General features: G+C 51.8%; 106 protein-coding genes, 1 tRNA gene and 3 rRNA genes (2 of these 110 cut by a window edge). 52 read left to right on the top strand and 58 right to left on the bottom strand.

Annotated elements, in window-relative coordinates:
* A protein-coding gene (gene kup / locus A6A26_RS05145; RefSeq protein WP_063877762.1) for a low affinity potassium transporter Kup crosses the window boundary here: on the top strand, positions 1–243 show its final stretch. The gene continues 1,626 nt to the left of window position 1, outside the view; only the last 243 of its 1,869 coding nucleotides appear in the window; the start codon falls outside the window, past its left edge; its stop codon occupies positions 241–243.
* A gap of 34 nt (positions 244–277) precedes the next feature.
* Here kup and qseC read toward each other — a convergent pair whose 3' ends face one another.
* Entirely contained in the window at positions 278–1,618 is a 1,341-nt protein-coding gene (gene qseC, locus A6A26_RS05140) for a quorum sensing histidine kinase QseC (protein ID WP_082875155.1), read from the bottom strand.
* A complete protein-coding gene (gene qseB, locus A6A26_RS05135) occupies positions 1,606–2,277 on the bottom strand; it encodes a quorum sensing response regulator transcription factor QseB (RefSeq protein ID WP_063877760.1) in 672 nt (223 codons plus the stop codon). The genes qseC and qseB overlap by 13 nt, the downstream gene beginning before the upstream one ends.
* Before the next feature lie 160 nt (positions 2,278–2,437).
* Between qseB and A6A26_RS05130 the strand changes: the two genes are divergently transcribed.
* The 7 genes from A6A26_RS05130 to rbsR all read left to right on the top strand — a co-directional run bounded on the left by A6A26_RS05130 (position 2,438) and on the right by rbsR (position 8,815).
* Positions 2,438–2,839: a YgiW/YdeI family stress tolerance OB fold protein gene (locus tag A6A26_RS05130; RefSeq protein WP_063877759.1), complete on the top strand. Its 402-nt coding sequence runs from the start codon at positions 2,438–2,440 to the stop codon at positions 2,837–2,839.
* Positions 2,840–3,021: 182 nt separating this feature from the next.
* Positions 3,022–3,441 (top strand): D-ribose pyranase, encoded by a 420-nt coding sequence (rbsD, locus tag A6A26_RS05125; protein ID WP_063877758.1) that lies wholly within the window; start codon positions 3,022–3,024, stop codon positions 3,439–3,441.
* A 7-nt stretch (positions 3,442–3,448) separates the two neighbouring features.
* On the top strand, positions 3,449–4,957 hold the full coding sequence (gene rbsA / locus A6A26_RS05120) for a ribose ABC transporter ATP-binding protein RbsA (protein ID WP_063877757.1): 1,509 nt from the start codon (positions 3,449–3,451) through the stop codon (positions 4,955–4,957).
* The gene (rbsC, locus tag A6A26_RS05115) at positions 4,954–5,925 is read left to right on the top strand and encodes a ribose ABC transporter permease (protein ID WP_063877756.1); all 972 of its coding nucleotides are present in this window, start codon (positions 4,954–4,956) and stop codon (positions 5,923–5,925) included. The genes rbsA and rbsC overlap by 4 nt, the downstream gene beginning before the upstream one ends.
* Positions 5,926–5,951: 26 nt before the next feature.
* Positions 5,952–6,827: a ribose ABC transporter substrate-binding protein RbsB gene (gene rbsB / locus A6A26_RS05110; RefSeq protein ID WP_063877755.1), complete on the top strand. Its 876-nt coding sequence runs from the start codon at positions 5,952–5,954 to the stop codon at positions 6,825–6,827.
* Positions 6,828–6,888: 61 nt separating this feature from the next.
* The gene (gene rbsK, locus A6A26_RS05105) at positions 6,889–7,818 is read left to right on the top strand and encodes a ribokinase (protein ID WP_063877754.1); all 930 of its coding nucleotides are present in this window, start codon (positions 6,889–6,891) and stop codon (positions 7,816–7,818) included.
* Positions 7,819–7,831: 13 nt separating this feature from the next.
* Positions 7,832–8,815: a ribose operon transcriptional repressor RbsR gene (gene rbsR, locus A6A26_RS05100; protein WP_063877753.1), complete on the top strand. Its 984-nt coding sequence runs from the start codon at positions 7,832–7,834 to the stop codon at positions 8,813–8,815.
* On the opposite strand, the gene mdtD is transcribed toward rbsR, so the two are convergent.
* Positions 8,812–10,212, bottom strand: a complete 1,401-nt coding sequence (gene mdtD / locus A6A26_RS05095) for a multidrug transporter subunit MdtD (RefSeq protein ID WP_063877752.1) — start codon at positions 10,210–10,212, stop codon at positions 8,812–8,814. The genes rbsR and mdtD overlap by 4 nt on opposite strands.
* Before the next feature lie 534 nt (positions 10,213–10,746).
* Here mdtD and A6A26_RS05090 point away from each other — a divergent pair.
* The 4 genes from A6A26_RS05090 (at position 10,747) to rrf (ending at position 16,033) form a co-directional block, all read left to right on the top strand.
* A 16S ribosomal RNA gene (locus tag A6A26_RS05090) occupies positions 10,747–12,286 on the top strand.
* Positions 12,287–12,376: 90 nt separating this feature from the next.
* Positions 12,377–12,451 (top strand) — tRNA-Glu (locus A6A26_RS05085).
* A gap of 351 nt (positions 12,452–12,802) precedes the next feature.
* Positions 12,803–15,709, top strand: a 23S ribosomal RNA gene (locus A6A26_RS05080).
* 208 nt (positions 15,710–15,917) lie between these two features.
* Positions 15,918–16,033 (top strand): 5S ribosomal RNA (gene rrf, locus A6A26_RS05075).
* The 16S, 23S and 5S rRNA genes sit together here with 1 tRNA gene alongside, the layout of an rRNA operon.
* Positions 16,034–16,328: 295 nt before the next feature.
* On the opposite strand, the gene mobB is transcribed toward rrf, so the two are convergent.
* On the bottom strand, positions 16,329–16,841 hold the full coding sequence (mobB, locus tag A6A26_RS05070) for a molybdopterin-guanine dinucleotide biosynthesis protein MobB (RefSeq protein ID WP_063877751.1): 513 nt from the start codon (positions 16,839–16,841) through the stop codon (positions 16,329–16,331).
* On the bottom strand, positions 16,841–17,413 hold the full coding sequence (gene mobA, locus A6A26_RS05065; RefSeq protein ID WP_063877750.1) for a molybdenum cofactor guanylyltransferase MobA: 573 nt from the start codon (positions 17,411–17,413) through the stop codon (positions 16,841–16,843). Before mobA ends, mobB begins: the two co-directional genes overlap by 1 nt.
* A gap of 54 nt (positions 17,414–17,467) precedes the next feature.
* On the opposite strand from mobA, the gene A6A26_RS05060 reads away from it, so the two are divergent.
* From A6A26_RS05060 to polA, 4 genes are all read left to right on the top strand, one after another.
* Complete coding sequence (locus A6A26_RS05060; RefSeq protein ID WP_063877749.1) at positions 17,468–17,743, top strand: YihD family protein; 276 nt, start codon at positions 17,468–17,470, stop codon at positions 17,741–17,743.
* 45 nt (positions 17,744–17,788) lie between these two features.
* Positions 17,789–18,775, top strand: coding sequence for a serine/threonine protein kinase (locus A6A26_RS05055; RefSeq protein WP_063877748.1), 987 nt, complete (start codon positions 17,789–17,791; stop codon positions 18,773–18,775).
* A gap of 25 nt (positions 18,776–18,800) precedes the next feature.
* Positions 18,801–19,430: a thiol:disulfide interchange protein DsbA gene (gene dsbA, locus A6A26_RS05050; RefSeq protein WP_063877747.1), complete on the top strand. Its 630-nt coding sequence runs from the start codon at positions 18,801–18,803 to the stop codon at positions 19,428–19,430.
* 380 nt (positions 19,431–19,810) lie between these two features.
* Complete coding sequence (polA, locus tag A6A26_RS05045; RefSeq protein WP_063877746.1) at positions 19,811–22,597, top strand: DNA polymerase I; 2,787 nt, start codon at positions 19,811–19,813, stop codon at positions 22,595–22,597.
* A gap of 398 nt (positions 22,598–22,995) precedes the next feature.
* Here polA and yihA read toward each other — a convergent pair whose 3' ends face one another.
* Complete coding sequence (yihA, locus tag A6A26_RS05040) at positions 22,996–23,631, bottom strand: ribosome biogenesis GTP-binding protein YihA/YsxC (protein ID WP_063881063.1); 636 nt, start codon at positions 23,629–23,631, stop codon at positions 22,996–22,998.
* A 551-nt stretch (positions 23,632–24,182) separates the two neighbouring features.
* Here yihA and yihI point away from each other — a divergent pair.
* Together yihI and hemN are read left to right on the top strand one after the other, a co-directional pair.
* Entirely contained in the window at positions 24,183–24,704 is a 522-nt protein-coding gene (yihI, locus tag A6A26_RS05035; RefSeq protein WP_063877745.1) for a Der GTPase-activating protein YihI, read from the top strand.
* 234 nt (positions 24,705–24,938) lie between these two features.
* Positions 24,939–26,312 carry an oxygen-independent coproporphyrinogen III oxidase gene (gene hemN / locus A6A26_RS05030; RefSeq protein ID WP_063877744.1) on the top strand — a complete coding sequence of 458 codons (1,374 nt, stop codon included), beginning with the start codon at positions 24,939–24,941 and terminating at the stop codon, positions 26,310–26,312.
* 39 nt (positions 26,313–26,351) lie between these two features.
* Here the strand turns inward: hemN and glnG are convergent, their stop codons facing one another.
* The 3 genes from glnG to glnA form a co-directional block, all read right to left on the bottom strand.
* The gene (gene glnG, locus A6A26_RS05025; RefSeq protein ID WP_014332989.1) at positions 26,352–27,761 is read right to left on the bottom strand and encodes a nitrogen regulation protein NR(I); all 1,410 of its coding nucleotides are present in this window, start codon (positions 27,759–27,761) and stop codon (positions 26,352–26,354) included.
* 7 nt (positions 27,762–27,768) lie between these two features.
* The gene (gene glnL / locus A6A26_RS05020; protein ID WP_063877743.1) at positions 27,769–28,818 is read right to left on the bottom strand and encodes a nitrogen regulation protein NR(II); all 1,050 of its coding nucleotides are present in this window, start codon (positions 28,816–28,818) and stop codon (positions 27,769–27,771) included.
* Between the two features lie 193 nt (positions 28,819–29,011).
* Positions 29,012–30,421: a glutamate--ammonia ligase gene (gene glnA / locus A6A26_RS05015; RefSeq protein ID WP_063877742.1), complete on the bottom strand. Its 1,410-nt coding sequence runs from the start codon at positions 30,419–30,421 to the stop codon at positions 29,012–29,014.
* A gap of 432 nt (positions 30,422–30,853) precedes the next feature.
* Between glnA and typA the strand changes: the two genes are divergently transcribed.
* The 5 genes from typA (at position 30,854) to fabY (ending at position 35,810) form a co-directional block, all read left to right on the top strand.
* The gene (typA, locus tag A6A26_RS05010) at positions 30,854–32,677 is read left to right on the top strand and encodes a ribosome-dependent GTPase TypA (protein ID WP_063877741.1); all 1,824 of its coding nucleotides are present in this window, start codon (positions 30,854–30,856) and stop codon (positions 32,675–32,677) included.
* A 222-nt stretch (positions 32,678–32,899) separates the two neighbouring features.
* Positions 32,900–33,496, top strand: a complete 597-nt coding sequence (yihX, locus tag A6A26_RS05005) for a glucose-1-phosphatase (RefSeq protein ID WP_063877740.1) — start codon at positions 32,900–32,902, stop codon at positions 33,494–33,496.
* Positions 33,497–33,499: 3 nt separating this feature from the next.
* Entirely contained in the window at positions 33,500–34,369 is an 870-nt protein-coding gene (locus tag A6A26_RS05000) for a virulence factor BrkB family protein (RefSeq protein ID WP_063877739.1), read from the top strand.
* Positions 34,366–34,803, top strand: coding sequence for a D-aminoacyl-tRNA deacylase (gene dtd, locus A6A26_RS04995; RefSeq protein WP_063877738.1), 438 nt, complete (start codon positions 34,366–34,368; stop codon positions 34,801–34,803). The genes A6A26_RS05000 and dtd overlap by 4 nt, the downstream gene beginning before the upstream one ends.
* A gap of 59 nt (positions 34,804–34,862) precedes the next feature.
* Complete coding sequence (gene fabY / locus A6A26_RS04990; protein ID WP_026020958.1) at positions 34,863–35,810, top strand: fatty acid biosynthesis protein FabY; 948 nt, start codon at positions 34,863–34,865, stop codon at positions 35,808–35,810.
* A 33-nt stretch (positions 35,811–35,843) separates the two neighbouring features.
* On the opposite strand, the gene A6A26_RS04985 is transcribed toward fabY, so the two are convergent.
* The 7 genes from A6A26_RS04985 to gmk all read right to left on the bottom strand — a co-directional run bounded on the left by A6A26_RS04985 (position 35,844) and on the right by gmk (position 44,964).
* Complete coding sequence (locus A6A26_RS04985; RefSeq protein ID WP_063877737.1) at positions 35,844–37,523, bottom strand: AsmA family protein; 1,680 nt, start codon at positions 37,521–37,523, stop codon at positions 35,844–35,846.
* A 118-nt stretch (positions 37,524–37,641) separates the two neighbouring features.
* Positions 37,642–39,015 (bottom strand): nucleobase:cation symporter-2 family protein, encoded by a 1,374-nt coding sequence (locus tag A6A26_RS04980; protein ID WP_063881062.1) that lies wholly within the window; start codon positions 39,013–39,015, stop codon positions 37,642–37,644.
* Positions 39,016–39,101: 86 nt separating this feature from the next.
* Complete coding sequence (gene recG, locus A6A26_RS04975; protein ID WP_063877736.1) at positions 39,102–41,180, bottom strand: ATP-dependent DNA helicase RecG; 2,079 nt, start codon at positions 41,178–41,180, stop codon at positions 39,102–39,104.
* A complete protein-coding gene (gene trmH, locus A6A26_RS04970; RefSeq protein WP_063877735.1) occupies positions 41,177–41,878 on the bottom strand; it encodes a tRNA (guanosine(18)-2'-O)-methyltransferase TrmH in 702 nt (233 codons plus the stop codon). The genes recG and trmH overlap by 4 nt, the downstream gene beginning before the upstream one ends.
* A gap of 3 nt (positions 41,879–41,881) precedes the next feature.
* Positions 41,882–43,990, bottom strand: coding sequence for a bifunctional GTP diphosphokinase/guanosine-3',5'-bis pyrophosphate 3'-pyrophosphohydrolase (gene spoT, locus A6A26_RS04965; protein WP_063877734.1), 2,109 nt, complete (start codon positions 43,988–43,990; stop codon positions 41,882–41,884).
* A gap of 20 nt (positions 43,991–44,010) precedes the next feature.
* A complete protein-coding gene (rpoZ, locus tag A6A26_RS04960) occupies positions 44,011–44,286 on the bottom strand; it encodes a DNA-directed RNA polymerase subunit omega (protein ID WP_063877733.1) in 276 nt (91 codons plus the stop codon).
* A gap of 54 nt (positions 44,287–44,340) precedes the next feature.
* Entirely contained in the window at positions 44,341–44,964 is a 624-nt protein-coding gene (gmk, locus tag A6A26_RS04955) for a guanylate kinase (RefSeq protein ID WP_063877732.1), read from the bottom strand.
* Between the two features lie 240 nt (positions 44,965–45,204).
* On the opposite strand from gmk, the gene ligB reads away from it, so the two are divergent.
* Positions 45,205–46,974 (top strand): NAD-dependent DNA ligase LigB, encoded by a 1,770-nt coding sequence (gene ligB, locus A6A26_RS04950; RefSeq protein ID WP_063877731.1) that lies wholly within the window; start codon positions 45,205–45,207, stop codon positions 46,972–46,974.
* Here the strand turns inward: ligB and A6A26_RS04945 are convergent.
* From A6A26_RS04945 to A6A26_RS04915, 7 genes are all read right to left on the bottom strand, one after another.
* Entirely contained in the window at positions 46,888–47,505 is a 618-nt protein-coding gene (locus A6A26_RS04945) for a trimeric intracellular cation channel family protein (protein ID WP_063877730.1), read from the bottom strand. The two genes, ligB and A6A26_RS04945, sit on opposite strands and share 87 nt — an antisense overlap.
* Before the next feature lie 448 nt (positions 47,506–47,953).
* Entirely contained in the window at positions 47,954–48,598 is a 645-nt protein-coding gene (locus A6A26_RS04940; protein ID WP_063877729.1) for an oligosaccharide flippase family protein, read from the bottom strand.
* 777 nt (positions 48,599–49,375) lie between these two features.
* Entirely contained in the window at positions 49,376–50,299 is a 924-nt protein-coding gene (lpxP, locus tag A6A26_RS04935; protein WP_063877728.1) for a kdo(2)-lipid IV(A) palmitoleoyltransferase, read from the bottom strand.
* A 522-nt stretch (positions 50,300–50,821) separates the two neighbouring features.
* Positions 50,822–51,097, bottom strand: coding sequence for a hypothetical protein (locus tag A6A26_RS04930; RefSeq protein ID WP_063877727.1), 276 nt, complete (start codon positions 51,095–51,097; stop codon positions 50,822–50,824).
* 973 nt (positions 51,098–52,070) lie between these two features.
* Positions 52,071–52,517, bottom strand: coding sequence for a DUF943 family protein (locus tag A6A26_RS04925; protein WP_063877726.1), 447 nt, complete (start codon positions 52,515–52,517; stop codon positions 52,071–52,073).
* Positions 52,504–53,313 (bottom strand): DUF3289 family protein, encoded by an 810-nt coding sequence (locus A6A26_RS04920; protein WP_063877725.1) that lies wholly within the window; start codon positions 53,311–53,313, stop codon positions 52,504–52,506. Before A6A26_RS04920 ends, A6A26_RS04925 begins: the two co-directional genes overlap by 14 nt.
* 448 nt (positions 53,314–53,761) lie before the next feature.
* Positions 53,762–54,625 (bottom strand): YicC/YloC family endoribonuclease, encoded by an 864-nt coding sequence (locus tag A6A26_RS04915; protein ID WP_063877724.1) that lies wholly within the window; start codon positions 54,623–54,625, stop codon positions 53,762–53,764.
* A 157-nt stretch (positions 54,626–54,782) separates the two neighbouring features.
* Here A6A26_RS04915 and A6A26_RS04910 point away from each other — a divergent pair, with 157 nt between their 5' ends.
* A complete protein-coding gene (locus tag A6A26_RS04910) occupies positions 54,783–55,229 on the top strand; it encodes a DUF3574 domain-containing protein (RefSeq protein WP_063877723.1) in 447 nt (148 codons plus the stop codon).
* 35 nt (positions 55,230–55,264) lie between these two features.
* Here the strand turns inward: A6A26_RS04910 and A6A26_RS04905 are convergent, their stop codons facing one another.
* Complete coding sequence (locus tag A6A26_RS04905; protein WP_063881061.1) at positions 55,265–56,449, bottom strand: NupC/NupG family nucleoside CNT transporter; 1,185 nt, start codon at positions 56,447–56,449, stop codon at positions 55,265–55,267.
* 154 nt (positions 56,450–56,603) lie between these two features.
* On the opposite strand from A6A26_RS04905, the gene rph reads away from it, so the two are divergent.
* Together rph and pyrE are read left to right on the top strand one after the other, a co-directional pair.
* Complete coding sequence (gene rph, locus A6A26_RS04900) at positions 56,604–57,320, top strand: ribonuclease PH (RefSeq protein ID WP_013027743.1); 717 nt, start codon at positions 56,604–56,606, stop codon at positions 57,318–57,320.
* A 47-nt stretch (positions 57,321–57,367) separates the two neighbouring features.
* The gene (gene pyrE / locus A6A26_RS04895) at positions 57,368–58,009 is read left to right on the top strand and encodes an orotate phosphoribosyltransferase (protein ID WP_063877722.1); all 642 of its coding nucleotides are present in this window, start codon (positions 57,368–57,370) and stop codon (positions 58,007–58,009) included.
* Between the two features lie 29 nt (positions 58,010–58,038).
* Here the strand turns inward: pyrE and slmA are convergent, their stop codons facing one another.
* From slmA to coaBC, 3 genes are all read right to left on the bottom strand, one after another.
* Positions 58,039–58,635, bottom strand: a complete 597-nt coding sequence (gene slmA, locus A6A26_RS04890) for a nucleoid occlusion factor SlmA (protein WP_063877721.1) — start codon at positions 58,633–58,635, stop codon at positions 58,039–58,041.
* Positions 58,636–58,755: 120 nt separating this feature from the next.
* Positions 58,756–59,214: a dUTP diphosphatase gene (gene dut / locus A6A26_RS04885; protein WP_063877720.1), complete on the bottom strand. Its 459-nt coding sequence runs from the start codon at positions 59,212–59,214 to the stop codon at positions 58,756–58,758.
* Positions 59,192–60,418, bottom strand: coding sequence for a bifunctional phosphopantothenoylcysteine decarboxylase/phosphopantothenate--cysteine ligase CoaBC (coaBC, locus tag A6A26_RS04880; protein ID WP_063877719.1), 1,227 nt, complete (start codon positions 60,416–60,418; stop codon positions 59,192–59,194). Before coaBC ends, dut begins: the two co-directional genes overlap by 23 nt.
* A gap of 150 nt (positions 60,419–60,568) precedes the next feature.
* On the opposite strand from coaBC, the gene radC reads away from it, so the two are divergent.
* From radC to mutM, 4 genes are all read left to right on the top strand, one after another.
* Entirely contained in the window at positions 60,569–61,255 is a 687-nt protein-coding gene (gene radC, locus A6A26_RS04875) for a RadC family protein (protein WP_082875154.1), read from the top strand.
* A 238-nt stretch (positions 61,256–61,493) separates the two neighbouring features.
* Positions 61,494–61,730: a 50S ribosomal protein L28 gene (rpmB, locus tag A6A26_RS04870; protein WP_006121249.1), complete on the top strand. Its 237-nt coding sequence runs from the start codon at positions 61,494–61,496 to the stop codon at positions 61,728–61,730.
* A gap of 20 nt (positions 61,731–61,750) precedes the next feature.
* Positions 61,751–61,918 (top strand): 50S ribosomal protein L33, encoded by a 168-nt coding sequence (gene rpmG, locus A6A26_RS04865; protein WP_001051798.1) that lies wholly within the window; start codon positions 61,751–61,753, stop codon positions 61,916–61,918.
* Between the two features lie 69 nt (positions 61,919–61,987).
* Positions 61,988–62,797: a bifunctional DNA-formamidopyrimidine glycosylase/DNA-(apurinic or apyrimidinic site) lyase gene (mutM, locus tag A6A26_RS04860; protein WP_063877717.1), complete on the top strand. Its 810-nt coding sequence runs from the start codon at positions 61,988–61,990 to the stop codon at positions 62,795–62,797.
* Here the strand turns inward: mutM and coaD are convergent.
* From coaD to A6A26_RS04830, 6 genes are all read right to left on the bottom strand, one after another.
* Positions 62,794–63,273 (bottom strand): pantetheine-phosphate adenylyltransferase, encoded by a 480-nt coding sequence (gene coaD / locus A6A26_RS04855; RefSeq protein ID WP_063877716.1) that lies wholly within the window; start codon positions 63,271–63,273, stop codon positions 62,794–62,796. The genes mutM and coaD overlap by 4 nt on opposite strands.
* Complete coding sequence (locus A6A26_RS04850) at positions 63,270–64,049, bottom strand: glycosyltransferase family 2 protein (RefSeq protein ID WP_063877715.1); 780 nt, start codon at positions 64,047–64,049, stop codon at positions 63,270–63,272. Before A6A26_RS04850 ends, coaD begins: the two co-directional genes overlap by 4 nt.
* A complete protein-coding gene (gene waaA / locus A6A26_RS04845; RefSeq protein WP_063877714.1) occupies positions 64,049–65,323 on the bottom strand; it encodes a lipid IV(A) 3-deoxy-D-manno-octulosonic acid transferase in 1,275 nt (424 codons plus the stop codon). The genes A6A26_RS04850 and waaA overlap by 1 nt, the downstream gene beginning before the upstream one ends.
* A 90-nt stretch (positions 65,324–65,413) precedes the next feature.
* Positions 65,414–66,550: a glycosyltransferase family 4 protein gene (locus tag A6A26_RS04840; RefSeq protein WP_063877713.1), complete on the bottom strand. Its 1,137-nt coding sequence runs from the start codon at positions 66,548–66,550 to the stop codon at positions 65,414–65,416.
* Positions 66,543–67,619: a putative lipopolysaccharide heptosyltransferase III gene (rfaQ, locus tag A6A26_RS04835; protein WP_063877712.1), complete on the bottom strand. Its 1,077-nt coding sequence runs from the start codon at positions 67,617–67,619 to the stop codon at positions 66,543–66,545. Before rfaQ ends, A6A26_RS04840 begins: the two co-directional genes overlap by 8 nt.
* Before the next feature lie 73 nt (positions 67,620–67,692).
* Complete coding sequence (locus A6A26_RS04830; protein WP_074180983.1) at positions 67,693–68,682, bottom strand: glycosyltransferase; 990 nt, start codon at positions 68,680–68,682, stop codon at positions 67,693–67,695.
* Positions 68,683–68,858: 176 nt separating this feature from the next.
* On the opposite strand from A6A26_RS04830, the gene A6A26_RS04825 reads away from it, so the two are divergent.
* The gene (locus tag A6A26_RS04825; RefSeq protein ID WP_063877710.1) at positions 68,859–69,896 is read left to right on the top strand and encodes a glycosyltransferase family 9 protein; all 1,038 of its coding nucleotides are present in this window, start codon (positions 68,859–68,861) and stop codon (positions 69,894–69,896) included.
* A gap of 152 nt (positions 69,897–70,048) precedes the next feature.
* On the opposite strand, the gene A6A26_RS04820 is transcribed toward A6A26_RS04825, so the two are convergent.
* On the bottom strand, positions 70,049–71,134 hold the full coding sequence (locus tag A6A26_RS04820; RefSeq protein ID WP_063877709.1) for a glycosyltransferase: 1,086 nt from the start codon (positions 71,132–71,134) through the stop codon (positions 70,049–70,051).
* Between the two features lie 330 nt (positions 71,135–71,464).
* On the opposite strand from A6A26_RS04820, the gene A6A26_RS04815 reads away from it, so the two are divergent.
* The gene (locus A6A26_RS04815) at positions 71,465–72,454 is read left to right on the top strand and encodes a polysaccharide deacetylase family protein (protein WP_063877708.1); all 990 of its coding nucleotides are present in this window, start codon (positions 71,465–71,467) and stop codon (positions 72,452–72,454) included.
* Here A6A26_RS04815 and A6A26_RS04810 read toward each other — a convergent pair.
* From A6A26_RS04810 to rfaD, 6 genes are all read right to left on the bottom strand, one after another.
* Positions 72,435–73,424 (bottom strand): glycosyltransferase, encoded by a 990-nt coding sequence (locus A6A26_RS04810; RefSeq protein WP_063877707.1) that lies wholly within the window; start codon positions 73,422–73,424, stop codon positions 72,435–72,437. The two genes, A6A26_RS04815 and A6A26_RS04810, sit on opposite strands and share 20 nt — an antisense overlap.
* Positions 73,424–74,458 carry an O-antigen ligase family protein gene (locus A6A26_RS04805; RefSeq protein ID WP_253851872.1) on the bottom strand — a complete coding sequence of 345 codons (1,035 nt, stop codon included), beginning with the start codon at positions 74,456–74,458 and terminating at the stop codon, positions 73,424–73,426. Before A6A26_RS04805 ends, A6A26_RS04810 begins: the two co-directional genes overlap by 1 nt.
* Positions 74,459–74,675: 217 nt before the next feature.
* Entirely contained in the window at positions 74,676–75,845 is a 1,170-nt protein-coding gene (locus A6A26_RS04800) for a glycosyltransferase family 4 protein (RefSeq protein WP_063877706.1), read from the bottom strand.
* On the bottom strand, positions 75,842–76,810 hold the full coding sequence (gene rfaC / locus A6A26_RS04795; protein WP_063877705.1) for a lipopolysaccharide heptosyltransferase RfaC: 969 nt from the start codon (positions 76,808–76,810) through the stop codon (positions 75,842–75,844). Before rfaC ends, A6A26_RS04800 begins: the two co-directional genes overlap by 4 nt.
* On the bottom strand, positions 76,798–77,856 hold the full coding sequence (rfaF, locus tag A6A26_RS04790) for an ADP-heptose--LPS heptosyltransferase RfaF (protein ID WP_063877704.1): 1,059 nt from the start codon (positions 77,854–77,856) through the stop codon (positions 76,798–76,800). The genes rfaC and rfaF overlap by 13 nt, the downstream gene beginning before the upstream one ends.
* A 17-nt stretch (positions 77,857–77,873) precedes the next feature.
* Positions 77,874–78,806 (bottom strand): ADP-glyceromanno-heptose 6-epimerase, encoded by a 933-nt coding sequence (gene rfaD, locus A6A26_RS04785; protein ID WP_063877703.1) that lies wholly within the window; start codon positions 78,804–78,806, stop codon positions 77,874–77,876.
* Positions 78,807–79,034: 228 nt separating this feature from the next.
* Here rfaD and A6A26_RS04780 point away from each other — a divergent pair, with 228 nt between their 5' ends.
* Positions 79,035–80,231: a glycine C-acetyltransferase gene (locus tag A6A26_RS04780; protein ID WP_063877702.1), complete on the top strand. Its 1,197-nt coding sequence runs from the start codon at positions 79,035–79,037 to the stop codon at positions 80,229–80,231.
* Between the two features lie 9 nt (positions 80,232–80,240).
* On the top strand, positions 80,241–81,269 hold the full coding sequence (gene tdh / locus A6A26_RS04775) for an L-threonine 3-dehydrogenase (protein ID WP_063877701.1): 1,029 nt from the start codon (positions 80,241–80,243) through the stop codon (positions 81,267–81,269).
* Positions 81,270–81,366: 97 nt separating this feature from the next.
* On the opposite strand, the gene A6A26_RS04770 is transcribed toward tdh, so the two are convergent.
* On the bottom strand, positions 81,367–82,278 hold the full coding sequence (locus A6A26_RS04770; protein WP_063877700.1) for a divergent polysaccharide deacetylase family protein: 912 nt from the start codon (positions 82,276–82,278) through the stop codon (positions 81,367–81,369).
* Positions 82,279–83,580 (bottom strand): murein hydrolase activator EnvC, encoded by a 1,302-nt coding sequence (gene envC / locus A6A26_RS04765; protein ID WP_063881060.1) that lies wholly within the window; start codon positions 83,578–83,580, stop codon positions 82,279–82,281.
* Positions 83,581–83,832: 252 nt separating this feature from the next.
* Between envC and A6A26_RS04760 the strand changes: the two genes are divergently transcribed.
* The 5 genes from A6A26_RS04760 to cysE all read left to right on the top strand — a co-directional run bounded on the left by A6A26_RS04760 (position 83,833) and on the right by cysE (position 86,949).
* Positions 83,833–84,264, top strand: coding sequence for a rhodanese-like domain-containing protein (locus A6A26_RS04760; RefSeq protein ID WP_063877699.1), 432 nt, complete (start codon positions 83,833–83,835; stop codon positions 84,262–84,264).
* A 16-nt stretch (positions 84,265–84,280) separates the two neighbouring features.
* Positions 84,281–84,535: a glutaredoxin 3 gene (gene grxC, locus A6A26_RS04755; RefSeq protein ID WP_063877698.1), complete on the top strand. Its 255-nt coding sequence runs from the start codon at positions 84,281–84,283 to the stop codon at positions 84,533–84,535.
* A gap of 38 nt (positions 84,536–84,573) precedes the next feature.
* Positions 84,574–85,044: a protein-export chaperone SecB gene (gene secB, locus A6A26_RS04750; protein ID WP_063877697.1), complete on the top strand. Its 471-nt coding sequence runs from the start codon at positions 84,574–84,576 to the stop codon at positions 85,042–85,044.
* Entirely contained in the window at positions 85,044–86,060 is a 1,017-nt protein-coding gene (gpsA, locus tag A6A26_RS04745) for an NAD(P)H-dependent glycerol-3-phosphate dehydrogenase (RefSeq protein ID WP_172823884.1), read from the top strand. The genes secB and gpsA overlap by 1 nt, the downstream gene beginning before the upstream one ends.
* A 67-nt stretch (positions 86,061–86,127) precedes the next feature.
* Positions 86,128–86,949: a serine O-acetyltransferase gene (gene cysE, locus A6A26_RS04740; protein ID WP_063877695.1), complete on the top strand. Its 822-nt coding sequence runs from the start codon at positions 86,128–86,130 to the stop codon at positions 86,947–86,949.
* On the opposite strand, the gene trmL is transcribed toward cysE, so the two are convergent.
* From trmL to cpxR, 3 genes are read right to left on the bottom strand one after another with little or no spacing between them, the layout of a single operon-like run.
* A complete protein-coding gene (trmL, locus tag A6A26_RS04735; protein WP_063877694.1) occupies positions 86,946–87,419 on the bottom strand; it encodes a tRNA (uridine(34)/cytosine(34)/5-carboxymethylaminomethyluridine(34)-2'-O)-methyltransferase TrmL in 474 nt (157 codons plus the stop codon). The two genes, cysE and trmL, sit on opposite strands and share 4 nt — an antisense overlap.
* Before the next feature lie 35 nt (positions 87,420–87,454).
* The gene (gene cpxA, locus A6A26_RS04730) at positions 87,455–88,834 is read right to left on the bottom strand and encodes an envelope stress sensor histidine kinase CpxA (RefSeq protein WP_063877693.1); all 1,380 of its coding nucleotides are present in this window, start codon (positions 88,832–88,834) and stop codon (positions 87,455–87,457) included.
* Positions 88,831–89,529, bottom strand: a complete 699-nt coding sequence (gene cpxR / locus A6A26_RS04725) for an envelope stress response regulator transcription factor CpxR (RefSeq protein WP_063877692.1) — start codon at positions 89,527–89,529, stop codon at positions 88,831–88,833. Before cpxR ends, cpxA begins: the two co-directional genes overlap by 4 nt.
* 148 nt (positions 89,530–89,677) lie before the next feature.
* Here cpxR and cpxP point away from each other — a divergent pair, with 148 nt between their 5' ends.
* From cpxP to A6A26_RS04695, 6 genes are all read left to right on the top strand, one after another.
* Positions 89,678–90,187, top strand: a complete 510-nt coding sequence (gene cpxP / locus A6A26_RS04720) for a cell-envelope stress modulator CpxP (protein WP_063877691.1) — start codon at positions 89,678–89,680, stop codon at positions 90,185–90,187.
* A gap of 439 nt (positions 90,188–90,626) precedes the next feature.
* Positions 90,627–90,791, top strand: coding sequence for a KGG domain-containing protein (locus tag A6A26_RS04715; protein ID WP_028723167.1), 165 nt, complete (start codon positions 90,627–90,629; stop codon positions 90,789–90,791).
* 240 nt (positions 90,792–91,031) lie between these two features.
* Positions 91,032–91,934: a CDF family cation-efflux transporter FieF gene (gene fieF / locus A6A26_RS04710; RefSeq protein WP_063877690.1), complete on the top strand. Its 903-nt coding sequence runs from the start codon at positions 91,032–91,034 to the stop codon at positions 91,932–91,934.
* A gap of 206 nt (positions 91,935–92,140) precedes the next feature.
* Entirely contained in the window at positions 92,141–93,103 is a 963-nt protein-coding gene (pfkA, locus tag A6A26_RS04705; RefSeq protein WP_006121288.1) for a 6-phosphofructokinase, read from the top strand.
* 146 nt (positions 93,104–93,249) lie between these two features.
* A complete protein-coding gene (locus A6A26_RS04700) occupies positions 93,250–94,239 on the top strand; it encodes a sulfate ABC transporter substrate-binding protein (RefSeq protein ID WP_063881059.1) in 990 nt (329 codons plus the stop codon).
* A 108-nt stretch (positions 94,240–94,347) separates the two neighbouring features.
* The gene (locus A6A26_RS04695; protein WP_063877689.1) at positions 94,348–95,121 is read left to right on the top strand and encodes a CDP-diacylglycerol diphosphatase; all 774 of its coding nucleotides are present in this window, start codon (positions 94,348–94,350) and stop codon (positions 95,119–95,121) included.
* A gap of 31 nt (positions 95,122–95,152) precedes the next feature.
* Here the strand turns inward: A6A26_RS04695 and tpiA are convergent, their stop codons facing one another.
* Together tpiA and A6A26_RS04685 are read right to left on the bottom strand one after the other, a co-directional pair.
* Positions 95,153–95,920, bottom strand: coding sequence for a triose-phosphate isomerase (tpiA, locus tag A6A26_RS04690; RefSeq protein WP_063877688.1), 768 nt, complete (start codon positions 95,918–95,920; stop codon positions 95,153–95,155).
* A 120-nt stretch (positions 95,921–96,040) separates the two neighbouring features.
* Positions 96,041–96,631, bottom strand: a complete 591-nt coding sequence (locus A6A26_RS04685; RefSeq protein ID WP_063877687.1) for a DUF1454 family protein — start codon at positions 96,629–96,631, stop codon at positions 96,041–96,043.
* Between the two features lie 99 nt (positions 96,632–96,730).
* Between A6A26_RS04685 and A6A26_RS04680 the strand changes: the two genes are divergently transcribed.
* Positions 96,731–97,165: a DUF805 domain-containing protein gene (locus A6A26_RS04680; RefSeq protein ID WP_063877686.1), complete on the top strand. Its 435-nt coding sequence runs from the start codon at positions 96,731–96,733 to the stop codon at positions 97,163–97,165.
* Here A6A26_RS04680 and fpr read toward each other — a convergent pair.
* Positions 97,156–97,902, bottom strand: coding sequence for a ferredoxin--NADP(+) reductase (gene fpr / locus A6A26_RS04675; RefSeq protein WP_063877685.1), 747 nt, complete (start codon positions 97,900–97,902; stop codon positions 97,156–97,158). The genes A6A26_RS04680 and fpr overlap by 10 nt on opposite strands.
* A gap of 271 nt (positions 97,903–98,173) precedes the next feature.
* Here fpr and emrD point away from each other — a divergent pair, with 271 nt between their 5' ends.
* Positions 98,174–99,367 (top strand): multidrug efflux MFS transporter EmrD, encoded by a 1,194-nt coding sequence (gene emrD, locus A6A26_RS04670; RefSeq protein ID WP_063877684.1) that lies wholly within the window; start codon positions 98,174–98,176, stop codon positions 99,365–99,367.
* On the opposite strand, the gene glpX is transcribed toward emrD, so the two are convergent.
* The 3 genes from glpX to A6A26_RS04655 form a co-directional block, all read right to left on the bottom strand.
* Positions 99,357–100,367, bottom strand: a complete 1,011-nt coding sequence (gene glpX / locus A6A26_RS04665; RefSeq protein ID WP_063877683.1) for a class II fructose-bisphosphatase — start codon at positions 100,365–100,367, stop codon at positions 99,357–99,359. The genes emrD and glpX overlap by 11 nt on opposite strands.
* Positions 100,368–100,461: 94 nt before the next feature.
* Positions 100,462–101,973 carry a glycerol kinase GlpK gene (gene glpK / locus A6A26_RS04660; protein ID WP_063877682.1) on the bottom strand — a complete coding sequence of 504 codons (1,512 nt, stop codon included), beginning with the start codon at positions 101,971–101,973 and terminating at the stop codon, positions 100,462–100,464.
* A 30-nt stretch (positions 101,974–102,003) separates the two neighbouring features.
* Positions 102,004–102,852 (bottom strand): MIP/aquaporin family protein, encoded by an 849-nt coding sequence (locus tag A6A26_RS04655; protein ID WP_063877681.1) that lies wholly within the window; start codon positions 102,850–102,852, stop codon positions 102,004–102,006.
* Positions 102,853–103,269: 417 nt separating this feature from the next.
* On the opposite strand from A6A26_RS04655, the gene zapB reads away from it, so the two are divergent.
* Positions 103,270–103,509, top strand: coding sequence for a cell division protein ZapB (zapB, locus tag A6A26_RS04645; protein WP_063877679.1), 240 nt, complete (start codon positions 103,270–103,272; stop codon positions 103,507–103,509).
* A 53-nt stretch (positions 103,510–103,562) separates the two neighbouring features.
* Here the strand turns inward: zapB and rraA are convergent, their stop codons facing one another.
* The 6 genes from rraA to priA all read right to left on the bottom strand — a co-directional run bounded on the left by rraA (position 103,563) and on the right by priA (position 110,711).
* The gene (gene rraA, locus A6A26_RS04640; RefSeq protein ID WP_063877678.1) at positions 103,563–104,048 is read right to left on the bottom strand and encodes a ribonuclease E activity regulator RraA; all 486 of its coding nucleotides are present in this window, start codon (positions 104,046–104,048) and stop codon (positions 103,563–103,565) included.
* A 161-nt stretch (positions 104,049–104,209) separates the two neighbouring features.
* Positions 104,210–105,547, bottom strand: coding sequence for an HslU--HslV peptidase ATPase subunit (hslU, locus tag A6A26_RS04635; protein ID WP_063877677.1), 1,338 nt, complete (start codon positions 105,545–105,547; stop codon positions 104,210–104,212).
* A gap of 10 nt (positions 105,548–105,557) precedes the next feature.
* Positions 105,558–106,088 carry an ATP-dependent protease subunit HslV gene (hslV, locus tag A6A26_RS04630; RefSeq protein WP_063877676.1) on the bottom strand — a complete coding sequence of 177 codons (531 nt, stop codon included), beginning with the start codon at positions 106,086–106,088 and terminating at the stop codon, positions 105,558–105,560.
* Between the two features lie 88 nt (positions 106,089–106,176).
* A complete protein-coding gene (gene ftsN / locus A6A26_RS04625; protein WP_063877675.1) occupies positions 106,177–107,160 on the bottom strand; it encodes a cell division protein FtsN in 984 nt (327 codons plus the stop codon).
* Between the two features lie 156 nt (positions 107,161–107,316).
* Positions 107,317–108,351, bottom strand: coding sequence for a DNA-binding transcriptional regulator CytR (gene cytR, locus A6A26_RS04620; RefSeq protein ID WP_063877674.1), 1,035 nt, complete (start codon positions 108,349–108,351; stop codon positions 107,317–107,319).
* A 164-nt stretch (positions 108,352–108,515) separates the two neighbouring features.
* Positions 108,516–110,711 (bottom strand): primosomal protein N', encoded by a 2,196-nt coding sequence (priA, locus tag A6A26_RS04615; RefSeq protein ID WP_063877673.1) that lies wholly within the window; start codon positions 110,709–110,711, stop codon positions 108,516–108,518.
* Positions 110,712–110,936: 225 nt separating this feature from the next.
* Between priA and rpmE the strand changes: the two genes are divergently transcribed.
* Positions 110,937–111,152, top strand: coding sequence for a 50S ribosomal protein L31 (rpmE, locus tag A6A26_RS24615; protein WP_006121308.1), 216 nt, complete (start codon positions 110,937–110,939; stop codon positions 111,150–111,152).
* A gap of 72 nt (positions 111,153–111,224) precedes the next feature.
* Here rpmE and metJ read toward each other — a convergent pair whose 3' ends face one another.
* Entirely contained in the window at positions 111,225–111,542 is a 318-nt protein-coding gene (metJ, locus tag A6A26_RS04605; RefSeq protein ID WP_013027687.1) for a met regulon transcriptional regulator MetJ, read from the bottom strand.
* 271 nt (positions 111,543–111,813) lie between these two features.
* On the opposite strand from metJ, the gene metB reads away from it, so the two are divergent.
* Both metB and A6A26_RS04595 read left to right on the top strand, forming a co-directional pair.
* Positions 111,814–112,974, top strand: a complete 1,161-nt coding sequence (metB, locus tag A6A26_RS04600) for a cystathionine gamma-synthase (protein WP_063877671.1) — start codon at positions 111,814–111,816, stop codon at positions 112,972–112,974.
* Between the two features lie 2 nt (positions 112,975–112,976).
* On the top strand, positions 112,977–115,343 hold the 5' portion of the coding sequence (locus A6A26_RS04595) for a bifunctional aspartate kinase/homoserine dehydrogenase II (RefSeq protein ID WP_063877670.1). Its footprint extends 69 nt past the window's final position; only the first 2,367 of its 2,436 coding nucleotides appear in the window; it begins with the start codon at positions 112,977–112,979; its stop codon lies off the right edge, out of view.

Below are 115,343 nucleotides of genomic sequence, written 5' to 3'. Positions count from 1 at the left end.
CGCGAAACACCGAACGTGGAAGAGATTTTCCACCGTTGCGGTCTGGAAGGACTTAACTGCCGGATGATGGAGACGTCTTTCTTTATGTCCCATGAGTCGCTGATTATCGGTAAACGGCCCTGGTATTTGCGTCTGCGCGGCAAGTTGTTTATGACGCTACAACGCAATGCGCTACGTGCGCCCGATCAGTTTGAGATCCCGCCAAACCGGGTAATAGAACTGGGTACGCAGGTCGAGATTTAGACGACGACTGCGCCTGCCAGTCAGGCGCAGTGTGTTACCAACGTAGCGTGACGCATAATCCGCCGCCGGGATGCGGAGCAAAGTGCAGTGTCATGCCATGCAGCTGTGCAATATTGCGCACTATCGATAACCCCAGCCCACTGCCGCTTTTTTCCTGCCCCGGCGGACGCCAGAAACGTTCCCCCAGGCGTTGCAGTTCATCTGCCGATAAACCGTTGCCGTTATCTTCCACCTTTAACGTATTCTGGCTAAGGGTAAGGTCAACGCGGCTGCCTGATGGTGTATAGCGGATAGCATTATCCAGCAGATTTCTGATCAGCATAGACAGCAGTAGCGCATGTCCCGAAATAACCGGATCGGCGGTAGCGTTAAGGCATAACTTAATGTCAGCCTTATCTGCCAGCGGTAACTGTGAAGCCAGCGTGTCCTGTGCCACCTTTTTTAGCATAACGGGCTGGAACGCCTTGCGGACATCATCGGCTTCAATGCGCGACAGCGTAAGCAACTGATCAACCAGGCGGGTGGCCCGGACGATACCGGCATCCAACTGCTGCAGCGCGTGGGTGCGCATCGCCTCGTCATCGGCGGCCAACTGAATGACTTCGCTTTGCACCTGCAGCGCGGCCAGCGGGCTGCGTAATTCGTGAGCCGCATCGGATGTGAAGCGGCGTTCCCGCTGCATCATGGTATGAATGCGGCTGAACAGGCCGTTAAGTGCATCAATCAACGGGCGGACTTCTTTAGGAACGCGCTGGGCCTGCAAGGGCGCGTCATCATCAGGCGCGCGCGCGGCAAGCTGCTGGCTCAGTTTTTTTAGTGGACGAAGTTCGTACCAGACCAGACCCGTCAACATCAGCAGCATAAAAGGCAAGGAAATCAGCCAGGGCACCATGCCGGCATTGACCAGATCTTTTGCCATATCGTCACGGTATTCCCACTCCTGGCCGACGACGACACGGTAACGTTGATCGGGCGTGGTCAGCCAGACAAAACGCCAGAGATCGTCATCACCGTTAAGCTGGCCATTCTGGAAACCTTGATGATCCGCATTAAAGGGCAGATCTTTGCCATTATCGCCATCGTTGAGGATCTGTTTCCCCGCGCGGTCGAATACCGCGAAGGCCAGCGCGTCATCGTCCTGTTCGCCACGGTTATGGTGTAACAGCGCTTTCGTTTTTGGCAGCGACGTGCCGTTGAGCGAGGTAAAGTCCAGGGTCAGCAGGCGCTTAGCGAGCAACATTTGTTGCGTATCAAACAGCTCATTAATGGTGTCACGCGTTTTATACCAGGCGCTGAGCGTCGCTGTTCCCCAGCAAATGCCCAGGATCAGCACCAGGCCAATGCCAAGACGCAGGAACAAACTCATCGATCGCATTCGCTGTCTCCCAGCGTATAACCCACGCCGTGGATAGTGCGGATAAAGCGATTACCGAGCTTCTTACGCAGATGATGAATATGCACTTCCACCGCGTTACTCGACACTTCGGTATCCCAGGTATACAACTTTTCTTCAAGCTGGCTACGTGTCAGTACCCGACCCGGATTACGCATAAACAGCTCAAGCAGCGCCAGCTCACGGCTTTTTAACGCAATGTTTTCGCCGTTTCTTTCTACGCTGAGATTGCCGGGAATCAATACCACATCCCCGTGGCGCAGTTCGGGCTGAAGTTGCCCGTGGCGGCGGCGAATCAATGCCTGTAACCGTGCGGCAACTTCTGTAAGGGCAAAGGGTTTGCACAGATAATCGTCAGCCCCCATCTGTAATCCTTCAACGCGTTGATCCAGGGCATCGCGGGCAGTGAGGATAAGGACCGGCACATCGTGCCCCTGCTGACGCCACTGGCGCAATATGTCCAGCCCGTCACGCTCCGGAAGGGACAAATCAAGTACGACCGCATCCCACGGTGCCGCCGTTAATGCCTGAAAACCCGCCTCACCTGAGACAAACCAGTCGACGCTGAACCCCAGCTTACTGAGCCCTGCTTTAATGCCATCTCCAATCAGGCGATCGTCTTCAATGAGTAAAATTCGCATTCTCTCTCCCTTTTGATAAGCGATTTATACGAAGCTGGGTGACCGTTGTACAGCGAGTTTGGCTAAAAACTGAGGTTATTTTCGCCTTAAGATCCTGTTAAGAACTCTATGTTTTACTACAGCCACTGACATAACAGCTTCATGGACAAGAGGTGACAAAATGAAAAAGTATGCTGCACTATTAGCCGTGACTATGCTGGCTTCTGCGCCGGTATTTGCCGCTCAACAGGGCGGATTCGTTGACCCGAATGCGTCAGCACCGGCAGCACATCATCAGCAAGGCGGTTTTAAAGCCGGTCAAAGCAGCGTTGTGACGGTGAAACAGGCTGAAGAAATGAAAGATGACAGCTGGATTACCGTTCGTGGCCAGCTTGAAAAGCAGATTGGCGACGAAGATTACCTGTTCCGTGACGAGACCGGCACGATGAAGGTAGAAATTGACCACAAGCGCTGGAACGGCCTGACCGTTTCGCCAAAAGATCGCGTCGAACTGACGGGTGAACTGGATAAAGATTTCAACAGCATTGAGCTGGATGTTAAACAGGTCAAGAAGCTGCCATAACGCCCCCCAAATGGACCGCCCCGGCGGTCCATTTTCCGCTCTGGCTATGCGCCTAACTCAAATTCTTTTCTGCAACAGCGAAACGTTTCGATAACGATCACAAATTTTTGATCCTGTGGTTGAATTGTAACCTGTTTTTTATACACTCCAGAAAGCGAAACGTTTCGCTATGGAGTGTAAAAATGAAAAAAGGTCGCTTGTTAAACGCTGAACTCTCTCACGTTATCGCCCGCCTGGGCCACACGGACACGTTAACGATCGCCGATGCGGGCTTGCCGATTCCGGCAGGACCACAACGTATCGATCTGGCGCTGACGCCGGGTACGCCGGGATTTATGCAGGTGGTAGAAGCCGTTACGCTTGAGATGCAGGTGGAAAGCGCCTTTATTGCGGAAGAGATTAAGCGGCACAATCCGCAGCTCCACAGCGAACTGATCGCCGTGCTCGACGCATTGCAACAGCACCAGGGAAACACCATCACTACCCGCTACATCAGTCATGAACAGTTCAAACAACAAACACAACGTAGCCAGGCGGTCATTCGCAGCGGAGAGTGTTCTCCGTTTGCGAATGTCATCCTGAGCGCAGGTGTGACCTTCTGAGGCCATTATGCAACCCTTACTGCAGCTTAAAGGCATCGAAAAATCATTTCCCGGCGTTAAAGCGCTGAATGGTGCGTCATTGTCAGTCTGGCCGGGACGCGTAATGGCGTTGGTAGGTGAAAACGGCGCCGGCAAATCCACCATGATGAAGGTGCTCACCGGTATTTACAGCCGTGACGCCGGTTCGCTGTTATGGCTTGGTGAAGAAACCACGTTTAGCGGACCTAAAGCATCGCAGGAAGCGGGCATTGGTATTATCCATCAGGAACTTAACCTGATCCCTCAGTTAACCGTCGCGGAAAACATTTTCCTGGGGCGTGAATTCGTCAATGGTTTTGGCTGTATTAACTGGAAGCGGATGTATGCCGAGGCCGACGCGCTACTGAAACGTCTGAATCTGCGTTTTAACAGCCATAAGCTGGTGGGCGATTTATCCATCGGCGATCAACAAATGGTCGAGATTGCCAAGGTCCTGAGTTTTGAGTCGAAAGTCATCATTATGGATGAGCCGACTGACGCGCTCACGGATACCGAAACCCTGTCGTTGTTCCGGGTCATCAATGAGCTGAAAGCGCAAGGCTGCGGTATCGTTTATATCTCCCATCGCATGAAAGAGATTTTCGAGATTTGCGATGACGTCACGGTGTTTCGCGATGGCCAGTTTATTGCTGAACGTGCCGTCAGCGATCTGAGTGAAGAGAGCCTCATTGAGATGATGGTGGGCCGTAAACTGGAAGATCAGTATCCCCATGTTGACGATGCTCCGGGCGAAGTGCGTCTTAAAGTGGAAAACCTTAGCGGGCCTGGCGTCGATAACGTCTCGTTTACCCTGCGTAAAGGTGAAATTCTGGGCGTGTCTGGCCTGATGGGCGCCGGACGTACCGAACTGATGAAAATTCTTTACGGTGCTGCGCCCCGCAGCGCCGGGCAGATCTGGCTGAGTGGACGTGAAGTGGTGACTCGCTCACCACAGGATGGCCTTGCCAATGGCATCGTGTATATCTCGGAAGACCGTAAGCGCGATGGCCTGGTGCTGGGCATGTCAGTAAAAGAGAACATGTCTCTGACCGCACTGCGCTACTTCAGCCATATGGGCGGCAGACTCAGGCACGCTGAAGAACAACTCGCCGTCAGCGACTTTATCCGCTTATTTAACGTTAAAACGCCGTCAATGGAGCAGCCGATTGGCCTGCTGTCAGGCGGTAATCAGCAAAAAGTCGCGATTGCCCGCGGGCTCATGACGCGCCCCAACGTATTGATTCTTGATGAACCGACGCGCGGTGTCGACGTGGGGGCAAAGAAAGAGATTTATCAGCTTATTAACCAGTTCAAGGCCGAAGGGCTGAGCATTATTTTAGTGTCGTCAGAAATGCCAGAAGTTCTGGGCATGAGTGATCGCATTGTCGTGATGCATGAAGGCCGTTTAAGCGGCGAATTTACCCGTGAAGACGCTACTCAGGAAAGCCTGATGGCGGCAGCCGTCGGTAAGCAACACAGTGAGGATTTAGTTGTATGACCACCCAAACCGTTCCGTCTAACCGTCGCTGGTTCAGCAAAGCCTGGTTGCTTGAGCAAAAGTCGCTGATTGCGTTGATTGTGTTGATTGCCGTGGTCGCGAGCCAGAGCCCAAATTTCTTTACGGTGGCAAACCTGTTCAACATCCTGCAGCAGACATCGGTCAACGCCATCATGGCGGTGGGCATGACGCTGGTTATTCTGACATCCGGTATCGATCTGTCTGTGGGATCGCTGCTGGCGCTTACGGGCGCGGTGGCGGCCTCGCTGGTGGGGATGGAGGTAAATGCCTTTGTTGCCGTAGCGGCTTCGCTGGCGTTGGGGGCTGCTATTGGTGCGGTCACCGGCACCATTGTGGCGCGCGGTAAGGTGCAGGCTTTTATCGCCACGCTGGTGATGATGTTGTTACTGCGCGGTGTCACCATGGTGTACACCAACGGCAGCCCTGTGAATACCGGCTTTAATGACAATGCCGACCTGTTTGGCTGGTTTGGTATCGGTCGTCCGTTGGGCATTCCTACACCGGTATGGCTGATGGCGGTGGTGTTCGTGGCAGCCTGGTACATGCTGCACCACACGCGGTTGGGCCGCTATATCTATGCGCTGGGTGGTAATGAAGCCGCAACACGTCTTTCCGGCATTAATGTTAACCGGGTAAAAGTGATTGTTTACTCACTGTCCGGCATGCTGGCGGCGCTGGCGGGTTCTATCGAAGTCGCCCGTCTTTCTTCCGCCCAGCCGACGGCCGGAACAGGTTATGAACTGGATGCCATTGCCGCCGTTGTTCTGGGTGGTACCAGCCTGGCGGGCGGAAAGGGCCGGATTGTTGGCACCTTAATTGGCGCATTAATCCTCGGCTTTTTGAACAATGGTTTAAATCTGATGGGTGTATCTTCGTACTACCAGATGATCGTAAAAGCGGTAGTCATTCTGCTGGCGGTGCTGGTGGACAATAAAAGCAGCAAATAACTCAGACCTTTATACAGGATAAAATGATGAAAAAGTTAACTGCATTAGCTGTGATCCTTGGTGCAACGCTCAGCGCCAGCGCAATGGCTAAAGATACCATTGCCTTAGTTATCTCTACGCTGAACAACCCGTTTTTCGTTTCACTGAAAGAGGGTGCACAGAAAGAAGCAGATAAACTGGGCTACAACCTGGTCGTGCTGGATTCACAGAACAACCCGGCAAAAGAACTGGCCAACGTTCAGGACTTAACCGTGCGCGGGACGAAAGTGCTGCTGATTAACCCTACCGATTCTGATGCTGTCGGCAACGCAATCAAAATGGCTAACCAGGCGAAGATCCCGGTGATCACCCTGGACCGTGTCGCTGCACAGGGCACCGTGGTCAGTCACGTGGCATCTGATAACCGCTTTGGCGGTAAAATGGCGGGTGACTACATCGCACGTAAACTGGGTGATAACGCGAAAATTATCGAATTAGAAGGCATCGCGGGTACCTCGGCTGCACGTGAACGTGGCGAAGGTTTTAAACAGGCCGCTGATGCACATAAATTCCAGATTCTGGCCAGCCAGCCGGCTGACTTTGATCGTACTAAAGGTTTGAACGTTATGCAGAACCTGCTGCAGGCGCATCCGGATGTGCAGGCTGTGTTTGCTCAGAACGATGAAATGGCGCTGGGTGCACTGCGTGCGCTGCAAACGGCGGGCAAAACCGATGTAATGGTTGTGGGTTTTGATGGCACGCCAGATGGTGTGAAAGCGGTTGAAGGCGGAAAACTGGCCGCGACCGTGGCTCAGATGCCAGAGAAAATTGGCATGATCGGCGTTCAGACTGCTGATAAAGTGCTGAAAGGTGAAAAAGTGCAGGCGATCAATCCGGTCGACCTGAAACTGGTTACCAAATAAATCGAAGAAAAGCAGGGCACTGCGTCACCCGTCGGTGGCGCACTTATTTCGGACTCTCCCAATGAGCAAAAACGCAAAACTTGCCGTTCTCGGTAGCATCAATGCTGACCATATCCTTAATCTGGCTCACTTTCCCCGCCCCGGCGAAACGGTGATCGGGCAGAAATATCAGATTGCGTTTGGCGGTAAAGGCGCAAATCAGGCTGTCGCCGCGGGCCGTGCGGGGGCCGATATTGCCTTTATAGCCTGTGTCGGTGCCGATGACATTGGTGAACGCATCTGCCAGCAGTTAGCGCAGGACAATATTGATACCCATCCAGTAGAAGCGGTCGAAGGTGAATCTACCGGTGTCGCGATGATTTTCGTCAACGGCGAAGGTGAGAATAATATTGGCATCTATTCCGGTGCTAACGCGGCGTTAACGCCGCAGTATGTCGAACGTCACCAGCAGGTGATTGCGCAGGCCGATGCCTTGCTGATGCAGCTTGAGTCGCCACTGGACAGTGTTTTAGCTGCGGCGACCTTAGCCAGACAGCATCAGACCCGCGTAATTTTAAATCCCGCCCCGGCGACAAAACTGTCCGATAGTTTGTTAGCGCTTATCGACATCATTACGCCGAATGAAACTGAAGCAGAAATTCTCACCGGCATCGCGGTTAATAATGATGACGATGCCGCACGTGCCGCCGCCGCATTGCATGACAAAGGTATTGCGACCGTCTTGATCACTCTTGGCCGCCGCGGCGTCTGGTTGAGTGAAAATGGTAAAGGGCAGCGCATTGCGGGTTTTGACGTTAACGCGGTCGACACCATTGCGGCTGGCGATACGTTTAACGGGGCATTTATCACAGCTCGTCTTGAAGGTAAGGCCATGCATGATGCCGTTCGCTTTGCCCACGCCGCAGCGGCAATTGCGGTAACCCGTTCTGGCGCCCAGCCTTCTGTACCCTGGCGTGCGGAGATCGACGACTTTTTACAGCAGCAGGGTTAAGCGCTTGGCTACGATGAAAGATGTTGCCAGACTGGCGGGAGTGTCAACTTCAACGGTTTCACACGTTATCAATAAGAACCGTTTTGTCAGTGATGGCGTGCGTGAAAAAATCGAACAGGCGATCCGCGATCTCAATTATGCGCCGTCGGCATTAGCACGTAGCCTTAAGCTTAACCAAACCAATACCATTGGTATGTTACTGACCGCCAGTAGTAACCCTTTTTATGCTGAAGTCGTGCGCGGCGTAGAAGACAGTTGCTATGAGCGTGGATACAGCCTGATTCTGTGTAATACCGCAGGCGATGAAGCACGCATGAACCGCAGTCTGGAAACGCTGCTGCAAAAACGCGTGGATGGTTTACTTATCATGTGCACTGAAAGCCATCTACCCTCGGCTGAAATCCTTAATCGTTATCCTTCTATCCCAATGGTGATGATGGACTGGGCACCTTTTGAAGGCCGGGGCGATATTATTCAGGACAATGCGCTTCTGGGCGGTGAACTGGCAACACAGCATCTTATTGATAGTGGCTATTCACGTATCGCCTGTATTTCAGGGCCGCTTGATAAAACGCCGGCGCGTATGCGACTGGAAGGGTATTACCAGGCGATGCAGAAAAACGGTCTGGATGTTCCGCCCGAATATGTTGTGAGTGGCGACTTTGAGTTTTCAGGCGGCTACAACGCAATGTTTGAATTGCTGGCGCTGGACAGGCCCCCACATGCCGTTTTTACCAGCAATGACGCGATGGCGGTCGGGGTTTATCACGCGTTGCATCAGGCCGGATTGCAGATTCCACGAGATATGGCGGTAATGGGATATGACGACATTGAACTGGCGCGCTATATGTCACCCCCGCTCAGTACCATCCATCAACCCAAAGACGAGCTGGGCGAACTGGCGATAGATACGCTGATTCATCGTCTGAGCAATCCCGACGTCAGTCAGCAAACGCTGGTGCTGACGCCGGAGTTAGTACCGCGAGGCTCGGTTTAAGCTTTCTTCTTTTTGTCCCGATTGCTAATCAGGTTACGTCCGTCACCGTTGCGCAGCATCATAAATGTCAGCGCCGACAGCACGGTAACAATGCCCATCGTCAGGAAGGTAGAATGGAACTGTTCTACCGTCGTGCCATCAAATTCCTGATAAAAACGCAGTACGGCAGCACTGACCGCGACGCCAAAACTAATAGCCAGTTGTTGCGTTACGGCTAAGACGCTATTTCCACCGCTGGCGTTGTCGTCATCTAAATCGGCCAGAGTAATCGTGTTCATCGCTGTAAACTGGGTGGACATCGCCATGCCCAGCAGAAAGAGCGGTATCAACAATAACGCGATGCTTTCAGAAGGCGACTGCAGGGAGAAGCTGGCGATCATAAACCCGATGATTACCGTAATGCTCACCAGCAAGCGGCGATAACCAAACCAGCGCAGCAGCTGCGTCACGCTCTGTTTCGCGAGAATAGAGCCAACGGCCGTTGGTGCCATCATGCATCCTGCCAGAATCGCTGAATAACCGAATCCCACCTGAAGCATCAGCGGCATTAAAAATGGAACACAGCCTGTACCCAGTCGTGAAGCGATATTGCCAATGATACCTACCGAGAAGGTGCGGGTCTTAAACATGGGCAGATTGATCAGGGGAGAAGGATGGCGCCGGGCATGTACTATATAGAGAAGCAATAACACAATACCGCCGCACAGTACCGCTGCCGCAATCCAGGGCGAGACAATGCGCTCACCAAATAGCTCGATACCTGTAGAGAGCATCACCAATCCAATTCCGAACAGTAGAAAGCCCAGAAAGTCGAAGCGGCGTTTTGGCGTGGTGAAGTCAGGCATATATTTTCGCGCATAGAATATGCCAAGTATGCCAATAGGGATGTTAATCAGGAATATCCAGTGCCAGGTGGCATACGTCACCATAACACCGCCCAGCAGAGGCCCAAGGATTGGCCCCACTAAACCTGGCATCGTCACAAAGTTAAGGATGGGCAGGAGTTCACTGCGCGGATAAGCACGCAGGAGTGCCAGGCGGGCCACCGGCATCATCATTGCGCCACCGACTCCCTGAATGATGCGTGAAGTGACCAGAACCGATAAAGAGGGCGATAAGGCGCAGGCTAACGACCCCAGCGTAAAGAGAGAGACGGCAATCATGAAGATTTTGCGTGTGCCATAACGATCTGCAAGCCAACCGCTAACCGGGATAAGCATGGCAACAGTTAAGGTATAGCTGATCACGGCGGACTGCATGGCAAGGGGGGAACGCTCAAGGCTGGTGGCGATCGCGGGCAGAGCGGTATTCAATATGGTGGCATCCAGTGATTGCATAAAGAATGCCATAGCGGCAATCCATGGCAGACCGGCCATACTGCGCGCGGATGTGATCATTGAGCGTCCTTCGTAATGTTTTCAGCAAAGATAATGAAGAAGAATAGCATTGGCAGAAATGCACAATACGCCTCTTTTCATGACTGTGTGGTGATTTCCGTGCGTTCTTTAGGCAGGAAGTGTTGGTTTTTAGCACGTTCGTTTAAAAATAAACCGCTCAGTCATTTTTTTGTAATTAATGCTTGTCACTCAGAGAGAATTCCCTATAATGCGCCTCCACTGACACGGCACAACGGCTTACGGAATGCGGTGTTGAGAGGTTCAGGAAACTGAGCCGCCGGAGAAAAACTTCTGAAAAAGAGGTTGACTCTGAAGGAGGAAAGCGTAATATACGCCACCTCGCGACAGACGGTTAACCCGCTGTTCGCACTGCTCTTTAACAATTTATCAGACAATCTGTGTGGGCACTCGCAGGATTGATATCAGCGTCTCCGGACGTAAAAAATATCAAGTCTCACGAGTGAACACATAATGAAATTCATTATGACGTTTTACAGATGAGCACCGCTGAACTGGTTTCAGCAAATCAAACTTAAATTGAAGAGTTTGATCATGGCTCAGATTGAACGCTGGCGGCAGGCCTAACACATGCAAGTCGGACGGTAGCACAGAGAGCTTGCTCTCGGGTGACGAGTGGCGGACGGGTGAGTAATGTCTGGGGATCTGCCCGATAGAGGGGGATAACCACTGGAAACGGTGGCTAATACCGCATAACGTCGCAAGACCAAAGAGGGGGACCTTCGGGCCTCTCACTATCGGATGAACCCAGATGGGATTAGCTAGTAGGCGGGGTAACGGCCCACCTAGGCGACGATCCCTAGCTGGTCTGAGAGGATGACCAGCCACACTGGAACTGAGACACGGTCCAGACTCCTACGGGAGGCAGCAGTGGGGAATATTGCACAATGGGCGCAAGCCTGATGCAGCCATGCCGCGTGTATGAAGAAGGCCTTCGGGTTGTAAAGTACTTTCAGCGGGGAGGAAGGCATTGTGGTTAATAACCGCAGTGATTGACGTTACCCGCAGAAGAAGCACCGGCTAACTCCGTGCCAGCAGCCGCGGTAATACGGAGGGTGCAAGCGTTAATCGGAATTACTGGGCGTAAAGCGCACGCAGGCGGTCTGTTAAGTCAGATGTGAAATCCCCGGGCTTAACCTGGGAACTGCATTTGAAACTGGCAGGCTTGAGTCTCGTAGAGGGGGGTAGAATTCCAGGTGTAGCGGTGAAATGCGTAGAGATCTGGAGGAATACCGGTGGCGAAGGCGGCCCCCTGGACGAAGACTGACGCTCAGGTGCGAAAGCGTGGGGAGCAAACAGGATTAGATACCCTGGTAGTCCACGCCGTAAACGATGTCGACTTGGAGGTTGTTCCCTTGAGGAGTGGCTTCCGGAGCTAACGCGTTAAGTCGACCGCCTGGGGAGTACGGCCGCAAGGTTAAAACTCAAATGAATTGACGGGGGCCCGCACAAGCGGTGGAGCATGTGGTTTAATTCGATGCAACGCGAAGAACCTTACCTACTCTTGACATCCACGGAATTCGGCAGAGATGCCTTAGTGCCTTCGGGAACCGTGAGACAGGTGCTGCATGGCTGTCGTCAGCTCGTGTTGTGAAATGTTGGGTTAAGTCCCGCAACGAGCGCAACCCTTATCCTTTGTTGCCAGCGATTCGGTCGGGAACTCAAAGGAGACTGCCGGTGATAAACCGGAGGAAGGTGGGGATGACGTCAAGTCATCATGGCCCTTACGAGTAGGGCTACACACGTGCTACAATGGCGCATACAAAGAGAAGCGACCTCGCGAGAGCAAGCGGACCTCACAAAGTGCGTCGTAGTCCGGATCGGAGTCTGCAACTCGACTCCGTGAAGTCGGAATCGCTAGTAATCGTGGATCAGAATGCCACGGTGAATACGTTCCCGGGCCTTGTACACACCGCCCGTCACACCATGGGAGTGGGTTGCAAAAGAAGTAGGTAGCTTAACCTCCGGGAGGGCGCTTACCACTTTGTGATTCATGACTGGGGTGAAGTCGTAACAAGGTAACCGTAGGGGAACCTGCGGTTGGATCACCTCCTTACCTGAAGATACCTTCCCGCGAAGTGCTCACACAGATTGTCTGATAGAAAGATAAAGAAGCAAGACGGCTGCGAAGTCGAGACACGTCCGTGTCCCCTTCGTCTAGCGGTTAGGACTCCGCCCTTTCACGGCGGCAACAGGGGTTCGAATCCCCTAGGGGACGCCACTTGCTTGGTGACAGGTGAAAGGTGTTGCCCACATATCTTAAAGATGACTTACGAGTCGTGTTTAAGATTTTGCTCTTTAACAATCCGGAACAAGCTGAAAATTTGAAACGACGCATTGTCGTGTTCCTCCGTAATAAGGAACACAGCACAACGCGTTCGAGTCTCTCAAAAGCTTACAGCTTACAAGCTAACTGTTATGCAGTAGCGCGCGAGCAGTGAAGAAAGCAAGGCGCGTCGGCGCACAGCCAGCGGAGCGTACTGAAGTACGTGAGCATGGCGAGCACCGCGCAACGACGCATTCTTTACGCGCAGCCGTTACGGTATTACAGATAAACGCCTGTGGGTTGTGAGGTTAAGCGACTAAGCGTACACGGTGGATGCCCTGGCAGTCAGAGGCGATGAAGGGCGTGCTAATCTGCGATAAGCGCCGGTAAGGTGATATGAACCGCAATAACCGGCGATACCCGAATGGGGAAACCCAGTGTGACTCGTCACACTATCATGCAGTGAATACATAGCTGCATGAGGCGAACCGGGGGAACTGAAACATCTAAGTACCCCGAGGAAAAGAAATCAACCGAGATTCCCCCAGTAGCGGCGAGCGAACGGGGAGGAGCCCAGAACCATCATCAGCTTGTGCATCAGTGGAAGCGTCTGGAAAGTCGCAGGGTACAGGGTGATACTCCCGTACACAAAGGTGCACAGGCTGTGAGTTCGATGAGTAAGGCGGGACACGTGGTATCCTGTCTGAATATGGGGGGACCATCCTCCAAGGCTAAATACTCCTGACTGACCGATAGTGAACCAGTACCGTGAGGGAAAGGCGAAAAGAACCCCGGCGAGGGGAGTGAAACAGAACCTGAAACCGTGTACGTACAAGCAGTGGGAGCCTTCTTTATGGGGGTGACTGCGTACCTTTTGTATAATGGGTCAGCGACTTATATTCTGTAGCAAGGTTAACCGTATAGGGGAGCCGCAGGGAAACCGAGTCTTAACTGGGCGTTAAGTTGCAGGGTATAGACCCGAAACCCGGTGATCTAGCCATGGGCAGGTTGAAGGTTGGGTAACACTAACTGGAGGACCGAACCGACTAATGTTGAAAAATTAGCGGATGACCTGTGGCTGGGGGTGAAAGGCCAATCAAACCGGGAGATAGCTGGTTCTCCCCGAAAGCTATTTAGGTAGCGCCTCGTGAACTCATCTCCGGGGGTAGAGCACTGTTTCGGCTAGGGGGCCATCCCGGCTTACCAACCCGATGCAAACTGCGAATACCGGAGAATGTTATCACGGGAGACACACGGCGGGTGCTAACGTCCGTCGTGAAGAGGGAAACAACCCAGACCGCCAGCTAAGGTCCCAAAGTCATGGTTAAGTGGGAAACGATGTGGGAAGGCACAGACAGCCAGGATGTTGGCTTAGAAGCAGCCATCATTTAAAGAAAGCGTAATAGCTCACTGGTCGAGTCGGCCTGCGCGGAAGATGTAACGGGGCTAAACCATGCACCGAAGCTGCGGCAGCGACACTATGTGTTGTTGGGTAGGGGAGCGTTCTGTAAGCCGTTGAAGGTGTGCTGTGAGGCATGCTGGAGGTATCAGAAGTGCGAATGCTGACATAAGTAACGATAAACAAGGTGAAAAACCTTGTCGCCGGAAGACCAAGGGTTCCTGTTCAACGTTAATCGGAGCAGGGTGAGTCGACCCCTAAGGCGAGGCCGAAAGGCGTAGTCGATGGGAAACAGGTTAATATTCCTGTACTTGGTGTTACTGCGAAGGGGGGACGGAGAAGGCTATATCAGCCGGGCGACGGTTGTCCCGGTTTAAGCGTGTAGGTGTGTGTTCCAGGCAAATCCGGTTCACTTTACACTGAGGCGTGACGACGAGGCACTACGGTGCTGAAGTGATAAATGCCCTGCTTCCAGGAAAAGCCTCTAAGCATCAGGTAACACAAAATCGTACCCCAAACCGACACAGGTGGTCAGGTAGAGAATACCAAGGCGCTTGAGAGAACTCGGGTGAAGGAACTAGGCAAAATGGTGCCGTAACTTCGGGAGAAGGCACGCTGGCGCGTAGGTGAAGGGACCTGCTCCCCGAGCCGAAGCCAGTCGAAGATACCAGCTGGCTGCAACTGTTTATTAAAAACACAGCACTGTGCAAACACGAAAGTGGACGTATACGGTGTGACGCCTGCCCGGTGCCGGAAGGTTAATTGATGGGGTTAAGCGCAAGCTGAAGCTCTTGATCGAAGCCCCGGTAAACGGCGGCCGTAACTATAACGGTCCTAAGGTAGCGAAATTCCTTGTCGGGTAAGTTCCGACCTGCACGAATGGCGTAATGATGGCCAGGCTGTCTCCACCCGAGACTCAGTGAAATTGAAATCGCTGTGAAGATGCAGTGTACCCGCGGCAAGACGGAAAGACCCCGTGAACCTTTACTACAGCTTGACACTGAACACTGAGCCTTGATGTGTAGGATAGGTGGGAGGCTTTGAAGCGTGGACGCCAGTCTGCGTGGAGCCAACCTTGAAATACCACCCTTTAATGTTTGATGTTCTAACGTAGGCCCGTGATCCGGGCTGCGGACAGTGTCTGGTGGGTAGTTTGACTGGGGCGGTCTCCTCCTAAAGAGTAACGGAGGAGCACGAAGGTTGGCTAATCCTGGTCGGACATCAGGAGGTTAGTGCAATGGCATAAGCCAGCTTGACTGCGAGAGTGACGGCTCGAGCAGGTGCGAAAGCAGGTCATAGTGATCCGGTGGTTCTGAATGGAAGGGCCATCGCTCAACGGATAAAAGGTACTCCGGGGATAACAGGCTGATACCGCCCAAGAGTTCATATCGACGGCGGTGTTTGGCACCTCGATGTCGGCTCATCACATCCTGGGGCTGAAGTAGGTCCCAAGGGTACGGCTGTTCGCCGTTTAAAGTGGTACGCGAGCTGGGTTTAGAACGTCGTGAGACAGTTCGGTCCCTATCTGCCGTGGGCGCTGGAGAATTGAGGGGGGTTGCTCCTAGTACGAGAGGACCGGAGTGAACGCACCGCTGGTGTCCGGGTTGTCACGCCAGTGGCACTGCCCGGTAGCTAAGTGCGGAAAAGATAAGTGCTGAAAGCATCTAAGCACGAAACTTGCCCCGAGATGAGTTCTCCCTGACCCTTTAAGGGTCCTGAAGGGACGTTGAAGACGACGACGTTGATAGGCCGGGTGTGTAAGCGCAGCGATGCGTTGAGCTTACCGGTACTAATGACCCGTGAGGCTTAACCTTACAACGCCAGAGGCGTTTTGGTTGAGAGACGATTAAATTTTCAGCATTGTTTACCGGAAAAGAATTTGCGGAAACGACAGATTTTGCGGCATGAGAAGGCGCAGAGCGATGACGTCAGCGGGAGCATACTGAAGTATGTGACCGTTGCGGCAGAGCGAATGCAACGCGTTCATGGCGTAAAAGAGTCGTTTCGTGCACAAAGAATTTGCCTGGCGGCTGTAGCGCGGTGGTCCCACCTGACCCCATGCCGAACTCAGAAGTGAAACGCCGTAGCGCCGATGGTAGTGTGGGGTCTCCCCATGCGAGAGTAGGGAACTGCCAGGCATCAAACAAGTGAAGAAGCCCTGAACGAAAGTTCAGGGCTTTTTTACGTCCGTAACCTGCGGAAAGCGGGGCGTCAGGCCGGTTATGCTGCGCGGCCGGGACTGCGCGAGCGCCGTCCGCGTCATTAAAACCGCCGGGCCGGGATGAAACGGCGCGTGAGAAAGCCGGATGGCGTGTCCGTCATAACGGAATTTACGTCACTTTCTCCGTCCGAAGATGAAAAAGCCCTGCAGAGAACGCCGCTGATCTGGGTAAAACTTGCTCACAGACGCTCTCACTCCCTACCTCTCTGTCCTTAATGCTTCTTTTTACCCAGCCATGTCATGATAAACGCGGCCACTGCTTCTGGCTGGTTGATATTCATGGCAGGCACGTCCAGCTTTAGTGTCATGTCGTCAGTGGCGACAGCCACGACGTTCTCATCCAGTAGTGCTGCAAGCTCACCTTTCACGCCCGATCGCCAAAGCACAATCTTTGGTATTGGTTCACCTTTAAACCCTTCTACCAACACCACATCCAGTTGTCTGCTGTCCATTTGCCGTGCTAACGCCATTAAACTCACAGGCTGCTCAGGCGTTTCACACATCAGCGCCCAACGACGGTCGCTGGCGACAATAACCTGATCGGCTCCGGCCTGGCGCAGTCGATAACTGTCTTTGCCTGGCGTATCTACGTCCATGTCATGGTGGGTATGCTTAATCAATCCTGCACGTATCTCCTGCGCCCTTAACAAGGGTATAACCTGCTCAAGAAGTGTGGTTTTACCGGTCCCACTCCAGGCGACAATGGCCAACAACGGAACACACATTATGATTTCTCCTGCTCCACAAAGTCGTCAGGCGTATTGATGTTGCTAAAAGCCGACTCCGGGTCGCTAAACGACACCGAATGCCCACCATGCTCACGCATAAATTGCATCAGTCGACGCTCACCGCGCATCAACCAGGCTTCAAGATCGTCGGCGATCGCCTTATTCATTAACGCCAGGGTGGGATGATCTCGCTGTGACGATTTGACCCACACGACAAGAGCGTTGTTACGCTGCTGCCATAAACGTGCGACAAGATCGCCAGGGATATTGGGTGTATCACAGGCACAAAATACCACCCATTCTGTGGGACTGCTCCGCAAACCACTCAGCATACCTGCCAGCGGTCCAGGGTAGTCTTTAATCGAATCTGTTACGACCTGACAACCACTTAGCTGATAACGATCAATGTTACGGTTAGCACTTATTAACACAATGTCTACCTGTGGCCTCAACCGCTGCAAAACGTGCTGATAAAGTGGTTCACCCCGCATGATGAGTAACCCTTTATCCTGCCCACCCATACGGCTACCTTGTCCGCCAGCAAGGATTACACCGGTGAATGCTGTCATTTTTGTCTCCTTGCTTCATTCTGGATATAACGCACCCTGCATTAAGGAATCGTCATGAAAACGCATCGGCTGACTGAATTGCTTGAACTCCTGCTACCGGCGTGGGAAAAAGAACCCGATCTTAACCTGTTGGCATTTTTACAAAAACTGGCACAAGAGTCCGGTTTCATTGGCCCATTAAGTGAATTAAGCGATGACGTATTGATTTATCATCTAAAAATGCGTGATTCAGCCAGCGACGATCAGATTCCAGGCCTGAAAAAAGATTATGAAGTTGATTTTAAAACAGCCCTGCTACGAGCACGTGGTGTCATCAAAAATGACGAGTAGTGTTATCCTTGGCGATTAACCGTAAAGATAAGCACAGGGATAACCATGAGTGATGCCGCCTTTAACTTCCAGACGCTCAATCCTGATGTCCTGTTGGATGCGCTTTGGGAAACGGGTATTCGGGTGGATTCTGGTTTAACCGCCCTGAACAGCTATGAAAATCGTGTTTATCAGTTTAGCGACGATGAAAAACGTCGCTACGTTGCCAAGTTTTATCGCCCTCAGCGCTGGAGTGCAGAACAGATCACCGAAGAGCATCGGTTTTCCCAGGATTTGCTGGACGATGAGGTGCCGATTGCCGCGCCGTTAGTTTTGCAGGGCGATACGCTGCAACGTCATGCTGGCTTTTACTATGCAGTCTTTCCCAGCCTGGGTGGACGGCAGTATGAAACTGACAACGAAGATCAGATGGAATGGGTAGGCCGTTTCCTGGGACGTATTCATCAAACTGGCCGCAAAAGCCTGTTTCAGCAACGTCCATCGATAGGGCTTGAAGAATATCTGGATCAGCCGCGGGAGGAACTGGCAAAAACCAGGCTCGTGCCAGCCTCACTTCGCAATGCACTGCTCGAAGCCGTCGATAAACTCGGCGTGACGTTGCGCAAAAGCTGGCACAGTGACTGGCAGCCACTACGATTACATGGTGATTGCCATCCGGGTAATATTCTGTGGCGTGATGGTCCGCTGTTTGTCGATCTTGATGATGCCCGCAATGGTCCGGCCATTCAGGACTTGTGGATGTTAATCAGTGGCGATAGACAGGAACAGCGTATTCAGTGGGATATTTTACTGGACGCCTACAGTGAATTCAGCGACTTCGATATTAATGAATTGTCACTGATTGAGCCTTTACGTGCCATGCGCATGATTTATTATCTGGCCTGGGTGGTTCGCCGTTGGCAGGATCCTGCTTTTCCGCGCGCCTTCCCCTGGATGACGGATGAGGATTTCTGGCGCAGGCAAATTTTGCAGTTTATCGAGCAGGAAAAGGTGTTACGGGAACCGCCGTTGCAGCTGGCCCCGCAATTTTAATGAAAAGTCAGGAGAGTTTTCCCCAATGAAGAAAATATTTTTTGCACTGATTGGTTTGGTGCTGGCGTTTAGCGCATCTGCTGCACAGTTTTCTGAAGGTAAACAGTACGTTAGCCTGCCTAAGCCTATAGCAGGTGAGCCGCAGGTCATGGAGTTTTTCTCTTTTTTCTGTCCGCACTGCTACCAGTTCGAGCAAATCTACCATGTCAGTGATGCAGTGAAAAAAAATCTGCCAGCTGATACCAAGATGGTTAAATACCATGTCGATTTCCTTGGTGGCGACTTAGGTCCGGTTGTTACGCATGCGTGGGCAGTGGCTATGGCGCTGGGCGTAGAAGATAAAGTCACGTCACCTATTTTTGATGGCATCCAGAAAACCCAGACGATTACTGACGCAGCCAGCCTGAAAGAGGTATTCATTAAAGCAGCGGGCATCTCCTCTGAGCAATACGATGCGGCCTGGAACAGCTTTGCGGTAAAAGCGTTGGTGGCCCAGCAGCAAAAAGCGGCCTCTGATGTTGATCTGCGCGGTGTGCCAGCGATCTTTATTAACGGTAAATACATGGTTAATAACGGTGGTCTGGATACCAGCTCGATGGCGAACTTTGTGGCGGATTATGCCAACGTGGTTAAGTTCCTGGTTGAGAAAAAATAAGCGTTTTACGCTGAATACCCTGCATAACGCCAGCATACGCTGGCGTTTTCATTTGTAATCACTACGCACATCGCTGGCAGGTTGAGGAAGCACAGTTTTTCTATCCACACAAGCAAACATGCCATTAAAAATCACGATCGCATCACGGATTTAAATTAACTCATTGTTTTTATGTGATTAAATTTAGCCTCAATCTTTTTTATACTATAAATAAACTATTGATATAATTTTTACGCACAAAGTTATCCACAGAAAGATCGTTGCGATCCCGATTACAGAAGCACGAAAAACGCCGATCTCGGTTTGTCTTGATTAACCCTTTTCGCCAAGGTGTGGCATCCTTATAGACCAATCCATGGCAATGAAGAATACACAGACATATGGCGCAAATAGCAGAAAACCCCCTGATTTTGGTTGATGGCTCATCCTATCTTTATCGCGCGTACCACGCTTTCCCGCCGCTAACCAACACTGCAGGTGAGCCTACTGGTGCTATGTATGGTGTGCTGAACATGCTGAAAAGCCTGTTGGCACAATACAGCCCTACACATGTTGCTGTGGTCTTTGACGCTAAAGGCAAAACTTTCAGGGATGAGCTGTTTGAACATTACAAATCCCACCGCCCACCGATGCCCGATGATTTGCGGTCACAAATAGAACCGCTGCATGAAATGGTGCGCGCGATGGGATTGCCGTTGTTAGCCGTAAGCGGTGTCGAAGCGGATGATGTGATTGGCACGCTGGCGTTAGAGGCGGAGAAAAAAGGCTATTCTGTCCTGATCAGTACAGGCGATAAGGATATGGCGCAACTGGTCACGCCGGCGATTACCCTGATTAATACGATGACCAACACCATTCTTGGGCCGGAAGAAGTGGAACAAAAGTATGGTGTGCCGCCCGCTTTAATCATCGATTTTCTGGCGATGATGGGGGACAGTTCAGATAACATTCCTGGCGTGCCGGGCGTGGGTGAAAAAACGGCCCAGGCGCTGCTGCAGGGGTTAGGTGGGATGCAGTCGATTTACGATAATCTTGATAAAGTCGCCGATCTCTCATTCCGTGGTGCAAAAACCATGGCCGCTAAGCTGGAGCAGAATCGCGATGTTGCTTTTCTCTCGTATCAGCTTGCCACCATCAAAACTGACGTTGAGCTTGAGCAGCCGTGCGAAGCGCTCACGGTCAGTGAACCTGATGTCAAAGCACTGCAGGCGCTGTTTAGCCGTTTCGAATTCAAGCGCTGGTTGACTGACCTGCAAGAAGGAAAATGGTTGCAGGGTAATAAGAGCAACCGACAATCCCAGCAGGCCCTGGCTGATGAGCCGGCGGCGATCGTTGAAGCGACCAGCCTGTTATCAACTGACGGCTATGTCACCATTCTGGATCAGCAAACCTTAGACACCTGGGTTGAAAAGCTGAAAAACAGCGAGGTCTTTGCCTTTGATCTGGAAACCGATGGCCTGGACACGTTAACGGCCAACATTATCGGTCTCAGCTTTGCGGTAGCGCCGGGTGATGCGGCATATCTGCCTGTGGCACATGATTACCTGGATGCGCCGGAGCAGCTCGACCGCGATGCCGTACTGGCGCAACTCAAGCCGCTGCTGGAAGATCCTAACGCCAGCAAAGTCGGCCAAAATCTCAAATACGATCGTGGCGTCCTGAAAAACTACGATATAGAACTTGCCGGTATCAAATACGACACCATGCTGGAGTCCTACATCCTGAATAGCGTGGTAGGCAAGCATGATATGGACAGCCTCTCTGCGCGCTGGCTGAATCATAAAACCGTCACCTTTCAAGAGATCGCCGGTAAAGGTAAAAATCAGCTTACCTTTAATCAGATAGCCCTTGAGCAGGCCGCGCACTACGCAGCAGAAGACGCCGATGTGACCTTACAGCTGCATCTGAAGATGTGGCCAGAGCTTGAAAAAGAAGCCGGACCTAAAAAGGTTTTTGAACAGATTGAAATGCCGCTGCTTAAAGTGATTTCACGTATAGAACGTAATGGCGTGTTGATCGATCAGGCTATCCTGGCGCAGCACTCGAAAGAGCTGACATCGCGTCTGGCTGAGCTTGAGCTTAAAGCACATGAGCTGGCGGGTGAGCCCTTCAATCTTTCTTCGACGAAACAGCTGCAGGTCATTCTGTTTGAAAAGCAGGGAATTAAGCCCACGAAAAAAACACCGGGTGGCGCGCCCTCTACCAGTGAAGAAGTGTTGGCAGAGCTGGCTCTGGACTATCCCCTGCCGAAAGTGATTCTGGAGCACCGTGGACTCTCGAAACTGAAGTCAACTTACACCGACAAGCTGCCGCTGATGATAAATCCCGTTAGCGGGCGCGTGCACACGTCTTATCATCAGGCGGTGACGGCAACCGGACGCCTTTCTTCAACCGATCCTAATCTGCAAAACATCCCGGTGCGCAACGATGAAGGACGCCGCATCCGTCAGGCCTTCATCGCAGACAAGGGTAACCGCATTGTCGCGGCGGACTATTCGCAGATTGAACTGCGCATCATGGCGCACCTGTCGCAGGATAAAGGCCTGCTGGATGCTTTTTCCCAGGGTGAGGATATCCACCGCGCCACCGCCTCAGAAGTCTTTGGCGTGCCGCTCAGTAAGGTTACGGGCGAACAACGCCGTAGTGCCAAGGCCATCAACTTTGGTCTCATCTATGGCATGAGTGCATTTGGGTTATCTCGCCAGCTAAACATTGGCGCAGGCGAAGCGAAAAAGTATATGGATTTGTACTTTGAACGCTATCCCGGCGTGCTGCGTTATATGGAAAACACGCGCCAGCTCGCGGCCAGTAACGGTTATGTTGAAACGCTGGATGGACGTCGTCTGTGGTTGCCTGACATCAAGTCCAGTAATGCCATTCGTCGTAAGGCGGCTGAACGTGCGGCGATTAATGCGCCGATGCAGGGGACGGCTGCAGATATCATCAAACGCGCCATGATTGCGGTTGATAGCTGGCTGCAGAAGCAGAACGATGATGCGGTAAGGATGATCATGCAAGTACACGATGAACTGGTGTTTGAAATTAAAGCCGATGCCGTTGATGAGGCCAGCAAGCAGATTCGCACGCTTATGGAAGGCAGTATGGCGTTAGATGTGCCCTTACTGGTCGAAATCGGTGTCGGAGATAATTGGGAACAAGCGCACTGATACGGCCATAACCGGTGGCGTTAACGCGCCACCGGTTATGCGATGTCCCGTGGGCAGGCAGGGAACAGGCGTCGGCCCTCGCTGAAGCCGCAAAACGGTGCAGTAACTTATTATGGCCTAAGCACTTTTTTTGTAATTTAACTACATCCCACTCTCGTTTTTGTGACGAGTGCGGTAAAAAAAGTGATTAAAAATGAAAGGGAGCAACAAAAAACCCTTTGTCGCTCACAAAAAATCAGGTAAAGTTCGAGGCGTAGGGTACAGAGGTAAGATGTTCTATCTTTCAGACCTTTTACTTCACGTAATCGGATTTGGCTGAATTTAGCCGCCCCAGTCATTCTGTGACTGGGGCGTTTTTTATTGGAAAAACGCTAAAAATACGTAGCACATCGCTTCGCTTATGCCTCAGTGTCCTGATCTTCTACAGCATGCTCAAGCTCACTAAACCAGCTATCCAGCTTTTGACGCACTTTATCAACGCCAATTTTTTTCAGCGATGAGAAAATCTCTACCTGCACATCACCCATAAACGCCATTGAGGCTTCTTTCACCACATTGAGCTGGGCTTTACGTGCGCCGGAAGCAAGCTTGTCAGCTTTAGTCAGCAGCAGTAAAACAGGGATGCCGCTCTCTACCGCCCATTGAATCATTTGCTGATCCAGATCTTTAAGCGGATGGCGAATATCCATCAGTATAACCAGGCCTTTGAGCGCCTGCCGTTTTTGCAGGTACTCACCTAGCGCCCGCTGCCATTTAAGTTTCATCTCTTCTGGCACTTCGGCATAGCCATAACCCGGTAAGTCGACGAGGCGTTTACCTTCTGTGACTTCAAACAGGTTAATCAACTGCGTACGACCGGGCGTTTTACTGGTTCGCGCCAGGCCTTTTTGATTGGTCAACGTATTTAAGGCGCTGGATTTACCCGCGTTTGAACGGCCAGCAAACGCCACTTCGATGCCGGTATCAGAAGGCAAATGGCGGATGTCCGGTGCACTAAGAATGAAGCGGGTGACATGGTAATTCAGTTCAGACAAGGTGATACTCCAGGAACGCATTAGGGCAATGGCGCTGATTATACGCGTTATGGCGTGAAAGTGCTCAATACCATTGGTCAGGCAAGGTTGTGAGACATTTGCCATAAATCTTGCCAGTTATGTCTCTTTTTAATTAAATAATTAAAAAAATAAATGATTAAAATTCAGGGCATTATACTTAAGTATAGGTTTTTACGCTCAAATACCCCGCAAGTGTTACTTGAGGGTTTTACCAGATGGTCTACATTATTCAGCAGTGCAGGACGTACTCATCAGGATGATGCGCTCAGGAACGTCGGGATGACGAAGAGCGGCTGGAGTGGAAATGGTCAGGGATGTCGGACCGGAAAAGGAAAAGGACAGGCTCAAGAGTTGAGCAGGCGCAGGATTAACCGGGATGTTGTGAGCCGAAACGGATTTGAAACATGATTCCTTCTGCCGAAGGTATGAAATAAGGCGACAGCTTGAGCTGTCGCCTTTTTTCTTTGTCTGGTTTCTGCTAGATTTCGCCGCAATTCTATACTGAATAAAAAACACCGGGACCCAATATTATGAAGCAACCTGCAAGCGCTGCGAAAGGTAAGCCTGTCGCCAAAGCTAAACGCAAATCGCGTGACGATATCAATCATGAAGCGCGCGATCGTAAACGCGACAAAAAGCATCGCGGTCATGCGTCTGGCAGCCGTGCTAACCCGCAAACTCAGAGCAACACCAGCAAACAAAGTGACGCCGCGAAAGATCCACGCATTGGCAGCAAAAAGCCGGTGGCATTGATTGCTGGCGAAAACGCCACACCGGCGAAAGTGAAAAAAGTCGCGGCTAAACCGGCCGCAGAGAAAAAAGCCGCGCTTACGCCTGAAGAAGAGCTGGCGCAGCTTGAGAACAGTGAGCGCCTTGATGCGCTGCTGGATCGTCTTGAAAAAGGTGAGACGCTGTCATCTGATGATCAGGGCTGGCTCGACGTCACCCTGGATCGCATTGACGAACTGATGGAACAGCTTGGCATTGAGATGGACGAAGAAGAGGACAAGGAGGCGGAAGAAGATATGTACCGCCTGCTTAAAGGTAATTAAGCATTTTTGATCGGCATGCGTTAATCCGCATGCCCCGCTTAACAGGTAAACGACAATGTTTTGGCCTGGATCAATTTTATGGTTGTTGATGACATGTTATCTGCTGTGGTTAATGTTTAAACTACAACGACTGTCGCGTCTGAAGCAGCGTTTACGTCGGGTTCCCGCCCGCTCTCCTCTCTTTCCTTCTGTATCGCGACCTTTACAACGGCGACGTAAACGGAAGGAGTAAGCATGTCAGCAATGCAGCTTGAGTGGGACCCGGCGTTAATTGAAAAGTATAACTATGCCGGGCCGCGCTACACGTCTTATCCCACCGCCTTAGCGTTCAGCGATAACTTTACCGCCGATGACTTCAGACGTGCGACCGAGCGCTATCCACAACGTTCGTTATCGCTGTATATCCACATCCCGTTCTGTCATCGCCTGTGCTATTTCTGTGGCTGCAATAAGATTGTCACGCGTCAACTGCACAAAGCCGACCGTTATCTGGATGCGCTTGAGCAGGAGATCGTTGCTCGCGCACCGTTGTTTCGTGGTCGTCAGGTCAGCCAGTTGCACTGGGGCGGCGGGACGCCCACGTTTCTCAATAAACAGCAGATCAGCCGGCTGGTGGCGCTGCTGAAACAGCACTTTACCTTTGTCGATGACGCGGAGATGTCGATTGAGGTCGATCCGCGTGAAATTGAACTGGATGTGATCGATCATCTGCGTGCGTGCGGTTTCAATCGCCTGAGCATGGGCGTACAGGATTTTAATAAAGCGGTGCAGGAGCGGGTTAATCGGGTTCAGGATGAAGCGGTTATTTTTGCCTTAATGGCGCGGGCACGCGAGCAGGGATTTCGTTCAACCAGCATTGATCTGATTTACGGGCTGCCGCTGCAAACGCCCGAAAGTTTTGCTTATACCTTGCAGCGCGTTATCGCACTCGATCCCGATCGTCTCAGCGTCTTCAATTACGCCCATCTGCCCGCACTGTTCGCCGCACAGCGTAAAATTAAAGACGATGAGCTGCCGTCGCCACAGCAGAAGCTGGACATCCTGCAACAAACTATCGCAACGCTGACTCAGCATGGCTATCAGTTCATCGGCATGGATCACTTTGCGAAACCCCAGGACGAGCTGGCAGTGGCACAGCGCGAGGGGAAACTGCACCGTAACTTTCAGGGTTATACCACCCAGGGCGACAGCGACTTACTGGGTCTCGGCGTATCTGCCATTAGCATGATTGGCGACAGCTATGCACAAAACCAGAAAGGCCTTAACGACTGGTACAGCCAGGTCGAAAAACAGGGTCATGGGTTGTGGCGGGGTTTAACGCTACGTGATGATGACTGCTTACGTCGTGATGTGATCAAAGCGCTGATCTGCAACTTCTCGCTCGACTTCAGCGCGGTGGAAGCCCAGTGGAACCTTCACTTTGAAACGTATTTTGCGCAAGACCTGGCGCTGTTAAAACCGCTGGTGGCTGATGGGCTGGTGGAGCAGGACGCAACCGGTCTGAGAGTGACGGGGATCGGACGGTTACTGATTCGTAATATTTGTATGTGCTTCGATGCCTGTTTACGACAAAAAGCGCGGCAACAGCCGTTTTCACGCGTGATATAAAAGCCGGAACAGCACAGGCTGTCCCGGCGGGTTGGTTTCTTATTCCATGCCCAGTTCTTTAAGCTTACGCGTCAGGGTATTTCTTCCCCAGCCGAGCAAACGTGCTGCTTCCTGCTTGTGCCCTTGGGTATGACGTAGCGCAGTGGTCAGTAATGTGCGCTCCATCTCCGGCTGAGCTTCAGACAGCAGATTTTGATGACCGGAACGCAGCGCGCGATCCGCCCACTGCGCCAGCAGTGTCGCCCAGTTGTCAGGCAACGACTGCGTCGGGCTTTCTGGTGTGCTGGATTCAAACAGTTCAGGCGGTAAATCCTGGATCAGCACTTCCTGCCCCGCCGCCATAACGGTTAACCAACGGCAGGTGTTCTCCAACTGACGCACGTTACCCGACCAGTGCAGACGCGTTAGCGCGGTTTCGGTTTCCGCGTGCAGGATCTTGGCTTCAACGCCAAGCTCCCGTGCCGCCACCTGGAGGAAATAACGGGCCAGACGGGGAATATCTTCACGGCGCTCACGCAAAGGCGGGAGATGCACGCGAATAACGTTCAGGCGGTGGAACAAATCCTCACGGAACTTGCCTTCCTGCACCCGCAGTTCAAGGTTCTGGTGCGTTGCGGCAATGATACGTACGTCAACTTTGACCGGCGCATAGCCGCCAACACGATAAAATTGTCCATCAGCCAGGACGCGAAGCAGGCGAGTCTGAACATCCAGCGGCATATCGCCGATTTCATCTAAAAACAGCGTGCCGCCATCTGCCTGTTCAAAACGGCCCTGGCGGATTTGATTGGCACCGGTAAACGCCCCTTTTTCATGGCCAAACAGTTCAGATTCAATCAAATCCTTTGGAATCGCAGCCATGTTTAAGGCAATAAAAGGAGCCTTACTACGAGGGCTGTGGCGATGCAGCGCATGTGCAACCAGTTCTTTACCCGTCCCGGATTCACCGTTGATCAGAACGCTGATCGACGAGCGGGAAAGACGGCCAATGATACGAAACACGTCCTGCATGGCGGGTGCTTCACCGATAATATCGGTCGTTGGGCCGCTGACGGGTTGATTGCGTGGCTGCTGCTGTTCCTGATAGTGACTGATGGCGCGCTCAACCAGCGCGACAGCTTCGTCGATATCGAACGGCTTCGGCAGATAATCAAATGCCCCTTGCTGATAGGCACTGACCGCGGCATCCAGATCGGAGTGCGCCGTCATAATGATGACCGGAAGCATAGGATGACGCTGTTTAATCTGTTTTAGCAGCGTCAGACCATCCATACCTGGCATACGAATGTCTGATAATAAAACGTCCGGGGTTTTCGTCGCTAATGCGTTCAGCACGTCATTCGCGCTGTCAAAGGTCGCACAGCTCAAACCGGCTCCAGTGAGCGCGCGTTCAAGCACCCAGCGGATGGAGCTATCGTCATCGACGATCCAGACTATCCCTCGTTGCATAGAAACCTCACTGGCGAATAGGCAGGTAAACCGAAAATTCGGTATGACCCGGCCAACTGTTAAACTCAATTTTTCCTGAATGCTGATCAATCAGGCTACGGGCAATAGAAAGACCTAAACCGGTTCCGCCTTCACGTCCGCTCACCATGGGATAAAACAGCGTATCCTGGAGCAGGGCCGGAATGCCGGGGCCGTCATCTTCAATATCAATACGGGCGACCAGACGATACCGCGTGCCATGCAGCGTTAGCTGAAAGGCCGTACGGGTGCGAATCACGATCGTGCCGCCGTCCTCGCCTAACGCCTGCAGCGCATTACGCACGACATTCAGCAGAACCTGTTCAATCTGGTCAGGATCGTGAGGTAACTCCGGCAGACTGGGATCGTAATCGCGGACCAGAGACACGTTTTCGGGCAGCTCCATCGAGACCAGGTTAACCACCCGTTCAGCGACCTGATGAATGCTCTGGGTAATGTGCATACCCGGTTGTTGAGGCCCTAATAAGCGATCGACCAGATTCCGCAGGCGGTCGGCCTGTTCGATAATAACTTTGGTATATTCGTTCAGCGCGGGATCGGGCAGGGCGCGTGACAGCAGCTGAGCGGCGCCACGCAATCCCCCTAACGGATTTTTAATCTCATGGGCCAGTCCACGCACCAGATCGCGAGCCGCAACCTGCTGAGCATGCTGTAATTGTTCCTGGCTCAAACGACGCTGATTATCCATGGGCGCCATTTCCAGCAAAATTAAGCCATCAGGCAACCGTTGTGCCGTGAGTGACATAATGTGTGCCCGGCCATCGACCACCAGAGTGACTTCACTGTCAGTAAAGCCCTGGCCCGCCTCAAGACTCTCGCGCATTACCTCGACATTCAGCGAAAAATAGCCGGTCAATTCAGGTAACGGCGTACCGAATAATTTACGTGAACTTTGCGCCAGTAATTGCTGTGCCGCAGGATTGGCATAATGAATAACCAAATCGTTATCCACCAACAAAATACTGTTGATTAAGGTATTGAGAATCTGCCCTGCATCGGGCAGTGAGGCAGTTGCCATACAGCGTTCCTCTGCACTAATTTAGTGCATTGTAATCTTTAAGCCGGAATTAAAGCGAATGAACGATGAATTCGCGGAGAAAAAAGCCCATCCGAAGATGGGCTAAAGTTTCCACGGCAACAAAAAAACGTTTCAGACTCTCGGTACCGCCTTTGCAATGTTTATCTGCGGCACCCATTTGCTTACTCTGAAATTAAACGCTGTAGTACAGTTCGAACTCAACCGGGTGCGGCGTCATGCGAACACGATCGTTTTCTGATTTACGCAGTTCGATGTAGGCATCGATAGCATCATCAGTGAACACGCCGCCACGGGTCAGGAACTCGCGGTCTTCGTTCAGGGCAATCAGCGCTTCTTCCAGTGAACCTGCAACTTTTGGAATCTCAGCTTCTTCTTCCGGTGGCAGGTCATACAGGTTTTTGTCCATCGCGTCACCAGGATGGATTTTGTTGATGATGCCATCAAGGCCAGCCATCAGCAGGGCGGTGAACGCCAGGTATGGGTTAGCAGCCGGGTCCGGGAAGCGGGCTTCAATACGACGCGCTTTCGGGCTGGCAACCACCGGGATACGGATTGAGGCTGAACGGTTACGTGCTGAGTAGGCCAGCATGACCGGGGCTTCATAACCGGGCACCAGACGTTTGTACGAGTTGGTGGTCGGGTTCGCCAGGGCGTTAATGGCTTTAGCGTGTTTGATGATACCGCCGATGTAGAACAGTGCCATTTCAGACAGGCCGCCGTACTTATCGCCAGAGAACAGGTTCTGACCGCCTTTAGACAGCGACATGTGGCAGTGCATACCGGAACCGTTGTCACCAAACATAGGTTTTGGCATAAAGGTCGCGGTTTTGCCGTAGGCATGGGCGACGTTGTGCACGACATATTTGTAGATCTGAATTTCGTCAGCTTTTTTGGTCATGGTATTGAAGCGCGTTGCCACTTCGTTCTGACCTGCTGTTGCGACTTCATGGTGATGGGCTTCAACCACCAGGCCCATTTGCTCCATGGTCAGACACATGGCAGAACGGATGTCCTGTGATGAGTCAACCGGTGGCACCGGGAAGTAACCGCCTTTCAGACCTGGACGGTGACCTTTGTTACCGCCTTCGTATTCTTTACTGGTGTTCCATGCCGCTTCGATATCGTCGATGGCAACATGTGAGCCAGACGTTGAAGAACCAAAACGGATATCGTCGAACAGGAAGAATTCTGGCTCTGGGCCAAACAGAACGGTGTCCGCAATGCCTGAAGCGCGCAGGTAGTCTTCAGCACGCTTAGCGATAGAGCGTGGGTCACGGTCATAGCCCTGCATGGTGCCTGGCTCAAGGATGTCGCAACGAATAATCAGCGTAGAATCTTCAAAGAAAGGGTCCATCACCGCCGTGGTTGCATCAGGCATCAGTACCATGTCTGATTCATTAATCCCTTTCCAGCCGCCGATGGAAGAGCCATCGAACATTTTGCCTTCTTCGAAGAAGTCAGCGTTAACCTGGTGAGCCGGAATAGTAACGTGCTGTTCTTTACCTTTGGTATCGGTAAAACGCAGGTCAACAAACTTAACTTCATGCTCGTTCATCATCGAGAGAACGTGTTCAGCGGACATACTCAACTCTCCTGGAAATGGTCATTGTCTACATAGTGAGAACCGGGTTACGGAATGAACGACTGTTAACGACCATTCCTGAATCTGATCCTGACCAGCTCTGCAACCGTTGTCTTACATCGTTTTCGTCTGGATAATACAAAGCGAATTCTGTGCCAACTTTATTTCTTTGCACAAAATCGCGCTGTCATGCACCTTTTTGTCATATAAGTCATGCACCATGATAGTCGCAACGCACCGTTTATGTGCATCTGAATTGAAAGTGAGCACTTTTTTGGTGCAAAACCTCGATACAGTGCAAATTTTGCACGGCTAGTAGTGCGATTTTGCGACAATGCAATAAACTTTCAGTGAAAAGTGTGATCGTGTTCAGTCTCCCGCTTAATCCGTGTACAATACCGCGTTATTTCTAATGCCTGAGGCAAAAAAGCTGTGATCGAAAATTTGCGTAACATCGCCATCATCGCGCACGTTGACCATGGAAAGACCACCCTGGTTGATAAACTGCTGCAACAGTCTGGTACTTTTGATGCCCGTACTGAAGCCACCGAGCGTGTGATGGACTCCAATGATTTGGAGAAAGAGCGTGGGATTACCATCCTCGCAAAAAATACCGCCATTAAATGGAACGACTACCGTATCAACATCGTTGATACCCCAGGACACGCCGACTTCGGTGGTGAAGTTGAACGCGTAATGTCTATGGTGGATTCGGTACTGTTGGTTGTAGATGCGATGGATGGCCCTATGCCGCAAACCCGCTTCGTAACCAAAAAAGCGTTCGCGCATGGTTTGAAGCCGATTGTGGTTATCAACAAAGTCGACCGTCCTGGCGCACGTCCTGACTGGGTTGTTGATCAGGTATTTGACCTGTTCGTTAACCTGGATGCGACTGACGAGCAGTTGGACTTCCCTATCATTTTTGCCTCTGCGCTGAATGGTATTGCCGGTCTTGAGCATACAGACATGGCTGACGATATGACCCCGCTGTATCAGGCTATCGTTGACCACGTATCGCCTCCACAGGTTGAAGCTGACGCGCCGCTGCAGATGCAAATCTCTCAGCTGGACTACAACAACTACCTGGGCGTTATCGGCATCGGCCGCATCAAGCGCGGTAAAGTGAAGCCTAACCAGCAAGTCACTATCATTGATAGCGAAGGTAAAACGCGTAACGGTAAAGTCGGTAAAGTGCTGACTCACCTGGGCCTGGAGCGTATTGACAGCGACATGGCAGAAGCGGGCGATATCATTGCTATCACCGGTCTGGGTGAACTGAACATTTCTGACACCATTTGTGATCCACAGAATGTGCAGGCCCTGCCAGCACTGAGCGTGGATGAGCCAACGGTCACGATGTTCTTTAACGTCAACACCTCACCGTTCTGCGGTAAAGAAGGTAAGTACGTGACGTCACGTCAGATCCTTGAGCGTCTGAACAAAGAACTGGTTCACAACGTAGCACTGCGTGTTGAAGAAACTGAAGATGCTGACGCGTTCCGTGTATCGGGCCGTGGTGAGCTGCACCTGTCTGTTCTGATCGAGAACATGCGTCGTGAAGGTTTCGAACTGGCGGTATCCCGTCCGAAAGTTATCTTCCGCGAATTCGAAGGCCGTAAGCAAGAGCCGTTCGAGAACGTGACGCTGGATATCGAAGAAACGCATCAGGGTTCCGTTATGCAAGCCATGGGCGAGCGTAAAGGCGACCTGAAAAACATGGACCCAGATGGTAAAGGCCGCGTACGTCTTGACTACGTGATCCCAAGCCGTGGCCTGATCGGTTTCCGTAACGAATTTATGACCATGACATCAGGTACCGGTCTGCTGTACTCCACCTTTAGCCACTACGATGATATTCGTCCGGGCGAAGTGGGCCAGCGTCAGAACGGCGTTCTGATTTCCAACGGTCAGGGTAAAGCGGTTGCTTTCGCCCTGTTCGGTCTGCAGGATCGCGGTAAGCTGTTCCTGGGTCACGGTGCAGAAGTCTATGAAGGCCAGATCATCGGTATTCACAGTCGTTCTAACGACCTGACCGTAAACTGCCTGACCGGTAAGAAGCTGACTAACATGCGTGCTTCCGGTACAGACGAAGCAACGACACTGGTTCCACCGATCAAAATGACACTTGAGCAGGCTATCGAGTTCATTGATGACGACGAACTGGTCGAAGTTACCCCTCAGTCCGTGCGTATCCGTAAACGTCACCTGACCGAGAACGATCGTAAGCGTGCTTCACGCGGTCCTAAAGACGCGTAAATGCATGTAAGAAGCCCCGTTTAACGGGGCTTTTTTTTGCCTGCGCGATTGTCATACAGAGTTAAATCCAGCCTAAACCAGCCCGTAACTTCTTCTCTATCCCCTTTCAACGTCGTGCCGTCGTGCCTTAACTTAGCGTTTATATTTTTCTCGTCCAGGCTGCCTGTTCAGGCTGCGCTTTTACCGCTAGAGTGAATGATCCAGGGAACCCGAGGAGGCACCATGCTTTATATCTTTGATTTGGGCAATGTGATTATTGATATCGACTTTAACCGCGTGTTAGGTGTCTGGAGTGACCTTAGCCGCGTGCCATTGGCATCGCTTCAAAGTCACTTCCATATGGATGAGGCATTTGAGCAGCATGAGCGCGGTGAAATCAGTGACGAAGCCTTCGCTGAAGCCCTGTGTGAAAAGTTGGATATCGCACTGAGCTATGAACAGTTTGCGGCAGGCTGGCAGGCAATATTCGTTGGCGTCCGCCCAGATACGCTGGCGATAATGCATCAACTGCGGCAGGAGGGACATCGAGTGGTGATTCTCTCCAACACCAACGCGCTGCATTGTACCTTCTGGCCGACGCAGTATCCTGACGTGCAGCAGGCGGCCGACAAGATCTATTTGTCGCAGGAGCTGGGCATGCGCAAACCCGAAGCGAGAATCTATCAGCATGTTTTGGCCGCTGAAGGCTTTAGCGCCGATCAGACCGTGTTCTTCGATGACAATGCGCAGAACATTGAGGGTGCACGCGCATTGGGGATTGAGACAGTGCTGGTGACCGATAGCACCACCGTACCTGACTGGTTCGCGGGTCGGCATTAAGCCATGAAGTTACGTCATTTTCGCCCCGGGTTTCATGCGTTCTGGCTGTGGCTAAAGCTGCTGTGGAAACGCATTGATAATGACGCCATGACGACGCAGGCCGGTAACCTGGCTTTTGTGTCGTTACTGGCGCTGGTTCCGCTGATTGCCGTGGTCTTTGCGCTGTTTGCGGCGTTTCCTGTGTTCTCTGACATCAGCGTCCAGCTTAAGAATTTTATTTTTACCAACTTCATGCCGGCTGCAGGTAATACGCTACAACGTTATCTTGAGCAGTTTGTGGCCAACGTCCATCGTATGACGGCCGTGGGTGCCGTCGGCCTGATCGTGACGGCGCTGTTGCTGATGCATTCCGTTGATTCGGCCCTGAATGCTATCTGGCGCAGCGACAAAAAGCGGCCGCTGGTCTATTCCTTTGCGGTGTACTGGATGATATTAACGCTCGGGCCGTTACTGGCGGGTGCCAGTTTAGCCATCAGCTCTTATCTCCTGTCGTTGAAGTGGATAAATGTGACGGGGGTAACCAGTCTGGTCGATCAGATGCTGCGTTTCTTTCCGTTGCTCTTATCATGGCTATCGTTTTGGCTGCTATACAGTATTGTCCCGACACAGCGGGTGCCCGCGCGCGATGCGCTTACGGGGGCGCTGGTCGCCGGGCTGTTATTTGAACTGGGGAAAAAGGGCTTTGCGCTGTATGTTACGATGTTCCCGTCATACCAACTGATCTATGGTGTGCTGGCGGTGATCCCCATTTTATTCCTGTGGGTTTACTGGACCTGGTGTATCGTACTCCTCGGCGCAGAGATTACCGTCACCTTAGATGACTACCGCCAGTTCAAACAGCAGGAAAGAGAAAAAGAACGAGAGGACGGATGATTGCTTTAATTCAACGCGTACAGCGTGCCAGCGTCAGTATCGATAACGCGGTTGTGGGTGAAATCGGACAGGGGTTGTTGATTCTGTTGGGTGTTGAAAAAGGTGATGATGAAAAGCACGCCGAGCGGCTGGCGGAGCGCGTACTGGGCTATCGCATTTTCAGTGATGAACAGGGCAAGATGAACCTGAACGTCAAACAGGCGGGCGGGAGTGCGCTGGTGGTGTCGCAGTTTACGCTGGCTGCCGATACGCAAAAGGGCATGCGCCCCTCATTTTCTGGTGGGGCGGAGCCGCAAGAAGCGGAACGTCTCTACGACTATTTCAGCGCGTGTTGCCGTCGCCATGATGTGACGACCGCCAATGGCCGCTTTGCTGCTGATATGCAGGTGGCGTTGGTTAACGACGGGCCGGTAACCTTCTGGTTACAGGTATGACGCCACATACCGCGCGGCTAAACATCCGCAACCCCGCATCAGAACGAGAGAAACACTTTATGTATCATCTTCGTGTGCCACAAACGGCGGAAGAGCTGGATGTGTATTATCAGTTCCGCTGGGAAATGTTACGAAAGCCGCTGCATCAGCCGCAGGGTTCTGAGCGTGATGCCTGGGATGCGTTAGCGCATCATCAAATGGTGGTGGATGAACAAGGTAAACCCGTTGCGGTAGGGCGACTTTACATCAATGCGGATAATGAGGCGGCTATCCGCTTCCTTGCTGTACATCCTACCGTCCAGGGAAAAGGTCTGGGCACGCTGGTGGCGATGACGCTGGAGTCGGTAGCGCGTCAGGAAGGCGTAAAGCGCGTGACGTGCAGCGCGCGTGAGGACGCGGTGGCGTTCTTCGCCAAGCTCGGATACGTCAATCAGGGCGAGATTACCGCACCGCAAACCACGCCGGTGCGTCACTTCCTGATGATTAAACCGGTTGTCACGCTGGATGATATTTTACACCGTGCTGACTGGTGCGGGCAGTTGCAGCAGGCCTGGTATGAGCACATTCCGTTGAGTGAGAAAATGGGCGTGCGCATCCTGCAATACACCGGGCAAAAATTTATTACCACCATGCCGGAAACCGGCAACCAAAATCCGCACCATACCCTGTTTGCCGGAAGTCTGTTTTCGCTGGCAACGCTTACCGGCTGGGGACTGATCTGGCTGTTGCTGCGTGAGCGCCACCTGGGCGGCACCATTATTCTGGCTGATGCGCACATACGCTACAGCCGTCCGATTACGGGCAGGCCGGGTGCCATTGCCGACCTCGGATCATTGAGTGGCGATCTCGATCGCCTGGCGCGAGGCCGTAAAGCCCGGGTTCAGCTTGATGTGCAGTTATTTGGTGATGATGAGTGTGGCGCGGTGTTTGAAGCGGTCTACATCGTGTTGCCCGTTGACCCTGACGGGCCGCTGGAAGAAGGCGGCTCAGGGGCACGCATCAATTAAACAACAGGGCCGCGATTGCGGCCCTGTGTGTTTTTACTTCACCTGTCCTGCCTGCATGGTTTGCTGCAGTTGCTGGCTGTCTGTATTCACCGAAAGCGTGGCATTAACTGAGGGGGCTAACGGCTGCCCGTCCTTCAGTGAGGCATTGAGTCGCAACTGAAAATTGCTGTCACCTTCCAGTGGAAGCGCGGGCCAGCCCCAGTTTTGCAAGACATTGACCGGTACGCCGCGCCCCGTGAGATTCAGGCTGAGAGGACGGACGGCTTGCTGTCCTACCGTTGCCGTGCCTTCCAGTAAACCTTTACCACTAAACGCGCTCAGTTCCGTCACCTTGATTTGTTGATCGTCAGCCTCCAGCGCAATGGACGGATGGCGCAGATCGGTGCGGTTAAAGGTCGATTCCGCAGCGTTCAGGCTGAGTTTACCTGACCAGATTCCCCATTGATGCTGACGGGCCAGCTGCAGATTCTCCCCGCTGCCATCCAGTGAGGTGAGCTGGAAAGGAAACGCAGGGTTGATATCGATGATCAAATTACGGTTTGAGGTGAAACGGTTCACGGTAAGGCCGCCCAGCCAGTCGGGAAGGGGAGCCTGCCATAACGCCCGCCAGTTCTGCGGCAGCGTATATTCCAGGCCCGCGACGGCAAGATTATTCAGCGTCAATTGCTTGTCGTTACGCGACCAGTTTCCGTCGGCACGGATGACGCCGTTGGCCCAGCGCGAGCTGAACTGGGTCAGGGCAATCCCCTGTGGCGAGAAGTCCATGTTGATGATGGGATCGTTAAGCTCGAATTTGCCGTTGATAAAGTTACCGGCGTTCATCGCCAGTGAACCATCCTGACTCTGCCAGTCCCGGCCTTTCCAGCTGAGATTTTTCAGTGTCAGATCGAGATCGGTTACCGCCCAGTCAGGGCCCTGCAGCCGGGCATCGGTAATGTCGACGCGGTTTAGCGTCACCGACTGCACTTCTTCAAAGGGTTTCAGGAAATCAACAAGCGTGCTGGCGGTTTGCAAACGGATATCGTTCAGGCGGAGTTGATTGATCTTCCAGTTTCCCTGCGCATCACGTTCCCCGTTACCGGTCATGGAACCGCGGGCTAAATCAGCACCGATGTTGCTAAACACCATGCGGCCCTGTGACACATTGCCCTGAATCAGCACATTTTCACCCGCAACGCGGTTTAGCGTCATCTTGCCTGCGCTCATCTGGAACTGCGCATCCCGTCCCAGCACATCGCCAGTCAACGGGGCCCACGGCACTATACCGCCATTCACCTGCAGGGCTGAAAGCGGTAACGCCGAAGAGGGGCTGTCGATGCGCATATTGTTCAGTTGCAGGCGGTTAGCCTGCACGGGTAATGCGCTATTCGTTGCCAGGTTAGCAAGATTAACCTCACCGTCACGTAATTCTATGCTGGCAAAGTGAAAAGGATCGCTGAACTGCAACAGGGCAATGCCCAAGTCGACGCGCCTGGCGACCAGCACAGCCGGCTGTCCATCATGGCCAAAACTGAAGTCATCCAGAATAATGTGCGAGGGTGATGAAAAGTTATGTTCGATTTTACTCAGCGACAGATGCCATTCCGTTTTGTCGCTCACCCAACGGCTAAACCAGCCCGCGCCCCACTGTGTCTGCAGCAGTACATACAGCACCACTAACGCAAACAGTAGCAGTAACAATAAGGTGAGGAAAAACTTTCCTATAAATTTCATCGTATCCTTCCCGGGTTCAGTCCGCTGAAAGGTTGTTATGCCTTAATTAGCGTTATAGCTCAACCGCCTGGATGTAAATCAGCATAAATAGCAGGCAGGTCCTGACCTGCCTTTAAAATCACTTTTCCGGTGGGAAGATCAGATTAAGCACAATCGCCGTAATACCGCCTGCGGCAATACCCGAAGAGAGCAAGGTTTTCAGCCAGTCAGGCGCAAACTGCAGAATCAGCGGTTGCTGTGACACGCCAAGCCCTGCGGCCAGCGAGAGGGCGATAATCATGATGGCGCGTCGGTTCAGCGGCTCTCTGGAGACAATACGCACGCCGGATGCTGCGATGGTCCCAAACATCACAATAGTGGCACCGCCCAGAACCGGCTCAGGGATATGCTGTACCAGTCCACTGACCGCCGGGAACAGGCCCAGCAGGATAAGCATCAGCGCCACGACAAAACCAACATAGCGGCTGGCAACACCGGTAAGTTGGATAACGCCGTTATTCTGTCCAAAGCAGGAGTTGGGGAAGGTATTAAACAGGGCAGACACAAACGAGTTAAGGCCATTCGCCAGCACGCCGCCTTTCAGGCGCTTCATATACAAAGGTCCGCTCACCGGCTGCTCCGACACGTCAGAGGTGGCGGTGATATCACCAATGGTTTCCAGCGAGGTCACCATAAACACCAGCATCAGCGGGATGAGCAGGTTCCAGTCAAACCCCAGGCCGTAATAGAGCGGAGTCGGTAGCGCAATCAGTGGCTGGTTTGCGGGCGTATTGATGGATGGCAGCATATCCAGCGCCCAGGCGAGCAGGTAGCCAACCGCCATGGCAATCACCAGTGAGGCGACGCGCAGGTAAGGATTTTTCTGACGGTTCAGAAGGATAATAACCAACAAAACCGCACCGGCCAGCAGCAGGTTTTTAGGCGCGCCGAAGCTGTGGTCGTTCATGGCGGCGAAACCACCACCGACGGACGTCAGGCCAACCTGAATAAGGGACAATCCAATGATCATCACGACAATACCAGACACCAGAGGCGTGATGATACGGCGTGCCAGATGCAGCACCCGCGACAGTACCATTTCCGTGCAGGATGCCACCATCAAGGTGCCAAACAGCGCCGCCATCATGGTGGGCACATCTGCGCCGCCATTTTTCAGCGCCATGCCGCCCATAATCAGCGGCGTCACAAAGTTAAAGCTGGTGCCCTGAATGGACAGCAAGCCTGAGCCGACCGGCCCCCAGGTTTTGATTTGCAGAACGGATGCCACGCCAGAGGCGAACAGGGACATGCTGATAATGTGCTGCGTGTCCTGCGCCGGTAAACCCAATGCCTGGCAGATCAACAGCGCGGGCGTAATCACGGCGACAAACATGGCCAGCAGATGCTGACCGGCCGCAAACAGGGTTTGCGTAAGTGGCGGACGATCTTCCAGACGGTAAATCAGTTCACTTTTACTGGCGGTAGTCGGGTTAAGCTGCTGATTGGTTGACATCGTAACGGTTCCCAAAAAAAAGTGTGGCGATTGTAATCGTCCACGGATCAAAAGCAAACGTTTGCCTGGTGGTGCAAAAAAAGGCGTCAGGCGTTGCTGTAGCGGCCGGTTTCCGGTAGCCAGCGCTCGATCAGTGCCTGGGCCTGTTCGGGATAGTGCTGGTGGATGTGCCGCGCGACGCGTTGTACTTCAGGAATCATAGCCTGATCGCGCAGGAGATCGGCGACCTTAAACTCCGCATTACCGGTTTGGCGCGTACCCAGCAGTTCGCCCGGCCCGCGGATCTCCAGATCGTGTTGGGCAATCACAAAGCCGTCGTTGCTGTCGCGCAGCACCTGCAAACGCTTCTGTGCCGTTTTGCTTAGCGGCGCTTTATACAGCAGTACGCAGTGAGACGCGACTGCGCCACGGCCTACGCGCCCGCGCAGCTGGTGAAGCTGGGCAAGACCGAGGCGTTCTGGATTTTCAATGATCATCAGGCTGGCGTTTGGCACATCCACGCCAACCTCAATAACGGTCGTGGCGATCAGCAGCTGTATCTCGTTCGCTTTGAAGGCCTGCATCACCGCCAGTTTCTCCGCTGGCTTCATGCGGCCGTGCACCAGCCCTACCTGCAAGTCCGGCAGCGCGATTTTTAACTCTTCCCATGTCGCTTCTGCGGCCTGGGCTTCGAGCAGATCGGACTCTTCAATCAGCGTACAGACCCAGTAAGCCTGACGACCTTCATGGCAAGCGCTTTGCACCCGGGCAATGATCTCACTGCGACGGCTGTCAGGAATGGCCACAGTCGTCACCGGCGTTCTGCCCGGCGGCAGCTCATCAATGGTTGAGGTATCGAGATCGGCATAAGCGGTCATCGCCAGGGTACGCGGAATCGGTGTGGCGGTCATGATCAACTGGTGAGGATGGAAACCCTGCTCTTCCCCTTTTTCCCACAGCGCCAGCCGCTGGTGAACCCCAAAACGGTGTTGTTCATCAATAATCACCAGCGCCAGACCGTTGAACTTCACCTGCTCCTGAAACAGGGCATGCGTACCGACCACCATGGCTACGTTGCCGCTGGCAATAGCATCTTGCTGTGCCTGCCGCGCTTTCCCTTTTTGTTTGCCCGCCAGCCAGCCGACTTCCAGGCCAAGTGGCGCAAGCCACTGACGGAAATTATTGGCATGCTGCTCAGCCAGCAACTCTGTCGGTGCCATCAGCGCCACCTGTTTGCCGTGGGCGATAACGTTCAGGGCCGCAAGGGCCGCGACCAGCGTTTTACCCGATCCCACGTCACCCTGGACAAGCCGCAACATGGGATAATCGTGCGCTAAGTCTTTTTCAATTTCCGCCACGACGCGTTTTTGGGCGGCAGTGGGGGAAAAAGGCAGGGCAGCCAGTAAGCGGTCACTCAACGTATGACGGGCGGGCATCGGCAGCGCGTAGTGGCGCTGCGCACCGGCCCGAACCGCCAGCATACTGAGATTATGCGCCAGCAGTTCTTCAAGAATCAGCCTGCGCTGAGCGGGATGCTGCCCACTTTCAAGTTCGCTGAGTTTGACATCGGGTGGGGGACGATGCAGCGTGCGTAAGGCGTCGGGCAGGCTGATCAGTCCGCCGCTTAACGCCTGCGGCAACAGTTCCGTAATAGGGCAGTTTTCCAGCAGAGTTAATGCCTGGTCGGTAAGATTGCGAAGTGTTGCCTGACGAATGCCTTCGGTTGTGGGATAGACTGGCGTCAGGGTTTCTTCCAGCGTCACATGGCTGTGCTCGCCCTGTACGCGGTATTCCGGATGGATAATTTCTGCGCCGCGCTGCCCGCGTTTAATTTCGCCCCAGGCGGTTACCCGGCGGCCGGGTGCGAGGCTGTTTTTCATACCGGCATTGAAGTTGAAGAAGCGCATGGTTAACACGCCGCTGCCATCGCCGATCTGGCACACCATCATACGTCGGCGGCCAAAAGTAATGTCGGTATGCAGCACGTCGCCTTCGACCGTTGCCCAAATTCCCGGTAACAGGTCGTTGATAGCATAAAGCTGGGTGCGATCTTCATAACGCAGAGGAAGGTGTAGCAGTAAATCCTGGATAGTATGCAGGCCAATTTTAGCCAGCTTTGCTGCCTGGCTGGCGCCGACGCCGGTCAGGGTACTGAGCGGTATGGCATCCAGCAGACGGCCTTTCATTTCTTACTTCTGCCTGTTGCTTGCATCGTTGCCCACCAACTGTCATCGGCTTCTATCTCGCCCTGCGCGTTGATATGGGGATAGGGCATCCGTTTATGTTTTGCCACGCGCGCCAGAACAGGATAGCCCCCTTCAAACAGCAGGCGCTGTTGTTCTTCGTAATCCAGAAGGCTGGATTGACGTTGATACATACCGGCATTTTGCCGCTGGCGCTGGGCTTCATAAAGAATCAGCGCGGACGCAACAGAAACGTTGAGTGACTGAACCATTCCCACCATCGGAATAATGATGTGACGATCGGCCAGGGCCAGGGCTTCATCTGTGATACCGGTTTTTTCCTGACCCATCAAAATGCACGTGGGTTTGGTGTAATCAATCTCACGAAAATCCACAGCGTCAGCAGAGAGGTTTGTCGCCAGTATCTGCATCTTTTGCGTTTTAAGATGGCCAATAGCGTCGGTGATTGAACGGTGCGTCACAACCTTTACCCAGCTATTGCTGCCGGCCGAAGCCGAAGCCTGGGTTCGCATGCGTTGGCTTGGCCACACGGCATGGACCTCATGAATCCCCACCGCATCCGCAGTGCGGATCACCGCGGAAACGTTGTGCGGTTTATGCACCTGCTCCATGCAGACGGTAAGGTCATGCTGACGCAGGGCCAGCATTTCCTGAATACGAGAAAAGCGTTGAGGATTCATGCACTAGTTACGGTTGCGGTGAACTTTAATCACATCCGGCATCACACGAATTTTACGCATGATATTCGCCAGGTGGACGCGATCGCGTGCGGTCAGACGGATAAAGGCACTGTAAACGCGGCCATCGCGTTCTTCAGTATTCAGGCTCTGAATATTGGAGCCCGCCGTGTTGATCGCTGCCGTCAGGTTCGCCAGTGCGCCCTGGTGGTTAAACATATCGACCTTGATCTCAGCCACGAACTCTTGCTCAGTGACTTTATCCCACTCCACCGGCATGAATTTTTCTGGCTCTTTTTGATAGCCGCGAATATTTCGACAGGATTCATGGTGAACAACCAGGCCTTTACCCGGACTGACGTGTGCAACAATCGGATCGCCGGGAATAGGACGACAGCATTTCGCAAAGGTAATGAGTACGCCGTCTGCGCCTTTGATGGGCAGCTTGCCCTGTTTTTTGTTGTTATTGAGCGCGTTAGTGTCAGTTTGAAGCAGGTTTTTGGCCACCACCACGCTCATTGCATTCCCCAGGCCGATTTCTGCTAACAGATCGTCCAGTGAGGTCAGCTTCATGCGGTCAAGCTCATGCTTGATGTTTTCAGCCGGCACTTCCGCCAGTTTACGACTGCCGCCCATCGCATGGCTGAGCAGGCGACGTCCCAGATTTACCGAGTCTTCACGCTTGAGGTTTTTCAGAAGCTGACGAATCTTAGCGCGCGCTTTGGAACTGACCACAAAGTTGAGCCAGGCGGCGTTAGGACGTGCGCCGGGCGCAGTAATAATCTCAATGGTCTGGCCGCTGGTGAGCGTCTGGGACAGCGGATAAGGCTGACGGTCAACGCGCGCGCCCACACAGGCATGACCAATATCGGTATGTACTGCATAGGCAAAATCGACCGGCGTGGAGCCGGTCGGCAATTCGACGATGCGGCCTTCTGGCGTAAAGACGTAGATCTCATCCGGGAAGAGATCGGACTTCACGCTTTCAATGAATTCAAATGAGCTACCGGCGCTCTGTTGCAGCTCCAGCAGGCTTTGCAGCCAGCGCTGGGCACGAATTTGCGCCGTGGTGCCGCTTTCGCCAGCTTGTTTATAAGCCCAGTGCGCGGCAACCCCCATTTCGGCCATCTGATCCATATCTTCGGTACGGATTTGCACCTCAACCGGTACGCCATGCGGCCCGATCATAGAGGTATGCAGAGATTGATAGCCGTTAGCTTTGGGAATGGCGATATAGTCTTTCACCCGGCCCGGACGTGGCTTGTATAAGCTGTGCATCTGGCCCAGGACGCGGTAGCAGGTATCCAGATCTTTCACGATAACGCGAAAGGCGTAAATATCCATGATCGAGTGAAAACGCTGCTCTTTCAGCGTCATTTTGCGGTAAATCGAGTAAAGGTGCTTTTCGCGCCCACTTACCCGGCAGGGAATACCGGCTTCCTGCAGGCGACCGTCGATCTCAGAGAGGATTTTTTGAATCATCTCTTTACGGTTGCCACGGGCCGCTTTCACGACCTCTTTAATCACCCGAAAACGATTGGGGTAGAGCGCTTCAAAACCCAGCTCTTCCAGTTCCGTTTTTAGGTGATGAATCCCCAGGCGATGCGCCAGAGGACTGTATATTTCCAGTGTTTCCAGCGCGATGCGACGGCGTTTATCCGGACGTAACGACCCGAGCGTACGCATGTTGTGGGTGCGGTCAGCCAGCTTGATGAGAATGACGCGGATATCCTGCACCATCGCCATAATCATCTTGCGGAAGTTCTCTGCCTGCGCCTCTTTCTTATCACGGAATTTCAGCTTATCCAGCTTTGAAACGCCTTCAACCAGCTCGGCAACGCTCTTACCAAACAGCTGTTCCATATCCTGATAGGTGGCAGGCGTGTCTTCAATGACGTCATGCAAAAGCGCGGCCATGAGGGTTTCATGGTCGAGCTTCATTTCTGCCAGAATACAGGCTACCGCGACAGGATGCGTGATGTAAGGCTCGCCGCTGGAGCGTGTCTGTCCCTCGTGGGCATCACGTGATACGAGATAGGCTTGCTTGAGGCGCTTAATCTGGTCCTCAGGCAAGTATTGTTCAATCAGTTGATTGAGACTTTCAAACAGATACAAGGTTGACCTGCAGCTAGCTGTTAACGACGACCTTCAGCGATAGCGGTAACGGCCTGTAACTCCGCGGCTTCCTGCTCTTGCTGCTCCTGACGATCACGCACATCTAAAATCTGATTGGTGACCAAACCTTCTTCGATTTCGCGCAATGCGATAACGGTGTGTTTATCGTTCTCTTCGGGAACCAGCGGATCTTTTCCGCCTACCTGCATCTGACGTGCACGACGTGCAGCGACCAACACCAGGTCAAAACGATTACCCACTTTTTCTACTGCGTCCTGAACGGTTACGCGTGCCATAGGTGTGCTACTCCACAGATGAAGAAATGACTCGGCATCATACTGAAACTGGGTTCAGACTGCCAACAGTTTGCTGATCAAAGCGTCATGGCGCGCTTTCTGACGGGCCATGCGCAGACGTTCTGCGCGAATAATGGTTTTCAGATCGGATAACGCCAAATCAAAATCATCATTCACGATTAAATAGTCGTATTCGGCATAGTGGCTCATTTCTGCCACGGCCTGTGCCATACGACGTGCAATGACCTCTTCGCTGTCCTGACCGCGACCACGCAGGCGACGATCCAGCTCTTCTTTAGAAGGAGGCAATACAAATATACTGCGCGCGTCGGGCATTTTAGCGCGAATTTGCTGCGCACCTTGCCAGTCAATATCAAGAAAAACGTCTACGCCGGTCGCCAGAACTTGTTCAATCGTCTTACGCGCGGTGCCGTAATAGTTGTCGAAAACTTTCGCGTGCTCAAGGAAGGCATCTTCCTCGATCATCTTTTCGAACTCATGCTGTTGAACAAAGAAGTAATGTTCACCATGTGCCTCGCCCGGCCGCATGCCGCGCGTGGTATGTGAAACAGACACTTGCGTATCATACAGCGGCTGCGTTTTTAACAGCGCCTGAATCAGACTGGATTTCCCTGCGCCACTGGGAGCAGAAACAATATAGAGCGTACCTTGGGCCATGATTTTCTTGAATTGATTAAGTGCGGAGTCGATTTCCTGCACAGTATACACAGCTTCCCCGCGCCACGCAGCGTTTGCGCCGCCATCGCGGTGAAAAGTTTATGCGACCAGGTACGCAAAGCCGCTTTTCGCATCTGAAAACATACCTCAATGTTCACACAAGCCGTCCCAGAACGCGCGAATGCAGCTGGCTCAGCCTGACGTTCAGCGCTTGAATGATAAAAAATCAGGAGGTGACGGATGAAAGGGATGTTAACTGCCGGGCTGATGCTGTTATTCAGCCCAACTTATTCCTGTGGGGCCTTGTGTCCTGCATGGACGCCTGCACGGGCGGTAAGTGAGATCGGTCACCTGCAACAACAGCTTCGGCACTGGGATAACGCGTATTACCAGCAGGGGCATTCGCTGGTTGCGGATGCAGATTACGATAGTTTGCAGCAGCGGCTTAACCACTGGCAGCGCTGTTTTACGCAGACGGCGGGCGACTATGAGCCTGCTTTGCCGGGGGACGGTACTTTGTGGCATCCGGTTGCGCATACGGGCGTAAAAAAAGTACAGGATAAACGTGCACTGGGTTACTGGATGCAGACGCGACAAGACCTTTGGGTCCAACCGAAAATCGATGGTGTTGCCGTCTCGCTAATCTATCGACAGGGAAAACTGGTGTCGTTAATTAGCCGTGGAGATGGTTTACACGGTGAGCAGTGGCTGGCGAAAGCCAGACGGATTCCCGCCATTCCGGCGATGATTGACAGTGATGACGCTACCGTTGTTTTACAGGGCGAGCTTTTTTTGCGGATGACCGGTCATCAACAGGCGACCGATGGCGGAAAGAACGCCAGAGCCCGCGTTGCGGGGGCAATGATGAGTCAGGAAGACTCGCCGCTTCTGGAACAACTGGGTATTTTTATCTGGGGCTGGCCTGACGGGCCAGCCAGTATGCATGAACGCCTGACCCGATTGGCCGCATGGGGATTCGATCTTGCCAGTCACTGGACCCAACCCGTTCAGGATGAAGAGGATGCTGAAAGCTGGCGTGATCGCTGGTTTCATGCACCCTTGCCTTTTGTCACCGATGGCGTTGTCGTGCATCAGGCAACACGTCCGGCGGGAAAGTACTGGCAGCCAGGTGAGGGGGAATGGGCTATCGCCTGGAAATATCAGCCACCGGCGGTCAGCAGTGAGGTACGCTCCGTTGATTTTTCGATAGGGCGCACGGGAAAAGTCGCAGTGGTACTGAACCTGCAACCTGTGCAGTTGGATGATAAAACCGTCAGGCGAGTCAGTATAGGGTCGCTAAAACGCTGGCGTGAGCAAGATATTATCGCAGGCGATCAGGTGACGATTAGCCTTGCGGGTCAGGGCATTCCACGGCTTGATCGTGTTATCTGGCGCGTGGCGCAGCGGGATTACCCTGAACCGCCTGAACCTGAGCAATTCACGCGACTAAGTTGTTATACCTTAACGCCGGATTGCCATCGCCAGTTACTGGCGCGTTTGAGTTGGCTGAGCCAAAAGTCAGTGCTAGACATTCCTGGTGTGCAACGCAGTACCTGGCAACGGCTACTGGAAACCGGCTGTATTACGCATCTGTTTTCCTGGCTGACCATTACGCCAGAACAAATCGCCACCGCAGCGGGTATCTCATCCGAGAGAGCACAACACATCTGGCATCGGTTTGATTTGACCCGGAAACAACCTTTGCGTCGCTGGCTCAATGCGTTGGGCATTGAACTGCCGCAAAAGGCACTGCGCGCATTAGACGATAAAGCGTGGGACGCTGTGCTGACTCGGGATGTAAAAGGCTGGCAATCTCTGCCCGGCGTGGGCGCATTGCGTGCAGAACGTATTACCTCACATCTTAAGGATGCCGGGCTGCGAACGTTGATTACCTTTTTACAGCAGCAGGGTATCCCTTCCTCATCAATGATCGGGATGGGGATAATTGAAGATGGGCAAACCGAGGCGAAATCGCAGGGCCAGCAGGCGGGCAAAAAAGCCAAAGAGTAAGGTGATAATAATCACAACCTCATGTGCCAGAGGGGTTTTCAGCAGCAGGATGTACATCCAGCCTGATGCGAACGCGATACCGGCATATAACTCTTTTTGAAACACCAACGGGATACGATTACAAAACATATCGCGCAAAACGCCGCCAAAGACGCCGGTAATAACCGCACTGATCGCGGCAATAATCATGGCATGGCCCGAATCCAGGGCGACCTGCGCACCGATAATAGAAAACACCACCAAACCAAGCGCATCCAGTACCAGAAACACCTTTCGTAGATGGGTCATTAACGGCGCGACAAACGTGGTCACCACGGCAGCAGCGGCTACGATCATGATGTATTCAGGATGCTTTACCCAACCCAGCGGATAATGACCAAGGAGAATATCGCGCACTGAACCCCCGCCTATCGCGGTCACAGAAGCAATGATGATCACACCAAACAGGTCCATTTTACGACGGCCAGCGGCAAGCGCCCCCGTCATTGCCTCAGCGGTGATACCAAGGATATAGAGAACAGTAAGTAACATAGCAGGCTCCAGGAAGACGGCGGCAAGGCTACGCCACTGAAGAGAACGGCGCGACTGAGATTTTCTGTTAATAGCTTTAATAGTATCAGTAAAAACTCACCCTTTCAGGATAAGCTTTTATTAATCAATAAATTATGGAAAATTAAGGGCCTGTATCAACACAAATTCTATTGGATAAACCGGGTCAGCCTTACTCCCCGTTGACGTATTGCACGGCTCAGGCTCTTTGAGACGACATTATGTTGGTATAAACAGAGAAAGGAAACAGTGTAAGCCGGGAATCTACAGGGCTGATTAATGGCAGCCCGTATGCGGGGTGAGCGCAAGTGAAGTGTGGGTTAAGCGAGCGGAGAAGGCTGTTGATGCAACGTGCCAGGTCTTATAAAAACCGTGCTGATCGACAACACGGCAAGACCGCTTTTCAGGTGTCCGGCATCCAGCAAGCGCATTATATATTCCTGAGGCAGATCTGGAAGAATGTTTTCAGACTGAATTGATATACCGGTTGAAACCATATACGGCCATAACAGCAGTAAGCCAGCATTCTTACTGACACCATTGCCAGGTAGCCCCATAGTGCGCACAAAACCGAAGGTGTGCTCCATACCGTCAGCAGTGTAATGACCAGGCCCACGAATACGGATGATATTTCGCAAAATGCGATATCGGAAAATTGTTTTTCGCGCTGCAATATCGCGCGATAGTGTTGCCCCTGAGGAATGATGATAAAGATGACGGCAGCCATCTCAAGCATCATGGTTATCTGTGGCTGATTAAACAGCCGATCGACAACAATGCCGGAAATAAAAAAAACAGCAAAAATGATCAGTCCCAGCAGTATGTTGCCCCAGTAAATAACCGATAACCTATTGACTGAGAGTGTCGAATAACGAATCACGCTGTTTGAGAACCCGCGATCCGCCAGTGTGTCAATGACCAGCAATCCAGCAATGACAACAGCCAATAAATTAAAGGCTTCAGCCTGCAGAATTTTACCCAGCAGGGAAAGTTGCAATACGCCAATGCTTAATATTTTAAACGATGAAAGAAGCGGCCAATTAACGTGTATAAGATTTATTTTACGTATCGCCATAATATTCCCGCCGGGTAAATTGTTATGACGGTAAGCAGACAGTGATGCCTGCTTACCCTCGGGGTTATTTATATTTTATTGTGGTTTTTCAGTAAACACGGCCTTGAGCACATCAGCACTGTATAAAAATCACATGGAGTGCTAAATGCTTTTTTATGTTTAATGCCCAAACCTGTTCTTCTGTTCTTCATTTAACGATGAACATTAAAAACGATCCCTGTTATATCGTTATAAAGGTTTTGCTGTGTGTAGATAATTTATAACGCTTTTTAATGAGGTTAACATCATAAGGAAAATCTGATATGTGATTTGAGAAAGGCGATAATGTTTATTGTCTGGATGATATTTCTCACTTGCTAAATAAACGCTTCATAACGACTTGTGGCAAAGTCACGTATGACTATTCAGTAGTAAAAAATACAAAATAAAAAAGGCTTTGAAACGTTATACATAGCGTCGTTTTAAGGCGATGACCCAGGATTTTTCCCGTATGAAACACTTAAGCCGGGGCAAAGAAAGTGCAAGGTGGTTATGTAAGCAATGGTCGTAGCGCTTATCCATTCTGAACGTAAAAATTTCCCAGACGTCAGAATATGTTCATGGTAGAGAGGCACAACGTCATAAGAGGAGGTATGGCAGATGCGGGTGCGGCCGTTTTATGGTCAGGACAGAATATTGATATCTGCACGCTGGATGAGCACGTGCTGTGAGTCGTAACGGGGAAAGAGCGATAGCGGCAGTATGAAAAAATAAAGCAGGCTTGAGCCTGCTTTATCGTTATACGTAGAGAGACGCTTCACCTGGTGGACGCGTTTTAAATCGGCGATGCAGCCAAAGGTACTGGTCAGGCGCTCGCATGATTTGGCTCTCAATCACTTTATTCATATAGGCAGCGGCGGCTGATTCATCCGTATGAGGGTAGTTTTCCAGAATCGGTTCGATAATCAGTTTATAACCATCGTTGCCTGGATTACGAATCAGCATGATCGGCACCATCGCAGGCTTGGCCAGGCGAGATAAAACGTATGTGCCGTTTGTTGTCGCTGCTTTCTCAACGGCGAACAGCGGGGCGAAAGTACTGCCTTTTGGGCCGTAATCCTGGTCCGGTGCAAACCAGACGGATTCGCCCTGCTTAAGCGCCTGTACCATCCCGCGCAGATCACGACGGTCAATCATCGCCTTATTGGAACGCATGCGGCCTTTGGTCTGAACGTACTCCATCGCGCGGTTATTATGTGGTCGGTACATTGCCATCATCGGCTGACACAACCCGCTGATGCGGCCACCCAGCTCCAGAGACATAAAATGGATGCCGATTAACATCACGCCCCGGCCTTCATTCTGAGCAGAATAGAGGTTTGCAAGCCCTGAGACAGTAAACAGGCGCTTAACGGCGTGGTCTGGCCAGAACCAGGCAATGCCCGTTTCAAGCAGCGCCATACCAAGAGAAGCAAAGTTTCCCGCAATCATGCTTTCTTTGTCTTCATCACTGATGCCAGGAAAACAAAGTTCAATGTTACGACGGGTAATGCGCTCTCGACGCTGAAGGAAATGACGGGAAAGTTTACCGGCACCTGCGCCAAGTCGCATCAGGACAGGATAGGGAAGTTGAACTAAGAGCCAGAGAATGCCAAGACCAAACCATGTAAACCAATAACGGGGATGTAAAAGGGTGCTGCTGAACTGCCTGGTGTTTTTCATCATTGACCTTAAAGGATTGATGGATGTAACGCAAAAAGACCCATTCCTTAAGTTCCCAAGCGGTACGGCTGTACTAACTACGACCAGCACTTTATCAAAAAGTGCCCTCTGTCACAGTGAGCTTTCGTCATCTTCAGGATTAGGATGATCGATTGCATCGGGGCGTCATCGAGCAAGAAATGATGGTGTGAAAAAATTTTATTTTTATAAAACAATGTCTTATTTTTTCGGTTGTGTGTTGAGGATAGCAAAACAGGCGTCTGGAAATTAAGACAGTTCTGTACTCAACAGCCACCATCTTTTCGATAAATTTACATTCTTAGTGGCAAAAATCTAAAAAATGACTATGCATGAGTATGCACAGGCTTCTTGTGAAAAGCTACATGATGAATGCGTGCGCACTGTTCAGGATGTTTGAGAACTGGAAATTCAGCGGAAATTATCCTCACAAGCGATACACGTTTACCCACATACGTAACGTGTATGGCTTAAGAGAAAAACCGAGTCTGGAAAAGAAAAATCCTAGTTATAGGTAATCGTCATCAGGCGAAAATCACCGACTTTTTTTAACTGCACCTTACCCAGCTTAAGCGGCAAAGATTGTTGGCTGTCATTCATACGCAAGGTTGTGGCTTCAGTTTTACCTCCTCTCGTGCAACTTTGTTTAATCTGAGAATTAACAATAAGCGTGTCACAACCGGGTTCCACAATTGAACCTTTGAAATTGATTTGTCCGCCAGTGGCAAAAGACAATGGCGATAACGTCATTAATACAAACACAAAAGTTAATTTTTTCATGGCTTCAGTCTCTGATTGGTTTCACAAAGAAAGAACGGCATTTAAAAATAAAACTTTAGTAGAACATTCGTTTTTTATTTCTCATCTTTGCTTTTTTAATACTAAAATGTGAGCGAATTGGTGTTTTTTTGTTGTGTTATAATACCGAGCATTAAAAATAAGCAGGCTTATCGTTTCTGAACGTTTTTTCGCATTTGGCTTTTAATTAATGATTTCTTTCGGAATAACGCATTCTGGGTAATGAAAGACAACTTAAAACTAATCGTACTTATCAAAGCGTATCAAATTCCTTACATACGCATTCTGAGTGATACCTCATTGAGGTAGGCACGATTACACGTGCTAACACGTAACGTCATGTACTGATTTTACATACATAAGAATTTTCCTCATTCTTATTTTTTACCTGAGTTGTCGGCTGTCAGGCTTCTATGATTGATGATGACGTTTTTTAACAGAGAGGTTTTCTTTTCGGGAGGTTAACGAGATGAAGCGCAAATGCTTATAATGGAATGGTTACTTATATCGTGTGAAGACAATAACTTTTAGCAAGCGTGCAGAATTAGTCGCTGTAAGGTTAGGAAGTCGCATGATAGATAGCGTTCTGCATGCTTAATTATTTATCACCTCAAGGGTGATAAATGTGGCATTATACAGGTTCATAATGTGTTAATGCTTGATGATATCAATCTATCGGTTGGCAGGGTTTAAATTCTGCGCTGAAACTTCTTCTTTTCATTGGGGCACCTGTAATGTTGTGAGGTGAGCATATCACCTCTGTTCAGGTGGCCAAATTCAGTGTGCCATTACAAAATACCTAATTAATTTTTTGTGATTATATAGATTTATTTTTTCAAACTTAAAGATTTAAACATCACTGTTGGACGAATAATCCCTCGTTGGGTTATGTTTGGAAATATTTTAGAATCCCATTATTTCATCTCAATCTATAGCTAGATATAGGAAATGATGCTCATTCTAATTCGACTTTTTTATCATCTGTCTGGATATATGTTTTACCATCAATATTTATAAATTGTTTTCCATTAAGGTTTCCTCTAATAATTATTGCTATGTTTTTATACACACATTTTTCATGCTTTTCATCAGTATCATCAAAGCAGGTATAGTCATCGATAGACCCGTCCATTGTCCCTTTAGGTAATTCTTCATAACCATTAAAATTCATGATGGTAACCGTGAAGTTATACTCTTTATTGATAATATGATATTTTTTCTGCAATAATTCTTTGTTATTCATCCACCATTCTAATTTTCCCTCTGTTGTCATTGGTAAATGTTCTACAAAAACAACACCATTATCCACTCTGACTATTTTTATTGGTCTTAAAACAATCCATGTGCAATATGTAATGATTAAAAAAAATACAATCACTACAATCCTTTTATATTTTAACATTTGTTTCTCCTGTCAATGTTATAGAAGCTTCAAAGTTAGTGAAAAATGGTTTTTGTGCTAAATGCTTTGCCCGCTGAAGTACAAACCATATCCTGAAAAAGGCAATCGAATTAAATTTAGGTTTTAGTATGTCTTCTCTGTCTAACCCAAAATGGTCCTGTGCTCTGTATTTGATAACCGCAGTATATTTATTTCCTTCAATTACGAGACTTTCAATGGAAATCTCTGTGCTGTTTACGTCATGAACGGTAATACCCATTCCATTAACCCAATCTTTCCATCTTGTGTATTTTGGCAAATAACTGTTATATAAATCATTGATGAAATTTTCTTTTGTCAGTTTCGATTTGCTAAAATCAAACTGTTCGATAGCTCTTTTAATTATGTATCTGCTGCTGTTCGGTGAATCGTCAGCCAAAATTAGATTTCTGTACGCATTGTTCATCGCGGGATTTTGATAATCTCTTCCATTATTTCGTTGCATGTGATTGAAAAGATCTTTGATTAAATCCCGGTATGGCCCTTGGAAAGAAAATACATATGATTGAGATCTTAATTCATCATATAGTATTGCAATGGCTTTTTCTTTGCTTACTGGCGGTATTGAATTCAGATAGGGATGTTTATAGGAAGGACCGAAAGTTGTCCAGTCAATGAAAGTTGATACTTGCCCAAGATGGTAATGTTTTTTTAGTGTATCAACATCAATATCACCGCTTTGCATATCATCGGCATTTCTGTCATTGAATTTTTTTTTGGTCGTAAAGATTATCAGTTTACTGTCAATTGCATTCATTCGAAATAAATCCCTTACACTCAAATGTACAACTACTATACAACTATATTTTTGTAGTGCAATTAAGATTTTTCTTAACGTTTTTTCAAAAAATCAGACAGGTTGTTCCTTCTAATGCGGGTTATATTACTACGCCTGTAAAGTAAACAATTGCTAGCGAACAAAGTTGATTAAACCTAACGCTCATTAATAAATCTTATTTTCGCTGCAACTCTTTGTAAGGCTTCTTTTCTTTCATCAAAATACACCTATCCTGATGAAAAATCGTTGTGGGGAGGATATGGTTATAAACTGCCGGATGAGACTAATAAACCAAAAACGCTCCCCCGTTTTACTCCCCACTTGGTAGTGGTTTATAATGAATCTAAGTGGTCTTCAATAGACTGTAGTTTGAATAAAAAAGCCCATTTAACATGGGCTTATGGATTGCCGTGGACTTTGAAAGAATTTATTCGATATTCTGAATCTGCTCACGCATCTGTTCAATCAACACTTTTAACTCAATCGCTGAGTTGGTGATCTCTGCATTAATTGATTTAGAGGCCAGCGTATTCGACTCGCGGTTGAATTCCTGCATCATAAAGTCGAGGCGACGTCCTACGGCTTCTTTTTTCTTCAGAATGTTGTACGTCTCTTTGACATGCGCATCCAGACGATCCAGCTCTTCTGCGACATCCACACGCTGCGCCATCATGACCAGTTCCTGCTCCAGACGGTTGTTTTCCAACTGTACTTCGGCGTCTTCCAGTTTGGCGATTAGACGTTCACGCTGCCACTTGATCACGTCGGGCAGTTGAGCACGCACTTTACTTACCTCATGCGTCACCGCTTCCAGCCGCTGCTCAATCATCGCTTTTAATGCACTACCTTCGCTTTCGCGTGCGTCGATGAAATCATCCAGCGCGCCATCCAGTGCCTGGATCAGCTGTGTGTTGATCGTATCCAGATCCTGCTCTTGCGCAGACATCACGCCCGGCCAGCGCAAAATATCCAGCGGATTGATCGAGCCTTCGTCGCTCTGCATTTTTACCCAGTTAGCGGCCTGCACCAGCTGTTTAGCCAACGACTCGTTCAGCATCAGCTCGCCTTGCGCGCCCGGGTCAGCATCAAAGCGCAGATTACATTCGATTTTACCGCGCGTCAGGCGCTGACGAATGCGTTCCCGAATCATCGGCTCCAGCCCGCGGAACTGCTCCGGCAGACGGATGTAGGTTTCAAGATAACGTTGATTAACGGAACGCAGCTCCCAGGCGGCGCTGCCCCAGTCGCCTTTGACTTCACGGCGGGCATAGGCGGTCATACTGCGGATCATAAGCGTTACTCATTTTCAGAAAGATTAGCGTCAGTATAACGAGGCAAAGCTAACCATAACAGGTGTAAGCGTGAACAGGATGAGATAACAAATTATTTCCGCTTTTAGCAACAGGCACTTATGCTGTTTACTGGTTTACTCATCGAGGATCCCTTTTATGTCTCGTGTATTGTGCTTTCCTGTACTGCTGACCTTGCTGTTGGCTGGCTGCCACTCGCCGCCTCCGCCGTCTGCACTGCAACTTGCGCCCTCTACCCGGCCCGTTCCCATTTGCGCTGGCGGTGAAGTGATGATGCAAACCACATTGTGGTTTGGTCTCAGCAAGCCAAAAGGGGGCAGCGTGAGTTCACAGGACTGGATGCGTTTTATCGATAAAGAAGTGACCCCGCGCTTTAAATCTGGATTGTCGGTTTATGATGCCCAGGGGCAATGGCTGAGTGAAAACGGTCAACTGGCGCGTGAGAAAAGTAAAGCGTTGGTGCTCATTTATAATTTTGACAGCGATAGCAACAGCCGTGTTGAAGCACTGCGCGAGCAGTATAAAAAAGAGTTTGGTCAGGAATCGGTCATGCGCGTCGATTCGCCTTCCTGCGTGAGTTTCTGATGTCATTAACGGCGGCATTGGCCGCCGTGAAAGAATCAGATAAACAGTCCGGCGAAGGCCGCCGAAAGCAGGCTTACCAGGGTTGAACCATAAACCAGTTTCCAGCCAAATCGGGAAACGACGTTCCCCTGCCGTTCGTTCAGCCCCTTAATCGCGCCTGCCACAATGCCAATTGACGCAAAGTTAGCAAAAGACACCAGGAATACCGACAGGATGCCTAATCCTCGTGGCGTCATGCCTGCCGCGACTTTCTTCAGCTCGATCATAGCGACGAATTCATTGGCGACCAGTTTGGTTGCCATAATGCTGCCAGCCTGGAGGGCGTCGGCGGCAGGAATACCAATTAGCCAGGCAAAGGGATAAAAAACATAGCCAAGGAGCTGCTGGAAACTGTATCCAAACACGGCGGCGAACAGGGCGTTGATGGCCGCGATCAAGGCAATAAAACCAATCAGCATCGCCAGGATGATCATGGCCACTTTAAAGCCTGCCAGGATGTACTCACCCAACATTTCGAAGAAACTCTGTTCTTCATGCAACTTGTCCAGTGCGACAGGCTGCTCATCACTTTCCTTGCCGGGATTAATAATCGACAGGATGATAAAGGTGCTGAACATATTGAGCAGTAACGCAGCCACAACATATCGAGCCTCAATCATCGACATGTAAGCACCGACAATGGACAGCGAAACGGTGGACATGGCGGTTGCGGCCATCGTGTAAAGGCGCTTAGGTGGGATATCGGCCAGAATACCTTTATAAGCAATAAAGTTTTCAGACTGGCCCAGTACCAGCGTACTGACTGCGTTAAAGGACTCCAGCTTTCCCATACCGTTGATTTTAGACAGGACTGTTCCCACGAGCCGGATCAGCAATGGCAGAATGCGCCAGTGCTGCAAAATACCAATCAGTGCGGAAATAAAAACGATCGGGCAGAGTACGCCAAGAAAGATAAAGGCCAGGCCTTGTTGACTCATGCCGCCAAAAACAAACTCCGTGCCTTGCGCTGCAAAACCAAGCAGCGTTTCAAAAAAGCGGCCCACCGCACCCACGAGTGCCAGTCCACCGGCAGAATGAAGAAAGAACCAGCCCAGTGCGGCTTCAACGACAATAAGTTGAATAATATAGCGTGGGCGAATGTGTTTACGGTCATGACTGACCAGTAACGCAAGGGCGAAAATCACCACCAGCGCCAGCAGGAAATGAAAAATAGCGGCCATAGTTTTATCAGTTAGCAAATATGCGGCAAAAGGTAAGGCATTTAGCCATACTCCAACATGAATTTCATCATGAGCCTGACGGGCCAGGGCAAGAGACAGCAGGCCAGGAAGTCCGTATAATACGCAGCCAACCATTTGCAAGCCGGAGATAACCATGCGTCCAGCAGGCCGTAGCGCACATCAGGTGCGTCCCGTCACATTGACCCGCAATTACACCAAACACGCAGAGGGTTCCGTTCTGGTGGAGTTCGGTGAAACCAAAGTGCTCTGCACTGCAACGGTGGATGAAGGTGTTCCGCGTTTCCTCAAAGGGCAGGGCCAGGGCTGGGTCACCGCCGAATATGGCATGTTACCGCGTTCAACGCACAGCCGTATGGCGCGTGAAGCCGCAAAAGGGAAACAAGGCGGGCGCACACTTGAGATTCAACGTCTTATTGCCCGGTCATTGCGTGCCGCTGTCGATCTCAAGGTGCTGGGTGAATACACCATCACGCTTGATTGCGACGTGATTCAGGCCGATGGTGGTACCCGGACAGCCTCGATTACCGGCGCATGTGTGGCACTGGCCGACGCGCTAAACAAGCTGGTGGCCAGCGGTAAGCTGAAAGCGAACCCGATGAAAGGGATGGTCGCGGCCGTATCCGTGGGCATCGTTAACGGTGAAGCCCTGTGCGACCTTGAATATGTCGAAGACTCCGCCGCTGAAACCGATATGAATGTGGTAATGATGGAAGATGGGCGCATGATCGAAGTGCAGGGCACTGCCGAAGGCGAACCTTTCAGTCATGAAGAGTTACTGGCACTGCTGGCGTTAGCGCGCGGCGGTATCGAAGAATTAATTCAGGCGCAAAAAGCAGCGCTGGAAAAGTAAAGTAACAGGCGACCACAGAGTCGCCTTTTTTATCTGAGGAGTAAGACATGAAAGCCTGGCAACGGCAGTTTATTGAATTCGCACTGAATAAGCAGGTGCTTAAATTTGGTGAGTTTACGTTAAAGTCGGGTCGTAAAAGTCCCTATTTCTTTAATGCTGGTCTGTTTAACAGTGGGCGGGATTTAGCGTTGCTGGGGCGTTTCTATGCGCAGGCATTAGTCGACAGCGGTGTGGATTTCGATTTGCTGTTTGGGCCGGCCTATAAAGGGATTCCTATCGCGACCACAACCGCTGTTGCCTTAGCCGATCATCATGACCGGGATGTGCCTTACTGCTTTAACCGGAAAGAGGCCAAAGATCACGGTGAGGGCGGTCTGCTGGTGGGAAGCCCGCTGCAGGGTAAAATTATGCTGGTCGACGACGTCATCACGGCAGGAACCGCGATTCGTGAATCCATGGATATCATTAATGCACATGATGCGAGTCTGGCTGGGGTGCTGATTTCACTGGATCGCCAGGAGCGTGGCCGTGGTGAACTTTCCGCCATTCAGGAAGTGGAACGTGACTACGGCTGCAAGGTGACCGCCATTATTACGCTCAACGACCTGATTGACTACCTGGCAGAAAAAACGCACATGGCTGACCACTTAGCCCAGGTGCGTGCGTATCAAAAAGCGTACGGCGTCTGATCGCCGGCGGGCCAGAGCCCGCCAGCGTATTACACCAGTTGTGCCGCGATCAGCGGCCAGCGGGTGTCGAACTCGGCAGTAGGACTAAAGCGGAACTCGGAACGAACGTAACGCGATAATAATCCTTCGCACAGCGCCAGTAACTGACTGGCTAATAATGCTTCATCAGTGTGAAAGCCTTCACCTTCTCGCATTTTTCGCTCACGCATCACCTGACGTAGCTGGACCTCAATCCGCTCAAACAGCTGATTAATACGCCCCTGAAGGCGGTCCTGTTCAAACATCAGCGCATGACCCGTTAAAATACGCGTCAACCCCGGATTACGCTCACCAAACCCCAGAATCAGCTGCACGATAAGACGCAGGCGCGCCATCGTTTCTTTTTCATCTTTAAGGATGAGATTGATGCGGGTAATCAGACTGTCTTCAATAAATTCGATCAGGCTGTCGAACATGCGTGTTTTGCTGGGAAAATGACGATAAAGCGCCGCTTCCGAAACACCGACGTTAGCCGCGAGTTTTGCGGTAGTAATACGTTGGCTGCCATCGCTGGATTCGAGCATCTGTGCCAGCGCCTGCAAAATCTCTTCGCGACGATTCCGCTTTACGACTTTTTTTTCTGCCATGCCCTTAAAAACCCCTGAATTTCACCATAAACAGGCAACACCTACGCATCAGCCACAAGAGAAAGACTTATGGCGATGAGAAATAAAATGATTGGCGTAAGTGAAAATCGGTAGTGCTGGTTACTGACGGCCTGAGTGACCGAAGCCACCTTCGCCGCGCAAGCTGGCGTCAAACGTTTCCACCAGATTGAATTCGGCCTGGACGACAGGTACAAAAACCAGCTGGGCCATGCGGTCGCCCGGCTGTAGCGTAAAGCTTTCCTGCCCGCGATTCCATACCGATACCATCAGTTGACCCTGATAATCGGCATCAATAAGGCCGACCAGGTTACCCAGTACGATGCCATGTTTATGACCCAAGCCTGAGCGCGGGAGAATAACAGCAGCAAGGCTCGGATCGGCAATGTGAATAGCCAGTCCGGTAGGGACCAGTGTTGTGGTGCCCGGTGCGATTTCCATCGCATCATCAATACAGGCACGCAGATCTAACCCAGCGGAACCCGGTGTCGCATAAGTCGGCAATGGGAAATCCTTGCCGACGCGCGCATCGAGAATTTTAACGTCTATTTTTTTCATCATAACGGCTGACAATCTCGTCTATTAAAAGTTGACCAAGGAGTGACTTATCGCTGAGCGGTAAGGTCTTTTCTCCTTCCTGCCAAAAAAGGTGAAGAGCATTGGTGTCGCTATTGAACCCTTGTCCTGCTTTTGACACGTCGTTAGCACAGATCAGGTCCAGCTTTTTACGCGCGCGTTTTTTCCGGGCGTATTCTTCCACATTCTGGGTTTCAGCCGCAAATCCAACCACAAACGGCCGGCCCTGCGGTAACGCGGCAACGCCCGCGACAATATCGGGATTTTTGATGAGTTGCAGGGTGACATTATCATCATTATCGTCATCCTGTTTCTTGATTTTCTCATCCGCAATGTTGGCTGCCCGGTAGTCTGCCACGGCAGCGCTTGCAATGAAAATATGTTGTTTGTTTATCTCGCCCATCACTGCCGCCTGCATGTCCAGTGCCGATGTCACATCAACCCGCTTAACTCCGGTGGGTGTAGGTAAGGTCACCGGGCCACAAACCAGCGTGACATTTGCACCACGGCTGGCGGCGGCTGTCGCAATGGCAAAGCCCATTTTTCCGGAACTGTGATTGCTGATATAACGCACAGGGTCGATGGCTTCACGGGTAGGACCGGCGGTAATCATAATGTTGAGATGTTGCAGATCGTTGACGGGGCTTGCCCACTGCACCGCGTAGTCCACGATAGCCAGCGGGTCGAGCATACGACCCGGCCCGACATCGCCGCATGCCTGGCTGCCGCTGTCAGGCCCCCAGATCAACACGCCACGCGACTGAAGCGTCGCGAGGTTTGCTTGCGTGACGGCTGCACGGTACATCTGCTGATTCATTGCGGGCACAATCGCGACAGGTGACGCGGTAGCCAGCACGGCGGTCGTCACTAAATCATTCGCCATACCGGCCGTCATTCGCGCAATTACATCTGCTGATGCCGGTGCCAGTAGAATCAGATCGGCCCATTTGGCCAACTCAATATGACCCATTGCTGCCTCGGCTGCTGGGTCGAGCAGATCGTCCATTACCGGATAGCCCGATACCGCCTGGAGGCTGAGCGGCGTAATAAACGCTTTTGCTGCATGGGTCATCATCACGCGCACATCGGCACCGCGATCGCGAAGACGGCGCACCAGCTCGGGTGTTTTATAGGCCGCAATACCACCACTTACGCCTAACAGCACTTTTTTACCGGCTAATCCCATCATGCAGCTAACCTCATTTTCAATTGCCGTTTCGGGACGGCGGAATGGTCGAATTTTATCACAAAACCTCTCAGGCACCTTTTCAATGACTGCGTTTGCGAGATGTGCCGAAGAATCACGTTTGCTCACTGGTGGCGTTTTCACTGACAGGGGATGATACAGGGGGCGACAGGGAGAGCAGCAATGAATCATTTTCTACCACGGGAAAAACTTAAGCTACTGGGCGCAGATGCATTAAGTGATGCAGAACTGTTAGCCATCTTTTTGCGCACCGGTTCAAGAGGCGTACCGGTGATGAAGCTGGCACAGCAGATGTTGCAAGAGTTGGGCTCGCTATACAACATCGTGAACGCCAGTGCCGAGGATTTTAAAGGCATTAAAGGGGCGGGCGAAATTAAGTTAATCCAGCTCCGGGCCGTTGCTGAGCTGGCTAAACGCTTTTTTGCCAGCCAACTGGCCCGTGAAAATACGCTCGATAGCCCCATTGCAACACGCCAGTATCTGCAAATGCTGTTGGCGGAACAGGAACGTGAGATTTTTATCGTGATGTTTTTAGATAATCAACATCGGGTGATAACCGCCCGGCAAATGTTCTCTGGCTCCATTAATAGTGTGGAGGTTCATCCACGAGAGATTGTGCGCGAGGCGCTTAAAATTAACGCTGCAGCGTTGATCATCGCGCATAACCATCCGTCGGGAAAAGCCGAGCCCAGTAAGGCTGACCGCGACATTACGGTGAAAATCTGCGAAGCTTGTCGCCTGGTAAACATTCGCGTGCTCGATCATCTGGTGATTGGACATGGTGAATCTGTCTCATTTACCGAACGGGGATGGCTCTGAGCCTGAAAATCTGGTCCAGATGACGGCTTTTTACACGATCATTCGGGATCTTTATCTGTTCGGGACTTGAGCACTTGGGCCGAGCGGCGTATACTACGCCACCTTTGAGAATCTCGGGTTTGGCGGTTAGGCCAGCTTAGCGGGTTCCATGGAACTCGCCTGGCGGGCTGTAAGCCTGACGAGGCGGCCAAAACCTAATTTTTAAAGCTCGAGCTGATTTGATTTTTGGAGAATAGACATGTCACGAGTCTGCCAGGTAACTGGAAAGCGTCCGGTGACCGGTAACAACCGTTCCCACGCAATGAACGCGACGAAACGCCGTTTCCTTCCGAACCTGCACTCACACCGTTTTTGGGTTGAGAGCGAGAAGCGCTTCGTTACTCTGCGTGTATCTGTAAAAGGTATGCGTATTATTGATAAAAAGGGCATTGATACGGTGTTAGCCGACATGCGTGCCCGTGGTGAGAAGTACTAATAGTACTAAGGAACTGAATCATGGCTAAAGGTATTCGTGAGAAGATCAAGCTGGTTTCCTCTGCTGGTACAGGTCACTTCTATACCACCACGAAGAACAAACGTACTAAACCAGAGAAACTTGAACTGAAAAAGTTCGATCCGGTTGTACGTCAGCATGTGATCTACAAAGAAGCCAAAATTAAGTAATTTTGGTTTTCTGCAAAAAACCCGGCTCAGGCCGGGTTTTTTGTTTGTGTAATGCGCAGGGGAGAGGTTATGCCTGAGTTGCCAGAGGTAGAAACCAGCCGACGCGGCATTGAGCCACATCTGGTTGGTCAAACAATTCTTCACGCGGTTGTGCGTAACGCGCGATTGCGTTGGCCGGTCTCACAAGAAATTTTGGCGCTAAGCGATCAGCCTGTGCTGAGTGTTCAACGTCGCGCCAAATACCTTTTGCTGGAGTTGCCGCACGGCTGGATCATTATCCATCTGGGTATGTCTGGCAGTTTGCGCGTGCTTTCAGAAGAGTTGCCTGCCGCCAAACACGATCATGTCGACCTGGTGATGAGCAACGGTAAAGTGCTGCGCTATACCGATCCCCGGCGTTTTGGGGCCTGGCTGTGGAGCAGTGACCTGGCCGGCAGTAGCGTACTGGCACACCTCGGCCCAGAGCCGCTGAGTGAACTGTTCAATGGCGACTATCTGTTCGAAAAATCCCGTGGTAAGCGAACGGTGATTAAGCAGTGGCTGATGGACAATAAAGTTGTGGTTGGCGTGGGTAACATTTATGCCAGTGAGTCGCTGTTTACCGCCGGGATCCTTCCTGATCGCCCCGCAATGAGTCTGTCCCATGAAGACGCCGCGCTTTTGGCTAATACCATCAAAGCGGTGTTGCTACGCTCAATCGAGCAGGGTGGGACGACATTACGCGACTTTTTGCAAAGTGATGGTAAGCCCGGCTATTTTGCACAAGAGCTACAGGTTTATGGTCGTGCGGGTGAGCCGTGCCGGGCATGTGGCACGCCCATTGTCAGCGGTAAGCATGGGCAACGCAGTACTTACTGGTGCCCAAACTGTCAGCGCTAAGGTAGCTTAGCCAGTAACGCCTGGTGAACAGGCGCGGGGAGGAAGGCCGAAACATCGCCGCCATGCCGCGCCACTTCTTTTACCAGCGTAGAAGAGATAAAAGAAAAGTCTTCTGACGGCATCAAAAACACGCTTTCCAGCGTCGGCAACAAATGCCGGTTCATACGCGCCAGCTGCATCTCATACTCGAAATCCGATATCGCACGTAATCCGCGTACTAAGACATTTGCCTGCTGCGCGCGGGCAAAATTGGCCATCAGATCGCTAAAACCCACCACCTCAACATTCGATAAATGGGCGGTTGCCTGACGCGCCAACGCAACCCTTTCATCCAGCGTAAACAAGGGCTTTTTGCCTGGGCTGGCCGCAATCGCCACGACAAGCCAGTCAAACATCTGTGCAGCACGCGTCACAATATCAATATGGCCTAATGTGATGGGATCGAAGGTGCCTGGATAGATAGCTTTAGTGGTCATGTGCGCCCTTTCGCCGAAGCATTATTCAGCGCCCATAGCGCCGCATATTTGTTGAACGTGTACTGGGCATTAACGACCGCCAGCAGCCAACCCTGTTTGCCATCAAGGAACCCGGCACGCAGCAGCAGCGTTTTAATGAAGGCACCCAGCGTATGCGTGAAGACAGAAAACAGACTGCACGCTTTTCCGCGCAGGAATCTTTCCTGTGCCCAGGCTTCCGCATAGGCCAGCTGTTTGCGTTGAAATGCCATCAGGTCGCGGCAGGTCAGGTGCTGCAAATCCCCGTTAAGGACCTTGACTGGTGCGCCTTCGGTGTTCAGCGACTCGTGCACCAGATTGTCGTTATAGCGTAACGTACGCGGATACAGACGCATTACCCGGTCAGGGTACCAGCCGCTATGGCGCATGAAACGCCCTAAAAAAAGATTACTTCGGCTGAGGCTGTAAACGGTGCGGCCCGGCGGCGCGTCCAGTACCTGCTCAATCGCCCGACGTAACGCTGGCGTTACACGCTCGTCGGCATCGATCATCAAAATCATGTCGCAACGGGCAAAACTCTGCGCCCGCTGACGCTGCTTGCCATAGCCCTGCCATTCCGTCGCCTGATAAACCTGTGCACCTGCTTCACGGGCCAGCGCTATGGTGTTATCCGTACTGCCGGAATCCAGCACGATGATTTCATCGGCCCAATGGACGGATGCAAGACAGTCAGGCAGCAGCTCTGCTTCATTTTTGGCAATCATCACCACTGACAGGCGTTGGCGCGTTGAAGTCATCAATGAGCTCGTGGCGGTAAATGGGGTTCAAGTAACTGTAGCAGACGCTGTATGGCTCCCTGATTTTGGTGGAGCACTTCTACGGCATGGCGTCCGTAGTAGCGACGATAATCATCGTCCTGCAGCAGATTTGTCACTTCTTTTTCCAGTGACGCAGCATCGGTGACGGTGATCAGTCCCTGTGCCTGCTGCAACTTGCTGCAAATATCTTTGAAGTTCCAGGTGTGCGGGCCCATCAGCACCGGAATAGCATGGGCTGCAGGTTCAAGCGGATTATGACCGCCGCGCTCAACCAGACTGCCGCCCACAAATGCCAGATCGGCAATGCCATACAGCAGCATCAGTTCCCCCATCGAGTCGCCAATGACGACCTGCGTTGAACTGGATGGGATTTCACCGCTGCTGCGCAAGGTAAAACTGAACTGGCGTTTTTGCGTCAGCTCGCGGGCATCGTTGAAACGCTCCGGATGACGTGGCACCAGAATAAGCAGCAGATCCGGAAAGGTTTGTAATAAACGGCGGTGCGTATCCAGCAGAATCGCCTCTTCGCCTTCATGAGTGCTGGTGGCAATCCAAACCGGGCGGCGGGGCGCCCACTGACGCCGCAGCGTTATCGCTCTTGCGGCCAGCTCTGGCGTAACAGAAATATCAAACTTCAGGCTACCGGTAATCGACAGGTGAGAACGTTTCAGGCCGAGCTGAAGAAATCGCTCCCCGTCCTCGGCGTTCTGAGCGGCAATCAGCGTGATGCTCTGTAACAGGTTACGCATAAACTTGCCCAGCTTGCGGTAGCCTTTTGCAGAACGTTCCGACAGCCGGGCGTTGGCGATCACCAGCGGAATATGGCGCTCATGCAGAATGCGGATGATGTTTGGCCACAACTCCGTTTCCATAATGATCACCAGGCGCGGATTAACCGTATCAAGAAAGCGATTGATGGAGCCAGGCAGATCGTAGGGCAAATAGACGTGATGCACATCTTTGCCAAACGCAGACTGCGCGCGTTCAGAGCCGGTTGGCGTCATGGTTGTTACGGTAATAGGCAGCGTAGGATAACGATGACGTAGTGCGCGCACCAGAGGCACCGCCGCCAGGGTTTCACCCACGGAGACGGAATGCAAAACTATGCCTTCAGGTTTTACTTTTCCGGCGCAATAGCCATAACGCTCTGCCCAGCGTTTACGGTAGGCAGGGGCTTTACGACCACGCAGCCACAGGCGCAGCCAAATCAGTGGCTGAATAAAATAGAGCAATGCGGTGTAAATGGTCGTCATAGTTACCGTTATGACACGTTGGCGTCAAAAAAACAGATTAAAGTCAGATTACTGCATCTTATCAGAAACAGCATAATCACTCATCCCACATCATGAGTGGCTATTCAGCACCTGCTGATAAAGCGCATTCAGTGAATTCGCCAGGTTTTGTGGACTATAGGGTTCGATCCTGCGCCGCGCCGCTTCTCCCATCCTCATATCGACGGTCAGCATAGAAAGGGCGTTAATAGCCTGGTTAAGGCCTGTGATGTCTAGCGCATCGCGCACAAAGCCTTCCTGGCCTTCGCGAATAAATTCCGCGCCGCCACAGCCCGTACTGGTAATCACGGGCAAACCACATGCCATCGCTTCCAGCACAACATTGGGAAAAGGATCGTAGAGCGTTGGCAGTAGCAAACCATCAGCAGCATGGTAAAAGGGCTGCACATCCTGCTGTACGCCGACAAAACGTAACCGTTCAAGGCAGTTGAGCTGGTTGGCTAACTGCTGATAACGTTTCACCTGTTTATCCTGACCAACCACAATCAGATAGCGATTACTTCTGGCCAGCGCTTCAATGGCGGCTTTCAGGCCTTTACGTTCAAATCCAGAACCCACATAAATCAGTACGGTTGCATTAGTGGGCAGGTTCAGCTGTGTACGCATAGCATGACGAGAGGCCTCAGTGGCCGGCTGAAAGCGCGTTGAATCGATAGCGTTGTAAATGACATGTATTTTCTCTGCCTGCAGCGTAAAGCAGCGCAGGATGTCTTTTTTCACCATCTCAGAATTACATATCACCGCTTTCAGCGAGGGGGAATGAAACATATCTGTTTCCGCCTGCAGGACGTAGCGATGATAAGGACTTATTGCGGCACTCAAGCGCTGCAGCGGAGAAACAATGCGTGCCCGTTGCTCAAGCCAGACACGATGTACACCGTCGCCGGCCCGAAATATGTCACAGCCCGCTATACGCTCATGGCTCTGGACAATATCAAACTTCTCCCGTTCCCAGCAGGCCCGTGCAGCATGGGCAAAACCCCGTTCACGCGAAACCCGTCCCAGTTTAGCAGGATTGCAGATATGCAGATGCCAGTCCGGATTGGGTTTTCCTTGCCAGCTTCGGGTGATGATATTGAGATCTAACTGTTCGCTACCCAGGGCTTCCAGTGCGCGTGAAATAAAACGCTCGGCCCCGCCATCGGGGCGGTATTTTTGCCGGACAATCGCCAGACGTAACTTACTCATTTAAATAGCTCCTTGCGGCGGTCACCACGTCCTCAACCGGAATAACGGATAAATACCGTTGCCCGGTGCGCGTATCAATGGAGTCTGGTGGAGGAAGGGGAGCATAATCGCCAGCCCAGATGACCCGATTGTTGTCACCCCATGGACGCCAGTGTTGCAACTTAGTGGGACCGAACAGCGCAATGCACGGTGTGTCCAGCGCGGCGGCCATATGCATGGGGGCCGAGTCCACGCCAATAAAAAGCCTGGCGCGAGCGATAAGCGCGGCCAACTGAGGCAGCGTCAGCTGGCCTGCCAGGGAGATAACATGCGGAGAATGGCACTGCGCAAGAATCCGCTCAACCATCGCCAGCTCGCTATCATCCGGTCCTGCTGTCAGGATGACTTTTCGGTCGGCTTGAGCCAGTTGGTCGATAGTGGCTGCAACCTTATCTTCTTCCCAACATTTAAACTGCCAGCGCGATGTAGGTTGCAGTACGATAAAAGGGCTATTTATCTGTTGCTGGAGCAGCATATCCTGCACTTTCCGATCGTCGTTCGGGCTGAAATGCATAGAGGCTTTGGCGCCCTCGGTTGAAATCTGCAGCGGTGCCAGGGCTGACAGGTTCTGCTCCACCGTGTGCAACCGATCGTGATTTTCTGTGGTGACCAAATGATTGTGGCACCAACCCCAGAAGGCGTTATCGCGTTTCTTAAACGCAAAGCCAATGCGCACCGGCGCGCCAGACAGCCGGGTAATAATCGCACTGCGCCACTGATCGGCAAGGTTAATCACCACATCGTAATGACGGGATCGCACCGCTGAGAGCAGGGCCATTTCATGGCGCAACTTCTGCCAGCCGCCTTCCTTTTTCCAGTTGCGATCGATGATATGCAGGTGATGTATGGAAGGATGCGCCTCCAGCATGGGGCGTGTTTCTTTATAAAGCAGGACATCAAGGGTGGCCTGCGGATAATGCTGATGCAAAGCATTGATGACAGGCGTAGTCAGCAGCATGTCGCCGTGATGACGCAGTTTGATTAACAGAATTTTTTTCGGTGCAAACTGGGCTGGAATCGGGCTTGTCATACTCAAATGCTCTCAGAATTCAGTGAGCTGATTGTAGGGCAAACCCTGAAGGGGTTAAAGCAAGTGACGTCGCTTATTTCCTGCGCCAGTAATAAATACGGCTCAGCCAGAGCAGCAACTGATACCACTGTTTTACACCACGCGCATTACGCAGCATGCGTTTGTGTGTCTGGGTAGCGAAGAGATCCGCAATCATCGCCTGACGGGCTGATTCCTCAGGTTCGCGTCGGATACTGTGGCATACGCTGAGTGCTTCGTAAGTGATCTGATAGTGGAATGCCGGGTAGATTTTGACTTTATGGCGATAGCGCGCATTGATCGCTTCCAGCATTTGGGCAATTTTCAGGTAGTGACGTTGATATTCAACATTGCGCAGGCCGGTACGCTTACGGTTACTGATAGAAGCATCGTGCAGATAGTAGCGATACAGCTGTTTATCGGTATAGCGTACGCGCTCTACATTCAGCATGAACTCGGTGGTCCACGGAATATCCTGATGGTGCAGGCCGGGTTCAAAATTTAGCTTCAGTTTTTCAATCAGTTCGCGTCGGTAAATACCGAGCCAGACGACATGTTTGTAGCGATGAGTCTTCAGCGCCTTGTTGAGCCATTCTGGTCCGCTCAACACGGCTGTGCTGGTGAGCCTGTCCGGGGGAATAAGTGGCTGAACGTTCCCATCCGCCTGGAATAACCACTCGGCGTTACATTGTGCCGCATCCAGATTGTCTGACTCTGCCATATCTACCAGCGTCTGGTACATCTCGGGCTTCATGGTGTCGTCAGCGTCTGGAAAGGTCACATACTTGCCGCGAGCGACCGCCAGCCCTGCATTGCGCGCACGTGAGACGCCACCGTTGGGCTGGTGGATGACCTGAATGTGGGGGTAGCACTGTGCATAGCCGTCTGCCTTCTCACCTGAGCCGTCTGTGGAGCCATCATCAACGAGGATGATTTCCAGGGATGTCAGCGTCTGAGCCAGCAAAGACTGGATAAATGTCTCAAACATGGCACCAGCGTTAAACATTGGTGTGATTATTGATAATAAAGGCAAATTCTGTGACACAGCATTATGAGTTCAAATGAAAATTGAGCGGATTTTTGCAGACATTATTACGAAAGCATTCAGAACTTTTTTTGCAATACGGGTCAAATACTCTGTGTAGCAGAAATTTATTTTTTCGCCACTCTCAACGCCGGGTGCTTTACAGCCAGGACAGGTATCCCTAAACCGAGTATTGTATGAAAAATATCCTCGTCATCAGGCGCGACAACATTGGTGATATGGTTTGTACCACACCGTTGCTCGAAGGCATCAAAACGGCCTTTCCCGAAGCTAAACTGACGCTGTTGGTAAATAAAGTGGCGCAGGATGTGATACTGCATAACCCCCATGTTGATGCGCTTCATGTCTATAAGAAAGCCAAGCACCGTGGCAAGAATGAGACCGCAATTGGCGTTTACTGGCACCGTTTAAAAATTTTTTGGGCTTTACGTAAAACGAAGTTTGATGCGGCGGTACTGGCGAACCCGGTTCCCTGTAAATACAGCTTACGTCTGGCGCGTATGGCGGGAGCCACCCATATTATTGGCGCGGGTGAAGCCAGTAACGGGCTGACAAGAATCTTTGGCAGAGACGATTTTTCTGGCAACCACCAGGTCGAACACACTTACTCGTATCTCTCAGCGCTGACCGATCATTTGCCTGCAGTTCCGCCGGTGAGAGTTTATTTAACTCATAAAGAGCGAGACCAGGCGAAAAAACGTATCAATTCCATGTTTTCCGTATCCGGCCAAACTTACGGTATACACATCAGCAGCCGTAGCCCGAAGCGACGTTGGGGCCTGGAAAGCTATGCGGCTTTTATCCATTATCTGTTAGAGGATGAGCAAGCGCGTGTGCTGATCTTTTGGTCTCCGCAGGGTGCACTGGGGCCGGATGACAGGGGGGATGATGCCCGTGCAGAGAGCCTCCTTGAGTTAGTCAATTCCTCTCGTGTCGCCGCCTACTCGACAACGTCGGTGCGTGATTTAATGGCGGGCTTTAGTTGTTGTGACCAAATTCTGTGTAGCGATGGTGGCCAAATGCATATCGCTGCAGGTTTACATAAAAAGCAGGTGGTGTTTTTTGGCGATACTGATGCCCCCGGATGGCACCCATGGTCAGGTGAATATAAAATCCTGCAGACGCCTTCCGGGGAATGTAATGACGTGACGCTGGAAAGCGTTATTGATGCGTGGCAACAGCTCAAAGGCAGTCCGGAAGCCGTTGTCGCGTAGCAATCTTATCATTTACTGAACGTCTGAGACTAAAGGCGTCTTTCGTTGCGCAAACAACGGTCAAACCTGCCGTTCCCTTAATCTGTTCGGTGATTTAAGGAACGGCTGGTTAACAGGATGTGTGCTCAACGGCAGAAATGTGGGCGTTCAGATCAGGTGTCAGCCAGGTGCAAATATTGCTGGCAAATAACCGACAGGCTATAGATGTTCAAATCAAGTTGATGCAAATCAGGGGGATTATCGTGGATTTCACGCATTTTTTCCGCTAAAGAGGCTGCATTCATCTCAGACAGTCCGCGTCCCAGGTCGTCGGTTAAAATACTTGCAGGTCCGCCAGGACAACGCGTACTTACTACCGGTGTTCCACAACTCATCGCTTCAATCAAAACGTTGCCAAACCCTTCACTGTCTGAGCTCAGAATCAACATCCTGGCATGACGAATCCAGGGATAGGGATTACGCTGGAAACCTTCAAAACGCACGCGATCTGAAATGCCCAGTTGTTCAGTCAATCGATGTAACTTCTCTTTCGTTGCAGGGCTGCCTTGCCCCAGTAAGACCAGAGGAGCCTGGATGCCACTTTGTGCGTAAGCTTCCAGCAGGCGATCATGCCGTTTTGTTTCATGAAAACGACCAACATGTATCAGGAAATCTGTGCCTGCGAGCGGGCAAGGTTCCAGAGAAAGCTGGCGGATTTCATCAAAATCAAAAGGGTTAAAAATCACGTTGGTTCGCGAGGGTTTTACACCGACACAACGGATCAAATCATCCAGTACATATTGAGAAACCGCGACCACCTGACGATTACGGTAGACGTAACGGATTTTCTGGCGCTTAAGCCAAAACGCAAAACCTGATTTGCGCGCCAGATAAGAGGCCGAAAAAACGCCATGGATGCAGTACCAGGTTTTTAACGGATCGAGCGCACGCGAGGAAGATACAATGCGGTCAGTTTTATGCAGATGGGATAGTACCAAATCAAATTTGCCATACCGGGTCTCACTGGCACGGACGGCCTTATCCAGGAGTGTGGCGCGACGCGATGTTTCAGTGAGCTTACGCCATGGGCTACGGCTAGCGTCGTTAATTATCTGGTAATCGAGTTCTGCAGGTAGGGGATAATCGCAGACGTTACGCAAAGAAAAAAGTGCTACCTGGTGCCCGTCATTTATCAGGCCCTGTGCCAGCGTCAGCACGACCTTTTCAGCACCGCCGCCTGGCAGCCCGTCAATTATCATCAAAATACGCTTGGACAAATTTTCACCTCAAAGACTCGCCTGCGCTGTGCGTGGTCTTAATTATGTGACTCACAGGCATTAAACAAGTCGTAACAGAGTAAAATAGTGAGTGCAGTTTCAAATAATTTTTCAAATATAAAAAACATTACAACGCTCTGTTATTCAATGGCTTATAAACGAAATGCCCCTTGGATTAAGGTAATGATTTTAGGTTATCGGCGCATAGATGACTACGAATAAAAACCAAACTCACCGCAATTATATTTTTGCGCGGATTGCGCACCCTGCGTAACATGGTAAAGAGAATCTCTACTGATTGTTGGATAAGTCATGGATAAACCAGCATTTTTAATTACCCTTGATACAGAAGGTGACAACCTCTGGCGCAATCGCAGCGGCAATGTCACCACGCATAATGTTCGCTTTTTACCGCGTTTTCAGTCGTTGTGCGAAAAATATGCGTTCAAACCCACCTGGCTCACTAACTATGAGATGGTCAGCGATCCTGCCTATGTGGAGTTTGGCCGCGACCTCCTTGATCGTAATCAGGGTGAAATAGGCATGCATTTACATGCCTGGTACAGCCCTCCTGATTTCGCACTCACGGAGGATGACTGGCGTTACCAGCCTTATCTGATTGAGTACCCAGAGGCGGTCCTGCGCGATAAAGTCGCCTACATGACTGATCTGCTTGAAACGGCATTTGATACCAAAATGCGCAGTCATCGTGCTGGTCGCTGGGCCTTTAATGAAGTTTATGCGCGCGCATTGATCGACAATGGTTATCTGGTTGACTGCTCCGTTACGCCGCGTGTCGACTGGCGTGGCTCACCTGGTGCACCCCAGGGTAAAGGTGGTACAGATTACAGCCGGTTTCCTGACTGTGCCTATTACGTCGATATCAACGATATTTCAAAACCTGGCCACTCAACCTTACTGGAATTGCCGATGAGCATTCAGTATCGACATGGCCCATTGAAAAATCAGTTTAAAAAAGCCTGGGACACTGTTCGGGGTAAATCGAGAGGGGCTCGGGTCAACTGGTTACGACCCATAGGCGGAAATCTGGCGCAAATGAAGCAGGTAGTTGAACAAACACTGTCGCAGGGAAACGATTATGTTGAATTTATGCTGCACTCTTCTGAGTTTATGCCTGATGGCAGTCCAACGTTTAAAAATGACGCAGATATTGACCGTCTTTATGATGATTTAGAGCAGCTGTTTAGCTGGCTTCAGGTGCGCACTCAGGGCATGACATTAACCGAATATGCCCTGAAGAAAAAAACGGCACTCGGAGCCGTCACCGATTCACACCAGTAGCCGGTTTACGGATTTTAAATCGCAACCACGAAAAAAGCGTGTCGACTTCGGGATAGCGCATTTGCCAAAACTTTTTCGTTTTGCAATGGCCCTTACAAAGGCGTGCTGCTGACTTAAGCGCCAGTTTTGTTTGTTTATCGTAATGGTAATAGCCAAAAACCGCTTTCGACATGCTTTTTACTTCATTAAAACAGTTCACTATCATGCCTGCCGCCAACCGACGCCGTTCACTGTTTGTCTGCGCGATGGCACACATTTTATTCATGGCGAACAGCATGTCCTGAATATCGCTCTCACGAACATTACGCGTAATGCCTTGCTGATTATCGCGGTAATAGTAGAGTGTATTCTCAAGATGAGCGATCTTCTGCGTCTTCAGATACTGAAATGGCGTAAAGATAACGTCTTCATAGCGCCTTCCTACCTCAAACGCGTCTCCTTCCAGTAAGCTATTTCTGTATACCCGGTTCCACAGATGCCACATCGATCGGATAAAAAGAGGGTGAAGACAATCCAGTCCCCGCCCTGAAAAATCATAAGCAACACGCTGAGGCGATTCGTTTTCTGATGCTTCAGGCACCGTATGTTCAAATCGGGCATAATTAAAATCAATCAGATCGTCCTGATCGGATAATAATAATGGCTTGATAATCGACAGATAGTTTTTACTGAGGAGATCGTCAGCGTCCAGGAAGGTAATGAATTTTCCTCTGGCTTTGAGCAGTCCGGCATTTCGGGCTGCGGCAACGCCCTGGTTAGCCTGTTGGATAAATTCGACTGAAGCTGAGGGATAACCGCTCAGAAAATCTTTTACGCGCTGTGCAGAAAGATCTGTCGAACCATCGTCGATAATGATGACCTGAATATCGTCATCGATCTGCGTAAATAGTGAATTCAGGCAGGGGATAATATAACGTTCACTATTGTACAAAGGGATAATTACGCTTAGCAGCCAGTCGCGGGTTTGCATTATGCTGCGTCCTGTAATGTAACGGAGGTATTGACCAACAAGCCGCTAATAATCACAGCCAGACAATAGGCTAGTGTGCCCTCAGTACTAAAAAAGATCACGTCGCTCAAGCCATATGTTATTAATGATACAGTCACGGCCAGGAGTGCAGGATTATGGCAAGGTGTGAATGCATTACGCACTAAGCAGAGATATAAACCGACCATCGCCAACAGCCCCACAATACCTTTAATTGAGAAATTTTCCATCAGTTCATTGTGCATGTGAACGGTAAGATAGGTTAACGCCCCATAAAGCGAAGGCTCTTTTGCCACGATTGCCTTTGCTTCTTCCGCGCGTTGCTCAGCGGACTCTCCCCATGGGGCCTCTGAACCGGTACGAAATGCAATGATTTGCATGCTTAAGCGAGAAGCTATTGAATTCTCACCAGTTTTCTCATGCATGTGAGCAATGTCCTGATTGAACTGCTGTATACGTGTCGCAATGAGGTTATGAAATAGCGCGGCGCTCAGCAAAATCATCACCGGCACCAAAGTGAACAGCGTCATTTTATGTCGACGACTAATGACATGTGTACTCATCAGTACAATCATTAAGGTCAACACAGGATAAGCCAGCATCGCTGCACGCGTTCCGGTCAGCACAATGGAAGCATAGGTAAAGGCGAAAGCGGCTAAAAAAAGCAGCACTCTATGTCGGTTCTTTAAGAGTAAAACGGCTTTAATAAAAATTAGATTAACCGAGGTAATAATATAGGCGGCAACCGTCGCCCGATCAAAATTAAGCTCTACACGGTCTATATGTAAGAAAACACCCTGGTAAATGGCATAGCCATTTACCGCAAGTCCGCAAATAATGGCGGTCAACACGGTGTGTTTTTGCAGTGCGATTTTAATATTGAGCATTGTCAGTAAGATAAACGCTGCGGCGATCTGCAATCTTCCGGTTGACTGATACTGTCGGTAAAGGCTGATGAAATCGCCAGGCTGTTTATATATGGCTGTCCAGATAATACTGATGATACCGACAACCAAAAGAGCACCGGGAAGAATCAAATTTTTTTATTGGTGGTGTAAAATCTGAAATGGAAAATGACGACCAGAAAGGCCAGATAGCTCGATAGATAAAAAACATTCTTGCCAAAATCTCCCCCAAATGGCGATGTAATAAAGGCTATCGCACATCCAATAAAAATCAGCTGGTTAAGAACGTTGGCAGGTGCATCTTTTTTTAAGATTAAATGATTAAGTTTCATTTTTTACTGATTACGTCCATCAAAGCATCATTGAATTCTGTCTTAAACAGCGCATAGTCGAAATGCTCTGCTGTCCAGGCTTTGGCGGTTTCACTAAATCGTTGGTAGGTTTCATGTCCGGATAAGATTTCAACCGCGTTGGCGCAATCAATATGAGAAACCAGTTTGGCCTCTTCCATAACATCGTGGACAGGATCGTAGATCTGATAAGGGAAATCAACGCGTATGCCAGTTAATTTCTCATGTTCATCAATCGTCACTGAGGGCATTAAACCTATTCCACACTGTTGATGGCTGACGACTTCTGGTTGGCCATCGATCATTGGAAAAATGACTGGTACACCAAAATAAAGCGCTTCCATACAAGAAAGACCAAATGGCTCAGTAACGGGCGTACTGAGATAGAGATCAATGCGGTTGAAAAAGGTGCTTATGTCATGCTGAAAACCGCTAAAGGTGACAAACTCACTAATATTTAAACGCTCTGCGAGCCCCACAAAGGCGTCGTGGTCAGGTCCTTTACCCGCGATTTCCAGCACAACATTGTGCCCACGTTGACGTAATTCTTTTAACGTCAGTAGCGCTACGCTAATACCTTTAAGGCTAACCTGGCGTGATGCGGTTCCCAGTCTGATCGGATTTTTCAGCGTTCTGGTTGCGGGGTTAATTCCCTGTGGCACCATGATTCGGTTAATAACGACATGATGTGGGCAAGGCAAATTAAAACGATGCTGCATCACGCGGTTTGAAGCATAAGAGGCTGAAATAACGCCATCCAGCATCGCCATAAAGTTAAGCGTTTTTTTATTCTTGGGATAGCGCCATGAGCAGCCGTGGTCGTAATAGACCAGAGCAGCACGCCTGGGTTTGGCTGCCAGCCCCGGAATCAAATCCCAAACTACAATCACATCGGCATCGCTGGCTTCTATCCGTTTTTGTAGTACATATTTCCGAAGAAATTGTGGGACTTTTAATTTCAGGCCATTAATCCAACGATTGGCAAAGGTGATTTTTTGTTGAGGAATATGGCGACGAATGTCGTCGTCTATCTCATTGCTGATGCAAATCACATCGTCATGCCCGTCAGAAAAGTCATTGATGTACTGCAAGAACAGACGCTCAACGCCACCCATTTTGCCAAGATTAATTATGTGGAGTTTCTTCATGCAAGAATCTCAAAGACCATATCTGCGACGTCCTTCGCGCTGATGTCTGCTAATTTGCTGCCCTCAACAGGGCGCAAAATATGCTGATTTTGCCCGTAACCGCCAATCAAACCCGGGTCGGTCGGACCATATAAAGTGATATTAGGCCTGTCCAGCGCGGCTGTCAGATGACTCAGGCCCGTGTCCACTGACACCACGGCATCCGCACCTGCCAACTGCTGTGCCACAGCTTCAAGAGAAAGCTTTGGCAAGACTTCTACGTGCTCAAAACCTTCAGCCAGACGTAGCGCACGCTGGTGCTCATGTTCGGCACCCCACGGCAACTTCACGCGTAAACCTGTTGGCTGGATGCGTTCAATTAAGTCTCGCCAATGGGCTTCAGGCCAGTGTTTATTATCACGTGTCGTAGCATGAAGAAATACCAGATAAGGGTTTTCACGCGATGCTACGTGTTTCTGGAAATGTTCGGCAATCGCATAATCGCCCTGAGTGTGCGGTTTATCGTAACCCAGACTTTTTGCAAACAGCTCACGCGTTCTTTCAACCGCATGTTGCTTTTTGCTGACATCATGTTTTTTGTCATACCACCAACTGGCAAAAGGTTCACGTGCGCTGCGATTGTCCAGGCCGTGCTTAACGCCTTTAGCCAGTCGGGTGACGAGCGCGGCACTTTTAATCAGGCCCTGAGCATCGATCACCACATCATATTCACGAGACTGCAGCTCACGTTTAAACTGAACGCGTTCTTCACGCTGTTGGCTGCCAAACCAATGTTTACGCCAGCGACGGATGGCGACGGGCAGAACTTTTTCCACTGCCGGATGCCAGGACGGGATTTGCGCAAAGTTTTCTTCTACCACCCAATCAAAGCGTATGCCGGGTAAGGCATACATGGCATCGGTCAGTGCCGGAAGCGTATGCAGCACGTCGCCCATAGAAGAGGTTTTAACAATCAGGACGTGCATGTCCCCTCCTGGGCTTCACGCAATAGCGTGCTCAGTGTTTCATGGACCTGTGCGGGCTGAATATCGATAAGACTTTGATGGTAGCCTTGCTCGGCATCCCCTTTACGTACGCGGTGATAGCCGCTAATCAAACGGATAATCCGCGCCCGATCGGAGAGTGGTGGCGTGAAGTCAGGGCTGCTGGGGCCATATAAGGCGACCAGCGGTCGATTTAACGCTGCGGCGATGTGCATCAGGCCCGAATCATTACTGACGACTGCGCGGCACAGTGCCAGAAGAATAACGGCCTGCTCAAGCTGAGTTTCGCCGGCCAGATTACGGCAGTGTGCCCGGCTATCTTCAGGCAGAGAAGAGATGATATCTTCACCGGTCGGATGATCTTTCGCCGAACCGAATAGCAAGACCTGAAAACCTTCGCTGATTAACTGCTGCGCAAGGGCAGCATAATGAAAATGTGGCCAGCGCTTCGCCGGGCCAAACTCTGCACCGGGGCAAAAACCAATCGTCGGGCGCTCAGCAGCGAGCTGAAACTGCGCGGCAGTTTCTGTTTTTTCCTGTTCGCTAACCTGCAGTTGAGGCGTTAGCAAGGGCTGTGGCAGTTGCCGGGCTGAACGGACTGGCGCGTCATAAGCTAAAGCCACATACCGCTCGACCATCAGCGGAAACGCCTCTTTATCCAGCACCCGAAGATCGTTTAACAGGCCATAACGCATTTCTCCGCGCCAGCCGATACGGCGTTTAATCCCGGCAAAAAAGGGCACCAGCGCTGATTTGAAAGAGTTGGGGAGAACATAGGCGCGATCGTAACCGCTGGCGCGCAGCGATTTGCCCAGTCGGCGGCGTTCGCCAATCCCCAATGCGCCATGACCCAGCGGCATCGCCAGCGCCTGATTGACTTCAGGCATCCGTGAAAGTAGCGGACGGCACCAGGCCGGTGCCATCACATCGATCACCGCATCAGGATGTTCGGCCTTGAGCGTACGATAGAGACTTTGCGACATCATCATATCGCCGACCCACGATGGGCCGATCACCAGAATTTTCATCGCGGGTATCCGTTCCTTTAGACGTTACGGTTTAACCAAACCATATATTCAGACACACCCTGTGCCACGGTTTTAAACGGTTTGTCATAACCCGCTGCGCGTAATTTTGACAGGTCGGCCTGTGTGTAAGCCTGATAGCGGCCTTTCAATTTGTCAGGGAATGGAATGTATTCAATCTGGCCTTTCTGGTGAAAGTTAAGCACGGCATCTGCCACTTCCTGGAAGGATTCGGCACGGCCTGTTCCGCAGTTATAAATGCCGGAAATCCCATTCTCCCAGCACCACAAATTCACGGACACCACATCATCAACATGGATGAAATCACGTTTGAAGCTGTCGCTGCCTTCAAACAGTTTTGGATTTTCATCATTACTGATCTGCGTGTTCAGATGAAATGCCACGCTTGCCATGCTGCCTTTGTGACCTTCACGCGGGCCGTAAACGTTGAAGTAGCGAAAACCGCATACCGGCGAGGTGGCTTCAGGCAGGATCTGACGAACATAGTGGTCGAACAGCATTTTGGAGTAGCCGTAAACGTTTAGCGGCTGCTCGTACTGACGCTCTTCAATAAAATTCTCGTTACGTCCGCCGTAGGTGGCGGCCGACGACGCGTAAAGGAACGGAATTTCACGCTCCAGACAGAAGTGCAGCAGATCTTTAGAGTACTGATAGTTGTTGTCCATCATGTACTTGCCATCCCACTCAGTGGTGGCTGAGCAGGCACCTTCATGGAAAACCGCTTCAATCGGACCGAGGTCTTCACCGGACATGATGTAGGTCAAAAATTCTTCTTTATCCATGTAATCAGCGATGTCCAGATCGGCAAGATTCACGAACTTGGTGCCATCTTTCAGGTTATCCACGACCAGAATGTCGTTGTGACCGCGATCGTTCAGCGTTTTAACGATATTGCTGCCGATCATTCCTGCGCCACCGGTGACGATAATCATACTGTTACCTTTGAAGTTTTGGGGTGAAACGGGACGTTTCACACGTAATGCTTACATCATAACATTTCATCCCGTCACAGACAGCCAGATGACTCTGTAAGGCGTTACTCATACCTCTTAACGACGTGAACTATGCTGCAAAATTAACATTCTGTTGGTCGATTAAGCGTAGAAAGGCGATATGTTCAGTAATATTTGCCTCATTCCTACCTTATCAGGAGCAGAATAATGCCAGTGCATTTTTACCAACATATCCGACAGCAACTCGACGCCGCCCAGCGTGAAGGTTTATTTAAAAAAGAACGCATCATTACCTCCGCGCAACAGGCGGAGATTGAGGTCGGACATAACCATCCTGTCATTAACTTTTGCGCCAATAACTATCTTGGCCTGGCTAACCATCCAGCCTTAATTCAGGCCGCTAAAGAGGGCATGGATTCACACGGCTTTGGCATGGCGTCGGTGCGCTTTATCTGCGGTACGCAGGATATGCACAAACAACTGGAAAAAAAACTGGCTGACTTTCTTGGCATGGAGGACGCCATTCTTTATTCCTCCTGTTTTGACGCCAACGGTGGGCTGTTTGAAACCTTACTGGGCGCGGAAGATGCCATCATTTCAGATGCGCTTAATCATGCGTCGATTATCGATGGTGTCCGCTTGTGCAAAGCACAGCGCTATCGTTATGCCAACAATGACATGACCCAACTGCGCGCCCGCCTTCAGGAAGCCAGGGATAACGGTGCGCAGACAGTGATGATTGCGACGGATGGTGTGTTTTCAATGGACGGCGTGATCGCCAATCTGAAAGCCATTTGCGATCTGGCAGACGAATATTCAGCGCTGGTCATGGTGGATGATTCCCATGCGGTGGGTTTTGTGGGTAACGCCGGTCGTGGCACCCACGAGTATTGCGAGGTCATGGGCAGGGTAGACATTATCACCGGCACTCTGGGCAAGGCGCTGGGCGGTGCATCGGGCGGATACACCGCGGCAAAAGCAGAGGTAGTGGAATGGCTACGCCAGCGCTCACGACCTTACCTGTTCTCTAACTCCCTGGCACCGGCGATTGTGGCGGCCTCTATTCGCGTACTGGATTTATTAAGCGAAGGCGACGGTCTGCGTCAGCGCCTGTGGGACAACGCACGCTTCTTCCGTGAAAAAATGACATCGGCAGGTTTTACGCTGGCTGGTGCCGATCACGCCATCATTCCCGTCATGCTGGGAGAAGCCAGCGTCGCGCAGGAATTTGCTCAGCTGTTACAACATGAAGGTATCTATGTTACCGGGTTTTTCTATCCGGTTGTGCCAAAAGGTCAGGCGCGAATCCGAACCCAAATTTCAGCAGCACACAGCCAGCAGCAACTGGAAACGGCGGTGGCAGCTTTCACGCGTATTGGTAAACAACTTGGCGTCATCGCCTGAGGATTGACCATGAAAGCACTGGCTAAGTTGAAAAAAGAGCAGGGCATCTGGATGGTGACTGATGCGCCGGTTCCCGAGCCGGGTCATAACGATTTATTGATAAAAATTCGCAAAACCGCCATCTGCGGGACTGACGTACATATCTATAACTGGGACGACTGGTCACGTAAAACGATTCCGGTGCCTATGATTGTCGGCCATGAATATGTGGGCGAGGTCGTCGCTATCGGTCAGGAGGTTAAGGGATTTAACATTGGCGATCGGGTTTCTGGCGAAGGTCACATAACGTGCGGGCACTGTCGCAACTGCCGTGCCGGTCGTACCCATCTGTGTCGCAATACCCAAGGCGTGGGCGTTAACCGGCAAGGGTGTTTTGCTGAATATCTGGTTATTCCCGCCTTTAATGCGTTCAAAATCCCTGACAATATCTCCGACGAACTGGCGGCGATTTTTGATCCTTTCGGCAATGCGGTACATACCGCTTTATCCTTCGACCTGGTCGGAGAAGACGTGCTTATTTCCGGTGCCGGCCCTATCGGTATTATGGCCGCGGCCGTGTGCCGGCATGTCGGTGCGCGTAATGTCGTGATTACGGACATCAATGATTATCGCCTTGAGCTGGCCCGCAAAATGGGTGTAACCCGTGCAGTCAATGTCGCAAAACAAGATCTGCGTGAGGTCATGCAGTCACTGGATATGAAAGAAGGCTTCGACGTGGGATTAGAAATGTCAGGCGCACCACCTGCTTTTCGAACCCTGCTTGAGGTGATGAATCACGGCGGTCGGCTCGCCTTGCTGGGCATTCCTCCCGGAGAAATGGCCATTGACTGGAACCAGGTGATATTCAAAGGGCTGTTTATCAAAGGGATATACGGACGAGAGATGTTTGAAACCTGGTATAAAATGGCCGCACTGATTCAGTCAGGGTTAGATCTTACACCAATCATTACCCATCGTTATGCTATCGATGATTTCCAGCAGGGGTTCGACGAAATGCGCTCAGGGCAGTCGGGAAAAGTGATTTTGAACTGGGCATAATTGAGCCCGCGAGTGCTCATCAAACACAGGGTGAGATGACGTAAGTTTGCGTAGTGTAAATATGCTGCACCCGGTTTAATGCCGGGTGCAGCATATTTCAGAAGAGTTCATCGAGCCGGTGATAAAGCGGACTTTCTGTGATGCTTTCTCCAATCACGCCCAGCGCGCGTGTAGCCGGTACGGGCGCCAGCGGCTGCTTCACTTTACATTCACCCGGCGGCTGGAAACCTTGCGATGGCTTGTTGCGTGGCGGAGTGTTAGTCGGCGAGGTGTTGCCGTTGCGCAGCGGCTCATTCAGTAACTGACCCGGTGTCACCAGGGTGATATCCGCCGGCAAGGAGGGCAACATTTGTTGCAGCACACGCACGGTATTAGGATGCGGATGACCGATCGCAATAGCGTAGCCATCCCGCTGAGCTAGCTTGACTGCCCGGCTAAATTGCTGACGAATCGAATTGATGTCCTGACTGTCATCCAGGAATACGCGGCGCTTGAGTACTCTGACGTGCGTTCCCTGCGCGGCCTGCAGTGACTGGCTGTTACCAATCGTCATGCTGTCGAGGAAATACAGGTTGTACTGATTAAGCACCTGCATGACTTTTTGCATACCGGGCAGGCTGGAAGTCATTTTGCTGCCCATATGGTTATTCAGCCCCACCGCATAAGGGACATTATTCACCGCACTCCGAATGATGCGCTCAATTTCCGCGCTGCTCATTTCGGGCGTTAAGGTGTTTTTTTCCAGCGGTTGCTTACTTAACGGTGCCATAGGCAGGTGAATCAGCACTTCACGCCCGCCGTTATGCGCTTTGGTCGCCATCTGGCGGGCATAAGGCGCATCGGGAAGCACGGCAATAGAAATCGCCCGCGGCATTTGCAGTACTTTATTCTCTTCCGTTGGCCGGTAGCCGAAATCATCAATAACGATGGCGAGCTTAGCAGCCTGGGCCGCGCAACTGAGCAGCAAGCCGCACAACAACGCGGTGATCTTATGACGATGATGTAGCACTTATTTCCCTAACCATGGAATGGGGTTGACCGCCTTGCCCTGACGTCGGATTTCAAAGTAGAGCGAAGGCGTTCCGCGACCACCGCTGGTGCCGACCAGCGCAACAGGCTGGCCTGCTTTCACTTGGGCACCCACGCTGACCAGCGCACTTTGGTTATAACCATACAGGCTCATATCCCCTTTACCATGCTCGATGACCACGACCAGGCCATAACCTTGCAACCAGTCGGCCATCAACACACGACCATCGGCAATGGCTTTGACTTCTGTACCCTCTGGGGCGGCAATGACCAGGCCTTTCCAGCGTAATTCACCCTGCAGCTCCTCGCCAAAGCGATGCTCGACGCGGCCCCGTACTGGCCAGATATCCTGACCGTTGGGGCGGCCCAGTCCACCTGTTCGCGCCATCAGTTCGCGCTCGCTTTGTGTTGGCTGATAGCTGGAGCCTTTGGCTTTAGCCTGCACCTGACGCTGACGCACTTTTTCTGCCTCGCGTGCTTCACGGGCAGCGCGCTCACGGGCTTCACGTTCGGCACGGGCAATTTTATCTTGCAGACGGCTTTCGTTCTGACGCATCTCAACCAGGTCAGCCTGATCTTTCTGCAGCGCACTTTCCAGAGAGGTCAGAGTTTTTTTACGGGCTGCGCTGGCTTGCTGGAGTTTGTCTTGTTGTGCTTGCTGCTGTGTTAACAGCGATTTCTGTTGTTGCTGCTTTTGTTCCAGTGACGCGCGCTGTTGGGCTAATTCCTGACGGGTAGTTTGCAGGGCGGTGATATTTTCCTGGCGTGCGGTATTCAGATAACCAAAGTAAGCCAGAATACGTTCGCTGCGCTGGCTCTCTTCGCCCCCTAACAGGAGTTGCAGGCCTTTATGCTGACCCTGGCGGAAAGCCGCGTCCAACTGTTCTGCAAGCAGCTTTTCCTGTTGAGCCTGCTGTTTCTCAAGGCGGGAAACCGAGGCGGTGACCTGCGTGATTTCACCGTTCAGGGCCGACAGGCTGTTACGGGTTTCCCGCAACTGTCGACTTGCCTGAGCAATGATTTTTTCCTGACTCTGCAACTGATTGAGCAACTGACTACGCTGAACTTTTTGCGCTTTTACGCTTTTTTCTTTTTCTGCAATTTCTTGCTGAATAGATTTCAGTTGCGCTTTATTGTCATCCGCGGCTACGCCGGGCGCAGGGAAAAGCAACAGGCCCGCATAAAGCAGGCTAAAAGACAGGGCGGACAAGCGGGTGAACAACGGCAGGATGCGACCGTTGTAACGAGTCCATGTTGGTAGAACGGTTATCTTTCCCTTCATAGGTCGATGATTATTCCACGATGAACAGTTGCTTACCAGCATTGCTGACCGGCTTTTGCTTTCCCAGAGTGATCCATTTTCATCAGGACAAGGCACCAGCGTCACGTCATTTTTGCCATTCCGCTCATTTTTTTGGAAAATGACGCACAAATCTTCACTCTGTCCGCTTAGCGTCTGTACATGCGAAGTGGCGCAGGTATACTCAGAAGCCTTGTTTTAGCTTATTAGCCCGGTCTGGAGTCGTTACCCCTCATGCAAGAAATTATGCAGTTTGCAAGCAATCACCCCGTCCTGAGTCTGGCATGGGTCGTATTACTTATATTGGTGATTGTGACCACCGTTAAAGGAATGTTCTCTAAAGTAAAAACGATCAGTCGAGGTGAAGCAACCCGACTTATTAACAAAGAGGACGCGGTGGTAGTAGACGTGCGTTCGCGTGACGATTACCGCAAGGGTCATATTTCGGGCGCGATTAATGTGGCTGCCGCAGATATCAAGAAAGGCAGCCTGGGTGAGTTGGAAAAGCACAAAGCACAGCCCATAATTGTGGTATGTGCAACCGGACAAAGCGCAGCCGAACCTGCTGCACATCTGAGTGCGGCCGGATTCAACCAGGTGTCCGTTCTGAAAGACGGTATCAGCGGTTGGAGCGGCGAAAATCTGCCGCTGGTTCGCGGTAAATAATCATCCTGAGGTCCCTATGGCAAACGTTGAGATTTACATTAAAGCAACCTGTCCTTATTGCCACCGGGCAAAAGCGCTACTGAGTCAAAAAGGCGTGGCGTTCCAGGAGATTCCCATCGATGGGGACATGGCAAAACGCGAAGAGATGATTAAGCGCAGTGGCCGGACTACCGTCCCGCAGATTTTTATCGACGGTCAGCATATTGGTGGCTGCGACGATCTGATGGCGCTGAACGATCGTGAAGGTTTAGATCCGTTACTTCAGGCGTAGTTTTACGCCAGACATTTTAACTTACAGGACTTAGTCACATGTCAGAACATAACACTAACGAAATGCAATTCCAGATTCAGCGCGTTTACACGAAAGATATTTCTTTTGAAGCGCCGAACGCGCCACAAGTGTTTCAGAAAGAGTGGGAACCAGACGTTAAGCTGGATCTGGATACTGCTTCTTCGCAGCTGGCTGATGAAGTGTATGAAGTGGTGCTGCGTGTGACCGTAACCGCGACCGTTGGCGAAGAGACCGCTTTCCTGTGTGAAGTTCAGCAGGCCGGTATTTTTACCATCGGCGGCATTGACGGTACTCAGATGGCGCATTGCCTGGGCGCTTACTGCCCGAATATCCTGTTCCCGTATGCCCGTGAATGTATCACCAGCCTTGTTTCCCGTGGAACGTTCCCGCAACTCAACCTTGCGCCAGTGAACTTTGATGCGCTGTTCATGAACTATCTGCAGCAGCAGCAAGGCGAAGAAGGTGCTGCGCAACATCAGGATGCCTGATGAGTACTCACGCTTCGATTAGCGTCATCGGTGCCGGTTCATACGGCACCGCTTTGGCGATTACGCTGGCCCGCAATGGCCATCCGGTGTTGTTGTGGGGCCACAATCCCGCTCATATGGCACAACTGCAGTCCGACCGCTGCAATCTTGCTTTCCTGCCTGATGTTCCTTTTCCCGATAATCTGACTGTTGAACCCGATCTGGCGAGTGTCATCGCTGCCAGCCGCGATCTGCTGGTTGTCGTGCCCAGCCACGTTTTTGGCGATGTGCTGATGCAGATCAAACCCGGTTTGCGCGATGACTCACGCATTGTCTGGGCGACGAAAGGGCTGGAAAAAGAAACCGGTCGTCTGCTGCAGGACGTTGCACGGGAAATCCTGGGTGAGGCGATTCCACTGGCGGTGATCTCCGGCCCAACGTTTGCGAAAGAGTTGGCTGCGGGTTTACCAACGGCGATTGCTCTGGCGGCCACCGATTCACAATTTGCGGATGATTTGCAGGCGCGACTGCACTGTGGCAAAAGCTTTCGCGTATACAGTAATCCCGATTTTATTGGGGTTCAGCTGGGCGGCGCAGTGAAAAACGTGATTGCGATTGGTGCCGGGATGTCAGATGGCATCGGTTTTGGCGCAAACGCCCGAACAGCCTTAATCACCCGCGGACTGGCTGAGATGAGTCGTCTTGGCGCGGCGCTGGGTGCCGATCCGACGACGTTTATGGGCATGGCCGGTCTGGGTGACCTGGTGCTAACCTGTACCGATAATCAGTCGCGCAACCGCCGTTTTGGCATGATGCTCGGACAGGGCGAAGATGTTGATGGTGCGCAGCGCATTATCGGACAAGTTGTAGAAGGTTACAGAAACACCAAAGAAGTCAAAGTACTGGCCGCACGCGTCGGGGTCGAAATGCCGATTACCGAACAGATTTATCAGGTGCTCTATTGCGGAAAACCGGCACGAGATGCAGCATTAAGCCTGCTGGGGCGTTCAAGGAAGGACGAAAACAGTACAAACTAAAGCAGGAAGCCAGGCATCATCACCTGTAGCGCCGGTTAAGGCGCTTTTTTTATCGGGAGAAAACAGCATGTCGTCTGATGAGTTAGAACTGGTCTGGAATAATATCAAGGCAGAAGCACGAGCGCTGGCAGACTGCGAGCCGATGCTGGCCAGCTTTTACCACGCGACATTGCTCAAGCACGAGAATCTTGGCAGTGCCCTGAGCTATATGCTGGCGAATAAACTGGCTAATCCAATTATGCCTGCTATCGCTATTCGTGAAGTGGTCGAAGAAGCATACCGTGAAGATCCCTCAATGATTGCCTCTGCGGCCTGTGATATTCAGGCGGTACGTCTGCGCGATCCCGCGGTTGATAAATATTCCACGCCACTGCTTTATCTGAAAGGATTTCATGCTCTTCAGGCACATCGCATTGGACACTGGCTGTGGAATGAAGGTCGACGCGCCTTAGCGGTTTATCTGCAGAACGAAGTGTCTGTCTCGTTTGCGGTGGATATTCATCCGGCTGCAAAAATCGGTCACGGGATCATGCTGGATCATGCGACCGGCATTGTGATCGGTGAGACAGCCGTTGTGGAAAACGATGTCTCAATTTTGCAGTCAGTCACGCTTGGCGGCACCGGTAAAACCAGCGGAGACCGCCATCCGAAAATTCGTGAAGGCGTGATGATTGGTGCAGGTGCAAAAATCCTGGGCAATATAGAGGTAGGGCGCGGTGCCAAAATTGGGGCCGGTTCTGTCGTATTGCAATCTATTCCACCGCATACGACTGCTGCCGGTGTCCCTGCCCGCATCGTCGGTAAGCCCGGCAGTGAAAAGCCGTCAATGGATATGGATCAACACTTTAACGGCAATGGTGCCGGCTTCCAGTTTGGTGATGGTATTTAGGATTTGATCAGTGCGCCAGCATAGTCGAGTTGGCGCCACGCTTCGTACACCACAACCGATACCGCATTAGACAGGTTCATGCTGCGGCTTTCCGCCATCATGGGAATGCGTATTTTTTGCTCTGCAGGCAATGCCTGCAACACCTCTGCAGGTAACCCACGGCTTTCCGGGCCAAACAGCAAATAATCACCTCGCTGATAGCTGACCGCACTGTGTGCCGGTGTGCCTTTCGTGGTTAGCGCAAACAGGCGCCCAGGCTGCTCTGTTGCGAGAAAAGCCGGATAATCAGCATGAAATTTGATGGCGGTAAATTCGTGGTAATCCAGCCCCGCACGGCGAAGACGTTTATCGTCCCAGGCAAAGCCAAGCGGCTCAATCAGGTGGAGCTGGAAACCGGTATTCGCACACAGGCGAATAATATTGCCTGTGTTAGGTGGGATTTCTGGTTCAAATAATACGATGTTAAGCATAAGGCCCCCGATAACGAGGGCCGAAGCATAGCAAATTATTGCCTTGCAGAGGAGTAGAGTGGGAGCCAGATAGTAAGACGCAAGCCACCGAGTGGGCTGTCATCCGCTTTTACCCATCCACGATGTTGCTGTATGGCCGTTTCCACAATCGCCAGCCCCAGACCTGTGCCGCCGGATTCCCTGTCCCGGGCTTCATCCGTCCGGTAGAAAGGGCGGAATATCTGCTCGCGATCTTCCGGGCTCACGCCAGGACCATCGTCATCAACGTGCACCGTAATGCCCGAAATATCGACTGAAAAACTGACGCTGATATGCGTATGTGAGTAGCGTAAAGCATTACGCACAATGTTCTCCAGGGCGCTTTCGAGCGCATGCGGATTACCGTAAAGCGGCCAGGGGCCAGGAGGATAAGGAATCTCCAGGGTTTTGCCCATTTGCTCCGCTTCAAACCTGGCATCTTCCAGCACGTCGTTCCAGAGTTGATTCGCCTTCATGGCTTCACTGACCAGCGCATTCTTGTGCTGGGTTCTCGACAGCACAAGCAGGTCATTAATCATGCCATCCAGTCGCTGAGCTTCCATCTCAATGCGCTCCAGCTCTTTGCCTTCGCCATGACGGCGACGCAGCAGAGCCGTAGCCAGCTGTAATCGCGTCAGTGGCGTACGCAATTCGTGGCTGATATCGGACAGTAAGCGTTGCTGACCGTTCATCATACGTTCCAGCGCACTGACCATCTGGTTGAAGCTGGAACCCGCGGCCAGAAACTCCTGCGGGCCAGATTCCAGTTCTGGATGCTGACGCAGGTTGCCGCTGGCGACTTCATCCGCCGCGTATTTGAGTTTTCGCGCTGGCCGCGCCAGGCTCCATGCCAGCCAGAGCAGAAGCGGTGAGCTAATCAGCATGGTAACGATAAGCAACAGCAGAGGCCGGTCAAACAGCAGGTTAATAAAGTCCAGTTGAGAGCTGCTGGCGGGACGGATCAGATAGAGCTGATAATTATCTTCCCCATCGCGTACAGCGAAGGGCCCGACCATCTCGACCCGACCATACTTTTTCTTCTGCGGATGGTCGGCATTATCTGATTGACCGATAAAGTTACGGATAACCTGCATTTCATTATGCTGCGCGCCAATGACCCGGCCTTCGCTGGTGACTAACAGCAAGCGCTGACCGGGCGGCGCCCATTTCTCAATAGCCCGAAATAAGCGCCGCCACCACATCAAATCATTCGGGGGATCGCGCGATAGCTCTGCTTCAACGTGCTGCTCTATCATCGTCCCCTGACGCTGCTCGCTTTCCAGCAGTGCCGTCATCTGACGTGAGTCGAGCTTGGGTACCATGAGCACCAGCATCAATACCAGCGCCAGCGTCAGCCAGAAGATAGCAAAGATGCGGGTAGTCAAACTTCCTATCATGATGCAGAAACCATCAGGTAGCCGCGGCCACGTAAGGTTTTAAACCACGGATGGCCGTCACGGCGTTCGGGAAGCTTACGACGCAGGTTGGAGATGTGCATATCAATGGCGCGGTCAAAAGGCGTAAGGCGCTTACCCAGAACTTCCTGGCTAAGGTGCTCGCGAGAGACAACCTGACCCAAATGCTGTGCCAAAAGATAAAGCAGGGTGAATTCCGTGCCGGTGAGATCCAGCGTTTCACTGTCGAAACTGGCTTCCTGACGACCCGGATTCAGGCGCAGACAGTCAACTTCGAGCGTCGGTGAACTGTTGTCGTGTTGCTGCTGTTGTTCACTCCAGTTCGAGCGGCGCAGGATAGCGCGGATACGCGCGACCAGCTCACGATCGTTGAAGGGTTTTGGCAGATAGTCATCAGCACCCAGTTCAAGGCCCAGCACGCGGTCCAGCTCGCTTCCACGTGCGGTGAGCATAATGACGGGCGTCTGGTATTGCTGGCGTAATTCTTTCAGGGTGTCGATGCCGTTTTTCTTCGGCATCATGACGTCCAGTAAAAGCAAATCAATTGAGTTATCGAGCAGGTTCAACGCTTGCTCACCATCACTGGCGACCACGACTTCAAACCCTTCCATTTCTAACAGCTCTTTCAAAAGCGAAGTTAATTCGCGGTCATCATCTACCAACAGGATTTTATTCATTTTTGTAGCCCTCCGCAGGCAAAATAGCGTGTTCCTATGATACCAATCCATCGCTTTACGTACTTTTACACCCCCTGACGGATGTTTGCAGCTGTCGCCGTACACTGGCTATCGTTGAATCGCAAAACAGAACGAACTGGAGTAAACGATGCGCAAATTAACCGCCGTCGTTATTGCCTCAGCGATGGTTCTCTGTAACGCCAGCGCAAGAGCAGCAGAGTCGATGGCGCTTGATGAGGTGCATCACGGCGGATTTACGACAGGCAGTATGACGCAAAATTCGCAAAGTCACATGTTCGACGGCATTGAGTTGACGGAACATCAAAGACAGCAGATGCGTGACCTTATGCAGCAAGCCCGACATGAGCGTCCTGCAACGAACATTGATGATATCGCAGCCATGCACGATCTGGTGACTGCAGATAAATTTAACGAAGCGGCCATCCGCAATAAAGCCGAAGCCATTGCCAGAGTTCAGATCGAACAGCAGGTTGAGATGGCGCGGGTCCGCAATCAGATGTATCACCTGTTAACGCCCGAGCAGCAAGCCGCGTTACAGAAGAATTACGAGCAGCGTTTAAACACATTACGCAAGCTCTCGAATCTGCAGCCAGCATCATCGCTGCAACCCGTGAGTCGTACCAGTAGTAACCAGTAGTGACCAGTAGTAAATAGTATCCCTGTTTTCCTTGCCATAGACACATCCCTGTCTTCCCCCTCATGATGAGGGGGTTTTTTTTATCTGTTATTTATCATTTACGATAAACTTACAATTCCTGCCCCGAACCGGGTAAATATGAAATGCCTTTGGTTTTCTTCCTGTTTTTTATTCATTCCGCTTTTTGCTGCTTTCCCTCGTTGCGCATATTTCATTTTTCTTTAAAGTTTTCAACTTGCTGATATTTATGTGTTATTTTCGAATTCGATTTAATTTCATTTATATTTCAATTAGCTGGAAATATCCCGTTCCGCTTGCACGTTAATTGCCCCCACCTACACTTAAATTGTCTCAGCATGGACGCCGATGTACTTACGAAATTAACGGAGAGCAGCAACCACATCATGTAGTCCGAATTAATCTATTAACGGAGTAAATTATGGCAGAGCATCGTGGTGGTTCAGGTAATTTCGCAGACAACCCGCAAAAAGCGTCTGAAGCCGGTAAGAAAGGCGGTAAGAGCAGCGGCAATGGCGGCGGCGGTAATTTCAAAAATAACCCCGAAAAAGCCTCCGAAGCGGGCAAGAAAGGCGGCAAAAAGTAACGGCTGCTAAGCACTGAACCAAATCTGCACGTTGATTTGGCGCCTGTTCATACAGGCAATTCGCCCCGTCTTACATCAGGATGGGGCGAAGTACCAGGCTAATTCCCTTCCGAAATACACCTTCCTCATGACTCTCCATGGCAGTTGAACAGTCAGGCGCAACGCTGCCTATGGTGTTAAACTTATCCCTTCTCTCATTCTGTTTTACGTTCTCAGTAATGATGTCCATGGAGTGATGGCATGCAGGCTTCGTACGGAAAGTTAATACAATCTGCGGCAGTTGCGGCGACGCTGCTTGCTTCCATCCTGTTGATCGTGAAGATTTTTGCCTGGTGGTACACCGGATCGGTGAGTTTGCTGGCAGCGCTGGTGGATTCATTGGTTGATATCGCCGCTTCTCTTACTAACCTGCTGGTGGTGCGTTATTCCTTACAGCCTGCCGATGCGGACCATACGTTTGGTCATGGTAAAGCCGAATCACTGGCGGCACTGGCACAAAGCATGTTTATTTCGGGTTCAGCACTTTTCCTCTTTCTCACCGGTATTCAGCATCTCGCGTCCCCCAATGAACTGCGCTCGCCCGGCATCGGGATCATTGTGACCCTGGTGGCTCTGGTTTCGACGTTATTTCTGGTCACCTTTCAACGCTGGGTCGTGCGAAAAACCCGCAGCCAGGCCATTCGGGCAGATATGCTGCACTATCAGTCCGATGTGTTTATGAACGGCGCTATTCTGGTGGCGCTGATATTAAGCAGCTACGGTTTCACGCGTGCCGATGCGCTGTTTGCACTCGGCATTGGTGTCTATATTCTTTTTAGTGCGTTGCGTATGGGTTATGAGGCGGTACAGTCGTTACTCGACAGAGCCTTACCCGACGAAGAGCGGCAACAAATCATTTCGATTTCATCCAACTGGCCGGGCGTGCAGGGGATACACGATGTGCGAACGCGTCAGTCTGGCCCGACAAAGTTCATCCAGCTTCACGTTGAGCTTGAAGATCAGCTACCGCTCGTCCAGGCACATCGTATCGCCGATCAGGTAGAGAAAGCGCTGCGAAAAGCTTTTCCCGGTTCGGACGTCATTATTCATCAGGATCCCTGTTCTGTGGTACCGTTTGAAAAGCAGGATTCTTTTAACTTTTAACTTACATGAATTAAGTTAACAAAATGGAAACGGCATATCGTTAACATTACTGCAAAAAATTAGTGAAAAGTTGTCTGACCTGAATCAATTCAGCCGCAGGCCTTTGATATACTATCTGCCATCATATGTCGCGCTCATCACAATCGTGTTTATCAGCGTTGAACAGGCCGGATTAACCCTTAGCTTTGAACAATCCAGAGGTTGTCATGATCAAAAAAATTGGTGTACTGACCAGCGGCGGTGACGCCCCAGGCATGAACGCAGCCATTCGCGGCGTAGTTCGGTCCGCATTAAGTGAAGGGCTGGAAGTTTTTGGTATCTATGACGGCTATCAGGGTTTGTACGAAGATCGCATGATCAATCTCGACCGTTACAGCGTGTCCGATATGATTAATCGCGGCGGCACTTTTCTGGGTTCAGCGCGCTTTCCTGAGTTTCGTAATGATGATGTTCGCCAGGTGGCCATTGAAAACCTGAAAAAACGCGGTATTGATGCGCTCGTCGTTATTGGCGGAGATGGCTCCTATATGGGGGCGAAGCGACTGACCGAGATGGGGTTCCCCTGTATTGGCCTGCCAGGCACTATCGATAATGATGTTGCCGGTACTGATTACACCATTGGCTATTTTACGGCACTGGAGACGGTGGTTGAAGCCATTGACCGCCTGCGCGATACCTCTTCATCACACCAGCGTATCTCCATCGTCGAAGTGATGGGCCGTTATTGTGGTGATTTGACCCTGGCTGCCGCCATTGCCGGCGGGTGCGAATTTATCGTGTTGCCAGAAATTCCATACACCCGCGAAGAGCTGGTGGCAGAAATTAAAGCCGGTATTGCGAAAGGCAAAAAGCATGCGATTGTTGCCATCACTGAGCACATTTGTGACATCGACGATCTGGCGCGCTTTATTGAGACTGAAACCAAACGCGAAACGCGCGCCACGGTTCTGGGCCACATTCAACGTGGCGGCGCGCCTTGTGCCTATGACCGCATTCTGGCGTCCCGTATGGGTGCCTATTCCATCGAACTGCTCATGCAGGGCTACGGTGGCCGTTGCGTAGGTATTCAGAACGACAAGATGGTTCATCACGATATCATCGATGCGATTGAGAACATGAAGCGTCCGTTCAAACGTGACTGGATGGATACGGCGAAACAGCTTTACTGATTTTCTCAGCCTTAACGGGCATGCTTAACGGTATGCCCTTACGCCTTTCCTATATTCCCCAAAGTTATAACCGTTTATTTTTAATTCTTTTAGCTCTGAAAAAGTTTATGTCACGCTTGTCCCATAATGAACTGGGAGAGTGCGTAATGAATAAATGGGCCATTGGTATTAGCTTGTTACTGGCATCAGGCAGTGTTCTGGCGAAGGATATCCAGCTGTTAAACGTTTCTTACGATCCCACCCGTGAACTGTATGAGCAATACAACAAGGCCTTCAGTGCGCACTACAAACAGGAAACGGGCGATGACGTGGTGGTCCGCCAGTCGCATGGTGGTTCAGGCAAACAGGCGACATCCGTCATAAACGGCATTCGTGCTGACGTTGTGACGCTGGCGCTGCAGTCTGATATCGATGCCATTGCTGAACGTGGTCGTATTGATAAGAACTGGATTAAGCGTCTGCCGGATAATTCGGCACCCTATACTTCCACGATTGTGTTCCTGGTTCGTAAAGGCAATCCCAAAGGGATTCATGACTGGAACGATCTGATTAAACCCGGTGTTTCCGTCATCACGCCTAATCCCAAAACTTCAGGTGGTGCTCGCTGGAATTACCTGGCAGCCTGGGGCTGGGCGCTGGATCACAACAACGGCGATCAGGCAAAAGCACTGAGCTATGTGAAAGCCCTGTTTAAGAATGTCGAAGTCCAGGACTCCGGCGCGCGCGGCGCGACCAACACCTTTGTTGAGCGCGGCATCGGTGATGTTCTCATCGCCTGGGAAAATGAGGCGTACCTGGCCGTGAATAAGCTGGGCAAAGACAAATTTGAGATCGTGACCCCAAGCGAGTCTATTCTGGCAGAGCCAACGGTTTCCGTGGTGGATAAAGTGGTTGATGAAAAGGGAACTCGCCCCGTGGCTGAGGCCTATCTGAAGTATCTCTACTCGACCGAGGGACAGACGATTGCCGCCGAAAACTACTATCGTCCGCGCAATGCTGAGGTTGCGAAGAAGTTCGCCAGCACCTTTGCCCCTGTAAAACTGTTTACCGTGGACGACAAATTCGGGGGTTGGGCTAAAGCACAAAAAACCCATTTCGCGGACGGCGGCACCTATGACCAGGTCATGAAGCCGTAACGATTGACTGACACAATCTAAGCCAGCGGAAACGCTGGTTTTTTTATGCGTGACATTCCGGCGCTGTCAGGCGAGGATGCTGACTGATTCAGTATGGAGAGGGTAACTATGCAGGCAAATCGTCGGGCCTTCATCATCATTGCGTTTCTGCTGGTGCTTGTCGTGGCAGGAATGGGGATAGCTTCCCTTCATGTTAAAGGCAATGCCGATGCGCTTTGGCAGATCGTCAGCGAAAAGTGCGTACCCAATCAGCAGAATAACGGGCAGCCCGCGCCTTGCGAGCGAGTCGATCTGCAGCAGCGTTATACACTGCTCAAAGACCGTAACGGCCCCTTGCAATACCTGTTAATTCCCGTTGATAAGATAACCGGCATCGAAAGCCCGCGGTTGCTCAGCGCAGCCACACCCAATTTTTTCAGCTTTGCCTGGCAGGACAGAGGCGTAGTGGCGCAGAAACTCGGTTCGCCCATTAAAGACACTGTGCTGTCGCTGGCGATCAATTCCGAATACGGGCGTACCCAAAACCAGCTGCATATTCATATTTCCTGCTTACGGCCCGATGTCCGTCAGCAACTGGATGGACTGGCACCGACTCTCAATGCGCAGTGGAAGGATGTTACCTTTCTGAACCATCACTATATTGTGCGGGTGCTCAGTCAGGCGGAACTGGATCAACAGAGTGTCTTTATCCGGTTAGCGTCTGAAGTCCCGGATGCTAAGAATGCAATGGGGAAATACGGCATGGCACTGACCGGCTTATCAGATGGTCGTCTGGTGCTGATGGCGGTAGAGCGCAACTGGCTTTTGCTGAATAAGGGATCGGCAGAGGAGGTGCAGGATCACGACTGCGCCCTGCTACAACCCATAAAAAAAGCGGCCTGATGAGGCCGCTTATGCTGTGCTTAATCGCCGGTTAGCGTTGTTTAGCCGCCGCAGCGGCTTTAACGATCACGGCAAACGCATCGGCTTTCAGTGACGCGCCACCAACCAGTGCACCGTCGATGTCCGGCTGAGTAAACAGCTCGGCAGCATTTTTATCGTTAACTGAACCACCGTACTGAATAATCACTTGCTCAGCGATGGCAGCATCTTTTTTGGCAATATGGTCACGAATAAATTTGTGAACCGCCTGCGCCTGAGCAGGTGTGGCTGACTTCCCGGTACCGATCGCCCATACCGGCTCGTAAGCGATGACCGCGTCTTTAAATGCTTCAGCGCCTTGAGTGGTCAGCACGGCATCAAGCTGACGTGCACAGACTTCTTCCGTTTTGCCCGCTTCGTTTTCTGCTTCGGTTTCACCGATGCAAAGAACCGGCACCAGGCCCGTCGCTTTCAACACGGCATATTTTTTCGCAATGAACTCGTCACTCTCTTTATGATAAGTGCGACGTTCTGAGTGACCAATGATGATGTATTTCGCGCCGATATCTTTCAGCATTTCAGCGGACACTTCGCCGGTGAATGCGCCAGAGAGGTTCACATCAACGTTTTGAGCACCCAGTGCGATGTGGCTACCGGAGATGGCATGTTTCGCCTGATCAAGATAGAGCGCGGGCGGGGCGATAGCAACGCCACAACCCTCAACGCCCGACAGTTCTTTACGCAGACCGTCGATCAGTTCGGCTGTCATATGCTTGCTGCCATTCAACTTCCAGTTACCCATAACCAGTGGATGTCGCATTCTATCCTCCGCATAACGCGATACATGAAATGGCGCTGCCCCGGGGCAACGTTGTCTGCCAGACAGTATAGAGATCAAATAACGTCGTGGCTTTGCTTTTCGTCATTTTTGCCCCGACCATCAGGGAGCGGCGAGCGCAAGTTTTACCGGCTCAATAGCAAAGGTTAATCCTTTATCCCCGTTGTCGGAAACCACAAAACGCAGTGCACCTTCAACGTGCTCGTAGTATCGTGAGCCTTTGCCCGATTTAAACAGCGTTTCCAGCTTTTTACGTCCCTCTTCTGGCGTGAGTCCCGGCACAAAAAAACGTAACAGAGCGGTCATATAATCCATGGCTTTGGCCTGGGACGCACTCTGATCAGGGCCCGGTACCGGGAGCCAGGTGATCTGCAGCGTTTTAATTTTACCCGTGCCAGGCTCAAGCGCCGTGGAAGAGTAAAGCGTTTCGTTAATCTTGGTGGCTGCCCGCGTCAGATCGGTTTTTTCATCGCGGGAATCAATGGCGCGGTACTCCAGCAGCGGCAGTTGTGGATTCGCCAGATTATATTTTTCACGAAACTGGCCGATAGTCATATCCAGCGTGGGCGCACCCGTTAACAGGTAGGGCGCGGTAGGCATATGTTCTGCCTTGTCGAGGGGGGGCGGATCGGCAGCAAAAACCGGAACCGTTAGCGCAAGACTCAGCAACAGTACGCCTGGCAAATTCTTCATGTTGTCGGCCCTGACCAATAAACTCGATATCAAATTAGAACGGTTTTTACCTTCAAGGTCAAAAGCGTGCAGCGTAAAATTTTGTCTGGAGGAACGTGCATGATATTACAGCAATGGTTTTTCTCTTTTCGGGGCCGCATCGGGCGCCGGGATTTCTGGCTCTGGCAGGCGATCTGGTTATTGTTAACCAGCGTGCTGTTTTTTCTGGCCGGTAACGATCTGGTGGATACACAAATGGCCGCGTTTGGCATCGTGTGTTTATTGTGGCCCGCCAGCGCCATCCTGGTTAAGCGCCTGCACGATCGCGATCGCCGGGGTTATTGGGCGCTGTTACTGATTGCCGCCTGGCTGCTGATGGCGGGCAACTGGAGCATGACCGGCGATATCCTGCAGTGGGTGATCGGGCGCGTGCTGCCTTTTATCATTCTGGCAGGATTCATTCTGGACCTGGGCGTGTTTCGTGGCACCGCCGGCGATAACCGCTTTGGTGCCACGCCGGTGCCTTTACGTCTGAAACGTGCGAGTTACCAGTAGTTCTCACTGGTGATATGACCGGGCTTGCGCTTGAGGTGCTTGCGCATGCCACGTGTCTCTTTCAACAACTGCTGCGTGTCACGTACCATCTGCGGGTTGCCGCAGACCATCACGTGGCTGGTTTCTGCCTCTATAGGTAAACCGGCCGCCCGCTCCAGCTCGCCACTTTCGATTAATGCTGGCACACGACCGGTCAATGAGCCCATACTTTCTTCACGGCTGACGACCGTAATCACCTGCAGCTTGCCGTTGTAGATTTGCTGAAGTTGCTGCATGAGAGGCAAAAAGCTGAGGTCGGCTGCGTAACGCGCGGCATGCACTAACACGATGTTATCGAAGCGATCCAGACCGTCGCCCTGCTGCAAAATCGACAGATAAGGACCGACGGCCGTACCGGTTGCCAGCATCCATAAGGTCTGACAGTCCGGCACTTCATCCAGGATAAAAAAGCCCGCAGCATCTTTGGTAATCATGACCTGCTCACCGGGACGCAGCGCCTGAAGATGGGGGCTTAGCTTACCGTCAGGCACGGTGACTAAGTAGAACTCAAGCAGGTCGTCATTCGGTGCATTGACGTAAGAGTAGGCACGTTGCACGCGTTCGCCCTGGATCTCCAGCGCCAGCTTTGCATACTGGCCAGCGCTAAACGGAGCAATGGGTGCCTTAATCCGCAGGCTAAACAGCGCGTCGGTCCAGTTTTTCACTTCCTTTACTTGAGCATTGATCCACTCGGCCATGGTTACTCCTTCAGCGTTGAATCGTCAGGCGAATAAGCATCTTCTCTACTGCACTGGCAGATTACCAGTCTGTCAGGCTGCAAAGGCTCTAATCGACAAACTGTATTGTTAAGTTTACAACCTGGTAGCCATTATTGACGTGAATTGAACACTCACTTTTCATTAATGACTCGCTTTGTCATGAAATCCTGATATTTTCCTGCCACAACCCGTTTCAGCCGTTATTTGTGCTGCTTAAACGTTCATGTTCATACAGACCTTTTGTTCAATCATGATGAAAAAAATAGAAAATCGTCCGTTGCTGGTCATGCTCATTGCGCTGGTTGCAGTAGGGCAAATGGCGCAGACCATCTACGTGCCCGCCATGGCGGCGATGGCGGATGCGCTGCAGGTGCGTAATGGCATGATGCAGCATGTGATGGCGGCGTATTTAATCACCTATGGCGGATCGCAGCTGATCTACGGACCGCTGTCTGACAGCGTTGGACGTCGCCCGGTGATCCTGGCAGGAATGGCGATCTTTATGATCGGCTCGATCACCGCCATGATGGCCTCGTCGCTGGATATGCTGGTGCTCGGCAGTGCGATTCAGGGCGCGGGCACCGGCGTGGCTGGCGTAATGGCGCGTACTATGCCGCGCGACCTCTATAACGGTCATGCCTTACGTCAGGCGAACAGCTGGCTCAACATGGGCGTGCTCGCCAGCCCCTTAGTCGCACCAGTTATTGGCGCGCTGTTAACGCAGCTGTTTGGCTGGCATGCCTGTTTCGCTTTTCTGCTGGTGCTGTGTCTGATCGTGACGATTGCTATGGCGCGCTGGCTACCGGAAACGCGCCCCGTCACTACCGAAGTCACCCCGTTCTTTACGCGCTATATCCGGTTGTTACGCGATGCGAATTTCGTTCGCTATCTGCTGCTGTTAGTTGGCGCGCTGTCGGGCATTGCCGTATTTGAGGCCAGCTGTGGCGTACTTCTCGGTGGCGTGCTTGGCCTGAACAGTTTCACCGTGAGTATTTTGTTTATCTTGCCTATCCCGGCCGCCTTCTTTGGTGCCTGGTTCGCCGGGCGCGAGCAGCGTTCCTGGCACAGCCTGATGTGGTTTGGGGTAAACAGTTGCCTGCTGGCGGCGGTGCTCATGTGGGTACCGGCCTGGTTTGGCATCATGACTATCTGGACGCTGTTGGTACCGGCATCGCTGTTCTTCTTTGGTGCGGGTATGTTGTTTCCCCTGGCGACATCCGGCGCAATGGAACCTTATGCCTGGCTGGCAGGAAGCGCGGGCGCATTGATTGGTGGTCTGCAGAACCTGGGCTCCGGGCTGGTGGCTTCGCTGTCGGCGCTCATGCCACAGCGCGATCAGTTCAGCCTTGGCATGCTGATGTTTATTACTGCCCTGGTGATGTTGCTATGCTGGCTCCCGCTTTCACGGCAGCCAGCCGGCGAAAATCATGCGGTTACAGGATAAAGGGGTGCAGTGCGGGATCTTTGCGGTCAAGATAATGCACTGACTGGATGCGGCGAATCGTGCGCGATTTGCCGCGAATTAACAGGGTTTCGCTGGTGGCCATATTGCCCTGACGGGTAATGCCTTTCAGCAGGTCGCCGCTGGTGATGCCGGTGGCGGCAAAGATCACGTTATCGTTACGCGCCATCGCCTGGAGTGGCAGCACCTTGCCGGCTTCAATCCCCATGCCGGCACAACGCTTCAGCTCATATTCCCCAATCCGCCGGTTCTCTTCGCTGTCACCTTTTACATCATGCCGGGCCAGTAATCTGCCCTGCATATCCCCATCCAGCGCACGAATCACCGCAGCGGACACCACGCCTTCAGGCGCACCGCCAATGCCGTACATCACGTCAACTTCACTGTCGGGCATACAGGTAAGAATGGAGGCTGCCACGTCCCCATCCGGGAAAGCGAATATCCGTACGCCCAGTTGCTTAAGCTGTTGGATAACGGCGTCATGGCGCGGCTTTGCCAGAATGGACACGGTAAGCTGTGACAACGGCTTATTCATGGCGATGGCAATATTGCGCAGGTTGATCTCAAGCGGCAGATCCAGATTGATATGACCGCGCGCCGCCGGGCCGACGATAAGCTTCTCCATATACATGTCAGGCGCATGAAGAAAACTGCCTCTGTCACCGACAGCCATAACGGCAAGTGCATTCGCCTGTCCCATGGCCGTCATACGGGTGCCTTCAATAGGATCAACGGCAATATCCACCGCATCGCCCTGGCCGGTACCGACTTTTTCGCCGATGTAGAGCATCGGGGCTTCATCAATTTCCCCTTCGCCAATCACAATCTGGCCGTCGATCTGGATGGTATTTAAAACATGGCGCATGGCGTGGACGGCTGCACCGTCGGCTTCATTCTTGTCTCCGCGCCCTAACCATTTATAACCAGCCAGTGCAGCAGCTTCGGTTACGCGGGAAAATTCAATGGCAAGTTCTCGTTTCATTGCATGTACCTGACAAAAAACAGGCTGGCAGTTTAGCGGAGGGAGGAGGCGGGGAAAAGACCCGCGACGGTGGACGTCGCGGGCGTAGTGCGTATTACTCTTGTTCTTCCCACGCTTGCGCGCGAGCAACCGCTTTCTTCCAGCCAGCATAACGGAAGTTACGCTCTGTGGTTTCCAGTGTTGGACGGAATTCGCGCTCAATAACGGCTTTGGCACGGACTTCTTCCAGATCCTGCCAGAAGCCCACGGCCAGACCCGCCAGATACGCGGCACCCAGTGCAGTCACTTCACGCACCTCAGGACGCTCAACGCGTGTACCAAGAATGTCTGACTGGAACTGCATCAGGAAGTTGTTGGCAACCGCACCACCGTCCACACGCAGTGCCTGCAGGCGCGTGTTGGCATCATTCTGCATGGCTTCCAGGACGTCACGCGTTTGGTAAGCAATGGACTCCAGCGTTGCACGGATGATGTGGTTAGCATTGGCACCACGAGTCAGGCCGAACAGCGCGCCACGTGCATAGGGGTCCCAGTAAGGTGCGCCCAGGCCGGTGAAGGCGGGAACCATATACACACCGTTAGAATCTTTCACTTTCATTGCAAAGTATTCAGAGTCAGCGGAATCGCTGATCAGCTTCATCTCATCGCGAAGCCACTGAATGGACGCGCCACCGATAAAGACCGCGCCTTCCAGTGCGTAGTTGACTTCGCCACGCGGACCGCAGGCGATAGTCGTCAGCAGGCCATGCGTTGAGGTAACCGCTTCGGTACCGGTATTCATCAGCATAAAGCAACCGGTGCCGTAGGTGTTTTTCGCCATACCCGGCTGGACACACAACTGGCCGTAAAGCGCCGCCTGCTGGTCGCCTGCAATACCCGCGATAGGAATACGCGTACCGCCTTTACCACCGATGTTCGTCTGCCCGTAAACCTCAGACGAGGATTTCACTTCTGGCAGCATCTCACGCGGAATATCAAGGATCTCCAGCATGCGCTCATCCCACTCAAGCTTATGGATGTTGAACAGCATGGTACGTGAGGCGTTGGTGTAATCGGTGATATGGACGCGGCCCTGGGTCATCTTCCACACCAGCCAGGTGTCAACCGTACCAAACAGCAGCTCGCCACGTTTTGCACGATCACGCGCGCCTTCAACGTTATCCAGAATCCACTTAACTTTGGTGCCGGAGAAGTAAGGGTTAATCACCAGACCGGTGGTTTTCTGAATATACTCTTCCAGACCTTCTTTCTTCAGCTTATTACAGTAGTCAGCAGTACGCGGGTCCTGCCAGACGATGGCGTTGTAGACCGGCTTACCGGTTTCTTTATCCCAGACAATGGCGGTTTCACGTTGGTTCGTAATACCAATGGCCGCAATTTCATCAGAACGAATATCGGCATGGGCAAGGACTTCAACCAGTGTAGAACTCTGTGATGCCCAGATATCCATTGGGTCGTGCTCTACCCAGCCCGCTTTCGGATAGATTTGGGTAAATTCGCGTTGCGATACCGCCACAATGTTCGCGTCATGATCCAGCACAACAGCACGTGAACTGGTAGTGCCCTGATCGAGAGCGACGATGTATTTTTTATCGGTGGTAGTCATAAATTCATTCCTGATGATAAAAAGTGGAACTTACGCTTTACGTTCATGCGCGGACGCAATCGGTTTGTCACTGGTTGGTGTGGCGATCACCGCACCCGGTAAATGGCGGCCAATCAGGGCGCGATAACCAAAGGCACCCAGGCAAGCACCGACCAGTGGGCCAAAAATTGGCACAAGGAAATAAGGAATCTGATGACCGCCAGTGAAGGCAATGGTTCCCCAGCCAGCCAGCCACTCAAATACTTTCGGACCGAAGTCACGTGCCGGGTTAAGGGCAAAGCCGGTCAGGGGACCCATAGAGCCGCCAATAACGGCAACCAGAAGGCCAATCAACAGCGGTGCCATCGGGCCACGCGGTACGCCATTGCCATCATCGGTCAGGGCCATAATCACGGACATCAAGACAGCAGTGATCACCATCTCTACCAGGAAGGCCTGACCTACGCCAATCTGTGGATTAGGGTAGGTAGAAAAAATGCCCGCCAGGCTCAGGCTTTCAACTGAACCTCGTACCATGTTATGACTTTGTTCGAAATTGATAAACAAGCTGTAGTAAAGTCCGTAAACCAGCGCCGCGCCACAGAAGGCACCCGCAACCTGAGACAGGATATAAGGCAATACCTTACGACCTTCGAAATTCGCGAAAAGGCAGAGTGCGACAGTAACGGCGGGGTTGAGATGGGCACCTGACACACCTGCGCTGAGGTAAACCGCCATAGAAACGGCCAGCCCCCAGATGATACAGATTTCCCATTGGCCAAACGTGGCACCAGCCAGCTTAAGCGCGGCAACGCAACCCGCGCCAAAAAACAGGATCAAACCGGTACCCAGAAATTCGGCAATACACTGACCTTTGAGTGTGGTTGTAGTCTGACTCATGATAGTTGTTCCTGAAGCGAGGTTAAATTTTATCAGTTTTTGTTCTCATTCCTTGAGCCGCCCATCTTTAATGTAGGGCTGATGTTAATTTATCGTTAACGAGCATAAACGAGAAATAGCGAAATCGATTTTTGTGTGGTCTGTCAAAAAAATGCGCGTTTTCGCGTGTTTTGGTTTTCCTTAAGCGCCATTCAGGCCGTTTTCAGCAGCGTTATTCCGGCTTCGCTAAGCAAACGTACGGAAAAGGAACATTTTAGGGATAGGCTGAAAAATGTTACTGACGGCGGTCTGCAGGCCCGCGTTGCTGGACTTGCGTGATGAGGCTACATACAATCGGGACAACGTTGCTGGTAAACGCCTTTTGTGCGAAAGCTGGCATCATCAACGCCTTGCAGGATTTTAGGAGAGGTCAGAAAGATGTCATTTGAAGTGTTTGAGAAACTGGAAGCAAAAGTACAGCAGGCGATTGATACTATCACCTTGCTGCAGATGGAAATTGAAGAGCTGAAAGAGCAGAACAACAACCTGCGTAACGACGCGCAGAATGCTGCTGGCAACCATGAAGCACTGGTGCGCGAAAATCAGCATCTGAAAGAGGAGCAGCATGTCTGGCAAGAACGCCTGCGTGCGCTGTTGGGAAAAATGGAAGAGGTATAAGCCTCAACTAATGCGAAAAACGGGTGCTAAGCACCCGTTTTCGTTTGCCGACATTATTCTATGTCGAGCGGATCTTCCGATAAAATCATACCGGTATTGTCAGCATAGAGATGGTCGCCTGAGAAGAAGGTGACGCCACCAAAATTGACGCGCACATCGCTTTCGCCAATGCCTTCACCTGCGGCGCCTGCCGGAATAGCGGCGATAGCCTGAATGCCAATCTCCAGCTCTTCCAGCTCGTCCACCTGACGCACTGAACCGTAAACCACGATGCCTTCCCACTCGTTTTGCGTCGCCAGCCGGGCAAGTTGTGCGTCCACTAAGGCGCGGCGTACCGAACCACCGCCATCAATCAGCAACACGCGGCCCCGACCGTTTTCTTCCAACAGATCGTAAAGCAGACCGTTGTCTTCAAAACATTTCACTGTGGTTATCTGACCGCCGAATGAGGTCCGCCCACCGAAATTTGAAAAAAGCGGTTCAACAACATTCACGTCTTCGTGGTAGATGTCGCAGAGTTCAGAAGTATCGTATTTCATAAGGGTTTCGTCTGTTTGCCACAGGAGCGCTAAGTATATCGCTTTATGTCAATTGTTGGCAAAATCATCAGCTTTAAAAGACCTGTATTGCATCAAGCGCATGCAGAAAAAAGCCCAACCAAACGGGCTGGGCCTTGATATAACACATGGACAGGCGAGCGTTACAGAATAAAGCGGCTCAAATCTTCATCTGCCACCAGTTCATCCAGATGCTTGCCGACGTACTCTGCGTCGATGGTGACGGATTCGCCGCTACGATCGCTGGCGTCATAGGAGACGTCTTCCATCAAGCGTTCCAGCACGGTATGTAAACGACGTGCACCGATGTTTTCGGTGGTTTCGTTTACCTGCCATGCCGCTTCGGCGATACGGCGGATACCGTCATCCGTGAAATGGATACTCACGCCTTCGGTATTCATCAGTGCTTTGTACTGTACCGTAACCGAGGCATTAGGCTCGGTCAGGATGCGTTCGAAATCATTAACCGTCAACGCCTGGAGTTCAACACGGATCGGTAAACGACCTTGCAGCTCAGGAATCAAATCTGACGGGCTGGCAACCTGGAACGCACCCGACGCGATAAACAGGATATGGTCAGTTTTGACCATGCCGTGCTTGGTCGATACGGTACAGCCTTCCACTAGTGGCAAAAGATCGCGCTGTACACCTTCACGAGATACATCCGGGCCGCCCGCGTTTTGTCCGCCGCGCTTACAGATCTTGTCTATCTCATCGATGAAGACGATGCCGTGCTGTTCAACCGCGTCGATAGCATCCTGTTTCAGCTCTTCCGGGTTCACCAGCTTGGCGGCTTCTTCTTCAATCAGCAGCTTCAAGGCTTCTTTGATTTTCAGCTTACGCGGCTTCTGTTTCTGACCGCCCAGATTCTGGAACATCGACTGCAACTGGCTGGTCATTTCTTCCATTCCCGGCGGTGCCATGATTTCAACGCCAGGACCGGTTGCGGCTAAGTCGATCTCGATTTCTTTGTCGTCGAGTTGGCCTTCACGCAGCTTTTTACGGAAAGCCTGACGAGCAGAAGAGGGCTCGCTGGCTTGTTCGGCTTGTCCCCAGTTGTTTTTAGCCGGTGGAATCAGCACATCAAGGATGCGTTCTTCCGCCATTTCTTCTGCACGGTACTTGTTCTTTTCGATAGCCTGGCTGCGCACCATTTTGATGGCGGAGTCAGTCAGGTCACGAATAATAGAATCAACTTCTTTACCCACGTAACCCACTTCAGTGAATTTCGTGGCCTCAACCTTGATAAACGGCGCGTTGGCCAGCTTCGCCAGACGACGGGCGATTTCGGTTTTACCGACACCGGTCGGGCCGATCATCAGAATATTTTTGGGTGTCACTTCGTGACGGAGCTCTTCGTCCAGCTGCATACGGCGCCAGCGGTTACGCAGGGCAATAGCCACGGCGCGCTTGGCGCTGTCCTGGCCAATAATAAAGCGGTTCAGCTCGCTGACGATTTCGCGTGGAGTCATCTCAGACATGTTTAGATCCTTACGACTTGGACGTTAATTCTTCAAAATTAACGTTGTGGTTGGTGTAGATGCAAATATCGCCAGCGATATTCAGCGATTTCTCAACGATGTCGCGTGCGCCTAAGTCAGAGTTTTCTAACAGCGCACGTGCAGCTGCCTGGGCGAAGGGACCGCCAGAACCGATAGCAATAAGGTCGTTTTCAGGCTGAATGACGTCACCGTTACCACTGATAATCAGTGATGCCGATTCGTCGGCCACTGCCAGCAGGGCTTCCAGACGGCGCAACATTCTGTCGGTGCGCCAGTCTTTGGCCAGCTCAACGGCGGCTTTTACCAAATGGCCCTGATGCATTTCAAGTTTGCGTTCGAAGAGTTCAAACAGGGTAAAGGCATCTGCGGTGCCGCCAGCAAAGCCGGCAATTACTTTATCGTTGTAAAGACGACGCACTTTTTTGACGTTGCCTTTCATTACGGTATTACCGAGCGTAGCCTGGCCATCACCGCCAATCACTACCTGGCCGTTGCGTCGAACACTTACTATTGTTGTCACGGGCAGACCCCTTTTACTGTCGGAAAAAAGCTCCGCGCCCAAGGCGCGGAGGATCATGCAGACAGATATGGGGTAGGTTTGACGGGTTTCAACCCCCAACGGCGAGCGGAATGCAGCCGGAATGTCCTGAAGCGCGCAGACGTTTTAGCGTGCTGTCTGCACTGGCGCGGTCTTTGAAGGGCCCTACCACGACACGATTCCATCCACCGCCGGACGTCAGACGGCTTTCAAAACCTTCAAACGCCAGTGCAGCGCGCACCGATTCCGCCTGTTCTGTTCCCTTGAAAGAGCCACACTGCACCATCCAGCGCTGCGTAGTGGCTTTTTCGGCCGGTTTCGCTTTCGCGGTTTCCTGCGTTTTAGGCTGAGCGGCAGGTTCACGCGTGACAGGAGCAGGTTGTGTCTGTTGCACGTTCTGCGTGGGCTGTTGCTGACGCTGAGTATGCTGTTCCTGCAACGGCTGCTGATGCTGCTGCTGTACCTGTTGCTGGCGTTGTTGTTGCTGTTGTTGTACCTGCTGCTGGCGTTGCTGCTGCTGTTGTTGTATCTGCTGCTGACGCTGCTGCGACTGCAGTTGCTGCTGTTGAAGTTGCTGTTGTCGCTGGAGTTGCAGCGTTTGCTGACGTTGTGCAGGCGTCTGCTCGTTCCACGGCACTTCATTCAGTTGGGTGGGTTGCTGGCGCATATCCGCCTGCATTTGTTCAAGCAGCTGGCGTTGCTCATCGGTGAGCTGTGTATGTGACTGCACTTCGCCACCGGAGGTCGGTTCACTTGGCGTCGGTACAGTGACCTGGCGGTTTTCCAGCTCTTTTATGTACTTCCAGCGCTCTTCAGGCTTTGGCGGTAAGCCATTCCCGTTGGCTTTATGATCCGTAATAACCGGCACATCTTCTTTTTTATGATGCGCCAGGAACCATAAACCACCGGCAAAGGTCACTAATACAGCAACCGCCAGTACAATCATTATTTTAGAGGTGCCTGAACCGCTTTTTGTTTTTTTGCCACGGCTGGGGCTTTTTTTGCGACGCGTCCCTGTTGAACGCCCGCGGCCTACATAATCTTTTTGTGCCACTCTCGTCCTGATACCCTTGAAAATATGATGCCACGTAGGCGAATCCGTTATTACTGCACGCCCGGCAAGGAGCCCGCCATGTTACTTAAGGGCTGGAACTTTGACCAGCAATGATAGCCTTAAGAATCCCCTGAAAATAGCGGAACATTTTACTTATCACTCATCCTTTTTTGCCAATGTTGTGCTACCACGGACCACCAGTTCAGCATCCAGCAATGTCGAACCATTGTGAACGCCATGACCCTGTAATTCATTCAGTAACAGCCGTACGGCTTCACGACCAATTTCAAAACACGGTTGTTTCACCGTGGTGAGCGGTGGTTCGCAGTAGCGCGACAGTTCAATATCATCAAAACCCACTACCGACAGGTCTTCGGGCACGCGCAGGCCCATGCGTTTTGCCTGACTGATAGCGCCGATGGCCATGATATCGCTATGACAAAACAGGGCGCGCGGCGGTTGCGGTAAAGCCAGCAGCTGATTCATGGCGGCAACACCCGATTCAAAGGTGAAGTCGCCTCGGACGATATAAGTCGGTTCCACGCTGATCCCACTGCGGCGTAACGCCTGTACATAGCCCTGCAGGCGATACTGACAGAGCGCAACGTCTTCCGGGCCGGTCAGACAGGCAATACGTTTATGACCAAGCTGCAGCAGATGATTGACTGCTACAAACGAGGCCGTCAGGTTGTCGATATTGACTGTTGGCAATGACATTTCGGGCGCAAATTCAATCGCCATCACCATCGGTGGGAGATTGCGCTGTTCATCAGGACTCACATCGAAAGGTAACTGCGCGCCGAGCAGCACAATGCCGTCGATCTGACGAGTCAGCATCAGGTTTAAAAACGTCCATTCCTGCGGTTTTTGATGAGCACAGTCGCCGATAAGCACCAGATAGCCGGCCTTCGACGCGGCTATCTCGACGCCCCGAATAATTTCACTAAAAAAGGGATCGCAGATGTTGGGGACGATCAGCAGAATAGTTTGTGTGTCGTTGCGTCGGGCATTGCGGGTTACACTCTGAGCGGTATAACCGACGGCAGCGACGGCCTGTTCGACTTTCTGACGCGTCGCCGAAGAGACTTTTTCCGGATTCATTAGCGCACGCGACACGGTGGCGGTCGAGACGCCGGCTTTTTCTGCGACGTCTTTCATCGTGGCGGCGGCCGACGGTTGATTCTGATCCAACACATGCTCCTGATGCGTAATCGCGCATTCAACGTTCGTATCGTCTGATGTGAAAACAAGCCTGGCACTATTGTTATCGATTGGGCGGCAGGGCCGTTACTTAATTTGCATAAAAATTGTGACTTATGCGACGTATTTCGATCCCTCTCACAACCTCACCGGACTCAGCTTTCGGTCGGATCAACATCCAGCGTCCACTTTACCTTGCGCGATGCAGGTAACGTACTTATCAGCGGTAACGAACTGCTCAACAGCTGTTGCAGGCGTTTCCGGGACGGATGTTGTACCAGTAACTGCCAACGCCAGCGGCCACTTCGCTTGGGTTGCAGCGCAGGCAGCGGCCCCATGAACCACATTGACGCGTCCTTAAGCGGGCTGGATTCCAGCATATTGCGTAGCTGTTGCAGAAATTCTGCAGCCTGATGATTATCTAAATCTTCTGCACGGAACAGGGCATGATGCGTCCACGGTGGTAAAAACACCGACTGACGTTCCAGCAGGGTTTGTTGTGCGAAAGCGAAGTAACCCTTATGAAGCAGGGTTTGCAGAAGCGGGTGCTCAGGATGGTGAGTTTGCAGCAAGACCTCGCCCTGCTTACCGGCTCGCCCTGCGCGGCCGGCAACCTGAGTATAGAGCTGAGCGAAGCGTTCCGCGGCCCGGAAGTCAGCGGAAAACAGTGCACCATCCACGTCCAGCAGCGACACCAGGGTGACATCAGGAAAATGATGCCCTTTTGCCAGCATCTGCGTACCCACGAGAATACGCGCGCCGCCGCGATGCACATCGGCCAGGTGCTGTTCGAGCGCGCCTTTACGGCTGGTGGTATCACGATCGATACGCGAAACCGGCACGCCGGGGAATAATGTTCCCAATTGTTGCTCAAGCTGTTCCGTCCCGACGCCCACGGGGAGTAAATGGGTGGAACCACATTGTGGGCACTGATTGGGCAACGGCCGCTGGCTGTCGCAATGGTGGCAGCGCAGTTGGCGATGATGCTGATGCAGGGTGTAATAGCGATCGCAGCGTTGGCACTCAGCAATCCAGCCGCAATCGTGGCAGAGCAGCGCTGGTGAAAAACCACGGCGGTTAAGAAACAGCAAGACCTGGTTATCTGCTTTCAGGTGTTGACGCATTTTAGCGATCAAGGCAGGTGCGAGGCCACCGACCAGTTGTGCGCCTTTCAAATCGATAAGCTGCTGCAGAGCAGGTTTGGCATTACCGGCGCGTTTCATCAGGTCAAGCTGACGGTATTTCCCGTTACGAACGTTATGCAGCGTTTCCAGCGCCGGTGTGGCGGACCCCATGATAATAGGAATATTTTCTTCATGGGCGCGGAACACGGCCAGATCGCGTGCCTGATAGCGCCAGCCTTCCTGCTGTTTGTAAGAGCTGTCGTGCTCTTCATCAATAATGATCACGCCCGGACGTGCCATCGGTGTAAACAGGGCTGAACGTGTGCCAATGATGATGGCATTTTCGCCCCTGCGCGCCCGCAACCATACAGAAAGGCGCTCGCTGTCATTCAGGGCGGAATGCAGCACATCAACCGGGGCATCAAAACGCTCGCGGAAACGGGCAATCGTTTGTGGCGTCAACCCGATCTCCGGCACCAGCACCAACGCCTGCTTGCCTCTGGCCAGCACGTTTTCCAGTACGCTGAGATACACTTCGGTCTTACCTGAACCGGTAATCCCTGCCAGCAGCCAGGCAGCATAATGTTCATCTTCACTCCGCATCGCGCCGACCGCCGTCGCCTGATCGGTGTTCAGCCGAAGACGTTCACCTTTAACGGCAAAGCTGCTGCGCCAGTCATGCATCTGTGGCTGATGCTCATGCAGTTCACACAATCCTTTGGCGCGCAGTGCCTGCATGGCAGCATCGGTAAGGTCATGCTCACTCACTTCGTGGCGATAAAGCGGCTGCTGTCTGAGCGTTGCAAGCCCTTGCTGTTGTTTAGGCGCCCGCTTAAGGCTTTCCGGCGCGGTGGCGCGGCCCTGCTCGGTAATTTCCCAGCGCCATAAAGGATTATCCTGAGCGGGTTTACCTTGCCTCAGCAGTACCGGTATGGCATGGCTCAGTACCTCGCCGAGAGGCGAATGATAGTAGTTCGCGGCCCAGTGAAGAATCCGCCACAGTGAGGGCGGAAATAGCGATTCGCTGTCCAGTACGGCAATGACCTGCTTGAGCTGTGCTGCCGGCAGGTCGCTTTTGTCAGGTAACGCGACCACAATGCCGGTCATTTTTCGGTTGCCAAAAGGCACGATCACCCGACCACCGATGACTGGCTGCACGCCGTCAGGAGGCAAATAGTCAAACAGGCGAGGAAGGGGAACGGGCAGGGCAACCTGAACAACGGGCATAGCAATCTCTTTCCGGTTCATCTAGCAGGGCGGTTAGTGTACACGCTGGCACGCGCGGGGTGTATCTCAGGTGACATTTGCAGCATCAAACATTAGCCTGTATAATATGCCGCCTTCGGTAAGAAAGACCTTGCCGGAGTACACCATTAATGTTCAATCGCGTGTGGTGCTGCGCAGGTTCAAATCCTGGCGCGGAGAGCGACACGGCCTTATATGAGGTTTCCCATGAAACAAGGTATTCACCCAAAATACGAAGCAGTTACCATCAACTGTACTTGCGGCAACGTGATTCACACTCGCTCTACGCTGACTCACGAACTGAACCTGGACGTTTGTGGTAAGTGCCACCCGTTCTACACTGGTAAGCAGCGTGAAGTTGCCACTGGTGGCCGCGTTGACCGCTTCAACAAGCGTTTCAGCGTGCCAGGCACCAAAAAATAAGAAACGGCATTCGAACATCTGTTCGGCGGCAAGAAAAACCCAGCTCAGGCTGGGTTTTTTTATGTCTGAAAATCAGTATTCCCAGGTATCCGGGTCGATGCCCATGTCGCGCATGATTTTTTTCGCAGCTTCCGGTATTTCATCGTTACGTTCTTTACGAAGATCGACATCATTGGGTAACGGTTGCCCGGTAAAAGCATGCAAGAAGGCTTCGCACAGGAGTTCACTGTTCGTTGCGTGACGCAGGTTATTGACCTGACGACGTGTGCGTTCGTCAGTCAGAATTTTCAGCACGCTTAACGGAATTGACACCGTAATTTTTTTAACCTGTTCGCTCTTTTTGCCGTGCTCAGCGTACGGGCTGATATATTCGCCGTTCCATTCAGCCATGGGATACCTTAATCAATAAATGTTAAAAGTTACGAAATCAGCCGATTATGCCTGATTTTCTTCTACCTGACCCCTTCTCTGGCGGGTTTCTTCGTTCAACTTCTGCGACAAATGTGGTTGAACGCCAGGTATGGGCGCATAATTTTAGCGGTTATTGCGACGATGCTCAATCTATACGCAAAGACATTTGGATGTCCAGATGTATTGACGTCTAAAAGCAAGGTGATATCCTGTCGTCAGATTATTTCACACTTCAGGAACAGTTAGCCCTATGACGCGTAAACAGGCAACCATCGCAGTGCGCAGCGGTTTGAATGACGACGAGCAATACGGCTGCGTTGTCCCGCCCATCCACCTTTCCAGCACCTATAACTTTCATGACTTCAATGAACCTCGTGCCCATGATTATTCCCGGCGCGGTAACCCAACGCGCGATGTGGTGCAACGCGCGCTGGCAGAACTGGAAGGCGGAGCGGGGGCGGTACTCACCAATACCGGCATGTCGGCCATTCATCTGGTCACCACGGTGTTCCTGAAGCCAGGCGATCTGCTGGTTGCGCCACACGATTGCTATGGTGGCAGCTATCGTCTGTTCGACAGTCTGAGCAAACGCGGTGCCTACCGGGTGAAATTTGTCGATCAAGGCGATAAAGCCGCACTGCAGGCGGCGCTGGACGAGAAACCTAAACTGGTGCTGATTGAAAGTCCCAGCAATCCTTTGTTACGCGTCGTTGATATTGCCTCGATTTGCGAAGCTGCGCAGGCTGCGGGTGCCGTCAGCGTCGTGGATAACACCTTTATGAGCCCGGCCCTGCAAAATCCGCTGGCACTGGGTGCCGATCTGGTGATTCACTCCTGCACTAAATACTTAAATGGTCATTCCGATGTGGTGGCCGGTGCCGTTATTGCCAAAGATCCGCAGGTGGCGACCGATTTAGCCTGGTGGGCAAATAACATTGGCGTCACCGGTTCCGCCTTTGACAGCTATCTGCTGTTGCGCGGAATGCGCACCCTGGGGCCGCGTATGGCAGCCGCGCAGCGTAATGCGTTAGCCATTGTTGATTATCTCAAGCAACAGCCACTGGTGAAAAAGTTGTATCATCCGTCACTGCCGGAAAACGCGGGCCATGAATTCGCTGCGCGTCAGCAGCGCGGATTCGGTGCCATGCTCAGCTTTGAGCTGAAGGGTGACGAAGCCCGGTTGCGCCGTTTTCTTAAAGCACTTGAGTTGTTTACGCTGGCGGAATCGCTGGGTGGCGTTGAGAGCTTAATTTCACATACTGCGACCATGACGCATGCAGGCATGTCTGCAGAGGCCCGTGCCGCAGCAGGTATCTCTGAAACCTTGCTCCGTATTTCAGTAGGTATTGAAGACCACGACGATTTAATTGCCGATTTGGATAATGCATTCCGGATCGCAGCCGAGGATTGATCATGACGATTTCAGCAGGCGCAGGAACGCCAAACAACAGACAGCTCCACAAGTTTGGTGGCAGCAGCCTTGCAGATGCACGCTGCTATCAGCGTGTTGCCAGCATCATGGCGGATTACAGCCAGCCTGGCGATATGATGGTGGTATCGGCCGCAGGGTCGACGACCAATCAGCTGATTAGCTGGCTGAAACTGAGCCAAAGTGACCGCCTGTCCGCACATCAGGTGCAGCAGACATTACGTCGCTATCAGAGTGAGCTAATCAGTGCACTGTTGCCTGCTGAAATAGCCGAGCCGTTAATTACCGCCTTTATTCGCGATCTCGAAAAACTGGCCGCGCTACTGGATGGTGACATCACAGAAGCGGTGTATGCGGAAGTGGTTGGGCATGGTGAAATCTGGTCGGCACGTTTAATGTCAGCGGTGCTGAACCAGCAGGATCTCCATGCCTGCTGGCTGGACGCGCGCGATTTTCTGCGAGCGGAACGTGCCGCGCAGCCTCAGGTGGACGAAGGTAAATCCTGGCCATTGTTACAAACGCTGCTGGCCCAGCATCCGCATAAACGCATCGTGGTGACCGGTTTTATCAGCGGCAACGATGCCGGTGAAACGGTCCTGCTGGGGCGCAACGGGTCTGACTATTCAGCCACTCAGATTGGCGCGCTGGCGGGCGTGGGACGCGTCACTATCTGGAGTGATGTGGCGGGCGTTTACAGCGCCGATCCACGCAAAGTCTCTGATGCCTGTCTGCTGCCGCTGCTGCGTCTGGATGAAGCCAGTGAGCTGGCGCGCCTTGCCGCGCCAGTGCTGCACACCCGCACCTTACAACCGGTTTCGGGCAGTGATATTGATTTGCAACTGCGCTGTAGCTATCAGCCTGAGCAAGGCTCAACCCGCATCGAGCGCGTCCTTGCGTCCGGCACGGGTGCCCGCATTGTCACCAGTCACGACGATGTGTGCCTGGTTGAGATCCAGCTTCCCGGGCAGCACGATTTTGCTCTCTTCAAAAAAGAGATCGATCAACTCCTGACGCGCGCGCAGATGCGGCCGCTGGCGATGGGCATCCATCCTGACCGTCAATTGCTGCAACTTTGCTACACCTCTGAAGTGGTAAACAGTGCCTTTGCCCTGTTGCAGGATGCAGGCTTGCCCGGACATTTGCAGTTACGCGAGGGTTTAGCGTTGGTCGCCCTGGTCGGAGCTGGCGTTACCCGCAATCCGTTGCACACGCACCGTTTCTGGCAGCAGTTGAAAGATCAGCCAGTTGAATTCATCAGCCAGTCGCCGGAGCACATCAGCGTGGTTGCGGTGCTGCGCGTTGGCCCCACCCAGCATCTCATTCAGGGGCTGCACAGCTCGCTGTTTCGTGCGGAAAAACGCATTGGCCTGATGCTGTTCGGCAAGGGCAATATCGGTTCACGCTGGTTGGAGTTGTTTGCCCGTGAGCAGGAAACGTTGTCGGCACGCACCGGTTTTGAGTTTGTGCTGGCAGGTGTCGTGGACAGTCAACGCAGCCTGCTGAGCTATGACGGTCTGGATGCCAGCCGTGCACTGGCCTTCTTTGACGATGAAGCCGAAGCGCGCGATGAAGAATCGCTGTTTCTGTGGATGCGGGCCCATCCGTATGATGACCTGGTGGTGCTGGATGTGACGGCCAGTCAGCCGCTGGCTCTGCAGTACCTGGATTTTGCCAGCCATGGGTTTCATGTGATCAGCGCGAATAAGGTGGCGGGCGCATCGGATACGCAAACCTGGCGTGAGATTCGGGATGCCTTTGAAAAAACCGGTCGTCACTGGTTGTATAACGCCACCGTGGGAGCCGGGCTGCCGATAAACCATACGGTGCGCGATTTGCGTGAAAGCGGCGACACCATTCTGTCGATTAGCGGCATTTTCTCCGGCACCCTGTCCTGGCTGTTTTTACAGTTTGATGGCACGGTACCGTTCACCGAGCTGGTGGATCAGGCGTGGCAGCAGGGATTAACAGAGCCGGACCCGCGCGTCGATCTGTCGGGTCAGGACGTGATGCGTAAACTGGTTATTCTGGCCCGTGAGGCCGGGTATAACATCGAGCCGGATCAGGTGCGCGTCGAATCGCTGGTCCCACAGAATTGCGAAGGTGAATCAGTCGATCACTTTTTCGAGAATGCGGATGAGCTGAACGAACAGATGCTGCAACGGTTTGAAGCCGCGCAGGAAATGGGGCTGGTTCTGCGTTACGTGGCGCGGTTTGATGCCAACGGCAAAGCACGCGTGGGCGTCGAAGCGGTGCGCCTGGAGCATCCGCTGGCTGCATTACTGCCCTGCGATAATGTGTTTGCCATCGACAGCCGCTGGTACCGCGATAACCCGTTGGTGATTCGCGGGCCT

The sequence above is a fragment of the Pantoea sp. OXWO6B1 genome, assembly GCF_001641135.1.
Taxonomy (GTDB): Bacteria; Pseudomonadota; Gammaproteobacteria; order Enterobacterales; family Enterobacteriaceae; genus Pantoea; species Pantoea allii.
Note: the sequence above shows the minus strand (reverse complement) of the source record. Positions and strands in the feature narration are given on the sequence as shown.

Bases quoted from the DNA above. Each gene is read 5' to 3' on its own strand.
- rfaD (WP_063877703.1), bottom strand. From the start codon at position 78,806: ATGATTATCGTCACCGGTGGCGCAGGAATGATCGGCAGCAATATCGTT.
- A6A26_RS04655 (WP_063877681.1), bottom strand. From the start codon at position 102,852: ATGAGTCAGACTACAACCACACTCAAAGGTCAGTGTATTGCCGAATTT.
- rfaQ (WP_063877712.1), bottom strand. From the start codon at position 67,619: ATGACAAGCCCGATTCCAGCCCAGTTTGCACCGAAAAAAATTCTGTTA.
- fabY (WP_026020958.1), top strand. From the start codon at position 34,863: ATGTATCATCTTCGTGTGCCACAAACGGCGGAAGAGCTGGATGTGTAT.
- gmk (WP_063877732.1), bottom strand. From the start codon at position 44,964: ATGGCCCAAGGTACGCTCTATATTGTTTCTGCTCCCAGTGGCGCAGGG.
- A6A26_RS05060 (WP_063877749.1), top strand. From the start codon at position 17,468: ATGAAAACGCATCGGCTGACTGAATTGCTTGAACTCCTGCTACCGGCG.
- fpr (WP_063877685.1), bottom strand. From the start codon at position 97,902: ATGGCCGAGTGGATCAATGCTCAAGTAAAGGAAGTGAAAAACTGGACC.
- A6A26_RS04760 (WP_063877699.1), top strand. From the start codon at position 83,833: ATGCAAGAAATTATGCAGTTTGCAAGCAATCACCCCGTCCTGAGTCTG.
- A6A26_RS04840 (WP_063877713.1), bottom strand. From the start codon at position 66,550: ATGAGTAAGTTACGTCTGGCGATTGTCCGGCAAAAATACCGCCCCGAT.
- mutM (WP_063877717.1), top strand. From the start codon at position 61,988: ATGCCTGAGTTGCCAGAGGTAGAAACCAGCCGACGCGGCATTGAGCCA.
- emrD (WP_063877684.1), top strand. From the start codon at position 98,174: ATGATGAAAAAAATAGAAAATCGTCCGTTGCTGGTCATGCTCATTGCG.
- rpmE (WP_006121308.1), top strand. From the start codon at position 110,937: ATGAAACAAGGTATTCACCCAAAATACGAAGCAGTTACCATCAACTGT.
- glnA (WP_063877742.1), bottom strand. From the start codon at position 30,421: ATGTCCGCTGAACACGTTCTCTCGATGATGAACGAGCATGAAGTTAAG.
- dsbA (WP_063877747.1), top strand. From the start codon at position 18,801: ATGAAGAAAATATTTTTTGCACTGATTGGTTTGGTGCTGGCGTTTAGC.
- rbsR (WP_063877753.1), top strand. From the start codon at position 7,832: ATGAAAGATGTTGCCAGACTGGCGGGAGTGTCAACTTCAACGGTTTCA.
- hslU (WP_063877677.1), bottom strand. From the start codon at position 105,547: ATGTCTGAGATGACTCCACGCGAAATCGTCAGCGAGCTGAACCGCTTT.
- A6A26_RS04810 (WP_063877707.1), bottom strand. From the start codon at position 73,424: ATGCAAACCCGCGACTGGCTGCTAAGCGTAATTATCCCTTTGTACAAT.
- qseC (WP_082875155.1), bottom strand. From the start codon at position 1,618: ATGCGATCGATGAGTTTGTTCCTGCGTCTTGGCATTGGCCTGGTGCTG.
- mdtD (WP_063877752.1), bottom strand. From the start codon at position 10,212: ATGATCACATCCGCGCGCAGTATGGCCGGTCTGCCATGGATTGCCGCT.
- A6A26_RS05000 (WP_063877739.1), top strand. From the start codon at position 33,500: ATGAAGTTACGTCATTTTCGCCCCGGGTTTCATGCGTTCTGGCTGTGG.
- rbsB (WP_063877755.1), top strand. From the start codon at position 5,952: ATGAAAAAGTTAACTGCATTAGCTGTGATCCTTGGTGCAACGCTCAGC.
- A6A26_RS04685 (WP_063877687.1), bottom strand. From the start codon at position 96,631: ATGAAGAATTTGCCAGGCGTACTGTTGCTGAGTCTTGCGCTAACGGTT.
- A6A26_RS04800 (WP_063877706.1), bottom strand. From the start codon at position 75,845: ATGAAGAAACTCCACATAATTAATCTTGGCAAAATGGGTGGCGTTGAG.
- A6A26_RS04945 (WP_063877730.1), bottom strand. From the start codon at position 47,505: ATGTTACTTACTGTTCTCTATATCCTTGGTATCACCGCTGAGGCAATG.
- rfaC (WP_063877705.1), bottom strand. From the start codon at position 76,810: ATGCACGTCCTGATTGTTAAAACCTCTTCTATGGGCGACGTGCTGCAT.
- secB (WP_063877697.1), top strand. From the start codon at position 84,574: ATGTCAGAACATAACACTAACGAAATGCAATTCCAGATTCAGCGCGTT.
- trmH (WP_063877735.1), bottom strand. From the start codon at position 41,878: ATGAATCCTCAACGCTTTTCTCGTATTCAGGAAATGCTGGCCCTGCGT.
- A6A26_RS04910 (WP_063877723.1), top strand. From the start codon at position 54,783: ATGTCTCGTGTATTGTGCTTTCCTGTACTGCTGACCTTGCTGTTGGCT.
- grxC (WP_063877698.1), top strand. From the start codon at position 84,281: ATGGCAAACGTTGAGATTTACATTAAAGCAACCTGTCCTTATTGCCAC.
- A6A26_RS04695 (WP_063877689.1), top strand. From the start codon at position 94,348: ATGCAGGCAAATCGTCGGGCCTTCATCATCATTGCGTTTCTGCTGGTG.
- A6A26_RS04850 (WP_063877715.1), bottom strand. From the start codon at position 64,049: ATGACTTCAACGCGCCAACGCCTGTCAGTGGTGATGATTGCCAAAAAT.
- glpK (WP_063877682.1), bottom strand. From the start codon at position 101,973: ATGACTACCACCGATAAAAAATACATCGTCGCTCTCGATCAGGGCACT.
- A6A26_RS04680 (WP_063877686.1), top strand. From the start codon at position 96,731: ATGATATTACAGCAATGGTTTTTCTCTTTTCGGGGCCGCATCGGGCGC.
- coaD (WP_063877716.1), bottom strand. From the start codon at position 63,273: ATGACCACTAAAGCTATCTATCCAGGCACCTTCGATCCCATCACATTA.
- A6A26_RS04825 (WP_063877710.1), top strand. From the start codon at position 68,859: ATGAAAAATATCCTCGTCATCAGGCGCGACAACATTGGTGATATGGTT.
- cysE (WP_063877695.1), top strand. From the start codon at position 86,128: ATGTCGTCTGATGAGTTAGAACTGGTCTGGAATAATATCAAGGCAGAA.
- yihI (WP_063877745.1), top strand. From the start codon at position 24,183: ATGAAGCAACCTGCAAGCGCTGCGAAAGGTAAGCCTGTCGCCAAAGCT.
- cpxP (WP_063877691.1), top strand. From the start codon at position 89,678: ATGCGCAAATTAACCGCCGTCGTTATTGCCTCAGCGATGGTTCTCTGT.
- rpmG (WP_001051798.1), top strand. From the start codon at position 61,751: ATGGCTAAAGGTATTCGTGAGAAGATCAAGCTGGTTTCCTCTGCTGGT.
- pfkA (WP_006121288.1), top strand. From the start codon at position 92,141: ATGATCAAAAAAATTGGTGTACTGACCAGCGGCGGTGACGCCCCAGGC.
- mobB (WP_063877751.1), bottom strand. From the start codon at position 16,841: ATGTGTGTTCCGTTGTTGGCCATTGTCGCCTGGAGTGGGACCGGTAAA.
- polA (WP_063877746.1), top strand. From the start codon at position 19,811: ATGGCGCAAATAGCAGAAAACCCCCTGATTTTGGTTGATGGCTCATCC.
- mobA (WP_063877750.1), bottom strand. From the start codon at position 17,413: ATGACAGCATTCACCGGTGTAATCCTTGCTGGCGGACAAGGTAGCCGT.
- ligB (WP_063877731.1), top strand. From the start codon at position 45,205: ATGAAAGGGATGTTAACTGCCGGGCTGATGCTGTTATTCAGCCCAACT.
- A6A26_RS04815 (WP_063877708.1), top strand. From the start codon at position 71,465: ATGGATAAACCAGCATTTTTAATTACCCTTGATACAGAAGGTGACAAC.
- gpsA (WP_172823884.1), top strand. From the start codon at position 85,044: ATGAGTACTCACGCTTCGATTAGCGTCATCGGTGCCGGTTCATACGGC.
- radC (WP_082875154.1), top strand. From the start codon at position 60,569: ATGATACAGGGGGCGACAGGGAGAGCAGCAATGAATCATTTTCTACCA.
- pyrE (WP_063877722.1), top strand. From the start codon at position 57,368: ATGAAAGCCTGGCAACGGCAGTTTATTGAATTCGCACTGAATAAGCAG.
- qseB (WP_063877760.1), bottom strand. From the start codon at position 2,277: ATGCGAATTTTACTCATTGAAGACGATCGCCTGATTGGAGATGGCATT.
- A6A26_RS04780 (WP_063877702.1), top strand. From the start codon at position 79,035: ATGCCAGTGCATTTTTACCAACATATCCGACAGCAACTCGACGCCGCC.
- waaA (WP_063877714.1), bottom strand. From the start codon at position 65,323: ATGACGACCATTTACACCGCATTGCTCTATTTTATTCAGCCACTGATT.
- tpiA (WP_063877688.1), bottom strand. From the start codon at position 95,920: ATGCGACATCCACTGGTTATGGGTAACTGGAAGTTGAATGGCAGCAAG.
- fieF (WP_063877690.1), top strand. From the start codon at position 91,032: ATGCAGGCTTCGTACGGAAAGTTAATACAATCTGCGGCAGTTGCGGCG.
- envC (WP_063881060.1), bottom strand. From the start codon at position 83,580: ATGAAGGGAAAGATAACCGTTCTACCAACATGGACTCGTTACAACGGT.
- A6A26_RS04700 (WP_063881059.1), top strand. From the start codon at position 93,250: ATGAATAAATGGGCCATTGGTATTAGCTTGTTACTGGCATCAGGCAGT.
- A6A26_RS05130 (WP_063877759.1), top strand. From the start codon at position 2,438: ATGAAAAAGTATGCTGCACTATTAGCCGTGACTATGCTGGCTTCTGCG.
- A6A26_RS04985 (WP_063877737.1), bottom strand. From the start codon at position 37,523: ATGAAATTTATAGGAAAGTTTTTCCTCACCTTATTGTTACTGCTACTG.
- slmA (WP_063877721.1), bottom strand. From the start codon at position 58,635: ATGGCAGAAAAAAAAGTCGTAAAGCGGAATCGTCGCGAAGAGATTTTG.
- A6A26_RS04920 (WP_063877725.1), bottom strand. From the start codon at position 53,313: ATGAATGCAATTGACAGTAAACTGATAATCTTTACGACCAAAAAAAAA.
- A6A26_RS04905 (WP_063881061.1), bottom strand. From the start codon at position 56,449: ATGGCCGCTATTTTTCATTTCCTGCTGGCGCTGGTGGTGATTTTCGCC.
- tdh (WP_063877701.1), top strand. From the start codon at position 80,241: ATGAAAGCACTGGCTAAGTTGAAAAAAGAGCAGGGCATCTGGATGGTG.
- glpX (WP_063877683.1), bottom strand. From the start codon at position 100,367: ATGAAACGAGAACTTGCCATTGAATTTTCCCGCGTAACCGAAGCTGCT.
- zapB (WP_063877679.1), top strand. From the start codon at position 103,270: ATGTCATTTGAAGTGTTTGAGAAACTGGAAGCAAAAGTACAGCAGGCG.
- dut (WP_063877720.1), bottom strand. From the start codon at position 59,214: ATGATGAAAAAAATAGACGTTAAAATTCTCGATGCGCGCGTCGGCAAG.
- glnL (WP_063877743.1), bottom strand. From the start codon at position 28,818: ATGGCAACTGCCTCACTGCCCGATGCAGGGCAGATTCTCAATACCTTA.
- recG (WP_063877736.1), bottom strand. From the start codon at position 41,180: ATGAAAGGCCGTCTGCTGGATGCCATACCGCTCAGTACCCTGACCGGC.
- hemN (WP_063877744.1), top strand. From the start codon at position 24,939: ATGTCAGCAATGCAGCTTGAGTGGGACCCGGCGTTAATTGAAAAGTAT.
- rfaF (WP_063877704.1), bottom strand. From the start codon at position 77,856: ATGAAAATTCTGGTGATCGGCCCATCGTGGGTCGGCGATATGATGATG.
- A6A26_RS04715 (WP_028723167.1), top strand. From the start codon at position 90,627: ATGGCAGAGCATCGTGGTGGTTCAGGTAATTTCGCAGACAACCCGCAA.
- rph (WP_013027743.1), top strand. From the start codon at position 56,604: ATGCGTCCAGCAGGCCGTAGCGCACATCAGGTGCGTCCCGTCACATTG.
- A6A26_RS04930 (WP_063877727.1), bottom strand. From the start codon at position 51,097: ATGAAAAAATTAACTTTTGTGTTTGTATTAATGACGTTATCGCCATTG.
- coaBC (WP_063877719.1), bottom strand. From the start codon at position 60,418: ATGATGGGATTAGCCGGTAAAAAAGTGCTGTTAGGCGTAAGTGGTGGT.
- metJ (WP_013027687.1), bottom strand. From the start codon at position 111,542: ATGGCTGAATGGAACGGCGAATATATCAGCCCGTACGCTGAGCACGGC.
- rbsA (WP_063877757.1), top strand. From the start codon at position 3,449: ATGCAACCCTTACTGCAGCTTAAAGGCATCGAAAAATCATTTCCCGGC.
- cpxR (WP_063877692.1), bottom strand. From the start codon at position 89,529: ATGAATAAAATCCTGTTGGTAGATGATGACCGCGAATTAACTTCGCTT.
- metB (WP_063877671.1), top strand. From the start codon at position 111,814: ATGACGCGTAAACAGGCAACCATCGCAGTGCGCAGCGGTTTGAATGAC.
- cpxA (WP_063877693.1), bottom strand. From the start codon at position 88,834: ATGATAGGAAGTTTGACTACCCGCATCTTTGCTATCTTCTGGCTGACG.
- glnG (WP_014332989.1), bottom strand. From the start codon at position 27,761: ATGCAACGAGGGATAGTCTGGATCGTCGATGACGATAGCTCCATCCGC.
- A6A26_RS04980 (WP_063881062.1), bottom strand. From the start codon at position 39,015: ATGTCAACCAATCAGCAGCTTAACCCGACTACCGCCAGTAAAAGTGAA.
- rbsC (WP_063877756.1), top strand. From the start codon at position 4,954: ATGACCACCCAAACCGTTCCGTCTAACCGTCGCTGGTTCAGCAAAGCC.
- A6A26_RS05055 (WP_063877748.1), top strand. From the start codon at position 17,789: ATGAGTGATGCCGCCTTTAACTTCCAGACGCTCAATCCTGATGTCCTG.
- priA (WP_063877673.1), bottom strand. From the start codon at position 110,711: ATGCCCGTTGTTCAGGTTGCCCTGCCCGTTCCCCTTCCTCGCCTGTTT.
- trmL (WP_063877694.1), bottom strand. From the start codon at position 87,419: ATGCTTAACATCGTATTATTTGAACCAGAAATCCCACCTAACACAGGC.
- rpmB (WP_006121249.1), top strand. From the start codon at position 61,494: ATGTCACGAGTCTGCCAGGTAACTGGAAAGCGTCCGGTGACCGGTAAC.
- dtd (WP_063877738.1), top strand. From the start codon at position 34,366: ATGATTGCTTTAATTCAACGCGTACAGCGTGCCAGCGTCAGTATCGAT.
- A6A26_RS04940 (WP_063877729.1), bottom strand. From the start codon at position 48,598: ATGGCGATACGTAAAATAAATCTTATACACGTTAATTGGCCGCTTCTT.
- rbsD (WP_063877758.1), top strand. From the start codon at position 3,022: ATGAAAAAAGGTCGCTTGTTAAACGCTGAACTCTCTCACGTTATCGCC.
- A6A26_RS04915 (WP_063877724.1), bottom strand. From the start codon at position 54,625: ATGATCCGCAGTATGACCGCCTATGCCCGCCGTGAAGTCAAAGGCGAC.
- rbsK (WP_063877754.1), top strand. From the start codon at position 6,889: ATGAGCAAAAACGCAAAACTTGCCGTTCTCGGTAGCATCAATGCTGAC.
- A6A26_RS04925 (WP_063877726.1), bottom strand. From the start codon at position 52,517: ATGTTAAAATATAAAAGGATTGTAGTGATTGTATTTTTTTTAATCATT.
- rpoZ (WP_063877733.1), bottom strand. From the start codon at position 44,286: ATGGCACGCGTAACCGTTCAGGACGCAGTAGAAAAAGTGGGTAATCGT.
- A6A26_RS04820 (WP_063877709.1), bottom strand. From the start codon at position 71,134: ATGATAATTGACGGGCTGCCAGGCGGCGGTGCTGAAAAGGTCGTGCTG.
- lpxP (WP_063877728.1), bottom strand. From the start codon at position 50,299: ATGAAAAACACCAGGCAGTTCAGCAGCACCCTTTTACATCCCCGTTAT.
- rraA (WP_063877678.1), bottom strand. From the start codon at position 104,048: ATGAAATACGATACTTCTGAACTCTGCGACATCTACCACGAAGACGTG.
- yihX (WP_063877740.1), top strand. From the start codon at position 32,900: ATGCTTTATATCTTTGATTTGGGCAATGTGATTATTGATATCGACTTT.